Origin of the sequence: Kangiella sp., from assembly GCF_014762745.1 — a bacterium.
GTDB lineage: Bacteria > Pseudomonadota > Gammaproteobacteria > Enterobacterales > Kangiellaceae > Kangiella.
The window spans coordinates 1-85,295 of the sequence record NZ_JABURJ010000122.1 but is presented as its reverse complement, the minus strand read 5'-3'; the positions used below and the strand labels follow the sequence as shown (position 1 = coordinate 85,295).

General features: G+C 44.9%; 72 protein-coding genes and 6 tRNA genes. 48 read left to right on the top strand and 30 right to left on the bottom strand.

What is annotated here, in order from left to right; genetic code table 11:
- Positions 1 to 36: 36 nt before the first annotated feature.
- The 6 genes from HUJ19_RS11075 to HUJ19_RS11050 all read left to right on the top strand — a co-directional run bounded on the left by HUJ19_RS11075 (position 37) and on the right by HUJ19_RS11050 (position 12,229).
- Positions 37 to 1,959: a DUF1302 domain-containing protein gene (locus HUJ19_RS11075; protein ID WP_290624260.1), complete on the top strand. Its 1,923-nt coding sequence runs from the start codon at positions 37 to 39 to the stop codon at positions 1,957 to 1,959.
- Positions 1,960 to 1,987: 28 nt separating this feature from the next.
- Positions 1,988 to 3,361, top strand: coding sequence for a DUF1329 domain-containing protein (locus HUJ19_RS11070; RefSeq protein WP_367274008.1), 1,374 nt, complete (start codon positions 1,988 to 1,990; stop codon positions 3,359 to 3,361).
- A 74-nt stretch (positions 3,362 to 3,435) separates the two neighbouring features.
- A complete protein-coding gene (locus HUJ19_RS11065) occupies positions 3,436 to 4,443 on the top strand; it encodes a YCF48-related protein (RefSeq protein WP_290624258.1) in 1,008 nt (335 codons plus the stop codon).
- Between the two features lie 31 nt (positions 4,444 to 4,474).
- Positions 4,475 to 6,823 carry an MMPL family transporter gene (locus tag HUJ19_RS11060; RefSeq protein WP_290624257.1) on the top strand — a complete coding sequence of 783 codons (2,349 nt, stop codon included), beginning with the start codon at positions 4,475 to 4,477 and terminating at the stop codon, positions 6,821 to 6,823.
- A 151-nt stretch (positions 6,824 to 6,974) separates the two neighbouring features.
- The gene (locus HUJ19_RS11055; RefSeq protein WP_290624256.1) at positions 6,975 to 11,813 is read left to right on the top strand and encodes an NAD-glutamate dehydrogenase; all 4,839 of its coding nucleotides are present in this window, start codon (positions 6,975 to 6,977) and stop codon (positions 11,811 to 11,813) included.
- 173 nt (positions 11,814 to 11,986) lie between these two features.
- Entirely contained in the window at positions 11,987 to 12,229 is a 243-nt protein-coding gene (locus HUJ19_RS11050; protein ID WP_290624255.1) for a hypothetical protein, read from the top strand.
- Between the two features lie 33 nt (positions 12,230 to 12,262).
- On the opposite strand, the gene HUJ19_RS11045 is transcribed toward HUJ19_RS11050, so the two are convergent.
- The 7 genes from HUJ19_RS11045 to HUJ19_RS11015 all read right to left on the bottom strand — a co-directional run bounded on the left by HUJ19_RS11045 (position 12,263) and on the right by HUJ19_RS11015 (position 20,149).
- A complete protein-coding gene (locus HUJ19_RS11045; RefSeq protein ID WP_290624254.1) occupies positions 12,263 to 13,021 on the bottom strand; it encodes an SDR family NAD(P)-dependent oxidoreductase in 759 nt (252 codons plus the stop codon).
- 88 nt (positions 13,022 to 13,109) lie between these two features.
- Positions 13,110 to 14,837 (bottom strand): BatD family protein, encoded by a 1,728-nt coding sequence (locus tag HUJ19_RS11040; protein WP_290624253.1) that lies wholly within the window; start codon positions 14,835 to 14,837, stop codon positions 13,110 to 13,112.
- A 27-nt stretch (positions 14,838 to 14,864) separates the two neighbouring features.
- Complete coding sequence (locus tag HUJ19_RS11035; protein ID WP_290624252.1) at positions 14,865 to 16,598, bottom strand: VWA domain-containing protein; 1,734 nt, start codon at positions 16,596 to 16,598, stop codon at positions 14,865 to 14,867.
- Positions 16,591 to 17,637, bottom strand: a complete 1,047-nt coding sequence (locus HUJ19_RS11030) for a VWA domain-containing protein (protein ID WP_290624251.1) — start codon at positions 17,635 to 17,637, stop codon at positions 16,591 to 16,593. The genes HUJ19_RS11035 and HUJ19_RS11030 overlap by 8 nt, the downstream gene beginning before the upstream one ends.
- The gene (locus HUJ19_RS11025; RefSeq protein ID WP_290624250.1) at positions 17,630 to 18,172 is read right to left on the bottom strand and encodes a DUF4381 domain-containing protein; all 543 of its coding nucleotides are present in this window, start codon (positions 18,170 to 18,172) and stop codon (positions 17,630 to 17,632) included. Before HUJ19_RS11025 ends, HUJ19_RS11030 begins: the two co-directional genes overlap by 8 nt.
- A gap of 11 nt (positions 18,173 to 18,183) precedes the next feature.
- Positions 18,184 to 19,167, bottom strand: coding sequence for a DUF58 domain-containing protein (locus tag HUJ19_RS11020; RefSeq protein ID WP_290624249.1), 984 nt, complete (start codon positions 19,165 to 19,167; stop codon positions 18,184 to 18,186).
- A 22-nt stretch (positions 19,168 to 19,189) separates the two neighbouring features.
- Positions 19,190 to 20,149 (bottom strand): MoxR family ATPase, encoded by a 960-nt coding sequence (locus HUJ19_RS11015; RefSeq protein WP_290624248.1) that lies wholly within the window; start codon positions 20,147 to 20,149, stop codon positions 19,190 to 19,192.
- A 251-nt stretch (positions 20,150 to 20,400) separates the two neighbouring features.
- Between HUJ19_RS11015 and fadI the strand changes: the two genes are divergently transcribed.
- Positions 20,401 to 21,720: an acetyl-CoA C-acyltransferase FadI gene (gene fadI / locus HUJ19_RS11010; RefSeq protein WP_290624247.1), complete on the top strand. Its 1,320-nt coding sequence runs from the start codon at positions 20,401 to 20,403 to the stop codon at positions 21,718 to 21,720.
- Complete coding sequence (fadJ, locus tag HUJ19_RS11005; protein ID WP_290624246.1) at positions 21,720 to 23,870, top strand: fatty acid oxidation complex subunit alpha FadJ; 2,151 nt, start codon at positions 21,720 to 21,722, stop codon at positions 23,868 to 23,870. Before fadI ends, fadJ begins: the two co-directional genes overlap by 1 nt.
- A gap of 146 nt (positions 23,871 to 24,016) precedes the next feature.
- Here the strand turns inward: fadJ and HUJ19_RS11000 are convergent, their stop codons facing one another.
- The 3 genes from HUJ19_RS11000 to HUJ19_RS10990 form a co-directional block, all read right to left on the bottom strand.
- On the bottom strand, positions 24,017 to 24,175 hold the full coding sequence (locus HUJ19_RS11000) for a hypothetical protein (protein WP_188459678.1): 159 nt from the start codon (positions 24,173 to 24,175) through the stop codon (positions 24,017 to 24,019).
- 220 nt (positions 24,176 to 24,395) lie between these two features.
- Positions 24,396 to 25,019, bottom strand: a complete 624-nt coding sequence (locus HUJ19_RS10995) for a hypothetical protein (protein ID WP_290624245.1) — start codon at positions 25,017 to 25,019, stop codon at positions 24,396 to 24,398.
- Between the two features lie 114 nt (positions 25,020 to 25,133).
- The gene (locus tag HUJ19_RS10990; RefSeq protein WP_290624244.1) at positions 25,134 to 25,664 is read right to left on the bottom strand and encodes a hypothetical protein; all 531 of its coding nucleotides are present in this window, start codon (positions 25,662 to 25,664) and stop codon (positions 25,134 to 25,136) included.
- Positions 25,665 to 25,790: 126 nt separating this feature from the next.
- Here HUJ19_RS10990 and HUJ19_RS10985 point away from each other — a divergent pair, with 126 nt between their 5' ends.
- From HUJ19_RS10985 to HUJ19_RS10955, 7 genes are all read left to right on the top strand, one after another.
- Complete coding sequence (locus tag HUJ19_RS10985) at positions 25,791 to 26,708, top strand: MoxR family ATPase (RefSeq protein WP_290624243.1); 918 nt, start codon at positions 25,791 to 25,793, stop codon at positions 26,706 to 26,708.
- A gap of 13 nt (positions 26,709 to 26,721) precedes the next feature.
- Positions 26,722 to 27,672, top strand: a complete 951-nt coding sequence (locus tag HUJ19_RS10980) for a DUF58 domain-containing protein (protein WP_290624242.1) — start codon at positions 26,722 to 26,724, stop codon at positions 27,670 to 27,672.
- Between the two features lie 17 nt (positions 27,673 to 27,689).
- On the top strand, positions 27,690 to 29,666 hold the full coding sequence (locus HUJ19_RS10975) for a DUF3488 and transglutaminase-like domain-containing protein (RefSeq protein WP_290624241.1): 1,977 nt from the start codon (positions 27,690 to 27,692) through the stop codon (positions 29,664 to 29,666).
- Between the two features lie 81 nt (positions 29,667 to 29,747).
- Positions 29,748 to 30,359, top strand: a complete 612-nt coding sequence (locus HUJ19_RS10970) for a tRNA-(ms[2]io[6]A)-hydroxylase (protein WP_290624240.1) — start codon at positions 29,748 to 29,750, stop codon at positions 30,357 to 30,359.
- 31 nt (positions 30,360 to 30,390) lie between these two features.
- Positions 30,391 to 31,113: a dipeptidase PepE gene (gene pepE / locus HUJ19_RS10965; protein ID WP_290624239.1), complete on the top strand. Its 723-nt coding sequence runs from the start codon at positions 30,391 to 30,393 to the stop codon at positions 31,111 to 31,113.
- A 195-nt stretch (positions 31,114 to 31,308) separates the two neighbouring features.
- On the top strand, positions 31,309 to 32,844 hold the full coding sequence (locus HUJ19_RS10960; RefSeq protein WP_290624238.1) for a hypothetical protein: 1,536 nt from the start codon (positions 31,309 to 31,311) through the stop codon (positions 32,842 to 32,844).
- Between the two features lie 30 nt (positions 32,845 to 32,874).
- The gene (locus HUJ19_RS10955) at positions 32,875 to 33,441 is read left to right on the top strand and encodes a DUF924 family protein (RefSeq protein ID WP_290624237.1); all 567 of its coding nucleotides are present in this window, start codon (positions 32,875 to 32,877) and stop codon (positions 33,439 to 33,441) included.
- Between the two features lie 6 nt (positions 33,442 to 33,447).
- On the opposite strand, the gene HUJ19_RS10950 is transcribed toward HUJ19_RS10955, so the two are convergent.
- Positions 33,448 to 34,164 carry a UDP-2,3-diacylglucosamine diphosphatase gene (locus HUJ19_RS10950; RefSeq protein ID WP_290624236.1) on the bottom strand — a complete coding sequence of 239 codons (717 nt, stop codon included), beginning with the start codon at positions 34,162 to 34,164 and terminating at the stop codon, positions 33,448 to 33,450.
- Positions 34,165 to 34,244: 80 nt separating this feature from the next.
- Positions 34,245 to 34,760 (bottom strand): peptidylprolyl isomerase, encoded by a 516-nt coding sequence (locus HUJ19_RS10945; protein WP_290624235.1) that lies wholly within the window; start codon positions 34,758 to 34,760, stop codon positions 34,245 to 34,247.
- Positions 34,761 to 34,936: 176 nt separating this feature from the next.
- Between HUJ19_RS10945 and cysS the strand changes: the two genes are divergently transcribed.
- Positions 34,937 to 36,334 (top strand): cysteine--tRNA ligase, encoded by a 1,398-nt coding sequence (gene cysS / locus HUJ19_RS10940; RefSeq protein WP_290624234.1) that lies wholly within the window; start codon positions 34,937 to 34,939, stop codon positions 36,332 to 36,334.
- 29 nt (positions 36,335 to 36,363) lie between these two features.
- Here the strand turns inward: cysS and HUJ19_RS10935 are convergent, their stop codons facing one another.
- The gene (locus HUJ19_RS10935; protein WP_290624233.1) at positions 36,364 to 37,107 is read right to left on the bottom strand and encodes a helix-turn-helix transcriptional regulator; all 744 of its coding nucleotides are present in this window, start codon (positions 37,105 to 37,107) and stop codon (positions 36,364 to 36,366) included.
- A 118-nt stretch (positions 37,108 to 37,225) separates the two neighbouring features.
- Between HUJ19_RS10935 and HUJ19_RS10930 the strand changes: the two genes are divergently transcribed.
- From HUJ19_RS10930 to HUJ19_RS10915, 4 genes are read left to right on the top strand one after another with little or no spacing between them, the layout of a single operon-like run.
- Complete coding sequence (locus HUJ19_RS10930) at positions 37,226 to 37,816, top strand: CDP-alcohol phosphatidyltransferase family protein (protein ID WP_290624232.1); 591 nt, start codon at positions 37,226 to 37,228, stop codon at positions 37,814 to 37,816.
- Positions 37,817 to 37,847: 31 nt separating this feature from the next.
- On the top strand, positions 37,848 to 38,807 hold the full coding sequence (locus HUJ19_RS10925) for a phosphatidate cytidylyltransferase (RefSeq protein WP_290624231.1): 960 nt from the start codon (positions 37,848 to 37,850) through the stop codon (positions 38,805 to 38,807).
- A 20-nt stretch (positions 38,808 to 38,827) separates the two neighbouring features.
- Positions 38,828 to 39,469, top strand: coding sequence for a lysophospholipid acyltransferase family protein (locus HUJ19_RS10920; RefSeq protein WP_290624230.1), 642 nt, complete (start codon positions 38,828 to 38,830; stop codon positions 39,467 to 39,469).
- A gap of 35 nt (positions 39,470 to 39,504) precedes the next feature.
- Positions 39,505 to 40,044, top strand: coding sequence for a hypothetical protein (locus HUJ19_RS10915; protein WP_290624229.1), 540 nt, complete (start codon positions 39,505 to 39,507; stop codon positions 40,042 to 40,044).
- 61 nt (positions 40,045 to 40,105) lie between these two features.
- On the opposite strand, the gene HUJ19_RS10910 is transcribed toward HUJ19_RS10915, so the two are convergent.
- Positions 40,106 to 41,530 carry a surface-adhesin E family protein gene (locus HUJ19_RS10910; RefSeq protein WP_290624228.1) on the bottom strand — a complete coding sequence of 475 codons (1,425 nt, stop codon included), beginning with the start codon at positions 41,528 to 41,530 and terminating at the stop codon, positions 40,106 to 40,108.
- 157 nt (positions 41,531 to 41,687) lie between these two features.
- Entirely contained in the window at positions 41,688 to 42,542 is an 855-nt protein-coding gene (folD, locus tag HUJ19_RS10905; protein ID WP_290624227.1) for a bifunctional methylenetetrahydrofolate dehydrogenase/methenyltetrahydrofolate cyclohydrolase FolD, read from the bottom strand.
- Between the two features lie 176 nt (positions 42,543 to 42,718).
- On the opposite strand from folD, the gene HUJ19_RS10900 reads away from it, so the two are divergent.
- From HUJ19_RS10900 to HUJ19_RS10845, 12 genes are all read left to right on the top strand, one after another.
- Positions 42,719 to 42,795, top strand: a tRNA-Pro gene (locus HUJ19_RS10900).
- Positions 42,796 to 42,828: 33 nt separating this feature from the next.
- A tRNA-Arg gene (locus HUJ19_RS10895) sits at positions 42,829 to 42,905 on the top strand.
- Positions 42,906 to 42,947: 42 nt separating this feature from the next.
- A tRNA-His gene (locus tag HUJ19_RS10890) sits at positions 42,948 to 43,023 on the top strand.
- 94 nt (positions 43,024 to 43,117) lie between these two features.
- Positions 43,118 to 43,202: transfer RNA gene (locus HUJ19_RS10885), tRNA-Leu, on the top strand.
- Between the two features lie 157 nt (positions 43,203 to 43,359).
- Positions 43,360 to 44,658 (top strand): trigger factor, encoded by a 1,299-nt coding sequence (gene tig, locus HUJ19_RS10880; RefSeq protein ID WP_290624226.1) that lies wholly within the window; start codon positions 43,360 to 43,362, stop codon positions 44,656 to 44,658.
- Between the two features lie 84 nt (positions 44,659 to 44,742).
- A complete protein-coding gene (clpP, locus tag HUJ19_RS10875; protein WP_290624225.1) occupies positions 44,743 to 45,360 on the top strand; it encodes an ATP-dependent Clp endopeptidase proteolytic subunit ClpP in 618 nt (205 codons plus the stop codon).
- Positions 45,361 to 45,645: 285 nt separating this feature from the next.
- Positions 45,646 to 46,914, top strand: coding sequence for an ATP-dependent Clp protease ATP-binding subunit ClpX (clpX, locus tag HUJ19_RS10870; RefSeq protein ID WP_290624224.1), 1,269 nt, complete (start codon positions 45,646 to 45,648; stop codon positions 46,912 to 46,914).
- 107 nt (positions 46,915 to 47,021) lie between these two features.
- Positions 47,022 to 49,430: an endopeptidase La gene (gene lon, locus HUJ19_RS10865; protein ID WP_290624223.1), complete on the top strand. Its 2,409-nt coding sequence runs from the start codon at positions 47,022 to 47,024 to the stop codon at positions 49,428 to 49,430.
- A 170-nt stretch (positions 49,431 to 49,600) separates the two neighbouring features.
- A complete protein-coding gene (locus HUJ19_RS10860) occupies positions 49,601 to 49,873 on the top strand; it encodes an HU family DNA-binding protein (RefSeq protein WP_015780967.1) in 273 nt (90 codons plus the stop codon).
- Positions 49,874 to 49,886: 13 nt separating this feature from the next.
- Positions 49,887 to 49,962 (top strand) — tRNA-Val (locus HUJ19_RS10855).
- Positions 49,963 to 50,008: 46 nt separating this feature from the next.
- Positions 50,009 to 50,085: transfer RNA gene (locus HUJ19_RS10850), tRNA-Asp, on the top strand.
- A 190-nt stretch (positions 50,086 to 50,275) separates the two neighbouring features.
- Positions 50,276 to 52,189 (top strand): SurA N-terminal domain-containing protein, encoded by a 1,914-nt coding sequence (locus tag HUJ19_RS10845; RefSeq protein WP_290624222.1) that lies wholly within the window; start codon positions 50,276 to 50,278, stop codon positions 52,187 to 52,189.
- Positions 52,190 to 52,283: 94 nt separating this feature from the next.
- Here HUJ19_RS10845 and HUJ19_RS10840 read toward each other — a convergent pair whose 3' ends face one another.
- The 5 genes from HUJ19_RS10840 to HUJ19_RS10820 are packed head-to-tail and all read right to left on the bottom strand — an operon-like array spanning position 52,284 to position 57,534.
- The gene (locus HUJ19_RS10840; RefSeq protein ID WP_290624221.1) at positions 52,284 to 53,072 is read right to left on the bottom strand and encodes an ATP-binding cassette domain-containing protein; all 789 of its coding nucleotides are present in this window, start codon (positions 53,070 to 53,072) and stop codon (positions 52,284 to 52,286) included.
- Complete coding sequence (locus HUJ19_RS10835; protein ID WP_290624220.1) at positions 53,072 to 54,052, bottom strand: ABC transporter ATP-binding protein; 981 nt, start codon at positions 54,050 to 54,052, stop codon at positions 53,072 to 53,074. The genes HUJ19_RS10840 and HUJ19_RS10835 overlap by 1 nt, the downstream gene beginning before the upstream one ends.
- A 4-nt stretch (positions 54,053 to 54,056) precedes the next feature.
- Positions 54,057 to 54,920 carry an ABC transporter permease subunit gene (locus HUJ19_RS10830; RefSeq protein WP_290624219.1) on the bottom strand — a complete coding sequence of 288 codons (864 nt, stop codon included), beginning with the start codon at positions 54,918 to 54,920 and terminating at the stop codon, positions 54,057 to 54,059.
- Complete coding sequence (locus HUJ19_RS10825; protein WP_290624218.1) at positions 54,917 to 55,876, bottom strand: ABC transporter permease; 960 nt, start codon at positions 55,874 to 55,876, stop codon at positions 54,917 to 54,919. Before HUJ19_RS10825 ends, HUJ19_RS10830 begins: the two co-directional genes overlap by 4 nt.
- Positions 55,876 to 57,534, bottom strand: coding sequence for an ABC transporter substrate-binding protein (locus HUJ19_RS10820; RefSeq protein WP_290624217.1), 1,659 nt, complete (start codon positions 57,532 to 57,534; stop codon positions 55,876 to 55,878). Before HUJ19_RS10820 ends, HUJ19_RS10825 begins: the two co-directional genes overlap by 1 nt.
- 296 nt (positions 57,535 to 57,830) lie before the next feature.
- Here HUJ19_RS10820 and HUJ19_RS10815 point away from each other — a divergent pair, with 296 nt between their 5' ends.
- The 12 genes from HUJ19_RS10815 (at position 57,831) to HUJ19_RS10760 (ending at position 70,916) form a co-directional block, all read left to right on the top strand.
- Positions 57,831 to 59,042: a hypothetical protein gene (locus HUJ19_RS10815; protein ID WP_290624216.1), complete on the top strand. Its 1,212-nt coding sequence runs from the start codon at positions 57,831 to 57,833 to the stop codon at positions 59,040 to 59,042.
- 292 nt (positions 59,043 to 59,334) lie between these two features.
- Entirely contained in the window at positions 59,335 to 60,111 is a 777-nt protein-coding gene (locus tag HUJ19_RS10810; RefSeq protein WP_290624215.1) for a DUF3450 domain-containing protein, read from the top strand.
- The gene (locus tag HUJ19_RS10805; protein WP_290624214.1) at positions 60,108 to 61,451 is read left to right on the top strand and encodes a MotA/TolQ/ExbB proton channel family protein; all 1,344 of its coding nucleotides are present in this window, start codon (positions 60,108 to 60,110) and stop codon (positions 61,449 to 61,451) included. The genes HUJ19_RS10810 and HUJ19_RS10805 overlap by 4 nt, the downstream gene beginning before the upstream one ends.
- 9 nt (positions 61,452 to 61,460) lie before the next feature.
- Complete coding sequence (locus tag HUJ19_RS10800; RefSeq protein WP_367274006.1) at positions 61,461 to 61,973, top strand: MotA/TolQ/ExbB proton channel family protein; 513 nt, start codon at positions 61,461 to 61,463, stop codon at positions 61,971 to 61,973.
- 15 nt (positions 61,974 to 61,988) lie between these two features.
- Complete coding sequence (locus HUJ19_RS10795) at positions 61,989 to 62,390, top strand: biopolymer transporter ExbD (protein WP_290624212.1); 402 nt, start codon at positions 61,989 to 61,991, stop codon at positions 62,388 to 62,390.
- A 1-nt stretch (position 62,391) separates the two neighbouring features.
- Complete coding sequence (locus HUJ19_RS10790; RefSeq protein WP_290624211.1) at positions 62,392 to 63,021, top strand: energy transducer TonB; 630 nt, start codon at positions 62,392 to 62,394, stop codon at positions 63,019 to 63,021.
- 20 nt (positions 63,022 to 63,041) lie between these two features.
- Positions 63,042 to 64,340, top strand: a complete 1,299-nt coding sequence (locus HUJ19_RS10785) for a tetratricopeptide repeat protein (RefSeq protein ID WP_290624210.1) — start codon at positions 63,042 to 63,044, stop codon at positions 64,338 to 64,340.
- Entirely contained in the window at positions 64,340 to 66,271 is a 1,932-nt protein-coding gene (locus tag HUJ19_RS10780) for a hypothetical protein (RefSeq protein WP_290624209.1), read from the top strand. Before HUJ19_RS10785 ends, HUJ19_RS10780 begins: the two co-directional genes overlap by 1 nt.
- Positions 66,272 to 66,391: 120 nt before the next feature.
- Complete coding sequence (locus HUJ19_RS10775; RefSeq protein ID WP_290624208.1) at positions 66,392 to 67,810, top strand: YcjX family protein; 1,419 nt, start codon at positions 66,392 to 66,394, stop codon at positions 67,808 to 67,810.
- Entirely contained in the window at positions 67,807 to 68,889 is a 1,083-nt protein-coding gene (locus HUJ19_RS10770; RefSeq protein WP_290624207.1) for a TIGR01620 family protein, read from the top strand. Before HUJ19_RS10775 ends, HUJ19_RS10770 begins: the two co-directional genes overlap by 4 nt.
- Positions 68,876 to 69,670: an ABC transporter ATP-binding protein gene (locus HUJ19_RS10765; RefSeq protein WP_290624206.1), complete on the top strand. Its 795-nt coding sequence runs from the start codon at positions 68,876 to 68,878 to the stop codon at positions 69,668 to 69,670. The genes HUJ19_RS10770 and HUJ19_RS10765 overlap by 14 nt, the downstream gene beginning before the upstream one ends.
- 1 nt (position 69,671) lies before the next feature.
- Positions 69,672 to 70,916, top strand: coding sequence for an ABC transporter permease (locus HUJ19_RS10760; RefSeq protein ID WP_290624205.1), 1,245 nt, complete (start codon positions 69,672 to 69,674; stop codon positions 70,914 to 70,916).
- Between the two features lie 97 nt (positions 70,917 to 71,013).
- On the opposite strand, the gene HUJ19_RS10755 is transcribed toward HUJ19_RS10760, so the two are convergent.
- Both HUJ19_RS10755 and gloB read right to left on the bottom strand, forming a co-directional pair.
- Positions 71,014 to 72,525 (bottom strand): LysM peptidoglycan-binding domain-containing protein, encoded by a 1,512-nt coding sequence (locus tag HUJ19_RS10755; RefSeq protein ID WP_290624204.1) that lies wholly within the window; start codon positions 72,523 to 72,525, stop codon positions 71,014 to 71,016.
- A 48-nt stretch (positions 72,526 to 72,573) separates the two neighbouring features.
- Positions 72,574 to 73,356 carry a hydroxyacylglutathione hydrolase gene (gene gloB / locus HUJ19_RS10750; RefSeq protein WP_290624203.1) on the bottom strand — a complete coding sequence of 261 codons (783 nt, stop codon included), beginning with the start codon at positions 73,354 to 73,356 and terminating at the stop codon, positions 72,574 to 72,576.
- Positions 73,357 to 73,462: 106 nt separating this feature from the next.
- Between gloB and HUJ19_RS10745 the strand changes: the two genes are divergently transcribed.
- From HUJ19_RS10745 to HUJ19_RS10730, 4 genes are read left to right on the top strand one after another with little or no spacing between them, the layout of a single operon-like run.
- Positions 73,463 to 74,182, top strand: coding sequence for a methyltransferase domain-containing protein (locus HUJ19_RS10745; RefSeq protein ID WP_290624202.1), 720 nt, complete (start codon positions 73,463 to 73,465; stop codon positions 74,180 to 74,182).
- 12 nt (positions 74,183 to 74,194) lie between these two features.
- Positions 74,195 to 74,644 (top strand): ribonuclease HI, encoded by a 450-nt coding sequence (gene rnhA, locus HUJ19_RS10740; RefSeq protein ID WP_290624201.1) that lies wholly within the window; start codon positions 74,195 to 74,197, stop codon positions 74,642 to 74,644.
- Between the two features lie 18 nt (positions 74,645 to 74,662).
- Positions 74,663 to 75,364, top strand: a complete 702-nt coding sequence (gene dnaQ, locus HUJ19_RS10735; RefSeq protein WP_290624200.1) for a DNA polymerase III subunit epsilon — start codon at positions 74,663 to 74,665, stop codon at positions 75,362 to 75,364.
- 1 nt (position 75,365) lies between these two features.
- On the top strand, positions 75,366 to 76,106 hold the full coding sequence (locus HUJ19_RS10730; protein ID WP_290624199.1) for an enoyl-CoA hydratase: 741 nt from the start codon (positions 75,366 to 75,368) through the stop codon (positions 76,104 to 76,106).
- 536 nt (positions 76,107 to 76,642) lie between these two features.
- On the opposite strand, the gene HUJ19_RS10725 is transcribed toward HUJ19_RS10730, so the two are convergent.
- Genes HUJ19_RS10725 through map form a run of 8 tightly spaced genes read right to left on the bottom strand, consistent with a single transcriptional unit; the run spans position 76,643 to position 85,007 of the window.
- Entirely contained in the window at positions 76,643 to 78,037 is a 1,395-nt protein-coding gene (locus HUJ19_RS10725; RefSeq protein WP_290624198.1) for an SLC13 family permease, read from the bottom strand.
- Between the two features lie 40 nt (positions 78,038 to 78,077).
- Positions 78,078 to 78,353, bottom strand: coding sequence for a hypothetical protein (locus HUJ19_RS10720; RefSeq protein WP_290624197.1), 276 nt, complete (start codon positions 78,351 to 78,353; stop codon positions 78,078 to 78,080).
- Positions 78,354 to 78,385: 32 nt separating this feature from the next.
- Complete coding sequence (locus HUJ19_RS10715) at positions 78,386 to 79,084, bottom strand: M15 family metallopeptidase (protein ID WP_290624196.1); 699 nt, start codon at positions 79,082 to 79,084, stop codon at positions 78,386 to 78,388.
- Between the two features lie 33 nt (positions 79,085 to 79,117).
- Complete coding sequence (dapE, locus tag HUJ19_RS10710) at positions 79,118 to 80,263, bottom strand: succinyl-diaminopimelate desuccinylase (RefSeq protein WP_290624195.1); 1,146 nt, start codon at positions 80,261 to 80,263, stop codon at positions 79,118 to 79,120.
- A gap of 12 nt (positions 80,264 to 80,275) precedes the next feature.
- Positions 80,276 to 80,641 (bottom strand): Spx/MgsR family RNA polymerase-binding regulatory protein, encoded by a 366-nt coding sequence (locus HUJ19_RS10705; protein ID WP_290624194.1) that lies wholly within the window; start codon positions 80,639 to 80,641, stop codon positions 80,276 to 80,278.
- A 15-nt stretch (positions 80,642 to 80,656) separates the two neighbouring features.
- Positions 80,657 to 81,481 carry a 2,3,4,5-tetrahydropyridine-2,6-dicarboxylate N-succinyltransferase gene (gene dapD, locus HUJ19_RS10700; RefSeq protein ID WP_290624193.1) on the bottom strand — a complete coding sequence of 275 codons (825 nt, stop codon included), beginning with the start codon at positions 81,479 to 81,481 and terminating at the stop codon, positions 80,657 to 80,659.
- 37 nt (positions 81,482 to 81,518) lie between these two features.
- Positions 81,519 to 84,167, bottom strand: coding sequence for a [protein-PII] uridylyltransferase (gene glnD / locus HUJ19_RS10695; RefSeq protein ID WP_290624192.1), 2,649 nt, complete (start codon positions 84,165 to 84,167; stop codon positions 81,519 to 81,521).
- 3 nt (positions 84,168 to 84,170) lie between these two features.
- A complete protein-coding gene (map, locus tag HUJ19_RS10690; RefSeq protein WP_290624191.1) occupies positions 84,171 to 85,007 on the bottom strand; it encodes a type I methionyl aminopeptidase in 837 nt (278 codons plus the stop codon).
- Positions 85,008 to 85,295: the final 288 nt, after the last annotated feature.

The following is an 85,295-nucleotide window of genomic DNA, read 5'->3' as shown; positions in this document are numbered from 1 at the left end:
GAACAGTTAATTCCTATCGATGGGGGAAGGAATTGTATGAAAAATACAGGGTTAATCCATAAAAGCTCTCCAATGACACGCTTATCTCAGATTGCAGCCGGTGTTGCTCTAGCTGTGTCAGCTGCTGGCAGTCAGGCGGTGAATTGGGACACAGAAAATTACGATGTTAGCTTTGATACCACGCTATCTGTTGGTGTCGGTGTTCGCGTTGAAGACCGTGACCGCAATTTAGTCGGTAAATCTAATCTTTATGAACTAGAAACTGGCCAGCCAATTTCTACTTTATATGGCAGTGGCACAGTACCTGCTGGCGCCTGGTCTAATAACTCCGATGACGGCAATTTAAACTTTGATCAAGGCGATTTTTTCTCGCAAGTGATTAAAGGTGTGCATGAACTGGATGTTCGCCACAAAGATGGCGATCAGGGCTTATTCGCTCGTGGCCTTTGGTACTACGACCGTATTTTGATGGATACCGAGCTTCCTTTCCGAGATTTGGACAGCTACCCAGCAGGTGGCTATGGCGGTGATCGTAATACAGCTAGAACTGAACAGGGTTATGATGCACGCATGCTGGACATGTATATCTGGAAGACTTGGGAATTCGATAACTATAACGTCATGCAGGTTCGTCTTGGTGAGCAGGTTGTTAGCTGGGGTGAAAGTACCTTTATTCAGCACAGCTTGTCGGAAGCTAACCCTGTTGATTTACGAGTTCTAAGAAATCCGGGTGCTGAGCTTAAAGAAGCCTTTATCCCAACCAGCATGATCTGGACCTCCTTCGATTTAAATGAAAGCTGGAATATGGAAGCTTTCTATCAGTTTGAGTTCGAGGAAGTGAAGTTTGATGAACCGGGTACATTTTTCTCAACCCGTGACTTCCTGGGCCTTAAGGGTTATGAGGTACATTTAGGTTTTGCTCAGTACAGCGAAGGTACGCCTGGTACGGTTGCACTGCGTGAAGCCAGTCGTTTCGCAGACGATGAAGGTCAGTTCGGTGTAAAAGTTGGCTATTTCTCTGACTCTGGAACAGAGTTGGGTTTCTATTACATGAACTACCATAACCGTCGCCCAATCATCTCGGCGAACGCTGCTAATGCTCAGGGTGTGGTAACAGGTTTCCTTGAGTATCCAGAAGATATTCAGATGTATGGCTTAAGTTTTAACACTGCGACTGACAGCGGCCTGTCTGTTGCCGGTGAGATTTCTTACCGTGTTGATGAGCCATTACAGGTAGATGACGTTGAGCTGTTATTCGCAACTCTTGAGCCAATTGGTCAAATCCCTGTCGGAACCAGTCAGGTTGCCAGCGGTGTTGGCCTAGGTGAAGAAATCTCTGGTTATCGTTTGCTGGATACCGTACAGGCGCAGATGACTATTACATCATTACTGGGTCCGGTTTTCGGCTCTGACCAGACTGCTTTCTTAATCGAAGTTGGTGCCAACCAGATTATCGACATGCCAAGCCAGGATGAACTTCGCTTTGAGTCAGAAGGTACATTCCGCACAGGCAATCCAGACCGAGCCGTTGACTACAATGGCAATGGCACAATTGAAGGTTTGTTTGCACTAGATCCATCAGGTACTTCTCCCTGTGGCTTCACTCACCCTATAACCAATCAAAGGGTACGCACTGAGTGTGAAGGCATGACTGAGAATGGTTTTGCTGATGAGTTCTCATGGGGTTACCGCATGGCTATGCGTTGGGATTACAACAATGTATTCAGTGGCTGGAATATGTCACCACGCATCGTATTCCAGCATGATGTAAGCGGTAACACGCCTGCACCTATTTCGAACTTCCTGGAAGGTCGTAAGTCATTATCAGCGGGCGTCAGTTTAAGTACCCTCAGTGCCTGGAAATGGGACTTTGCATATAACAGCTACTTCGGTGGTGGTTCTGCAAACTTGATCTCAGATAGAGATCACGTCTCTCTAGCATTAAGTTATTCGTTTTAATAAAAGGGTTGTATAAGATATGGCTAAAATGATGAATAAATGGTTATTGGCAGGTGCAGTCGTTTCGGCATTATGTTCGAGCGTAGCATCCGCTAAAGTTTCAGCAGACAAGGCTGCGCAATTAGGCGGAGATGTCTATACACCCATGGGTTCCATTCGCGCAGGCAATGAAGATGGGTCCATCCCAGCCTGGACTGGTGGGATCACAGAAGACCTGATTCCAGAGGGTTATCAGGAAGGTGATCATCATCCAGATCCATTTGCTGATGATGAAATTCAATTTACGATTGATGCATCGAACTATCAGCAATACGCTGATAATTTAACGGAAGGGCAGATTGCTTTATTCAAAGCCTACCCTGACCGTTTCAAGATGCACATCTATCCTACCCGTCGTAGTGCCTCTTATCCTCAGCACGTTCTGGACGCGATTAAAGCAAACGCTACTCGCGCTGAATTGATCCAGGAAGGTAATGGTATCAAAGGTGCTGCAATAGGTGTTCCGTTCCCGTTTCCCGAAAATGGTGTTCAGTTAATCTGGAACTCGCTTACCCGCTATCGTGGCGTTTCTGTTGAGCGCGAAGTTGGACAGGCGGCTCCATTGCCAGATGGTGGCTATGTATTGGTTAAGCTGAAGGATGAGCTTCACCATATCTACAATGAGCCAGACATGACTCCAGAAAAACTGGAAGAAGGTAATGTTTTGTTCTTATTCCGTCAAAACGTAACTGCTCCGGCACGTCTGGCAGGTACTGCATTATTGGTTCATGAAACAATGGATCAGGTTAAAGAGCCGCGCAAAGCATGGACCTATAACACAGGTCAACGTCGTGTTCGCCGTGCTCCTAACGTTGCTTACGATGCACCGGGTACTGCTTCGGATGGTCTACGTACCACTGATGACTTTGATATGTTTAATGGTGCGCCAGATCGCTATGACTGGACCATTAAGGGCAAAAAAGAGATCTATATTCCATACAACACCTATAAGTTGCATTCAGATGAAGTAACTTATGATCAAATCATCCAACCTGGCGTGATTAATTCTGACCTGGTTCGTTATGAAAAACATCGTGTATGGGTATTGGAAGCTAATTTGAAAGAAGATACGCGTCATCAATACAGTAAGCGAGTTTTCTATATTGATGAAGACAGCTGGCAGATTGCTGCTGAAGAAATGTATGACGAGCGTGGTGAGTTATGGCGTGTAGCTATGGCTTATCTAATCAATTACTACGACGTACCAACTTTATGGTCAACTCTTGAAGCATATTACGATCTACCATCAGGTCGTTACTTGGTCATCGGTCTGGATAACCAGGAAACCATGTATAACTTCAAAGTTGAGTTTAGTGATTCTCATTTCACTCCTTCAGCATTACGTCGCGCAGGCATACGCTAGTTAGACAATGCAAGCGGCCGTTTCTTCGGCCGCTTTTTTTACACTTTAATAATAACCAGAGAATACTGTTCTGTATGAAAGCAATCATTAAGTATGCATTCCCTTTGGTGCTGTTATGCAGCGGAATGTTGGTTTCCCTTGACGCGAAAGCCGAGCCTGCTTTAATCGCTGATAAAGCTGCTAAGTCATTACTATTGGACGTGGAAAAATTAGAGTCTGGCCGCCTGATAACTGTCGGTGAGCGAGGCCATATTTTAATATCGGATGATAATGGTATCGAATGGCGTCAGGTTCCAGTACCTACCCGTGAACAACTAACAGCGGTAAGTTTCCTGGATGATGAGCGTGGTATAGCGGTTGGCTTCAGCCAGACAATTCTGATGACAAATGATGGTGGTGAAAGTTGGCAATTAGCGCATCAGGAAGAATCCTTTGAGCAACCTGCGATATTTGATGTTCAATTTATAACAAGTGATTTGATAGTTGCAGTTGGTTCTTATGGTTTATACCTGGAGTCTAGCGATGGTGGTGACACCTGGGAAAACAGAGAAGTTGAAGGTTTGGCTGATTACTATGGTTATTTCAGTCACTTTTACTCGATTAAAAAAGTCAGTGATGACTACTGGGTTATGACTGGTGAGAAGTTTATTGATGGTGTTGATGAAGATGGTTTTGAAACCAGTTCAGCGTTAGCAGCCGAAACACGTGATGGTGGTGAAACCTGGCAGAAGCTGGAAACACCATACGACGGCTCCTTCTTTGGAATCCAGGTGGATGATAATGGTTACCTCTACGTCTATGGATTGAGAGGCAACCTCTACATATCTAAAGATCAGGGCCAGTCGTGGCAGGGCCAATTCCTGAGTACTGCATCAGGCTTTCATGATATGGCAATCCTCGATGAGAATCGCTGGGTGTTGGTCGGAACCGGTGGTGTTCTGGTTTATAAAACACTGACATCGACAGATATTAAGAAACGGAAAGACTTAAAAGGCCGTACAGCTGTTGTGGCGGTAGATGAAGAAACTTTAATTGTTGTGGGAGAGGGCGGCGTTGAACGCTTAAGCCTTACTCAACAGTAGTTCGCCATAGATTCGTTAAAGGTTATACAGAATGACAAAGAACAAATTAGAAACATTAGTCTCGAAAGTCTTTTTCTCCAAGCGAATGCTGTGGATTAGCTTATTTGCAGTTTTTACAGCGATCATGGCGTATTTCGTTACACAGCTTCGCGTTGATGCCAGTTTCGAAAAGAATATCCCACTTAAGCATGAATACATGCAAACCTATATCGAATATCAGGATGAGTTTGGTGGAGCAAACAGAGTGCTGGTGGCGCTCGAAGATAAAAGTGGCGACATATTTAATGAGACTTTCTTTGAAGCATTGAATGAGACAACTGGGCGCGTCTCTGGTATTGCCGGAGTTAATCAGCCACAAGTCGAATCATTATTTACACCAAATACACGTTATATTGAAGCCAGTGAGCAAGGCCTTGAAGGTGGTCCAGTTATTCCTGCACGCTTTGATGGTTCGGAACGAGCGCTTAACCAAGTACGTGAAAACATATTAAAAGCAGGTATTGTCGGTCGATTAGTTTCGAACGAGTTTGAGTCGGCGATGGTCTCAGCTCAATTGCTGTCGGAATATAATCCTACAGATGATCAGGTTACCGGCGAAAACGGTGACCAAATGGTGCAAACTGACTTTGTTCGGGTGGCCCATGATTTAGAGCAGATCCGCACCGATATTGAGGCGAAATATCCGGATGTTGAAGTGCATATTATTGGTTTCTCGAAGATGATTGGCGATGTCAGTGATGCTGCTGGTGGTGTAATCGTGTTCTTCCTGATTGCTCTTGTGATTACCGCACTGCTGGTTTACTGGTATTCACGCTCGATAAAGTTAACGCTTCTGCCGATTCTGACTTCAATTATTGCGGTAGTCTGGCAGTTAGGTCTGTTGACTGCTCTAGGCTACGGCATAGATCCAATGTCAATTCTGGTACCATTCCTGATTTTTGCCATTGGTGTCAGTCATGGCGTGCAGATGATCAACGGTGTCCAGCACAATGTTGCACACGGTATGAAAACCTACAACGCTGCCATTGCTGCTTGTGCCGCCTTGATCGTTCCCGGTGGTATTGCGCTGATCAGTGACACCGTCGGCTTCCTTACCCTGCAGCTGATTGAAATTGATATCATTCGCGAGTTGGCAATTACCGCCAGTATTGGTGTAGCAGTTTTGATTCTGACCAATCTGTTGCTATTGCCATTATTGCTTTCATACACCCACTTCTCAGACAAGTTTGTACAAGGCGTGCGTGAGCGTGAGCATGCCCGCGAAAAATGGTGGAAGAAGATTGCTGGGTTCGCTCGCAAGCCTGTTTCAACCATAGTAATCGTGGTAGGTCTTTTGTTAGGTCTTATTGGCTACTGGCAATCGCTCAATATGAAAGTCGGTGACTTACAGGCCGGGGCACCAACCTTAAGACAGGATTCGACCTATAACCTGGACAATAAGTACATTACTGATACTTACGCGATTGGCACAGATGTGATTTATGTTCTGGCTAAAACCAAGACGGATGGCTGTACCTACTATGACATCATGAATAACATTGATCAGTTCCAGTGGGAAATGAACAATGTGAAAGGAGTACAGTCCACCATCAGTTTGCCTCAGGTTGCGAAGGTCGTGAATGGGATGCTTAGTGAAGGCAACCTGAAATGGAAAATGTTGCCAAAGGATGAAGCCGTTCTGGTGCAGTCCATCAGTCGTGTCGAAACCAGCACAGGATTACTAAACTCTGACTGTAGCGTGATGCCAGTAATGATCTTCCTTGATGACCATAAAGCTGAAACTATTGAGCGACTGGTTTCAGCGGTTAAAGACTTCAGATCGAATAAAGCACATGAAGAAGTAGAGTATTTGCTGGCAACTGGACCAGTTGGTGTGATGGCCGCTACTAATGAGGCCGTTTCAGAAGCGCAAATCCCAATGATGATCTGGGTATATCTGGCTGTGACCTTGCTTTGCCTGATCAGCTTCCGCTCAGTGCGCGGTACCATCTGTGTGATATTGCCGTTAGTGGTGGTGTCTTTCCTTGCACAGGCGCTGATGACCTGGCTGCAAATTGGTCTGACGGTGGCAACTTTGCCGGTAATTGCACTGGGTGTGGGTATCGGTGTTGACTATGGTATCTACATCTTCTCCAGAATGGTTGGCTTTATCCGCTCAGGCATGAGTGTGGCAGATGCTTACTTCGAAACCTTGAAGCTCACCGGTAATGCGGTTCTGTTCACAGGCTTAACCCTGGCGATTGGTGTTAGCACCTGGTTGATGTCTGATCTACAGTTCCAGGCGGACATGGGTATCATGCTAACCTTTATGTTCCTGGTGAACATGCTGGGCGCAATTATTCTATTACCTGCGTTAGCGGCTCTTCTCTATCGCCGTTAATAAAAATAGTAAAAGCACTAACAGCGCGTACCAGTTAGAAATAATGGCATCTAAAGTGAAATTTAGGTGCCATTTTGCTTTCAAATGGCCTAGAATTGACACAATTTATTTTTGATTTTCTTCACCCAATCAAGCGGTTTTGGAAAGGATAATGGTCGGTTCAAACACTTCTTCCAAGTTGCTAAATGATGTTAAGCAACTGATCGAACAAAAAGCATCAAAACGTCAATCTGAGCTCGTCAAACAATTCGCTGAAATTATCTACAGTAGTGTCTCTGAAGATGAATTTATCGAGCGTACCCCTGAGCAAATCTATAACTCAATTTACAGCCTGTGGCAGTTCATTCAGGACTTTGATGGGACCAGTAAGCTTCGTGTGCACAACCCCTCAAATGATAAGAGTGGCTGGAAAAGCAAGCATACCATTATTGAGTTAAATCACGCGGATATGCCTTTCCTGGTGGACTCAATCCGTATGGAGCTCAACCGTCATGGCATTGATGTGCATTTACATATTCATGTGCCAATGCAGGTTATGCGTGACAAAAATGGCAAAATCAAATCGGTTAATCTGTGTGTTGACGATGAGTGCGAAAAGAGCAGTAATATCGAAACACCAATGTATCTTGAAATCGATAAGCAACTTGACGATGAGACCATTCAGCAGGTAGAAACTGATTTAAGACGCATTTTAGGCGACGTTAGAGCCACTGTTCGTGACTGGCAGCCGATGCGAGATAAGTTGGCCAGCATCATTAATGAGCTGGAATCAACGCCACCGCCATTGCGAAAAGACCGCATTGAAGAAGCGCTTGATTTCCTGCGCTGGGTTAAGGCGAACCATTTTGTATTTATGGGTTCCTTGACTTATGACCTTAAGAAATCAAAAAATGATCTGGTGTTAAAACCGGTTAAGGGAAGTGGGCTTGGTACTTTAGCAGATCCTGCGAAACAGAAAGCCTACAGCTTGTCTGAGTCACCGAAAGGTGCTCAGAAACTGGCGCTATCCAATGAGCATATTTTAGTGCTGACTAAAACCAGCACGGTTTCTTCGGTGCATCGCCCAAGCCACATTGATTACATTGGTGTGAAACGCTTTAACAAAGATGGTGAAGTGATTGGGGAATACCGCTTCTTTGGTCTCTTCACTTCTGCGGCATACAACATGGATCCGCAGTTTATCCCCGTCCTTCGTAAGAAGATCCACAATGTTCTGGCTGAATCGGGTCTAAAACAGGGTGGCCACGACTATAAGGCACTGAAAAATATTCTGGAAACCTATCCACGAGATGAGCTGTTCCAGATCCCAACCCTGAAGTTATTGAATGTGGCAATGGGTATTTTACATATTCAGGAACGCCGCCAGGTTAGAGCCTTTGTGCGCCGAGACCCATTTGGTCGTTATTTCTCGGTTCTTTGTTTTGTGCCGAGAGACACCTACAACACCAAGGTTCGTTTGCGTATGACAGAAATTCTGTCAGAAACCTTTGGTAGCAAAGGTGAAATCGAATTTAATACTCACTTCTCGGAGTCAAACCTGGTACGAACCCACTTCCGTGTTCCAGTTGAAAATGCCGAAGCGATTGAGTACGACCTGAAAAAACTTCAGGCTGATTTACAGGAAGCTGCTTTGAGCTGGGAAGATGTGTTGGTTGATACGCTCGCCCACGTTTATGAGCCTGCGGAAGCAACTAAGCTACAGAAAAAATACGCAAGCGCTTTCTCACCGGGTTACCAGAATCAACAAAGCGTTTTATCGGCGATAGCTGACATTAAACATATCGAGCGCCTCAGCGAAGAGCGTCCTTTTGATATGCTGCTCTACAAGAAGCAGATTGAAGGCGGTTTATTACGCTTTAAATTATTTAATCGCGAACAACCCATCCCATTATCAGAAGTCCTGCCTTTATTAGAGAATATGGGGCTGACGGTTATTGATGAAACTCCATATAAGATTTCGTCAGAAGCTCTTGGTACTATCTGGATCATGGATTTCAGTGTTCGCTATGACAATGAGATTGATGTTGATTCGGTTCGTGACAAATTCCAGGAAGCTTTTGCCAAAGCCTGGACTAATCAGGCAGAGAAAGACGGCTTTAACCGTCTAATCATTGCTACCGGTCTCGACTGGCGTCAAGTTGCTATGCTGCGTGCTTATGCTAAATATATGTGGCAGATTGGCTTCACCTTTAGCCAGACCTATATTGAGCAAACTCTGTCGCAATATTCTGAGATTGCCCATGGTCTGGTAGAGCTATTTGAGCTTAGATTTAATCCTCATCAGCAGTTTGACGAGCGCAAATACAATGCTCTTAAAAAGGATCTGAAGAAGAAGTTTGAGCAGGTTAGTAATCTTGATCAGGATAAAATCGTAAACAAATATCTTGAAGTCATTGACGCCACTCTGCGCACAAACTTTTATCAGAAAACTGAAGATGGTAAAGATAAAAGTTACATTTCCCTCAAGTTAAAACCAGCAATGATTACCGGCATTCCAAAACCGGTGCCTATGTTTGAAATCTTTGTTTATTCGCCTCGCGTTGAAGGCGTTCACTTGCGTGGCGGTAAAGTGGCCCGAGGTGGTTTACGCTGGTCAGATCGCCGTGAGGACTTCCGTACTGAGGTTCTGGGTCTGGTCAAGGCGCAGCAGGTTAAAAACTCGGTAATTGTTCCGGTTGGTGCTAAAGGTGGCTTTGTCTGCAAGCAGTTGCCAACTACCGGTGGGCGCGATGCTTTCTTTGCAGAAGGTGTAGAGTGTTATAAAACCTTTATTCGTGCATTGCTGGATATCACCGATAACTATGTTGCCGATAAGCTGGTTCATCCAAAAGATGTGGTGATTCATGACGAGCCAGATCCGTATTTAGTTGTAGCTGCAGATAAAGGTACAGCGACCTTCTCGGATATCGCTAATGGTATCTCGTTGGAATATGGTCACTGGTTAGGCGATGCCTTCGCCTCTGGTGGTAGTAATGGTTACGACCATAAAGCCATGGGCATTACAGCAAAAGGTGCCTGGGAGTCGGTTAAACGTCACTTCCGTGAAATGGGCATCGACTGTCAGAATGAAGATTTTACGGTCGTGGGTTGCGGCGATATGTCGGGCGACGTATTTGGTAACGGCATGCTGCTTTCCAAGCACATTCGCTTACAGGTTGCTTTCAACCACATGCATATTTTTGTCGATCCTAACCCTGATGCGGCCGCCTCTTACAAAGAGCGCGAACGTCTGTTTAAGTTGCCGCGTTCAGGCTGGAATGACTACAACGCCTCCTTAATTTCAAAAGGTGGTGGGGTTTTTGAACGTAGTGCTAAATCTATTGCCTTGACGCCTGAAATCCAGCAGATGCTGGGTGTTAAGGCCAAGTCCTTATCACCCAACGAATTTATCAATGCTGCCTTGAAAATGAAGGTGGATCTATTCTGGAACGGTGGTATCGGAACTTACGTTAAATCGTCGAAAGAAACTCATGCCGACGTGGGCGACCGTGCAAATGACGGGGTTCGCGTCAACGGTAAAGAAATGAATGCGCGTGTCATAGGCGAGGGTGGCAATCTTGGTTGTACTCAGCTGGGTCGTATTGAGTATATGCTCAATGGTGGTCGTGCCAATACTGACTTTATTGATAATGCCGGTGGTGTGAACTGCTCAGATAATGAGGTCAACATTAAGATTCTGCTTAATGGCGTCATGGCTGAGCATAATATGACTGAAAAACAGCGTAATACACTGTTAGCCAAGATGACTGATGAAGTCTCGCAGATTGTTATTGAAGATAACTATCGTCAAATACAGTCAATCAGCATCACTGAGTCGCGTGCACCGAGCATGGTTAAAGAGCATATGCGCTTTATTCATGGCCTGGAGAAAGATGTACAGCTTGATCGAGAGCTTGAGTATTTGCCAACTGACGAAGAAATGTTGGAGCGCGAGTCGAAAGGGCAGGGCTTGACCCGCGCGGAGCTATCGGTATTGCTTGCTTATGGCAAGATGCAACTGAAGGACTCATTACGAATTCCTGAAGTGACCGACGAGAAATATTTTGAGCGTTACCTGGTGGAATACTTCCCCAAACCTTTGCGCGCCAAGTATGCGGAAGTGATGGCGAAGCATCCGCTACGCGACGAAATTATTGCCATGAGCGTAGCTAATGAAATGGTCAACCTAATGGGAACCAACTTCGCTTTTCGTGTGATTGATGAGGTTGGCGCTAACATTGGTGAGGTAGCTCAGTGTTATGCCATGGCCAAAGAAACTTTTGGTATGCAGGGGCTGTGGGAAAGCATCGAGGCGCTTGATAATAAAGTCCCGGCCAATGTTCAGATTCAGATGATGTTCCAGGCGCGTCGCATTGTGCGTCGTGCTACTCGCTGGTTTGTGCGTAACCGTCGCAAGGATCAGACTATCGCGGAAGTGGTCAACTATTTCCGTGATGGCGTGGTTGAGTTACAACGCAATGTGCATAAGACACTGGAATCTAAAGAAGCACAAGGCATCGAAAAAGAAGCACAGCAGTTGATAGCGCAAGGTGTTCCAGAGAAGCTGGCACGCCAGGTTTCTCTATTGAGCACTATGTTCTCGGCTATGGATATTATTGAAATGGCTAAGCAACATGACTTGCCAATTCTGTTGGTTGCTGAGGTTTACTACAAACTGGGCGCTGAAATTAATTTGCACTGGTTCCTGACGCAAATTATTGCCCAGCCAGTTCTCAACCACTGGCAGGCCTTTGCCCGTGCCGCTTTCCGAGAAGAGCTGGACTATCAGCAGCGTAATTTGATCGAGGCGGTGTTGCCTTTGACCAATAAATATAAGACGGCTGATACGCGTATTAAGCACTTCTTGGCCGACCATGATGACCTCTTGTCACGCTGGCAAGAAATGGTTGCTGACTTTAGGCAAACCAGTACTCATGAGTTCTCCAAGTTCTCAGTGGCACTGCGTGAGTTGCAGATTCTGGTGCAGCGAAGTCATCGCTTGATTGGTTAAGTGACACAATAGATACCCAGCCTGGCTGGGTATTTTTTTAGCTGAAATAGGAGGTTTGTTCTTATTTCAATAGCTTAAGAAGCACATTGCCATAATTCGCCATAATTCATTCATAAGGCTTTCAGAATTGGGTGCTGTAATGGAATCGTCAAATAAACAAAGAGGAAAAAGCCATGTGTACATTAGTATTATCAGAAGAGCTTAAAGAACCGGCCCGATTTGCAAAGGAATTTGAGGCCTTTTGGAATTATCAGTCAAAAGATAAAGAAACCTACACTAAGCAGGAACCTATCGATCAACAGCAGATTGATGAAGAATTGAAGCAGGAAGCTGAACTGGATGATAGTTTAGTGATTGCCGAGAGGCGTCAGGATAGAAGTTTTCTGGAGATGGTCAAACATCAGCACCAGCCATAAGGTTGTCCTTTGGCCAGTGCTGAGTTTTATTGGTTATTGCAGTCTTGCTGCGGCATCAAGGCGAATGGTTGAGCCATTAAGGTATTGATTCTCAACCACTTGCTGAACTGTTAAAGCAAACTCAGAAGGCTTACCAAAGCGAGATGGGTTAGGAATGCCCGCTGCTATCTGCTCGCAGATTTCAGGAGTAATCTTTTCCATCATCGGGGTTTCAAATACACCTGGTGCGATAGCCATAACTCGAACATTGATACGGGCAAACTCACGCGCCAGAGGAAGAATCATTCCAACGATTGCAGATTTTGTTGCTGAATAGGCGGTCTGTCCAATCTGACCTTCATAAGCTGCAATTGATGCAGTGTGGATAATCACACCGCGTTCACCATCTACCGGCTCATTATTCTGCATGTGGCGCGAGGCAGCGCGAGTCAGCAGGAAAGTTCCGACCAAATTGATATTGACTACATTCTGGAAGTATTCCGCAGGCATCGGGCCCTTTTTGCTGTGAATAAGTCCAGCGCCTAACACCCCAGCACAACCTACCGCAAGATTGATACCGCCCATAAACTCGGCAGCTTTGTCGGCAGCTGTTTCGACATCATTTTCATTGCTGATGTCAGTTTTGATAAACATCGCATTATTACCCAGTTCCTGAGCGGCTTTTTGTCCTTGTTCTTCATTGATATCCAACAAAACGACCTTACCGCCGTTATCAATAATATTTTTAGCAGTGGCAAAGCCTAAACCAGAAGCTCCGCCACTAATAATGGCTTTCGATTGATTGAGTTGCATAGTGTTATCTCGTGATCAAAAAGGGGCATTGTAGCAACAGTCAGCCTGAGTGCCAATCTGGCAGCCAGGCGACAGTCGTAATAGAGATTCAGGAGTAGAGTTTGGGTAGGCCTTGCTGTTGGTCATTAGTTGCAGGCTTGGGTAAATGTTGCAGGGTATCTGCCAACGGCTGTCCTCGCCACGGTTGCTCCCGCTCAGGTGAATAAAGCGCTGCCTGTAATAAATCCAGCTGCTGTTGCAATGAATCATTTTCAACCATCTGTTTAAGCTGATTCAGATTTTTTATGTGGCTTAAATGTGATTGATTGCGGCACCATTGCAATAATAACTGTTGAGCCTGTTTGGCATTATTGTTTTTGCAGGCAGCTGCAACCTCGGCAAGACTGGCTTTAAAGTGTTGCTCGGTTTGACTCATCACAGGGGCTTGCTGGTTTGAATCATTGGCAATTGGTTTCGGCTTAGTAAAGCGCCACAGGAGCAAGGTTAATAACCATAGAGCGGCCAGTACGATACTGATGACTTGCCAGAGGTTCAGGTTATCTTGTTGCGTTTGGCTGCTAGTGGAAGAGGCTCCTGTGTCTACAGCGTTTGGATCATCATTGATTTTATTGGATACCACTGGTTGGCTGGATGCCGACTGTCCCGTACGTGGCTGGGGCACCACATTGATTGTCATGGCAGGTAGCACTGCATAATCCTGCTTATCAGTCACCGTATTCCACCAGGGAATGCGCAACTCAGGTATTGTCACCTCACCAGCCTGACTCGGCACAATTGCCAGCTTTTCAATATGATGGCTGGTCACGCCAAGACGATTAATCAGTTGCTGATATTCAGGGGTATCACGATAGATTTTCACCCCATCGACTTCCGGAAAAGTTATGTTGGGTAACTGAGTTTGCAAAAGCCCCGTGCCCTTAATTTTGAATTCTAGTGTTGCAGGTGTACCAACTTCAAAGGTTTGATTGTCAGGTAACCAACTTGCTTCAAGCTTGAGGTTTGTTGCCGGTAGCCAGGGCTCTTCAGCTGATGCAGGTTTGGGTTTAACCTTTACTTTATATTCAGGAGTGCTCAAAGAGATAGGTTTTGTCCGGCTTAATCCCCAGGGGTTAGATGATTGACTGTCATCGAGAACTGTTGCGGTGTAGGTCATAGGCTCAATCAACAGCTCACCGCTTTGTTGAGGAAATATTGCGAACTGGCGTTCAACCACTCTATAGCTAGTATTACCCTGTACCATTTCAAAGGTACGATCATCACCAAGTTGCTCCAGCACCGCTCCTGTTGCTTTTGGCAGAGTCAGACTTTCGTGGCGAGTTACGACGGAGCGATAGATTCTGACAGTTAGAATTAACTGTTGTTGAACATAAGCCTCTTCAAGATTTAGCGCTGCGCGCAACTTAACTTTGGCTGGACTGTTATCATCTTTAAGCTCATCGATTGCGGGCAACACTCTAATAGTGAAGGATTCTGCGCTTTCGTTAGCAAACTTTCTGGCCGGAACGGTATAGATGCCAGCCTGTCTGGCCAGAAGCTTCACTTCCCAGCCCATTTCACTATGAAACTGGCCATTGATCATAGTGCTGTTGTTAAATTGCTGGAGGCTGAGTCGCTCAAGCTCCTCGGGTAAAAAGTCTAGTGATAGGGCGCTGGCAAGTGTCGATGGATTCTCGACCACTATTTTCAAGCGAAAGGTTTCATTTTCGCGGATCTCGCCGCGATCCAGAAAGTACTGAACCTTAGCTTCCAGTGTCTGGGCAAATAAAAGCCCAACGACCAGTAAGAAGAACATGAATGTTTTGCTAACTATTTGCATCGTACATAAACCTGTTCAGATATGGGTCTACCATGTTTCATCAACGTGCTGCTTATGGCCACGCTTGCGATATTCCTGATACATTTTGCGTCTTAATAAACCACCAGGATCATCGGGAAGACGTTTCAACCATTGCTCCAGTTCCTGATCCTTCTCTTCCTCTTTAAACTGCTGCTGCAATTCTTCTTCAGTTAATTCTGGTTTTTGTTGCTGTTGCTCGCTGGACTCCTGCTGCTGATCGCTGTTTTCATCACTTTGCGAATTGTCATCCTGCTGTTGCTCCTGTTGTTGATCATTCTGCTCCTGTTCTGACTCGGAAGACTCATCCTGCTGTTGGTTTTGTTCTTGCTCCTGTTGCTGCTGCTTTAGCAGCTCTTCAACAATTTTTTTATTATGCAGGGCGTCCTGATGATCGGGATTTATCTCTAAAGCCTGGTTATAGCTTTTAATGGCAGCTTCCAGATCTCCAGCGAGAGCTTGAGCATTAGCTTTGTTGTATGCTTGATCTGCTGGCGATATCCGCTGGCCATCGGCGAAATAATCTTCTGCCACCTTGTAGTCTCCATTGCGATAAGCTGCAACAGCTTTCCACTGTGGATCTTCAAAGGTTTTGTAGGCTTCATCGTACTGCTCATCATTAAGCAACTTTTTGGCCTGCTGATCTTTGTTCAGGAAAATCTTTTCAAGTGGGTTGGCAGTAGCCTGAGGGCTAGCGACCACTCCAAATGCTATGACAAAAACAACAGCAAACATGGAGCGATGTTTAAATCCAAGCAGCAAAATAGGGAGCGTTAAAAACAATAGCCAGAAGCCAGCATCTTCCCAGCTGTCAGCCATAATATCCTGCTTCTCAAGCTTTTCTTCAAGGCTTAGTGCCTGTCTTTGCAGTAGTAGCTCAATATCCTGATTACCAGCAGTCATAGGTGTCAGGGTGGCGCCGATATCATCTGCAAAGTTTGCCAGTTCATCGTAATTGAGTTTGGGAATGACAATATTGCCATTGGTGTCTTTTACAAAGCCTGAGCCATTCGACATTGGGATTGGCGCGCCTTCTGCGGTGCCTATGGCAAGAATATTGAGTTCATAAGGTACCTTACTGATTAGGCTGCCAATTTTGTCGAGCTCCTGTTCTTTGGCACCATCGGTTATCCAGATAATATCACCTTCACCAGCCGCGCCATTGTCTAACAGCTCAATCGCCTTTTCGATACCTTTACTCGGTATGCTGCCAACTAATGGCATTAAATTAGTTGAAAGTACATCCACCATGTTATCGATTGTATCGGTATCGCTGGTCAAAGGACTCAATACAAAGCCATCACCGGCATAGACCACAAAACCGGTTTGACCATCCTGGATGTTTTTTAAGATATCGGTCAGCTTAAATTTGGCCCGGGCCAGTCGACTTGGCTTAACATCTTGTGCGTCCATTGATGTGGACAAATCGAGGACAATCACACGTGAAGCCAAATTTGAAAAAACCGGTTGCGGTAGCTTTTTCCAGCTTGGGCCTGATAGCGCCATGACTAACAGTATCCATAAAATTAGCAGTAGATTTTTTTGCCATTTAATACTTTTGCCCAGTTGTGAATTGGGCATCATCCAGCCCAGAAGATGCTGGTCTATCAGTTTGGCCCAACCACTGGCTTGTTGGCCTTTAGTTCTGTATAGCCACCACAAAATAAAAACGGGTAACAGTAAAAGCCAGGCCCAGGGGCGGATAAAATGAAGCTGTGTAATATCAGGAAGAAAATCAAACATGAGATTCCTCCGGTGTTACGCTTGCTGCCTGTTGCTTGGTATTGTGAGCAGTACTCATTCGCCAGCTGATAATGGTTCTAATTAAAATTGATAACAAGGAAATCAGTAATGCCAAAGCCAACGGTATATAGAATAAGGCTTTAATTGGACGGTAGCTTTGGTAATCATCCTCGACTGGCTCCAGCTCATCGATAATCTGATAGATCTGTTCCATTTCCCTGGTGTCACGTGCGCGAAAATATCGGCCACCGGTTTTCTCCGCTACTGCAATTAAGGTTTCCTCATCCAGCTCTAGCGATGGGTTAATGCGGCGATTGCCAAAGAAGCGGTTTTTAACAATCATTTCGTCGGCACCAACACCAATGGTGTAGATGGTAATTCCGGCGTGCTCGGCAAGCTCTGCTGCCTGCAACGGATTAAGCACGCCGGTATTGTTCTGGCCATCGGTTAATAATATGAGCACACGGTTATCAGCGTTGCGCTCACGCAGGCGCTTAACGGCCAGGCCAATACCATCACCGATTGCGGTGCGCGAAGAGCCGGCCAGACCGATGCTGGTTTCGTCGAGCATGATCTGAACCGTTTCTAAATCAAAGGTTAATGGGGTTTGCAGATAAGCCTGTTCACCAAACAGGATCAGGCCAATGCGATCACCTTTACGGCGAGCAATAAAGTCGGTGAGCAATGCTTTTACTGCAACCAGCCGATCCACTTCTTTGTTATCAATCACCATGTCCGGCATTTCCATTGAGCCGGAAATATCAATGCTTAACATCAAATCCCGCCCCGTTGCCGGTAACTCCATAGTGTTGCCAACCCATTGTGGACGCGACAGGGCCGTGATGATTAAGGCCCAGATTAAAAAAGTTAGCCAGGGGAAGCGTTTGCTGGACTTGCCTTCCTGTTCCTGAATACTGCGCCAGTATAAAAACAGGGGAGCACGTAAAGCCTGTTGCTGTCGCTTACGCTCGGCAAGCCACCACACCAGTAAAGGTAATGGTAATAGAAGCCAAACCCAGGGCCAGACAAACTCAAACATTGGCTGTTCCTCCCTGTTTTGCAACACTCAGCGACTCAGTAAAAGCAGGTAACTGTTTCAACTCGGGCAATTGCTCCAACCATGAACGGGCTTCTGCCAAAAACTGTGCTCTATGGCTTACATCAATGGAGTCCGGATTGCGATAAACACCTTCTTCCAGCAACTGCAGGCTTTGTTGGCTCCAGATATTGCTACCGGTCTGATAAAGCAGAATTACCCAGTGTTTATTGTCCATAACCGCTACCTGCGATTTTGGGAAATAGCACAAGCTGGCGCGGCGCATAATGTTGTGAGTTTGCATCAGCCAGTCACTTTGACCTTCCTGTTTGATATGCTCGAGCTCAATCAGAGCGTAGCGCGCAAATCGTTTGCGTCTTTGCTTGAGAATGGCTTTAGCGATCAAAAGGACTATGACTGCAACCAAGATTGCGATGACGACCCACCAGCCAATGGCGAGTGGCCACCAGCTGACCCCATCGGGAAGATGGATATCGCGTAACTGTTCCAGTAATTGAGTCTGTTGTGGGTTTGCCATAAGAATTCAGTCTATGTCCTTTTTCCGGAAATGGAACGGTTGCGATAGGGGTTGATGGCAAAGTCACTTAGCTCTTGTGCGGTACTATATTCAACAAAGCTGCACTGAGCTTCCTGAAAGAAGGCCTGTGTTTTAACCAGCTTGTCATGGAACATTTCCTGGTAACGGGTTTTAAAGCCTGGTCGGGCAGAATTTAAAGCTACTGTTTTATCACCATCACTCACAATGAACTCTCCAGCTACCGGAATTGACTGCTCCAATGGGTCGGTAATCATAACTGCATGAATATCATTATGTTGCGCTAAGTGAATCAGATCCTGCTTGCAGGATTGCGACAGGTTAGTGAAGTCGCTGAAAATATAAATCAGGCTACCGCCTTTTACCAAATGACGTAACCGTGACAAGGCATCACAGAGCGCATTGCTATTGATGGTAAAAGCCTGTTGCTGACGATAAATCGACTCTAACCGATGGTTATGGAGTTCCAGCATGTGTTGCAGCAGGCGCAGACCATTCTGACGACGATTGGACGGTTTCAGTTCAACATGATCGGTTGCGGTACTAAAAAGGGCGCCCACACGATTGCCTGAGTTATGCGCAGTCCAGAATACTCGAGCAGCCTGCAAACAGGCCAACGTTGACTTGAAGCGTTTTTTCGAACCGAAGAACATGGAGTCCTGCAAGTCGAGTAGCAGGAAAACAGGTCTTTCCCTTTCTTCCTGAAATATCTTGGTATGCACTTCACCGGTACGAGCCGTTACTTTCCAGTCAATCGTTCGGATATCATCACCGGGTTGATACTGGCGTACCTCAGAAAATTCCATGCCCCGGCCCTTATAAGGGGACAGATGCCCACCGACCAGGTGTGCCTTGGATTTTTTATTGGGCAACGGAATCGTATCGCGTGCCCAATACTGGCAGGCAATCAGCTGCTCTAAACTCAGTTCAATAGAGTTTGAGCCGACTTGTTTGGAGCTAATGGTTTTTTGTGTCATCAATGGTTCAGCAGTTTAGGCATTAAGGTGTTGGAACTTGTTTGATGAGCTCATCAATAATGGCATCTGCCGTAACACCCTCCGCCTCGGCCTGATAACTTAAGATAATGCGGTGACGCAGGATATCAAACAGCACTGTCTGCACATCCCCCGGTGTAACGTAATCACGATTGTTGAGCCAGGCGTTGGCGCGGGCACAGCGATCAAGAGCGATGGTGGCACGCGGACTGGCGCCATATTCAATATAGTTTGCCAAAGAGCCGCCAAGTTTTTCTGGCTGACGGGTGCTGATAATAAGCTGTACCAGGTATTCTTCAATTTCCGGGGTCATATAAGTGGAAAGCACTTCTTTGCGCGCTTCGAACAGATCCTGCTGACTGAGCGGTTTTGCCGGAGTTGACTCGCCCGTTAAGGCTTCCTGCCGATTAAGTGCCAAAATCTCGGCTTCGGCTTCGGCTTCTGGATAATCAACGATAACCTGCATCAGGAAACGATCCAGCTGTGCTTCTGGAAGTGGGTAGGTGCCTTCCTGTTCAATCGGATTCTGGGTGGCCATGACCAGGAAGAGTTGTGGTAATTGGAAGCTTTGGCTGCCGACCGTGATCTGACGTTCAGCCATGGCCTCTAATAGCGCTGACTGAACCTTGGCTGGTGCACGGTTAATTTCGTCGGCCAGAATCATGTTATGGAACAATGGGCCTTTCTGGAAATGGAAACTGCCATCCTGTGGGCGGTAAATTTCGGTACCAGTTAAATCTGCCGGTAATAAATCCGGGGTAAACTGAATGCGGTGAAAGTTACCTTCTACGGCAGTTGATAATTCTTTGATGGCTCGCGTTTTCGCAAGACCCGGTGCGCCTTCAACCAGTAAGTGACCATCGGCAAGCAGGGCGATCAACATTTTATGCACCAGCTCGTGCTGGCCAATAATTCGTGACTTAAGGAATTGTTCTAATTCAATAAATTGTTGTTTGATACTCATGTTATGGGGTATCCAGTTGTGGTAATGCTTTGTAAGCCGAATTGAGTAATAGTTCAATGTAGTAAAAAAGCTTCCTGAGTTGTATCAAAAAACACTTTAAAAATGCAACTAATTGTTTCTTTGCAGAAATTCTGGGGCTGGAGGTAGGTTGCATCGAACTGGCAACATTCAAACGTTCGTTTGAAAACTTGGGCTGTTCAGGTACAATCGGGTGAATATTCTTTTAATGACTCTTTTTTCAGGAGACAGGCATGAGTGAAACAGCAGCAGGTAAAAGAGCGCGGGCGAAACAGGATCGAGTCGCCATCGTTTCAGGCTTGAGAACACCGTTTGCTAAACAGGCAACTCATTTCCGTGGCATCAATGCCATTGAACTGGGCAAGATGGTGGTTAACGAATTAATGGTACGCAGCGAACTTGATCCTAAGTTGATTGAACGCGTCATTTTTGGTCAGGTTGTGATTTTGCCAGAAGCGCCTAACATTGCACGCGAAATTGTGCTGGGCACGCCCATGAATGTACACACCGATGCCTATTCAATCTCGCGCGCCTGCGCCACAAGCTTTCAGACCGTTGCCAGCCTGGCAGATTCTATTGCTTTGGGCGATGTATCGATAGGCATTGCCGGTGGTGCAGACTCTTCTTCAGTGGTGCCGATTGGTGTGAGTCGTAAGTTACAGTTAGCACTGGTCGATCTGCAAAAAGCAAAAACGCTTGGCCAGAAACTCTCCATTATAAAAGGCCTGCGCTTTAAAGATTTATTACCTGTTCCGCCTGCCATTAAGGAATATTCGACCGGTATGACAATGGGTGAGAATGCTGAACAAATGGCTCGTGATCGTGGTATTACACGTGAAGAGCAGGATGCGCTGGCTCACCGCTCACATACTCTGGCGGCGCAAGCCTGGGAAGAGGGGAAGCTGGATGATGAAGTATTGACTGCTTATGTCGAGCCCTACACCAAAGAGCCGCTGCATCGTGACAATATAGTTCGTTTCGACTCAACGATTGAGGGTTACGCCAAATTGCGTCCGGCCTTTGACCGTAAGTACGGTACTTTGACAGCAGCCAACTCAACGCCATTGAGTGATGGTGCCTCAGCAGTTCTGATGATGAAAGAGTCACAGGCCAAAGCATTGGGCTATGAGCCGCTTGGCTATATTAAGAGTTACGCTTTTGCTGCAATCGAAGCAACCCATGACATGTTGATGGGGCCGTCCTATGCAACACCGATGGCGCTAAAGAAAGCCAAAATGCAGCTTAAGGATTTAGACCTGATCGACATGCATGAAGCTTTCGCGGCACAGACCATTTCCAATATTCAGGCTTTTGGTTCCACCGAATTCGCCAAAGAAAAGCTCGGTCAACGCACCAAGATTGGTGATATTGATATGGATAAATTCAATGTGCTCGGCGGTTCGCTGGCTTATGGCCATCCATTTGCCGCAACCGGTACACGTATGATCACGCAAACATTAAGAGAGCTGAAACGCCGTGGTGGTGGGGTTGGTTTGACGACTGCCTGTGCCGCTGGTGGTCTGGGCGCAGCAATGATTCTGGAGGTTGAATAATGTCTGAGTCAATTTTTGAACTTAACATACAAGATGATGGCATCGCAGTCATCACCATTGACCTGCCAGGGGAAGCGCAGAATGTGTTAAAACCTGAATTTGGTGAGCAGGTAGGACAAATTCTGGAAAAGCTGGGTGATGATATCAGCGTCAAAGGTGTCATTATTCGCAGTGGCAAAGAAGGCAGCTTTATTGCCGGTGCTGATATTACCGTGCTGAAAAGTGTTGATACCGCCGAAGAAGCAGAAGAAATTGCTAAAACTGGTCAGCGTCTTTTCAATCAGTTGGAAAAATTTAAGGTGCCAGTGGTGGCTGCAATAGATGGAGCCTGTCTGGGTGGTGGTCTTGAACTGGCATTAGCCTGTCATGGCCGTGTCGTGAGCGATAGTCCAAAATCAAAACTGGGATTACCGGAAGTACAGTTAGGGTTACTGCCGGGTAGCGGTGGAACACAGCGTTTGCCTCGCCTGGTTGGCATTCCATCAGCGCTAGATATGATGCTGACTGGCAAACAACTTTTTCCGAAGCAGGCTAAAAAGTTAGGGCTGGTTGATGAGATTGTGCCTGCGGCCAATTTGATGAAAGCGGCAACCAGGCGATTGCATGACTTGCGTAAAGATCGTTCCAGGAAAAAGCCGTGGACTTATTATTTGTCACTGGTTGGTATCAAGGAATTATTACTGGAAGCGAACCCTTTGGGCCGCAATCTGGTATTTAATCAGGCACGTAAAACTGTCGACAGCAAAACCAAGGGTAACTATCCTGCGCCGCACAAAATTATTGAGTGTGTGGAAAAAGGTTACAGCCAGGGTTTCGATGCCGGTCTTGCGGTAGAAGCCAAAAACTTTGGCCAGCTGGTAGTAACGCCAGAGGCAAAAGCATTAATAAGCATTTTCTTTGCCACAACTGAGCTGAAAAAAGATAAAGGCGTTGAAGGTGACGTTGAGGCGGTGAAAGTGGATAAAGTGGGCGTATTGGGCGGAGGCCTGATGGGCTCGGGGATTGCTTATGTGTCAGTGGACAAAGCAGGCAAGCAGGTTCGTGTTAAGGACGTTAGCGCAAAAGGCGTTAACGGTGCGCTCAATTACAGCTGGAAAATTATCAGCAAGAAAATGAAGCGCCGCATTATTTCTCCCAGTGATGCACGGAATACCATGTCTTTCTTGACTGGTTCAACGGATTACCAAGGATTCAAAGATTGCGACATGGTCATTGAGGCAGTGTTTGAAGATTTGGATCTGAAGCATCAGATGGTCAAAGATGTTGAGGAGAACTGCTCAGAGAAAACCATCTTTGCCACCAATACCTCTTCGATCCCAATCAGTAAAATTGCTGACGGTGCTAAGCGTCCTGAGCAGGTAGTGGGCTTACATTACTTCTCACCAGTCGAAAAAATGCCGTTGCTTGAAATCATTAAAACCGACAAGACCGCAGACTGGGTTATTGCAAGCTGCGTTGCTTTAGGCAAACAGCAGGGCAAAACACCTATCGTGGTGAATGATGGCGCAGGCTTTTATGTCAATCGTATCTTGGCGCCCTATGTTAATGAGGCTGGAATTTTGCTCAGTGAAGGCGTGGCCATTGAAACTTTGGATAAAGCTATGGTTAAAGCAGGCTTCCCGGTAGGGCCTATTACACTGCTTGATGAGGTAGGTATTGATGTTGCGACCAAAGTTGCACCAATCCTTCAGGATGCCTTTGGCGAGCGCATGGAGCCGCCTAAAACCTTTAGTAAATTGTTGGATGATGATCGTAAAGGGCGTAAGAATAATCGAGGTTTCTACCAATATCCAACCAAGGGTAAGAAGAAGCAAGTAGATGAAACTGTGTATAAGGTTCTTGGCGTTGAGCCAGGAAAAGAAGTTAGCTCAGCTGAGATTGCTGAACGAGGCATCTTGCTGATGGCCAATGAGGCTGCTCGCTGCTTGGATGAGGGTATTATTCGAAGTGCTAGAGATGGTGATGTAGGAGCCATCTTTGGGATTGGCTTCCCACCGTTTCATGGTGGGCCATTCCGCTACATGGACAAGCGCGGCATTGCAACCATTGTCGATCGTTTGGAGCACTATCAGGAATTATATGGAGAGCGCTTTAAGCCAGCAGATGTCCTGGTCAAGATGAAGCAAAATCAGGAAAGCTTTTATTCATAGATAGTCCTTGATTAAAACAGTATAAACAAAGAAGCCAAGCATCATGCTCGGCTTCTTTGTTTCTGGAAAAACTCTAAATAAAAACCGAAGTAAAAAGAAAATAAAAGGCGACCGAGGCCGCCTTGAAAAACTACAGGGAGGAGTTGTTACTCAAAGATTTTCTTTAACAAGGGTTTGGAAGCTATAGTCAGGGCCAATGCAACAAACAACTCTTTGTTTTCAGCAAAAAGCTGAGCAAAGTATGGTGTGTCTGCCAAAAACTTGATACCTGCTAAAGCAGCTACAATAACAAGTATATATTTCATGTTAATTTCCTACGCATATGGTTTGTTTACATCGTATGGTGTGTATTTTAGGGAATTATCAGAAATGATCTGTGTGCTGATTCTCACTGAGTCGGGAGCTTGTGTGAAACAGTTTGCAAAAAACGTCAGAAATCTTTACAGGCTTATAACTGCTAGGAATATGAGGGGAAGCCAGGGAGCCAAAAGCCCTTATGGCTGATGGCTCAAATAGATTAAGGGACTAAGGTGTGAAACGTAACTGAAGCCCCGAAGTTGGCCCTGTTGCTTCTTCTGAGACCGAAAGCCCGATAGACCATAACTTTGAGAAGTAATAGCGAGTTTCAAAGCCATATACCGAATCACTATCGTCCTCATGGTTGACTTCATCAACATAAGGTGAGAAGTCTACATCACGATATCCGGCGAAAACAGTATATTCCCAATTAGCTGAAAAACGACTGCGGATACCAATATTAGCTAGATAGCCATCTTCGTCATTACCGTAAACTGAGCCGTTAAAAATATCTTCAGCATCTTGCTTCAAATAACCTACCTCAGCAAAGAAGTCGGTGCTGCGGCCCATTGGGGTATGCCAGCCAAAGGCTAAAGAGTATTCTTTGGCAGTTACATCACCTTTTTGCCCAGCCGCCCAGACATCAGCAGATTGTTCTTGAATGATGTAGCGCAAGTATGTGGATTCATTAAAACTGCCAACCATGTCTATTTTATAGCCAGTCTTATCGCTTGTGGCTTCGCCTCCGCTATGCACATAAGCTATTTGCCAATAATCGTAGCTCAGTTTATCGCTAGCTTGCGCGGCTAAGCCAAGAGCACTCATCAATGCTAAGAATAAAGCTTTTTTCATCGTTATCATTCCATATCTATAAAATTTCATTGGTCATCATACTATAACCAAATCCGGATGAGAAAATAAAAAGCCACTTAAAAGTAAGTGGCTTTTGGGGTTTAGCGATATTGCCTAGAAGCTATAACGGAAGTTGACACCGATATGCTCATCAAGCTCGTCATCATTACCGAACTCAAGGGCAACTGACATGTTGCGATCAAAGTGGTAACGACCTTCAACAGTAATGTCTGTTGAGTCTAATACATCGGATTGAGTGACATAAGCACCGACCTCAAGGTCATTGGTAAACATGCTTCTGAAACCGGCCATGATGTTATAACCGTTATCATCAAAACCGAAGTCAGCATCAACATCTTCATAACCTAACTCAGCAACAAAGTCAGTATTATTGGTTAGTTCCATATTGAAACCAGCGTTGATACGCAAAATACTAACGTCGAAACCACCGTTTTCCAGGTCGCTGTAATCAATCTTGCCGTAGATGTTGTCGGTGAAGCTTTTTGAAAACTCAAAATTGACGCCGTCAAGGTTGTCATAATCGATAAGACCCCCTTGAACATAGTCATAGCTGACGTTGTTCGCCATAGCTAGACCAGACGAAAGAGCGATCGTAGTTGCAACGAACAATTTTTTTAATGACATGATTATCTCCTCATGTATTCTTGTTAAATAATGCGAGGTCAATTATCCTCAACGGTATCTGAACGATAACTGAACTCATTGGGCTGAAACATTAATGAGTTCACAGAACTTATATTCGGAATTTATATGCACAAAAAATTGAACCCTGTCCTTGACCAGCTTAATAAGGTGGTTTTGGGGAAACCTCATCAAGTCAAACTGGCCGTTGCCTGTTTATTAGCCAAAGGGCATTTATTGATCGAAGATCTACCCGGCATGGGCAAAACGACATTGGGCCAGGCAATTGCCAAAGTCTTTGGTTTAGAGTTTCAGCGAGTTCAATTTACCAGTGACATTTTGCCCGGAGATATTGTGGGTGCCAATATCTACGATCGAGAAAAAGGTAGTTTTGAGTTTCACCCTGGGCCAGTTTTTTCGCAACTGGTGTTGGCCGATGAAATTAACCGAGCCACGCCTAAAGCACAGAGTGCATTGCTTGAAGCAATGGAAGAGCAACAGGTGACGATCGAGGGGAAGACCTATCCATTGCCGCAGCCCTTTTTTGTGATTGCAACGCAAAACCCTTCTTACCAGATTGGAACCTATTCTTTACCTGAGTCGCAGCTGGATCGCTTCCTGTTTCGTGTCCAACTGGGCTATCCAGAAGCTGGATTTGAAAAAATATTGCTTCGTGGTGACTCAGGACGTGTGCAAATGAACAAGATAGAAACCCTGCTTGAGCTCGACGAGCTGATGGAAATTCAAAAGTTCGTTCAAACTCTGACTATCAGTGACCACCTGTTAAGTTATGTGATGGACTTGATTAATGCCACGCGTCAGAGCCCTGACTTCGCACACGGTATATCCCCACGCGGAGGCCTGGCGCTGATTGGTGCAGCGAAAGCCTGGGCGTTTCTTGATGAACGGGACTATGTGCTACCAGAAGATATTCAAAAAGTATTTGTACCAACTGTTGCTCATCGTCTGCAATCGGTGAAAACCTCCAGCGAGAAAATTGAAGTGCTGGTTGAGCAGATCATTCATGATACACCTGTGCCAGCCTGATTAAATATTATTCATGAAGCTTGTCAGCGCCATTGAGCGAAAGTTTTTTAGCTGGGTAGATAAACGCAGCCCTGAACAGCAGGAAGTTTTTTTACGCCAACGCAACATCTATATTTTGCCAACCCGTTATGGCTGGCTGATGTTGCTGATTCTGATTTTGATATTGGTCGCTTCAACTAATTATCAAAATAATATGGGCTTTATGGCGGGGTTTATTCTGCTGGCGATTGGTATGTTGTCTGTATTTTATACTTATCGGAATGTTCGCGGTTTAAGAATTCGTGCTTTAAAACCCCAGTCGGTGTATGTGGGCCAGCAGTGTTCTTTTCCTTTTGAATTTTACAATCCGTCAGAAAGCTATCGTTCATCCATTGGCATTGGGGAGAATAAGAAGCAGGTTCAGTATTTTGATGTTGAGCCGCAAAGTAAAACCCTGTTCCAGGTAAAAGTGAAAGCGGCCAAGCGTGGGCTGTTAAAACCGCAGCGACTGGTTTGTACCAGTATTTTTCCGTTTGGTATTTTTCAGGTCTGGTCCTGGTTTAAACCCAATCATGTTGCGTTAATTTATCCAAAGCCTATCGAATGCCCACAAATTTTAGCGCCTCAATCTCAGGGGCAGGAAGAGGGGGCTTTTGCACAAAAGGGTTCTGAGGACTTTCATAGCCTGCGTGACTATCAATCGGGCGATCCGATCAAGCAGGTGATGTGGAAGGCTTTTGCTCGTGAACGCGGTTTGCTGACTAAAGAGTTTGAAGAACTGGTCGGTGAGCAGCATTTACTGACCTGGGAAAGCGTCAGTCAGTACGATAAAGAGTTAGCAATTTCTTATTTGACCGATGCAGTCATCAAGGCCGAGCAGGCTGGTAATCTGTATGGTCTGGAACTTCCCAAAATCAGAATTGGTAAAGGGCAGGGCGCAGAGCATTTGCATCAATGTCTTAGCGCTTTGGCTTTGATGGAATAAGTGGTGAGCTAATAATTATGAATACGCAATCTTTACCACTGACTCGCCCAGGCATTATTCCTTTACTAATCATGGTACAGGCCATTGTGCTTTCTCCCTTATGGTTTCATTTACCGGCCTGGATCTCGGCTTCGACTATTGCATTGCTATTGACTCGATTCGTAGTTTACAAAAAAGCCATAAAGCTTCCTTCCTGGTTAATCTTAGTTTTAGCTCTATGCGCCCTGGGTGGGGTCTTCCTCTATTTTAGAACCATCAGCGGTCGTGATGCGGGCGTTGGACTGATTAGTTTGATGTACACCTTTAAACTGCTGGAAGCCAAAAACTATCGTGATGGCGCGTTAATACTTTTTATTTCCTTTTTTATTTTAGTGACAGCATTCCTGTACGACGAATCCATTTTGATGGGCGTTTATTTGCTGATTGTAATGATGTCGATCCTGATGGGGCTGATTGCTCTAAACAGTACAAAAGGTGTTGCCGGTATTCGAAACCTGGGCAAAATTTCGGGAGTGACCTTATTGCAGGCGCTTCCTATTATGCTGGTATTATTCTTCCTGTTTCCAAGGCTGTCAGGGCCACTGTGGGCAATGCCTTCAAGTTCAGAGGCCGGAATGGGCATTGATGATGAAATGAGCCCCGGGGCCATTAGTTCCCTGTACGGTTTTGATGAGATTGCCTTCCGGGTAGATTTTGAGGGTGAAGCCCCGTCCATTAATCAAATGTATTGGCGTGGGCTGGTGCTTTCTGAGTTTGATGGGATTGCCTGGAAGATCGGTGTGGAGTCCCCGCTGCGGGGTGAGAGTTATCCTGACGGAACTCCGGCTTACCAATATCGGGTTCAACTGGAACCACATAACCGTCGTTGGATTTTTGGCCTCGAGGATTTAATTGATCCTCCTAAAGAAAAAGTTTATCTGTTCAATAACTACACCTGGAGACAATCTCAGAGGGTTACTCAACGACTACTTTATTCCGCCCAGTCTTATGAATTGGATTATAGCGGCATTGAGCTTTCTCAATGGCAACGACAGCTTAATACCCAACTGCCGGAGGATGGTAATGAGCAAACCAAAGAGTGGGCCGTTGAGCAATATCAGCAAGTGGGTGACCCAGAAGAATTTGTTCGTTTTGTATTAAGTTATATTCGCCAGCAAAATTATCATTACACATTGCTGCCTGAGGTTATTGAACAAAATGTGATTGATGGTTTCTGGCTGGGCAGTCAGGAAGGTTACTGTGAGCATTACTCAAGTGCCTTTGTGTTTATTATGCGTGCTGCTGGAATTCCGGCTCGTGTGGTGACAGGTTATCAGGGTGGGGAATATAACCCTTATGGGGACTATTACATTATTCGCCAGAAAGATGCCCACGCCTGGACAGAAGTCTGGCTTGAGGGAGAAGGTTGGCGTCGGGTTGACCCTACGGCAGCGATCCATCCTTCCCGAGTAGATGATTCGTTATTGGGTCAAACCAGTTCACGGGATGACTGGTTCACGGATTTTGATAGCTTGACAACAACTGACAGTGAAATTGCCAGAAGCATCTGGCAGCAGATAAGTCTGCGCTGGGATGCTATGCAAAGCTTTTGGAATGAGAGCCTGATGGGTTATGACAAGGATATGCAGTTTAACTGGCTGTCCAAAATGGGTATTAATCATAACCAGTGGCGTTATCTTGGTTACGCTTTACTGGCTACTGTTTTGCTGGCTGGTGCAGGTTTTGGCTTGTGGATTTTAAGTCAGGCCAGAAGCCGCGATAAAGTTGAGCGGGCATATCGACACTTTCAAATCACTTTGGCTAAACAGGGTATTGAGCTGAAGTTAAATGAAGGTCCTAAAGATCTGTTGCGTCGTATCAAGCAGGAACACCCGGAGCTGTATCCAAAAGCTGAGCGAGTCATTAAACGATACATCGCGATTCGCTACCAGAAGCAGAAGGTCTCGGATGCCAATAAGCAAAGCTTCATCAAAAGTGCCAGGGCTTACCATTAACTTTTGAGCAGGCACACTGACTGACAACCAATCGGCAAGTGGGTATAATGCGCCCACATTCTAAACCTTAAAAGCATCGCCATGGCTGACATAACGCCAATTCACGATTTTCTACACTGCAGAACGCCTAAGGCCTGGCTGGAACGAGCAACTCAGGAAATAGATATTTTGCTGATTGACCATGCTCACTGCGAAAAAAAGGCTGCTGCCACAGCAGTCAAGCTGATGTTTCGTTACCCGGAGCGCATTGAACTGCTAAAAAAGCTCTCGCAACTGACTCGTGAAGAAGTGCTGCATTTTGAGCAGGTTCTGGAGTTTATGGAGCAGCGCAACATTCGTTATCGCGCTATTAAGCCATCCCGCTATGCGGCAGGCTTGCATCAGTATGCCAGCAAAGATGAACCGCAACGCTTAATTGATGGCCTGATTATTGGAGCCATTATTGAAGCTCGATCCTGCGAACGTTTTCATGCCTTAGCTCCGTATTTCAAAGAGAGCGAGCCTGAGCTCTCAAAGTATTATCGTTTTTTATTAAAATCAGAATCACGCCATTTTGCGGATTACCTGGAGCTGGCTCAGAGTTACGCCAAAGAGCCCATTGATGAGCGCGTTAAGTTCTTTCTTGAGAAAGAGCAGGAATTGATTGAAGGTCCTGATAAGCAATTTCGCTTCCACTCTGGTGTGCCCGCATAGACTTATTACATGAACTGATGGAGAGACCTTTATGTCACAATCATCACAACAGAAATTATTACTACTGAGCGCTTCAAGAGAAGGCCAGACTGATTACCTGGAACATGCCCTTCCGATGATGGATTCTTTTCTACCTTCATCGGTGAGTGAAATTCTATTTATTCCCTACGCAGGTTTTGCCATGGGCTATGATGCTTATGAGCAAAAAGTCAGCACAGCTTTACAAGGCATTAAGCGTAAAGTGGTTTCTATTCACCAATTTGATGATCCAGCCAAAGCGGTTGAGAATGCTCAGGCCATAGCTATCGGTGGTGGCAATACTTTTTATTTGCTGAAACAGCTGTATGACAATGAGCTGGTAGATGCTATTCGTAGCAAGGTCAATGCAGGAACGCCTTACATGGGCTGGAGCGCAGGTTCCAATATGGCCGGATTAACCATTTGTACTACCAATGATATGCCGATTGTTCAGCCCAGAAGCTTTAATGCACTGGCATTGGTACCGTTCCAGATTAATCCACATTACACCGATTATCAGCCACCGAATCACAATGGCGAAACACGCGCTGAGCGAATTTACGAGTACACGCGCGCGAACCCTCATCGTTATGTGGTGGGCATTCCAGAAGGAACCGCACTGGAGCGCCAAGGCGATCAATTATTCTTGCGCGGCCAGAAAGAGGGTCTGATTTTCCGGGATGGAGAAGGAATCAAAACGATAAAAGCCGACAGTGATATCAGCTTCCTGCTTTAATACATTCTTTAATGCATTTCTTAATGCAAGAATGACCTGAAGTTAGTGTCTGGTATGACCAAATAATCTTTTAGTATCAATTAGTTAGAGATTGCTTTAGGATTGGAGTTAGCCAAGGAAGGGTAATTTTTCAATAATCATAAACTAAAGCATCTTCCTTGGTGTTAACCATATAGCATTTAAGGAGATCTAACTATGAACAACTGTATAAAGTTGTATTCCTGGTTAGGAAGTATTGTTTTAGCCGGTTCGCTGGCCGTGCATGCTTCCGGACCTACACAAGCTTCTGAGAAAAAATCCCACGATGATGAATTACAGGGACGAGTACCTTTTTTAACCTCCACGGCACAAAATCTGGATCTGGCTGATTCGCCCATTCATCCTTTCATTAACTCAGCATTACCAAACCCACCGAAAGATATATATTCAGGACCCTTGTTCCAACTACGCCACGATTATCCATCCACAGTGCCATCCGGACAGAGCTACCCCTGGAAAAAGGTGACTAATAATGGACCTATCACGACTCAAAACTCTTTGGCCTATGTTCAGGCATTAAAAGATTACGTTTCCAAGGATATGCGAAAATTACTGTATAACTATGACCAGTGGGATCCGCAAAGTGAACCCTGGTGGCAATCAATCTGGTTAGGCACTGAGCGTGAGCCGATTCATGGATTTTATGTGGGCTCAGGTTTTCCTGCCGGCACCATGCCTGAACAGACTCTCGATTTAACTACTTATGTGTTAACTCTATATGATCAAACAGCAGCTGTGACTCTGGGCAACATCTGGGGGACTACAGAAGAGCAGGCCTATAAACCCAACCTGACTAACCCGGCGGCGCAATACGCCGAAGGCAGTGTTATCGTCAAGTTTGCTTTCGTTACCCCTTGTGGCGCGGATTGGGCACCGATGGAAGGCACATTATCGTGGCCAATCTATTCGACTCTGAATGAAAGCAATGGTTCGGGTAACAATCCACAATTATCGAAGTGTCCAAACAATGGCTCTGATGGCTCGTCTGCCGATCCAACATTGACCAATGTTTATCTGATGCAGTTCGACATCATTGTTAAAGACAGCGTGGCAGCCCCAGAAACCGGCTGGGTATTCTCCACTTTGATCTATGACAAAAATGCTCCGGGTAAGGATGTATGGGACAAGATGATTCCGCTGGGTGCAACCTGGGGTGGTGATCCGGATATTATCAACACAGCCAGTACTGCATTAACCCCGCCGGTTACAGTAAACACCAACCTCAAGCAAAACTGGATCAATCCTCAGGCACCGAAATATGCGACCGAAACTTTAGGTTGGGATGGTCGTTTGTCAGGTCCAAATGATGGAGCTGTGGTCACGCCAGCCTGGGCAGGTAGTCACTACTATCCACAGGGTTTGGCTTCTGTCGGTTGCCTGGGATGCCATAGTAATGCCCAGTATCCACAAAAGTCTTTCCTGTTGCCGAGCACCACCTATCCGCCGCAAGTAACCAATGCCCCGGGCTCCAGCACCAAGCAGGCACTTGTGCTCCATGAGCCCGGCTCAAAAGGCTGGATGAAATGGTTCCAGAGTCGCTCAGGAACTGAACCGATGGATCCGGGCGGTGGTCGGATTGGCCTGGATTATGATATGGTCACAGCATTCAAAGCCATTCCGATGTGGCAGGCAGCGTTGGAGGCGATTGAAAAAGAAAATGCCGCCAAGCCGTCCCTGAAAAGAAAAGAGTAAAAGAAAGTAGGAAAAGGAAATACATTTGTTATGAACTTAGATGATTTAACACGCGATGTGTTGGACTTCTGGTTCGGCGCGCCTGACTCAGCAGAGTTGGGCGCTGACCGCGCCATCTGGTTTCAGTCTGATCCAAAATTTGATCAGGAAGTTCGTGATCGTTTTGGCGAAGCTCATCAGCTAGCCGCAGAGGGTAAGCTGGATGACTTAATGCAAAACCAAAAAGGAGCTTTGGCGTTAATCATTATTCTCGATCAGTTTTCACGCAACATTTACCGCAATCAAGGACAGGCTTTTGCCACCGATCTTCAGGCGCAGAAGTATGCTGAACAGGCCTTGGAAAATGGTTTTGATAGAGGGCTGTTAACGGTTGAAAAGAAGTTTTTCTACATGCCCTTTATGCACGCAGAAGACTTAGGGCAACAAGAAAAAAGCATTGAGCTTTTTATCAAGCTCGGTGACCCTAACACTTTAACCTTCGCCCTGTGTCACCGGGATCAAATTGTCCGCTTTGGCAGATTCCCTGGTCGCAATCAGGCGTTGGGAAGAAAAAGTACTCCAGCAGAAGAGGCTTTCCTGGAAAACCCCTTCTGCTAGAGACTGTTAACTAAAGTAATGACTATCTATTTCATCGCCTTGGAGAGTCAGGTAATGGCCTTTGTCGCCCCAATCGCTGAGTACGATGCGTTGGCAATGTTTGCCGTCGACTTCAATATCATGGAAATCGGGGCGATGGGTGTGACCATGAATCAGGATATCGGCCTGGTGGTTTTGTAAAACTTCTTTAACCGCGTCAGGATGCACGTCAGTAATGGCACTGGCTTTGTTGGCCTGGGCTTCGCGGCTTTTTTGACGCAGGTCAGCGGCGATTCCGCGGCGTACGGCTAGAGGCTGAGAAAGAAGCTGCTGTTGCCACTGGTCTGAGCGAACCATCTGGCGAAACTGCATATACTCTTTATCATCCCAACACAGACTGTCGCCGTGCATCAGGATGGCTTCTTTATTCCCAATAGTTATTGGGTGCACTTCACCGACTATGACACCGCCAGTTGCCTTGGCAAATTCATCACCCAATAAAAAGTCGCGATTGCCATGCTGAAAATAAAGTGGCTTGCCTGAATCAGAATAGGCTTTGAACTTGGCTATGATACTTTTAACAAACTCTGAATCATCATCATCGCCAATCCAACTCTCAAATAAATCCCCCAACACATACAGAGCATCCGACTTGGGCGCTATGTCATTCATATATTGAGTGAAAAGGGCGGTCAGGTCAGGGCGTTCTTCGCAAAGGTGTAGATCGGAAATAATATGAATCATTGTGATGTCTTTTTTTGATGATGAATGAAAAAGCTGTACCAGCTTTGTACCAATACAGCTTATTTGATTGGTGTTGGATTTTATTCCTGGTGAACTACTGCTTTTTCAATAATGACAGGCTCAACTGGAACATCCTGGTGAACGCTGTAGCTGCCAGTTTCCACTTCTTTAATGGCGTCAACCACGTCCATTCCTTCAACCACTTTACCAAATACGCAGTAACCCCAGCCTTGCATCGATTCCTGAGAAAAGTTCAAAAAGTCATTGTCTTTAACATTGATGAAGAACTGGCAGGTGGCTGAATGCGGATCCATGGTACGAGCCATGGCAATGGTGCCGCGGGCATTGGCCAAGCCGTTGTTGGCTTCGTTTTCGATTGGACTATCGGTAGGCAGCTGCTCCATATCAGGTGAAAAGCCACCACCTTGAATCATGAAGTTTGAGATAACACGGTGGAATATGGTGCCGTCGTATTGGCCTTTCTCCGCGTAACTGATGAAGTTTTCCACGGTTTTCGGGGCTTTGCGAGCATTAAGCTCGATAACGATGTCACCATGATTGGTGGTTAAAGTAACTTTTGGATGTGCATTGCTCATGATTAATATCCTGATTTTTTGCGATTCGCTGACCAAATCCCGTATTGAACCCTAAAAGCCAACAGACTCTGGCTTGTAGGCCTGATGATGGTTACAATATCGGGCTTCTAAGTTTGCCGCCTATGATAATGTTTTTTATCACTAAAAGCTAAATTCAAAATCGAGAAAAGATACTTATGTTACAGATCTACAATAATTTGACCCGTCAGAAAGAACCTTTTAAGCCCATGATTGAAGGCAAGGTTTCCATGTATGTGTGTGGCGTGACAACTTATGATCTGTGCCATATTGGCCATGCTCGAACCTATGCGGCTTTCGACGTTATTAACCGTTACCTCAAGTTTCGTGGCTATGATGTGACTTATGTGCGTAACATTACCGATATTGATGACAAGATCATTAATCGAGCCAATGAAAACGGTGAAGACTTTAGTCAGTTGACCGAGCGCTTCATTCAGGAAATGTACAAAGATTTCGATGCAATTGGTTTGCAGCGCCCTGATATTGAGCCACGCGCGACTCAGACCATGGCTGAAATTATCCAAATGACGCAAACCCTGATTGAAAAGGGCGCAGCTTATGCGACCGACAATGGGGATGTGTACTTCCATGTGCCAGCCTTTAAAGACTACGGCAAACTGAGTAAGCAGGATTTAACTCAGCTCAATGCTGGTGAGCGAGTTGATGTTAACGATATCAAAAAGGACCCAATGGACTTTGCTTTGTGGAAATCCTCAAAACCGGGTGAGCCTTCCTGGGATTCACCGTGGGGTAAAGGGCGTCCGGGCTGGCATATCGAATGTTCGGCCATGAGTAAGAAGTGCCTGGGTGAAACTTTCGATATCCATGGCGGTGGTTCTGACTTACAGTTCCCGCACCATGAAAACGAAATTGCTCAATCAGAATGTGCAAATGATTGCACATTCGCACGCGTCTGGATCCATACTGGAATGGTGCAGGTAGATAAAGAGAAAATGTCTAAGTCATTAGGCAACTTCTTCACTATTCGAGACGTGCTAAAGCAGTACCGTCCGGAATCAGTTCGTTATTTCCTGATGAGTGGCCATTACCGCAGTCAACTCAGTTACACACAAGCCAATCTTGAATCTGCTGATGCCAGCCTTGAGCGTTTGTATAATGCTTTGCGTGGTGTGGATTTAAGTCAGGCCACCGACGAAAAGCTGGGCATTTTGGAGCAGGCTGAAGCGCGTTTTATTGAAGCAATGGATGACGACTTTAACGTGCCGGAAGCGATGCCTGTACTGTTTGATCTGGCCAAAGAAGTCAATCGCCTTAAAGCTACCGATATGACTACAGCAGCCACTATCGCAGTAAAGCTGAAAGAGTTGGCAGGTGTTTTGAGTTTGTTGCAACAGGATCCTGAAGCCTTCCTAAAATCAGGTGCTGGCGACAGTGATGTTTCCGACGACGAAATTGAAAGCCTGATTCAGCAACGTCTGCAGGCGCGTGCTGATAAAAACTGGGCACTGGCCGATGAAATCCGCGACAAGCTCCATGCCATGAATATTGAGCTTGAAGATGGAGCGGGTGGTACCAGCTGGCGTCGGAAGTAACCTAAATCTATCCGTAAAAAAGAAGCCGCTTAAAGCGGCTTTCTTCTTAACTCATTAAACACCGACAACTCCCAGTTACGTAATCCAACCACCAGGCTGGTTCCTTTTTTCTCTGCTAACTCCACATTCTTGTCTTCGCGTAATTGCTGGCGATAGGCGGTGCCTAATTCATCGATCAATTCCTGAATCTTCTGATTAGATTTATCGCTTAACATGCCCGATATAAACAGCACCTTTTCATTTTTTTCGGTAAAGCTGGAGCGGAAGAACTCATTCTGGATGTGTTCGGCAAAGAAGTTTTGCACCGGCCCCTTGGGATGCCATTTGAAGTGTGGGCTGACGCGTTTTCGAATTCGATTGCCTGGTAGCAGCTCAATAAAGTCAATTTTGTCCAGTTGTACCAGATACTTGATCAGCTGTGGTTCGGTAAAGCTGTAGCGCTCGAGCATTTCAGCAAACTTCCAATCCGACAAACACAGCTGAGCAACCAGCAGCAATCGTTGGTCACTGATCAGCTGGTTTTCCTGTTCCAGAGTTAATTGCGAGATTTGCTTGCGCTGCTGATGGGCGGACTGGGCCAGCTGCAGAATATCCAGATGCAGTAAATCACAGATCTTTTCCAGCCGTTCAAGGCTGATCTTATGCTGCGAGAACATGCGCTTGATATTGGCTTCGCTCATCTCCAAAGCATTTCCCAGCGCCTTATAGGTGATCCCTTCTTTCCTAAGTTCTTGTTTCAGAGCATCAAGAATTTCCAGCGTTTGGCTACTCATGGTCTATCAATACTATACCAAATGGTCACATAAACACGACTTTAGCATTAAAAGTAGATTAAAGGTAGCGCCTATGACAACTTAGCATCATCAAAACAACGATTCACAAGGAAATACCATGATTTCTGTTTATCAACTCAAACCCAAGTTTCAACAGTTATTAAGACCGCTGGTTAACGGCTTAGCCCGCAAAGGCATCACCGCTAATGAGGTAACCGTAGTGGCGATGCTGATGAGTGTCATAACTGGAGTTGCCATTATTATCAGTAACAGCATCCTGGCGTTGCTGGCTCTGCCGATTATTTTATTAATTCGCATGGCGCTGAATGCCATCGACGGCATGTTAGCCAGAGAGCATCAGCAACAATCCAGGCTAGGCGCCTTTTTCAACGAAATCGGTGACGTGATCTCCGATCTCTTCTTAATCATTCCTTTAATCATTATTCCTGACATCAATTTGTGGTTTTTGGCTGCATTTGCTTTTACAGCTTTGTTAACCGAGTTTGCAGGCATTCTGGGCGTCATGGTTGGCACAGAACGTCAATACCAGGGGCCAATGGGGAAAAGTGATCGAGCCTTACTGATAGGCCTTGTGGGCTTACTGGTGCCATTCGTTTCAGTACCGGCCGTTTATTTAAATGCTGTTCTAGTTATTGCCACGGCTTTGTCTGTTTGGACTGTTATTAACCGAATTCGTGCTGCGCTGTAAGCGCTAGCAAATTTAACAAGAGGATATGGATATGTTTTTCGATATAAGTAGCTTACAACCGGTCACTAAGGTTTTTGGCAGTTTGTTTGTACTGTTATTAGTGGCGACCCTGGTATCATTTTTACTCAGCCGCTCTAAACCACAAACTGATCACACCGAACTTACTCAACGTATCAACTCCTGGTGGATCATGATGGGCGTATTTGCACTGTCGCTCTATATGGGCCCAATGGTGACCATTCTGATGTTTGCCATGCTGAGCTTCATCGCCCTCAAGGAATACTTTTCGATGACACCAACTCGACTGGTTGATCGTCGTGTTTTATTCTGGGCTTATCTTACCATTCCGTTGCAGTACTACTTCATCTCAATCGGCTGGTACGGCATGTTCATTATTTTTATTCCGGTTTATGCCTTTCTGTTTATTCCTTTTCGTATGGTTTTAGCTGGTGAAACCAAAAACTATTTGCGCGCGGTGGGCAATATTCATTGGGGCTTGATGCTGACCGTATTTACTTTGAGTCACCTGGCTTATCTGGTGGTCTTGCCCAATGAAGCAGAAGTCAAAAACTTGATGGTTTCTGGTTCGGGTGCAGCTCTATTGTTATACCTGGTGCTACTGACTCAGTTGAATGATGTTAGCCAGTACATATGGGGTAAGTTATTCGGCAAAAACAAAATTGCTCCAGCGATTAGCCCGAACAAGACGCGCGAAGGTTTGATTGGTGGTGTTTTGACGACAGGCCTATTGGCAATGGCCCTGGCTGAAACCTTAACGCCGATGTTGTGGTGGCATGGTCTGTTGGTTGGACTGGGCATTGGTATGGCTGGATTTATTGGTGATGTTTCCTTGTCAGCTATCAAGCGCGATATTGGTATCAAGGATTGTGGTCAGCTCATTCCGGGTCATGGCGGCATTCTGGATCGTCTGGACAGCCTGACCTTCACAGCACCATTGTTCTTCCATGTTATTCGCTACTGTTATTACTAGGTTAGATGAGGAGGACGAGCATGAAAATTATCAATAGAGCATTACGCTGGTTGTTTTTCGCCATCATCATTAAACCAATAGTGAAATTAGTGATAGGTATTCGTTATCAGAGCAAGCCCATTCTTCCACAGAATGGGCCGGCACTCATTATCGCAAACCATAACAGTCACCTGGATACCATGGTGCTGATATCACTGCTGCCATTAAAGGTATTGCACAAAGTACAGCCGGTCGCTGCTGCCGATTACTTCCTGAAAAACAGGTTTATCGCCTGGTTTGCGTTGAACATCATTGGCATCCTACCGATTGAGCGTCAGTCTGAGCGCCAAACCCGAAGTCCGGTGGAGCAGTGCGCAGAAGCCTTGAAACAGGGTAAGATTCTGATTTTCTTCCCTGAAGGATCGCGTGGTGAGCCGGAAAATATGTCGGAGCTAAAGTATGGGGTGGTCAAGCTTGCCGAGAAGTGCCCAGAAGTTCCGGTGTATCCAATTTATATGCACGGACTGGGTAAAAGTCTGCCCAAGGGTGATGCCTTACTGGTGCCTTTCTTCTGTGATGTGGTTTTCTCTGAGCCTATGCACTACCAGCCGAATTTATTTGAGCAGGTAAAAGCACGATTCGAGCAGATGCAATCGTCGGTCAGACTGCCTAAGTGGGATTAGGTTAGCTGTAATAGTCATTTGTTGGGGTAGAAACTATGAAACGTTCAATATTGGCAGGAGGCTGGGGTTTTGCTGAAGCGACATTGTTTTTTATTCTGCCCGATGTGTTATTGAGTTACTACGCGCTAGACAAGAAGAGTCAATTGATACAGCTTTGTAGCATTACTCTGATTGGCGCTCTTTTGGGCGGAACGCTGATGTATTACTGGGGGCAGTATCATTTTGCAACGGCATATGAGTGGGTCGAATCAGTCCCAGCGATAAGTGACGAGCTTATGGTTACGGTGAAAGATAAGATGCAGTCGTCTGGTATATGGTCAATTATGACTGGCCCACTGCAAGGCTTACCCTATAAAACTTTTGCTATCCAGGCTTATGCTGCCGGTATATCCATAGAAGCATTCTTGTTAATTAGTATTCCCGCCCGACTGTTGCGCTTTCTGGCAATTACCTATGTGGCGCGCTTGATTGTTAGAGGGTTATTGAACAATCTACAGAGCAAGCAATTAGTTACGATTTGGGCAGTGGTGTGGGTTCTGGTCTATGGGCTGTATTTCTATCACTTCCCTTCATAGAGTTCTTCGATGTCAGAAAAAATCCATGCGTTATGGCATGGCTATTAAACATAGAGCTGTACTAGTTTTTACAGACTTTATTCCGTAGATGGTAGAAATGACTATTAGGCTCAATGGTAATCCACTCTGTTAGTCCAGACTCATTGATATTACTGCTCATTTGCTGATTTCGATTATACAATGTTGCCGCAGTAACCATGACCTTGTTGCTTTTGCAGTCAACGAAGTAACCAACAACTTCTGAATCGTAACCTTTCTCGACCTCGTCTGGATATATGCCCGGGTATGGTTCGTAATATTGGACTTTGCTGTGTTTGACCATGCCCATAGCAAGATAAATATCCTTCTGTCGGAGATTGGATATGGGGCCTATTATTAAAGAGGGCTCGTAGTGGTGACGAGAACTATTTTCACCATAGCCGTATTGAATCCAGCCTGAGTGGTCAGCTTTATAATGCTTGCTATTGAGTTCCATCCACAGTTCAGTAGCGCCATGTTCACCATTGCGTAATGCTTGATTGAGCCACCTAAATGCTTCATTAGTATTTTTTGCTAGGCCGTTGATTCCAAAAAAATAGTCTTTGGCAATAATTTTCTGAAGCTTTGAATGTCCTAATTGTGCTCCCTGCACTCGATAAGGCGCTGCAGCATTGTGGTCTTTGACTGCTTCTTCCAAAAAGGCTATATATTCGATGACTGCATTCAAATGATTCTTTGCAGCAGCCTGCTGATAGAATGTATGAGCTTTTTTATAGTCTTTAGTGAAATAGTGGCCTGAGGCATAAGCAAAAGCTTGGAATAACAAAGCATCAGCATCTCCCTGTTCAGCACGTTTGGACAAGAAGCCCAATGTTTCTTGAGAAGTAGCCCCACCCTTGGTTATAACTAAGTGACCAGCAGTTGCCGCTGTTTTATAGTCCTGGTTATTGAAGGCGTAATCGGCAACTAAAAAGTTAGGATTGAGATAAATCCTTAACTGATTTTTAATTGCCTTCATTATCCACTGAGCGGATTCTTTAAAGAGGCCAGGGTTAGACTGTGCTTGATTAAAGTAGTAAACACCAATTTGGGCTGAAACGTTACTACTCAAATGTGCAACTTTTTTGAGCTGCTCTATTGCTTTAGCCTCATCTTTTGGCACTCCAATACCTTGTGCATACAAAGAAGCAAGTTCGCTGTATGCTTTGAGTTTTTCGGCATCGTTTTTCACCGTCTGGACTCTTGCTAACGCTAGCTCAAAAGCTTTTTTGTGGTTTTCAAACTCAGGCGAAATATAGTATCTGATAAGAAGTGTCACCGCATCCGAATATCCCTGACTTGCTGCTTGCTCAAGAAGTTGAATGGCTTTGTCATGCTGGCCTTGAGCCATAGCCTCACGACCGAGATTAAAGTTTTCCTTTCCTGCGGAGTTTCCTGATGCAGCTGACGAGAGGAGTAAGAGAATAGCTACCAGTGCTGTACAGATTAATGTTTTTAAATGACTCATTATTAGTGTTCCCCAGATCCTTTATTAGTCAATATTAGTGCAGGAACCTAAAGTGAGCAATTAATATAATTGGAAGATGATAATGAAGGTGGGAGCTTTAAGGTGATGTATGGCCATGTTAGTACACATGGCCTGAGTAGTTAACAAATTTTCTTGATTAGTCGTGCAAGTTCTCACAGGCAAACAAAGTATTGCTCATCAGCATGGCAACGGTCATCGGGCCAACGCCACCTGGAACAGGAGTAATCCATGAGGCACGTTCTTTAGCCACATCAAATTCCACGTCACCGACCAGTTTGCCGCTTTCTAGGCGATTAATGCCCACGTCAATCACGATGGCGCCTGGCTTGATCCAGTCACCTTTGACCATTTCAGGAATACCTACACCGACTACAACGATATCGGCTTCTGATACCTTCTTGGGTAAATCTTTGGTTTTGCTGTGGCAGAAAGTAACGGTGCAGCGTTCCATCAGTAACTCTAAGCCCATTGGACGGCCTACAATATTAGATACGCCAACCACTACGGCATCTTTACCCACAAGGTCAATACCCGTTTCTTTCAACATGACCATAACGCCGTAAGGCGTACAGGGGCGCATGGTTGGCATCTTTTGTGCCAGACGACCCATGTTATAAGGGTGGAAGCCGTCCACATCCTTATCAGCTTTAATACGCTCAAGAATGACGTTGGAATCAAGGTGTTCAGGAAGTGGCAGCTGCACCAGAATGCCATCAATAGCAGGATCTGCATTTAACTGGTCAATATGCTTTAATAGTTCTTCCTGAGTGGTTGTTTCCTCAAGGACTATTTTACGAGAAATAAAGCCAACCTTTTCACAGGCTTCTACTTTCTTGTTAACGTAGATTTGTGATGCAGGGTCAACACCAACCAGAATAACCGCAAGCCCCGGTGCGCGAAGGCCTTTATCAAGGCGAGCTTTGACTTTTTCGGCTAACTGTAACTTAACTTTTTCGGAAATGGCTTTGCCATCAAGAATTTGAGCAGACATAAGATTCGATAAATTCAAATGAGCGTTTGAAAGGCGCTATTGTCGCAATATTTGGCTATCGGCTCAATGCTTTTATCAGAAGCAACTTTTTGTAAAAAAACAAAAGAAAAAGTGTTGACGGTAATGGGGGAAATCAGTAATATGCGCGTCTCGCAGGGGCAAGCCCTTGTGAAGTTCGGAGATTAGCGCAGTCTGGTAGCGCGCCTGCTTTGGGTGCAGGATGTCGGGGGTTCAAATCCCTCATCTCCGACCAATTTTTTCTCGCCTCGTACGTCTGGATTCACATGCGTCCGTAGCTCAGCTGGATAGAGCAACGGCCTTCTAAGCCGTGGGTCGCAGGTTCGAATCCTGCCGGACGCGCCATTTTAACAAATGGGCGACATGAGGAGAGAGTAGCGGTTGATGGTGGGCGTAGCTCAGTTGGTAGAGCCCCGGATTGTGATTCCGGTTGTCGTGGGTTCAAGTCCCATCGTCCACCCCAGATTCTAGCTGCAAAAAGTATTATGATTCTAAGAATCAAGCAGTTAGAATAAACAATATGGTACGATGAGGGCTCAGGGCCCGCATTCAAAAATGCGAAAGTGGTGGAATTGGTAGACACGCTGGATTTAGGTTCCAGTGCCGCGAGGCGTGAGAGTTCGAGTCTCTCCTTTCGCACCATTTTAATCTCGGTGCTTAGTTTTAAAGTTATACAGCAAGCATTTATCGATATAGAGATTAAATGGTATTCCCTTCAAGTCTTCATCCAAAAGCCTTATCATATTCATTTTATGTAAAGAATAGCTATTGCTAACGATAGCCTATTGGAGATCAGCGAATGCAAGTTTCAGTTGAAACCACCAACGGTTTAGAAAGAAAGCTAATTATTGATGTTCCTGCTGAGAACATTGATGGTGCGGTACAAAAGCGCCTACAGGACTTGGCACGTAACGTTAAAATGAACGGCTTTCGTCCAGGCAAAGTCCCATTTAGCGTTGTAAAGAAGCGTTATGGCGCTTCAGTACGTCAAGAAGTGCTTGGTGATGTGATGCAACGTCACTACTTCGAAGCGGTACAGCAAGAAAAATTGATGCCTGCTGGTTATCCTCAATTAGAGCTTATCGAAAATAACGATGGCGCCAACCTTAAGTTCTCTGCAACTTTTGAAGTCTATCCTGAAGTTAAATTAGCTGATCTTGATTCTATTGAAATCGAAAAAGCCACTTCTGAAGTATCCGATGAAGATTTGACTAAAATGATGGACACCCTGCGCGGTCAACGTGCTAGTTGGGTTGAAGTTAAGCGCAAATCTAAAGATGGTGACCAGGTTGTTATTGACTTTAAAGGTTTCATTGATGGTGAAGCATTTAAAGGTGGCGAAGCAAAAGAATTCCCATTGGAGCTTGGCGCTGGCAACATGATTCCAGGCTTTGAAGAACAGTTAGTTGGCGTTTCTGCTGGCGATGACGTTGAAGTCAAAGTAACTTTCCCCGAAGATTACCATGTTGATGATTTGAAAGGTAAAGAAGCAACTTTTGAAACTCATGTTCATGTCGTTAATAAGAAAGAACTTCCAACAGTAACCGAATTAGCTGAACAGCTAGGCGCTGATGACATCAACAGCTTGAAGGCGGATGTTAAGAAGAATATGGAGCGTGAGCTTCGTAACGCTATCAAATCTCGTGTGAAAGGCCAGGTGATGAATCAGTTGGTTGAAAAGCATGAAGTTGAAGTTCCTAAAGCCATGCTGGATCAAGAAATCGAGCGTATGCGTCAGGAAATGGCTCAACAGATGCGTGCTCCAAAAGACCAAACTCCAGACCTGCCAGCCTCATTGTTTGAAGAACAGGCTACTCGCCGCGTGAAGCTTGGTTTGATTGTTTCTGAAATCATCAAATCAGAAGGCTTAAAAGCTGACGAAGATAAAGTTCGTGCACAAGTTGAAGACTTGGCTGGTGTTTACGAAGAGCCACAAGAAGTTATCGACTGGTACTATGGCGATCCAAGCCGCTTACGCGAAGTTGAGTCATTAGTATTAGAAGATACAGTAGTTGACTTGGTGCTGGAAAAAGCTAAAGTAACTGAGAAATCAGTAAGCTTCGATGAACTTTTAAATCCTAACAAAAATCAGGATTAAAAGTAGCACGATAAACTATCGTTTATTCTAAAAAAGAAGCGGACTTGTTCCGCTTCTTTTATTTTCAGGCAAGGAAAATACAACATGAGTAAAATTATTGAAACTCAGGCATCTGGCCTAATCCCAATGGTTGTTGAGCAAACCTCTCGAGGTGAGCGCTCTTACGACATTTATTCCAGACTTTTAAAAGAACGCGTTATTTTCTGTGTTGGTCAGGTTGAAGATTACATGGCTAACTCAATTGTTGCTCAAATGCTATTCCTTGAGTCTGATAATCCAGACAAGGATATTCATTTGTACATTAACTCACCTGGTGGTGTTGTTACCGCGGGCTTGGCCATCTATGACACTATGCAGTTTATTCGTCCTGATGTTTCAACCGTTTGTGTTGGTCAGGCGGCAAGTATGGGTGCTCTATTATTGGCTGGTGGTGCAAAAGGTAAGCGTCATACATTGCCTAACTCACGCATGATGATCCACCAACCGCTTGGTGGTTTCCAGGGGCAGGCTTCTGATATTGCGATTCACGCTCAGGAAATTACTGAGTTGAAACATAGACTTAACTCAATCATGGCAGATCATTGCGGTAAAAGTGTAGAAGAGGTTGAGCGGGATACTGACCGTGATAACTTCCTAACCGCAGAAGAAGCTGTTAGTTATGGCTTAGTTGACTCCATTATCAGCTCGAGAAAACAGGCTTAATTGATTCAGCTCTCATCTTATGTGAGAGCTGATATTTTACAATTCTTAAGTTCCTTCCTATTCAAGTGATTCTTTATCTATCAATTGTAATGCTTTAAGGCTAAAGCAGATTTGTTCTTTTGTTGAAGGAATTATTTTGATACTGTAATTAGTAGTGAGAAATTAAAGTGTGCGTCAGACCTTGAGTTTCATAGGTTTGACCTCACTAATCCGTTATAGCAACGCCACTATATCAGGCGCTGGAAAATGTCTAACGGGCTGTGCTGACAGTCTTATGAGGTAACAATGAGTAGCGATAACTCAGACAACAAAACGTTATATTGCTCTTTCTGTGGCAAAAGCCAGCATGAAGTGAAAAAGCTGATCGCAGGTCCCAGAGTATTCATTTGTAATGAGTGCGTGGATTTGTGTAATGATATTATTATTGAAGAAATTCAGGAAGTTGCTGCCAAAGAATCGCGTAGCCACTTGCCTAAACCTAAAGAAATTGCTGAATTTCTGGAGCAATACGTTATTGGCCAGGAACGAGCTAAGAAAGTATTGTCTGTAGCGGTATATAATCACTACAAACGCCTCGAAAGTGAGCCGGCTTCTAGTGAACATAAAGAAGTGGAGCTGGGTAAAAGTAATATTCTACTGATTGGCCCAACCGGTAGTGGTAAGACTTTATTAGCCGAAACTCTCGCCAGAATGCTTGATGTGCCATTTACCATGGCGGATGCCACGACGTTGACCGAAGCAGGTTATGTTGGCGAAGATGTCGAGAACATCATTCAGAAATTGCTGCAAAAATGTGATTATGACGTTGAAAAAGCTCAGCGTGGTATCGTTTATATTGACGAAATTGACAAGATTTCGCGTAAATCGGATAACCCTTCTATTACACGTGATGTATCAGGAGAAGGTGTTCAGCAGGCTCTGCTTAAACTGATTGAGGGTACTGTGGCATCGGTTCCTCCACAAGGTGGTCGCAAGCATCCGCAACAAGAATTCCTGCAGGTTGATACTGGTAATATCCTGTTTGTTTGTGGCGGTGCCTTTGCCGGTCTTGAGAAGATAATTCAGGAACGGACGGAAAAAGGCGGCATTGGCTTCGGTGCCGATGTTAAGAAGGTTAAAGAAGGCAAGGCCATTGGCGAAATGTTGAAAGCGGTTGAGCCAGATGACCTGGTAAAATTTGGCTTAATCCCTGAGTTTATCGGTCGTTTACCAATTGTTACAACTTTGCAGGAGCTGGATGAAGAAGCCTTGGTCAGAATCTTGACCGAGCCTAAAAATGCTCTTACCAAGCAATATAGTAAGTTGTTTTCATTGGAAAATGTGGATCTAGAGTTCCGTAAAGATGCTTTGACTGCTATCGCTCATAAAGCAATGCAACGCAGAACCGGTGCTCGTGGTTTACGTTCTATCCTTGAAGAAATTTTATTAGACACCATGTATAACTTACCTTCCCTCGAAGGCGTCAGCAAAGTATGCATTGATGCGGCTGTAGTAAAAGGTGAGGCAGAGCCTCTACTGATTTATGACAACCAGCAACAAGCTGCTGCTGAATAGCTTTCGTTATCAGGCCTATAGAGCCTGATGGTGAGTAAAGATAGTTGAGTAAAGGGGAGGAGGTTAACTTCGCCCCTTTTTTATTACTTATTCAGGATTAATGATTCATGCAAACAGAAACTACTACCAAACAACTTCCTCTGCTACCACTGCGAGATGTCGTGGTATTTCCACATATGGTGATCCCGCTGTTTGTTGGTCGCGAGAAGTCAATCCTGGCGCTTGAAGAAGCAACCAATGGCGATAAACAGGTTATGCTGGTTGCTCAGCGTGAAGCCACAGAAGATATGCCGGATACCGAGCAAATCTATGACTATGGATGTGTCGCGACGATTCTACAGATGCTGAAGTTGCCAGATGGTAATGTCAAAGTTCTGGTAGAAGGCGTGCAACGCGCTAAGGTCAAAAGATATGTTGATACCGACCCGATGTTTGTTGCTGAGGTGGAACTGATCCCTTCAAGTTCCGAGCAAAGTGAAGAAGCGGATTCACTGGCGCGTGCTGCATTAAGCAGTTTTGATAAGTATGTCAAATTGAACAAAAAAGTGCCTGGTGAGATTTTAACCACTCTGTCAGGCATTGAGAATCCGAGTCGCCTGGCGGATAGCATAGCTGCTCACATGTCGCTGAAAATCGAAGATAAACAGCAAATTCTTGAAATGGAGAGTGTCGCTGAACGTCTTGAACAGCTGATGGCCAAGATGGAAAGCGAGATGGACCTGCTTGAAGTTGAGAAGCGGATTCGTGGTCGTGTTAAAGGACAGATGGAAAAGAATCAGCGCGAATACTATCTGAACGAACAAATTAAGGCGATCCAGAAGGAGCTTGGTGAAGGCGAAGAGACTGTATCTGAGCATGAAGAACTGGCTCGTAAAATTGAAGAGTCTGGCATGACCAAAGAGGCTAAGGAAAAAGCCGAGGCTGAATTGAAAAAGCTTAAAATGATGTCACCCATGTCTGCCGAAGCTACTGTGGTGCGCGGCTATATTGACTGGCTGCTGGGAATGCCATGGAGTAAGCGTAGTCGTGTTAAGCACAATTTGAAGAAAGCGGAAGAGACGCTTGATGCCGATCATTATGGGTTGGAAAAGATTAAAGATCGCATACTGGAATATTTAGCGGTTCAACAGCGCGTTAAAAAATTGAAAGGTCCGGTCTTGTGTCTGGTGGGGCCTCCTGGTGTCGGTAAAACGTCACTTGGGCAGTCCATTGCTAAGGCGACCGGTCGTAAGTATGTGCGCATGGCACTTGGTGGCGTTCGTGATGAAGCTGAAATCCGCGGCCACCGCCGTACCTATATTGGCGCAATGCCCGGTAAGTTGATGCAAAAAATGAGCAAGGTAGGAGTTAAAAACCCTCTATTCTTGTTAGATGAGATCGATAAAATGTCGATGGATATGCGCGGTGACCCATCCTCTGCCTTGTTGGAAGTGTTGGACCCTGAACAGAACCATACCTTCAATGACCATTATCTTGAGGTTGATTATGATCTGTCTGAAGTGATGTTCGTTGCGACTTCCAATTCGATGAATATTCCTGCGCCACTTCTGGACCGTATGGAAGTTATTCGTATACCGGGTTATACCGAGGCGGAAAAGCTTGAGATCGCAAAGCGCTACCTTGTGCCAAAGCAGATGAAAAATGCAGGTTTAAAGAAAGGTGAACTAGCGTTAGAAGATTCAGCGATTCAGGGCATTATCCGCTACTATACGCGTGAAGCCGGTGTGCGAAATCTTGAGCGTGAAATCTCTAAGGTTTGTCGCAAAACTGTGAAACAACAGCTTTTAGCAGATAAGCCGGAAAAGACAGTAAAGGTTAATGATGAAAACCTTGATAAGTATCTTGGCGTCAAGATTTATGATTATGGGCGTGCCGGTGAGTCCAATAAAGTTGGGCAGGTGACTGGTCTTGCCTGGACGTCGGTAGGTGGTGAACTGTTGACTATCGAGTCGGTAGTGGTTGATGGTAAAGGAAAAACCACCTATACGGGCCAGCTGGGCGATGTTATGAAGGAGTCTATTCAGGCGGCCATGACGGTAGTGCGTAGCCGTAGTCTGGCGCTGGGTATTGAAGCTGATTTCTATGAGAAAAAGGATATCCACATCCATGTTCCTGAAGGTGCAACACCGAAAGATGGACCAAGTGCGGGTATTGGTATGTGTACTGCTCTTATTTCGAGTCTGACGGATATTCCGGTAAGAAAAGATGTTGCCATGACCGGTGAAATCACTCTGCGAGGAGAAGTTTTGCCAATTGGCGGACTCAAGGAAAAGCTTCTGGCAGCTCACCGAGGTGGTATTAAAACGGTCATTATTCCGAAGGAAAATGAACGTAATCTGGCCGACATTCCAGATAATATTAAAAAGGATTTAAAGATTGTGTGTGTGAAATGGATTGATGAGGTGATTGATCTTGCGCTAGAGCGACCACCTGAACCAATCACTAAGCCGACCACTGAAGCGCCAGAAAGTGAGGGTGCTAAAGTTGACGACCAAGACAAGCTCCATGCACACTAATGCACAAAAAGCCTGCAATTCGCAGGCTTTTTGACCGTTTAAAGGAAATTTTCTTGACACATAAAAGGGTCAGTTGATATAACAGCAGACCTTGAGTTGTGCAGTAGAACGCTAATAATTACTGCTAAATTTTTGTACATCAGATTACTCTAAATAAAAGGGGAAAGTGAGTGAATAAATCAGAATTAATCGACGCTATCGCAGCTGGCGCGGATATCTCTAAAGCGGCTGCTGGTCGTGCACTAGACTCTATGTTAGGCGCAATTACAGATTCATTACAAAAAGGCGAGCAAGTATCTCTAGTTGGTTTCGGTACTTTCGCTGTTAAAGAGCGTGCTGCTCGTACAGGTCGTAATCCAAAAACTGGTGAAACTATTCAGATCAAGGCTGCAAAAGTTCCTGGTTTTAAAGCTGGTAAAGCTCTTAAAGACGCGGTAAACTAGCCGCCGTTTTTACGGGTGGTTAGCTCAGTTGGGAGAGCATCGCCCTTACAAGGCGAGGGTCACTGGTTCGAGCCCAGTACCACCCACCATGCTTTTTAGTGTCCTTAAGTATGGTGTCCGTAAGACGACAATTTAGGAGCGGTAGTTCAGCTGGTTAGAATACCGGCCTGTCACGCCGGGGGTCGCGGGTTCGAGTCCCGTCCGCTCCGCCAGAAACTAAACGCGCCTACCAAGGCGCGTTTTTTTTATCCAGTAACCAAAGTCTGTTTCCTGAGCTTTCAGGTTATCCTTTTGTCCGCTATTAATATTTTTAGTGACCTAATACTGAGTAACTGGATAGTTTGGATTATAATTAAAGTTTAATGTTCGGACTGAATAATTAACAAATAGGTAGTTTCAGCCATGATGTTGGAAAGAATACAGCAAAGCATGCAAGGGCCGATTATGAAGGTGGTACTATTTATCATCATCATATTCTTTGTTTTTGCGGGCTATTTTACGGGTACTTTGTTTAGTGGTAACCCAGACAAGGTTGCAGAAGTTGAAGGTGCAGAGATCACTAACGCTCAGATTCAGCAGAGGGTCGATCGAGTGCGTCAACAGATGGGGCAGCAGTTTGACCAGCAGTATGCAACTGAAGCCAGTCAACAGCTATTGCGTGAGCAGATCAAACAGCAGCTCATTAATGAGCAAATTATTAGAGCAAATCTTAATAAAGCTGGCTTAACTGCTTCTGAAGAGCAAATTAAGAAGTGGATTAGAAGTTTTCCTGATTTCCAGATAGGTGGGATTTACTCGCCCGAGCGAGCCAAGTCTGCTTTGATTAACAGTGGGCTAACTGAAGAGCGTTTTCGTCAGTATGTGCGCCAGGAGATTGCCCAGGAGCAGCTTAATAAAGGTGTAGGAGCAAGTAACTTTGCTTTGGACTATGAGGTAGAGGCTTTCTATCGTCTCCAGGAGCAAGCCCGTCATGTACGCTATGTTCGAATTAGCCAGGAGGACTTTGCTGATTCAATTGAGGTGACTGATACTGAAATTGAAGAATATTATCAGCAGAATCAGGCTCAATTTGAGCAGCCCGAAAAAGTCAACCTGCGTTATGTTCGGTTATCCATTGATCAGCTGACAGAAGCTTATAAAGCGCAAATTACTGAAGAGCAGATCCAGCAGTTTTATGACAACAATAAAAACAGCTATCAGGATCCTGCTGAAATTTTAGTAGCTCATATCCTTATTGAAAATACGGTAGATGATGCGGAGGCAAAAGCAAACGACATCCTAAACCAGATTAAGGGTGGGGCAGATTTTGCTGAGATGGCAAAAGAGCACTCGAGCGATACATTTAGTGCTGAGAATGGCGGCCAGCTGGACTGGGTTGATGCTGTGGCTTCAGATGACAATGCCACTGGTACTGGGTGGGTACCTGAATTTGAACAAGCTGCTCTTGCTCTTTCAGATGTTGGAGCAATGACCGACGTGGTTGAAACTCAGTACGGGTATCATATTATCAAGCTTGTTGATAAAAAAGAGGCCGAGGTTTCATCTCTTGCAGATGTAGCAGACGATATTCGTGAGTCCCTTGCTCAAGATAAAGCGCAGGAAGAGTTTTTTGCCAAACAGTCTAAACTTAACGAAAACTTGTTTGAGTATGGTGATGACCTGGATAAATTTGCCGAGCAGGTGGGCTTAGACGTTCAGGAAACAGGCCTGTTTAGTGAAGACTCGGCAACCGGCATTGCCGCTAACCCAGTATTCCTGGAAAAGGCATTTTCTGCATCGATACTTGAATCCAGCGAAGTTAGCGACATGATTGAGTTGACCAACAATGACATCGTGTATGTCACTGTTAAGGATTATCAGCCTGCGCAGGTACAGCCGCTTGAAGAAGTGAAAGAGACTGTGGTTGCCACCTTAAAAGAAGACAAGGTGCGTAATGCAACAAAAGAATTTGCTGACCAGGTTCTGACCAGGCTTGAGGAAGACGGCGATGCCGACACTTTGTTAAGTATGGAAGGCTTAAGTTGGAGTGAAACAAGTGGTTTGAAGCGACGCGATACAGCTATCGGCTTTGATATGACTAATGCAATATTCAACCTTAAAGCACCCGCAGAGGGAGAGGTTAGTCGCTCCGTCGAGACCTTGTTTAACGGTGATTTTGCAGTAATTGAAGTTAAAGCGGTTAATTATCCTGATGTAAGCACCATGGATGATGCTACACGTCAGCAAATCAAGCAGCGCTTAGCCAATGCTTATGCGCAAGGTGAAATGCAGAGCTTGATGCAAAGCTTTAGAGATAAGGCAGACATTTCTGAGTAAGTACTTCCCATAGAATTTTTAAGGTACACTTTTGAAAGTATCTTTTAAGCCACTCTCATATAGGGTGGCTTTTTTTATACTCTAAAGATATGAACTATTTTTCTATTGCTCTACGGTAACTGGATGAGGCGTTAAGAAGTTCTAATGTATGCTTGGACTGGGGCTGGCTAAAGACTTCACCCACTCGCCCGTACTCTTTCTGTTCGCCATTATGCATTACTAGCACTTTATCGCTAAAGTGTTGCACCAGCCCCAGATCATGGGAAATAAAAACATAGGCCAGATCAAGGCGATCCTGAAGATCCAGTAGGAGGTTAATAATCTGCGCCTGGACAGAAACATCCAATGCTGAAACAGGTTCATCAGCAACGATGACTTTTGGATTTAGCATCAGTGCTCTGGCAATTGCGATCCGTTGGCGTTGGCCACCGGAAAAGGTATGTGGGTAGCGGTCAGCATACTCTGGCCTTAATCCAACCAGATCCAGAACCTCTGCGATGCGATCTTTTCGGCTTTGACTATTACCGGTTTTGGCATTAATCAGTGGCTCTTCCAGACTTTGTCTGATGGTTGCTCTTGGGTTTAATGAGGCTGCTGGGTTTTGAAAAATCATGCGTATGTTGCGGTACCAGCTGAAGGAAGCATCTTTCAGAATATTACTACCTTCAAACAATAACTCGCCACTATCGGGTTTTTCAGCACCAACCAGGATTCTAGCCAGGGTTGATTTACCCGAGCCTGACTCACCAACCACTGCTAAAGTTTGGCCTGCGCTTAAAGTAAAGCTAACGCCTTTGAGCACCTCGAGGTATCGCTGCTTAAATGGATTGTTGGAAACCTTATAAGATTTACGCAGCAGCTTTGCTGATAACAGGCTTTGCATCAGGATTCCTCCTCTTCAATTAGAGGGAAGTGGCAACGCACTCGACGTCCTTTAATGTTAAATAGCTCTGGCGCCTGAACACATTTTTTTGCAGCGTATGGACAGCGGGGCCCAAGGTAGCAGCCTACCGGTAAGTGACTGATGGGTGGCGTTGACCCTGGTAGGTTAAACAATCGACGCCCTTTTTTATAGCGCATACCAAAATGCGGCACACTATCCAGCAAAGCCTTTGTGTAAGGGTGATAGGGCTGGCTCAAAAGATTGTAAGTTCTGCCTGACTCCACTATTTGTCCGCAATACATAACATGAACTTTAGTGGTGGTTTCAGCCAGAATCGAAAAGTCATGCGTAATCAGCATCAGCGCCATATTATGTTCTTCTTTGACTTTAAGAAGCAGATCGAGGATTTGTGATTGCACCGTAACATCAAGTGCCGTTGTAGGCTCATCAGCGATAAGCAGTTTCGGCTGGCATGCCAATGCGATAGCTATCATGACCCTTTGATTGAGGCCACCTGATAGTTGGTGCGGGTATTCCTTATAACGGCGCTTGGCATCCATAATGCCAACTTGTGCTAGTAGCTCCAGTGCTCGGTCTTTACGTTGCTTGGTTGTGCCACCTTCGTGAAAGCGAATGGTTTCATCCAGCTGATAGCCTATTGTCAGGGCTGGATTTAAGCTGGATGTAGGCTCCTGAAAGATAATCGAGATGTTGCCGGTGATGAGTTTGTGCCGCTCGGCAGGGCTCATTCGCGTTAAGTCATGCCCGTCGAGGTTAAAAAGATCGGCCTGCATTCTCGCTGCCGGAGATAGCAATCCTGCGATAGCCAGCGCCATAACACTTTTACCGGATCCCGACTCGCCAATGACACCAATGACTTGGCCATTATCAATACTGAGTTTGACCTTGTCGACGGCTCTTACCAGACCATCATCGGTCATAAAGTCCACATTCAGGTTTTCAATTTGCAATAAACTCATAAGATTACCTGTTTAATCGTGGATCAAATGCATCGCGTAGTCCATCACCGACCAGATTAATGGATAACACAGTTAGGAAAATGGCCAGTCCAGGCAAGGTCATGGTCCAGGGAGCAAACTGGATAAAGGCTCTGGCTTCGGACAGCATGGTTCCCCATTCGGCCATGGGTGGCTGAGCTCCTAGCCCAAGAAAGCCAAGGGCTGCAATATCCAGCAAGGCGGTCGAGAAACTGAAGGTCAGTTGCACGATTAGTGCTGGAATAATATTCGGCCAGACATGGTGCAGTAGTAGTCTGATGTGTCCGGCACCATCGAGTCTGGCGGCCATGACATAATCTTTGCCAAGTTCCTCCGAGATAGCACTTTGAGTTACTTTCACGAATTGAGGGATCAAAACAATAACCACGGCATAGACCGCATTGGGCAGTCCTGGCCCAATCATAGCAACAATGGCAATGGCCAATAGCAGAGAGGGCAGGGACAGCAATAAGTCCATGAAGCGCATAAGTAGTGAGCGTAAGCCTGAATTCAGGAATGCAGCGGCGGCTCCCAGTATAATGCCTATAAATGCAGCTGCGAAAACCACCATCAAAGTCAGCTTAAGCGACAGGCGAGCACCGTGCAGCAGCCGTGACAGCATGTCGCGCCCCAGGTCATCGGTGCCAAGCGGTGTTACAAAGTCACCATTGTCGTACCAGAGGGGTGGCGTCAGAATTTTATCACTGAACTGCTGGGCGGGATCATGCGGAGCAAACCAGGGACCGATCAGGCTCATCAACAGAACTATAAGCAGGATTAAGCTACCTGTCATGGCACTTTTATTATGGCTAAATACCTGCCAGGCTAATTTACTATTGGAGAGCGTCACGACGGCCTCCTTAGTCTTGGGTTCATATAGCTTGCCAGCAGATCGAGCGCTAGATTGAAAGCTATCACCAGTAGTGATAGGGCCAGAATTCCTGCCTGAATGCTGGCAAAGTCGCGTCGTGAGACTGCTTCAAGCAACCACTTACCAACACCAGGCCAGGCAAAAATATATTCGGTAATGATCACTCCCGACATGATGATGCTGACCTGAACGCCGCTGATCGTCAAAATGGGGATGAGCGCATTTCTAAGTGCGTGGATCCAGATTATTCGTTGTTGGCTTAGGCCTTTGGAGCGGGCGGTACGAATGTATTCAGCTTTAAGCACCCCCAACAAGGATGAGCGTGTCATGCGGGCGATAATGGCCATCGGTATTGTGCTCAAAGTTATGGCCGGTAGTATTAAGTGCAGCAGAGCATTGAAAAAGGCATCGAAACCATATTGACCCTGACTGAGCAGAGAGTCTATCAGCATAAAGCGCGTTACCGGCGGAATGTCGTAAACATAGTCAATTCTACCCGCCACTGGCGTCCATCCCAGGGTCAAAGAAAAAAGTAGTACCAGAAGCATCCCCCACCAGTAAATTGGCATGGAATACCCGGCCAAAGTGACTCCCATCAAGGTGTTATCCAGCCACTTGCCGCGTCGATTGGCGGCCATAATACCCAGTGTCAAACCAAAGACGATGGCGAACAAAAGGGCAAGTACAACTAGTTCAATAGTGGCAGGGAAGTGTAACAGGAAGTCATACAGTACCGGACGGTTATGAATGCTGGAGAATCCCCAGTCACCTGCTAAAAGAAACTGCAGGTACTCGAAATATTGGCCAATGAAATGTTGGCTCTGGTAAAGATGCAAAGCTTCATCGCCCTGTTGGCTGAGCACAAAGGTTAGCAAGGTCAAACCAAAGAGGCTGACAAATAAGGTGGTTCCATGCCGGATAAGTAGTCTGAACATTAGTCCATACCCTCTGCGGACTTATCATCAGTGTTAGTAAATGTCACATTGTCGAATTCGATATTGCCTACAGGTGATATGACCAGGCCAGAGACGTCAGGCTGGCTGAGCAGGCTTTTATTGGCATGTGCTATGGTCAGCCAGGGCGCTTCCTGCTTGAAGAGGGTTTGTGCTTGCAGATAGTATTCTTTGCGTTTGTCGACATCGGAAGACTGGCTGGCCTTTAGAATAAGTTGATCGAATTCTGGGTGGCACCATTTGGCATAGTTGTTACCGCTGCGGGCAGAAGCGCAACTCAATAATGGGTTCAGGAAATTGCTCGGGTCACCGTTGTCTGCGTTCCAGCCAAGCAGGACGCTATGGTGCAGTCCCTGGCCAACCCGGGCGAGAAATGTCCCCCATTCATAACTTATGATTCGAGCCTTAACTCCAATTTTTTCTAAATCCTGCTGCATCATCTCAGCCATCTTGCGAGCATTGGGATTGTAGGCCCTTTGGATCGGCATTGCCCAGATATCGATGGTAAAGCCATTTTCATAGCCAGCTTCGGCGAGTAACTGCTTTGCCTGTTGAGAATTATAGCGAACACGTGAGACCTGTTTGTTGTAGGCCCAGGACGAAGGTGGAATCGGGCTGGTCGCAATTTGGGCCTGTCGGTCATAGACGGCTTTTAAAATGGCTTCGCGATTAATGGCCATGGACAGTGCCTGTCGTACCTTCACATCGTGGAAGGGTGGCTTTTCCACATTAAAGGCCCAGTAGGCCACGTTAAAGCCAGGTACTTCTAAGATGGTCAGTTTGTTCTGACGGGCAATACGTAAATGAACCGGCAATGGATTGCTCATAATGTCGCATTCGCCAGCGCTGAAGCGTGCAAAGCGCATGGCGGCATCTGGTGTAATGGAGTACACCAGATCGGTCACTTTCGGCGAGCCTTTGAAATGAGCCGCAAAGGCTTCGTAGCGAATGTGTGAATCTGGCTCGTAGCGCTTGAGTCTGAACGGGCCTGTACCAATTGGCCTGCTGTCGATCCACTCAGGCTTCTCCATCACCTGTAAAACATCGGCATACTCTGCTGATAAAATAGATGCAAATGGGGTGGCAAGGATGGCAAGAAACGGACTTTCGGGGCGCGATAACACAAATTCAACTTCAGAATCACTGACTTTATTGATATCCAGAATCAGCTGATCCAACCCCTGGGAATAAAAGTAGGGATAGCGACCACCAGAAATCGAGTGGTAGGGATGATCGTCCAATCGTTGCCGATTAAAGCTGAAAATGATGTCATCTGCATTTAAAGGGCGTGTTGGGGTGAATACCTCGTTGCCGTGAAAGCGGACATTGTCTCTTAGTTTAAAACGGTATCGTGTGCCATCATCGCTGATCTGCCAGGATTCAGCCAGTGAGGGGGCAATATCAGTGGTGCCAGGGGTGTAGGTTACAAGCTGATTATAGATAGTGTGAGCTGTGGCATCATACGAAGTTCCGGAGCTAACAAGCTGCGGATTAAAGGAGTCAGGACTTCCTTCAGAGCAATAGACAAGTAAACTGTCCTGCTGTAATGAGTCTAAATCATCCTGAGGTTGGCAAGACCAACACAAGAAGCCACTAAAAAGTGCCAAAAACAGAGATTTAGAGGGTGTTTGTATGCTCATTCGGCAAAGTTGTTCTTGTCGGAAGTTCTAATCATACCAATGTTAATTTGGCATGGATAGCCGAGGTTGGGAATAATGGCACAAAATACAGTCAGTTAGCATAATAACTTGTGAGGTTTACCTAATTTTACAACTCTTCAAGTTGAAAGGAATCAGGCATTTACCTATACTGAATAAATGCTAAAAGGGTTTGGCGCTGATACATTTAATTATCGATAACTTATTGATAAGTCAACCGAAACCAAGCTCTTCTAGATAAAGATAAGATCAATATTTAATCAATTAAGAGTCGTACAATGATGATGAAACCTACCTCTAAGCCATTTCGTGTGCCTGTATTTCGGGCGTTACTAGTGGCAGCGATGAGCTCTTTAGCGCTAAGCAGCTTTGCTAAAAGTGCTGAGCAAGGTGATTCATATATGAGCGATGAGTTATTTGTGATGGATGGTCTGCCGGGCACACAGTTTGCCGGCTTTAAGCCTTTTGTAATTGACGACTCCAGTGTGCGCGTTACCGCAAATGACATCAGTGTCAGTTTGCTGGCTAATAATAAGTTCAATGCCTTAGGCTCCAAGAGCCTTGAAAGCGATCCTCTTGCCTTCAGCATCAAAGATGAAGAGCAGGGTGAGTGGCTCGTTTCTTTGGATTTATCTCGAGCAGCACAAACTAAAGAGGCTAACTCGAACTTTCTAGCGGCATATCAGGCGCCCAACCAGACTTCTCAGTTTTTCGTAAATTATGGCAAGCAAAGCTTACCGGTTTCCGTGAGTATTGATGATTCTGTTCACTCTATGCTGGATCAGAAGGCTCTTGAGCAGAACTCTGTGGGCTTGGGGTTTAACCAGGAGGTAGGACAGGGCTGGGATGTAACCATTAGTTATATGAAGTCGGATATAGAAATGGTAACAACCAAGTCTGCATTGTCAGAATTGGAGCAGCAAGACACTGGCTATCGCTTCTACTACGACTTTAATCAGGATGGCTCTCCCGAGTCGATTAACCTGAAATCCAATCTGGCTGGAATTGAAAGTTTTCAACAAGACCTGGAAGGCATCGAGATCAAGATCAGCCGGCAGGTTAATGATGACTTTACTCTAGGAGCTTCTGTCGAAAGCGGCAAAGGGCGTTATCAGGAACACTTTCTGGGTCTTCAGGAACAAGACACGCCATTTGAGGCCAGCGCGCTATCACTTTATGGTGGGATGCGGTTCGCTGAGGATTGGACACTTGCAGCTAATGTAAATAAGCAAGAGAGTAAATTATCCTTAAATTCAGGATCTTCCGAACTGTTGGAGTTCGAAGATACCACTCTTGATATTGGTCTTCAGTATCAGACCAGATGGAACAAAACCGGATTAGTTATACGAATTGATTTGATGAATCTACTGGGTGCTGCGCACTTGGAAGATTCAATGTCGCAATCAATGGATTTAGATGCCAGCGGCTTGGTTCCCTATACATTCCAAAGCCCAAAGTACATAAAGTTAAGCGGTAGTATCAACTTTTAATAGCTAGACTTTTCAGGGCAAACCAGAAGCTCTGATAATTTATAAGTTTAAGTTATGTATTGCATAAAGAATTGTTAATTCCCCCGATACATTTGTTGACCCATACCGCCTTTCTCTTTATAGTTGGCCTCTTTGTCCACAAGTTTAGGCCGCAAGGCTGGCGTTAATGCTTTTAAAATTAAGGCTTTTTGCTGGACGATAAATCACTTGATTTTTTTGTCTGAAAGCTCTAGTTTTCAAAAGCATTGGCAATCAAAAGCAAAGATTTCTGAACAGAAATTTGGGTAAGTTTATGAAAAAACAACTATTTTTAAAGAAAACAGCCGTTGCCGTTCTGGCCTCAGCTGTCATGGGCAGTGCATTCGCAGCTGGCCAGTTTGAGTCATCAATGAACATTGAGAAACAAATTGATCGTGCTGCAGCGAGTACTCAAGTATCGGTAAATAAGTTAGCGGAAGAAGCAACGGATTTATCACTTGAATATCGTAATGCTTTGCAACGTGTTGATCAGTTGCGTGTCTACAATGCTCAGCTTGAAAAGCAAATTGCTAGTCAGGAAAAGCAGATCGTCGATAGTGTCCAGGAAATGGAAAGTATCGATGAAACTGAAAAAGGTGTTTTACCTTTAATGGATGAAATGATCACAACTCTTGATGAGTTTGTTGAGTTAGACATTCCTTTCAACTTGGATGCGCGTCAAACACGTGTTCAAAATCTTTATGCCTTAATGGATGACGCGAACGTTTCTGTATCAGAGAAGTATCGTAAAATCCTGGAAGCCTATCAAATCGAGATGCAGTACGGTAATGCTGTATCAGTGGATACTGGTAAAATCGATGCGAATGGTGAGCCACTCGAAGTTGAGTTCTTGCGTGTTGGTCGTTTGACTTACGTATATTTAACTCTTGATGGTAAGAGTGGTGCTTACTGGAACAAGCTTGAGCGTAAGTGGGAATCTTTACCAGAAGAGTACTTAGACTCTGTAGCTAATGCGATTAAATTCTCGCGTGGCATTTCACAACCCGTTCTATTTAAAGTCCCAGTTCCAGTAGCGGAGGCAGCACAATGAGAAATATTCTAGCTATCACATTAGCTGGCGTCTTCGCGCTGGCATCTGTTGCTACCAATGCGGCAGAAAGTTTGTCACATTCAGACCTTTTGAAGAAGGTTCGTGATAAAGCGCGTATTCAAGAGCAAGTAAACGAGCAGCGCGTTCAACAGTTCCGTTCTCAACGTAATCGTCAGGCGGACCTTCTGGCTGATGCTAAACGACGCCTGGCTGAAGAAGAAGCTAAAAGTGAGCGTTTAAAGGCTCAGTTTGATGAAAATGAAAAAGAGCTGACTCAAATCTCTGAAGATTTGCGTATTAAACAGGGTAACTTGGGTGAGTTGTTTGGTGTTGTTCGTCAATCTGCAAACAGCATGACCGGTGATATCGGTACTTCATTAGTGAGTGCTCAGTATCCAGGTCGTCAAGGCTTATTGAATACTCTGACCGAAGCTGATGCACTTCCTAAAATGGAACAGTTGCGTGCTTTCTGGGTTTTGATGTTGCAAGAAATGTCAGAGCAGGGCCAAACAACAACATTCACTGCTGATGTGGTCAATGAAGGTGGTCGCTCAGAGCAGCAGACTGTAACTCGCGTTGGTACTTTCAATCTGATTTCAAATGGTGAGTATTTGTTCTTTGATAAAGGCGTCATCAAGACATTGCAAGTACAACCAGACTCTCGTGTTCTTAATCAGGTAGAAGAATTCCAGTCAACTAATTCTGGCTACGCTGGTTTGTTCCTTGATCCTAGTAAAGGCGCAATTCTGCAGTTAGAAAAGCAAAAAATGAGCCTGATTGACCGTTTGTGGGAATTCAGTGGTTTTGCAGGTAAAACTGTAATGGTGCTGCTGGTTATTGGTCTATTAATCGCACTTGAGCGTATCTTTACTTTGTACTTTGTTACCGGTCCAAAAGTGCATTCGCAGAAGAAATCTGCAACGCCTGGCAACAACCCTCTTGGTCGTATCATGAAGGTTTACCAAGCAAACCGTAATGAAGACGTAGAAAATCTTGAGCTTAAACTGGATGAAGCAGTTCTGAAAGAAACGCCTAAGATTGAACGTGGTATTAACTTAATCAAGGTAATTGCAGCACTTGGTCCATTACTAGGTCTATTAGGTACTGTTGTAGGTATGATTGAAGTATTCCAATCGATTACTCTATACGGTACAGGCGATCCGAAAACTATGGCTGACGGTATTTCACAAGCGTTGGTAACAACGGTTTGGGGTCTATTAGCTGCTATTCCTTTAACTTTCTTACACGCTGTAGTTGCTGGCAAAAGCAAGAGCATTATTCATGTTCTTGAAGAGCAGAGCACTGGTTTAATGGCTCAGCATGAAGAAAGTAACGGATAGGTAATTCTTATGGAATTAATCTATACGATACTCGATTTTATAGATAAAGGTGGATGGGTCCTATGGTGGATAGGACTCGTTCTCTTCTTAATGTGGACCTTTATTATCGAACGGTATTGGTACATCTACAGTGAGTTTCCAAAAGAGGCAAGAATGATGATTGCTCAATGGAACGCTCGTGAAGATACTAAGTCATGGCAAGCACATCGAATCAGAGAAGCTTGGGTATCGATTGCCCGTGAGGCCCTTAATCAGCGCATGCTTTTGATTAAGACTCTGATCGCAATATGTCCATTGCTTGGTCTGTTGGGTACCGTAACCGGTATGATTGATGTGTTTGAGAGTATGTCTGGCCAAGGCTCAGGTAGTGCTCGTCAAATGGCAGGTGGTATTTTTAAAGCAACTATTCCTACAATGGCTGGTATGGTTTCAGCATTGTCGGGTATTTTCTTTAGTAGCCGTCTTGAGCAAACAGCTTATATTAAGTCGCATCAGTTAGCTGATAATCTTCCACATCACTAGAATTGGTGAACCTTAATGGCGATTGAGACTCAAAAGAAACAAGAAGATGTAGAAATTGACATGACTCCGATGCTGGATATCGTGTTCATTATGCTTATCTTCTTTATTGTGACGACTGTGTTTGTTAAGCAGGCCGGGGTTGATGTTAGCAAGCCTACTGCACTATCTGCAGAAGAGCGTAAAAACGCATATATCTTTGTAGCTATCGATGATAAAAACCAGATTTTTATTGATAAAGATATGCTACAACCGTCTGAAATTAAGGCAAAAATACAGTCGCTAAGGACTGAAAACCTTGAAGGTGAAGTGGTTATCCAGGCGGATAAAAAAGCACGAGCCGGATTGGTGTTAGAAGTCTTGGATATTGCAAAAAGTTCCGGTGCAAATGTATCTGTAGCAACGGAAAGGGTTGAATAACATGGCAAGAACATTATTAAGTGCGTTATTAGCGATTGGTATCGTACTTGGCATTTTCTTATTGATGAATGCTCTGATTGACACTGCTGGTGATCAAGAACGAGAAAGAGACAATGTCAATATCGATATAGGCTTCATTGAAGAGGAAAAAGATGTACAGCGCAAAGAGCGTACTCCTCCTAAAAAGCCACCACCACCAAAAGAGCCACCACCTCCTCAGCAGCAAGATGTTCCTGAACAAAAGCAGGTGGTTACAGCTTTAGTTGACATCAAAATTGATAATATTGATGCAACAATGGATGGTGGTGGAATTTACATTGGCGGGCTAGGTTCATCAGATTTTTCTGGCATGGGCGACGGTGAAGCTATTCCTTTGGTTACTGTTCCACCTGAGTATCCGCAAAAAGCTGCTCTGGAAGGTATTCAAGGTTTCGTACTGTTTCAGTTTGATATTGCTCCTGATGGATCACCATCAAACATTCGTGTCATAGATGAAAACCCTAGGGGTATGTTCCGTAGAGAAGCCTTAAGAGCGATACGCAAATGGAAGTTTAAGCCACGCATTGTTAATGGTCAGCCAATCCATCAGCGTGACATGAAGTATAAATTAGACTTCCAGCTGGATAACTAACTCTGAGTAAAGTAATAATTATGACTAAAATTTCATACATCGTTGGAGTCATTGCTTTGACAGTAGGTACTGTGGCAAACGCTTTGCCACAGACTAAGTACACAAGCTCATGTAAATTGCTTGCTCCTAAACAAGGCGAGTACGACGAAGAGAAAATGCCTACTATTACCTCTGAGTCAGCATACAAAAAAATTACTGCGGCTAATGAGGCTTATGCGGACGGTAAATACAACGAATCCATAGCGATACTGAACGATATTATCGAAAACTCCGGAGACAAAGTTGTAGTTGGGCGTTCCATTTATCTGCTAGGCGTAAACTATCGTGAAATGGGGCAGTATGCAGCAGCTAAAAGAGAGCTCATTAGAGCTATGGGTACAGGCATGCTTGGTAAGCAAAATGAAGTTAATCTTCGTTTAATGCTTGCTCAAATAGATGCCTCACAAGAAGATTACAACTCAGCGATTCGCTGGATGAAAGAATATTTTGATGAGGTTATCAATCCTCCTGCAACTTCTTACGCAACTTATGCAAGCTTGTTATATCAAAAACAGGATTTTCGAGCTGCGATCTGTCCGGCCTATCTAGCTATTCAGGAAGGTAGTAAATCCACTAAGCCGTTATACAGCATGTTATTTGCTGCCCATATCGAGCTTAAGGATCTGCCAGGTGCAGAGGTTATTGGCAGAGAGATGGTTGAGTTATTTCCTGCTGAAAAGTCAGTATATAACAACTTGTTTGCTGTGTTGAGCCAACGCGGTAAATCTGCTGATATGTTAGCACTAGCTGAACTTGCTTACATGAACGGTATGTGGGATTCGGAAACTAACTACAAGCAGCTTTCAGCTTTGTACTCAAATAACCAGATCCCTCTTCTTGCTGCCGAGCGCCTTGAAGAAGGTGTTAACAAAGGTATTGTAGAGTCAGACGAAGATGTTTGGAAAAGTATCGCTAACAGTTATAAATATGCAAAAGCAAGTGATAAAGCTGTTGCTGCTTACAAAAAGGCCGCATCATTTGTAAGCAATGGACAGTATGACTATCAAATTGCAAGCGTCTATTTTTATGACGAAGAATATACAAAGGCAATTGAAGCATTCAAAACTGCCATTAGAAAAGGCAATTTGAAAGATGGCGATGCTGGATATGCTTATTTGCAGATGGGAGTAGCCCATCAACGCCTAGGCCAGCCTAATCAAGCAATCTCTGCTCTAGAGCAAGCCAGAAATTATAAAAACGTTTCTAAAAATGCCACTGCTTATATCGGTTATATACAACAAATCGAAAAAATGAAGAAAGAGTTGGCATTAAACGATTAATGTTTTATAAAGGCCTCATCAAGAGGCCTTTTTTTATGCGTAAGTTAGCTTTTCTCATCATCTTTTTATCCGCCAGTTTTGGTTCCACAGCTGCGGATTTATACACATCAGTCAAGTCGTCACTTTCTGAATCGATAACTGATGATTTTAATATTCAACTTATTGATGCGAATATTGCCGGGCATTATGTTCTGATAAAAGCAAGCGCGGAAGTAGATATATCTGATGAATTTCAAGGTGTTGCCCGTAGCTTGACCAAAAGTGGCTTCCAGCAGAGTTATAATAAAGATCTTACCTATCACCAACTTTTAGTAAAAGCCCCACGAGACAGTCTTGATGGTGTTTTGCAGTTATTTTTTCAGAAAGTTTCTAACAAAAAGTTAAGGTCTTTAGAGTTCATTATCATAGGTAGTATTAACCAGCAAAGACTGCTTGGCCTGGTAAACAGACAATTCAATGCTTCTGGTATCGCTTTCGATAGCACCGTTAACTTACCAGAGAACGATTCCGTTATTTCCTTGCCAGCACTTGATACAGAATCTGGAGTGGATACCCCTCAGGCTGGTGACTGGATGGTTCGGCTTAGCGCTGCATTAATTAATTGTAATTACCTTAGTCAAACTTATGTCAGCTTCAATTATAATCAGGAAAAGTTTTTCTGTAACCAATACGCACCGAATCATTCGATTACCGACAAAGAGGTCGCTAATTTTAAAGATGGCTTGTATTCCAGTATTCAGTTAAGTATCGAGTCCCCTGAGGGATTTCTTAATTATATTGCCTCATTTAACTCTGAGCGTAGACTTGAGTTATCTCAGGCCTATTTCAACACTCTACCAAGTCTGTCTATTGACAGTATTCTCGAGTACCACTATAAACAAATTCTTAATGTTGAAATTGAACCTTCACTATCAGTAGCCAGTGCCAAACAGACTGTTTCTTACCAGTTACCTAATAACTTTAAGGTAAAGTCTAATTTTATAGATGCCAATTCCAAGGTCGTGAACTTCACAATTGCTATTGATAGCACCTATACATGCGTTCAGCTAAACTGTTCAAGCTTGGCAAGTTTGCCCTATATAGACTATACATACTCAGGTAACCTGCATCTTTTCAGCATTCAATATCCTGCAGCAAATGAAACTAGCATTATTGGAGAGCTTAACAAAGTATTGTTTATTCCATTGTCTACTTCGAACCGCATTGCACAGGAAGACATCCTTATTACTTTGCAGGGTGGTTATCTGCTAGAAGCTTATGACGAAAGTTTTTCCCTTCTGGCGAAACTGCCTCTAGTGAATTCCAACCTCAAGTCGATGAGCCAGCAACAACCAAATGGAGATAAATTAAGGTTTTATACAAATAGAAATAATCAAAATCTAGTGACGATGAATCTGACAAGTGTACCTGGAAGCTCATTCTGGGAAGAGTCAGAGCTTTACTATTTTATTTTAGCAAATAGGCTAAAGGATATGGATGACAGTATTGTTTTCAATAAAGCAAACACCTTGGTTAATTTCAGCCTGCCCGCCAGTTTCCACCTTAATAAAGCTGCATCACCCATTCAGATTGACTTTCCTTTTACTGAGGAAGATAGGTTACAGGATATTATCGCTAATCTTCTTAAGCAGATTGGTGATTTACCCAATAAACTGTCTCGTGATCAGTTTGTTGAGTATAAAAGAGGTGTTATCACTAACATTCAACTTTTAGAAAATAATAGTCAAGTAATCCGTCAGCTTTCACAAGCTTACGATCTTGAGAACCCTGGTCAGATGTTACTTGCCCGTCTGGAAAGCTTAAGTTATGAACAGTTTCAGTCTTATTTGAAGCGCAACCTTGCCTACAGCACTATCAGTATTTCGACTCATTATGAGTTAGAGGAGAGCTTGCGCGAGTCTCTAAAACAGATATTCAGTGATTCACACTAAACTTGTTGGTTTAAAACCAGTATTTTTATAGCCAACTCATAGAAATATCTGTTTACGATTGGATATAACCCCCAGTTACTCTCTAGTCTATAATGTTTAAAAAAGCTATCAGGTTGATTTATGAGTGAAAAAAGTTCGCTATCACGGCTTGTGCATAAAGCTGAGCAGTTGATTGAGCGTGGCATTGATAAGCGCGTTCGAATTGCAGTTACAGGCTTAAGTGGCGCTGGGAAAACAGCTTTTATTACATCTTTCATGAACCAACTCTTGCATATTGCTGATAATGACCAGTTACCCTTTTTACGCGCTGCCAAGGAAGGGCGGGTTCTAGCGTCTAAAGTCAGCTCTTATGACGAACTACATATTCCCGAATTTAAATACAGGCAGTCTCTGGACTCTATCATAGGTAGCACGCCATCCTGGCCAGCTTCCACTACGGGTATTTCACAGGCTCAACTTAATGTGCGATATATCATCAAAAATGAATGGCTGCAGAAACTGCAGAAACAGAGTCATCTGACTATTGATATTATCGACTACCCTGGAGAGTGGTTGCTTGATTTACCTTTACTCAGGTTGTCCTATAAAGAATGGTCAGTGCAGTGTTTGCAGCTGCTTGAGCAAAGTCATGTTGCTGAGGATAGCGATTGGCGTGAGCAATCTACTAAAGTCATTTATCAACAACCTTTAGCGGATGAGTCAATTGCGGAACTGTCACTGCAATACAAAGACTTTATTAAAGAACACTTTATTCAGCAGCAGACTTATAACCTGTTACAGCCGGGCCGCTTTATTTTGCCTGGTGAATTGCAAGGGGCACCGGTTCTGGACTTTTTCCCGGTGCTTGATATTGACATCCTAAACTCCGACTGGAGTGCCTTGGCTGAAGACAGTCTAATAAAAACTCTGGAAAAGCGATTTAACTATTATAAGCAACAGATTGTTCAGCCATTTTTTAAAGAATACTTCGAAAAGGTTGATCGGCAAATATTACTGGTAGACTGTCTTGAGGTTCTCAATGGTGGCTATCAGAACTTTCGCGACATGCAGTTTACTTTGGTTGAGTTGCTAAAAAGCTTTCATTATGGTCAATCTAATTGGCTCAAAAGAATGTTCAACCCATCCATTGATAAGTTGTTGATTGCTGCAACAAAAGCCGATCATGTTCCACCCGAGCAACATCGTGCCTTGGAAGGATTTTTGCAGAACATGTTGCAGGAAGCTAAAAATGATATTCAATATGAGGGCATTGAGCTGGAAACAATGGCCATTAGCGCTATAAAAGTTACCGAAGCCGTGATAGCAGAACATCAGGGACAAAAACTGATGTGCGTCAAAGGAATAGAACTCGATAGCGGAGAGGAAGTTATTAATTACCCAGGAAGGATTCAGCCTCAAGCATTGTCTCGTGACGCATGGCGAGAACATCAATACGACTTTATTAACTTTGCCATTCCCACAAATTTGACCAACGGTATTCTGCCACATATCAGGATGGATAAGGTTATGCAGTTTTTAATTGGAGATAAGTTTCGATGAAGGATAAGCCGGTAAAAATTCGTACCAAAACTGCGAATGTGCAAGTGGAAAAAGTCAGTGCAAATGTTTTCGAGGAACATAATGGTCAGTCATTAGAGGTTGGCCGAAGCAAAGCTGGTGGCGCCTTGTCTTCCACTGCCGGACCAAAGATGCTTAACTCAAAGCCAAAGAAAGGCTTAAGGAAGTTATTCTGGCCCGCACTTTTTACTTTTGTCGCCGGTGCGGCTGCTTATGAGTCCTACCTGTTCATCGATAGTTTATTTGCCTTTAATACCGTTCTTGGTGTTGCGGCTACTGCTGTCGCAGGTCTGGCTGTAATAAGCGGTGGAGCAGGCTTGATAAAGGGCTGGTTAAGTAGGCGTAAGCTCAGGAGCCGAAAAGAGAAGCAGCAGGCTTTTGGCTTGTTAATCGAGGAGAATACCTACGGCGAGGGTCAGCAGTTGATTGATGAAGTTAATACTGAAATAGGTCAGTATCTTGATCTCTCAGGACCGCTGTCTACTTATCGTGGGCAGAAACAGCAGGTACATAACGACCGTGAGCTGATTCAGCTATATTCGCAAACGGTTCTCGAGGGGCTGGACAGCATGGCACTGGAGGCTATCACAAAACATGCTACAGAGTCAGCCGTTATGGTAGCCTTGAGCCCCTTGGCCGCAGCCGATATGGCATTGGTTGCCTGGCGTAGCAGTAAGATGCTGCAGGAAGTTTCTCGTATTTATGGTTGCCCACAGACAACTTTGGGCAGAATCGGTCTGACAAAGCAGGTCATGACCAATATGATGTTGGCAGGTGCAAGCGACATGTTGGCTGATGCTGGCACAGAGTTACTAGGTAAAGGCCTGGCCGCGACTGTGTCTACTAAAGTTGCACAAGGCATCGGTGTAGGGCTTCTAATAGCTCGTATGGGTATTCAGACCATGAAACTGTGCAGGCCAGTTGAGTTTACTGATGACAACAGACCTAAACTTAGCTACATTCGAAAGTCTTTGTATAACAGGCTTACAACGCTTTTGAAGAAAAGCGAGCCATCAAAAGGCGCGACTATTACAAAAGGGGAGCAAGATGATAGAGATTAAAGATCTCGCAAAAACATTTGCCTACGATAAAAAGGAAGCAAAAAAGAAAAAAGGGAAGACAGTTACTGACCCGCGTGAGGGAGAGGGTGTTTTCCATGCTGTGAAAGATGTCTCTTTTAGCTGTAATGCTGGTGAAGTTCTTGGTTTATTGGGGCCTAATGGCGCTGGTAAAACAACAACTTTGCGCATGTTATCCACGGCACTTCAACCAACATCCGGTCAAATTCTGATAAACGGTCATGATGTCACCAAAGAGCCACGCTATGCACAAAAGCAGATTGGTTTTCTTTCTGGAAAAACTGGTCTATATCACCGTTTAAGTGTGCGCGAAAACGTGGCCTATTTTGGCCGTATGCATGGCTTATCACGTCAACAGATAAATGAGCGAATCGAAAAAATATTCACTATGCTCGATATGCACTCGTTTGCAGGCAAGCGTGCTGATGACCTGTCTACCGGTATGATGCAAAGAGCCTCCATTGCACGTGCCGTGATTCATGAACCTGAAGTTTTGGTATTTGATGAGCCGACGACGGGCCTGGATGTGATATCTGCTAAAACGGTACTCGACTTTATCCAAAGTTACAAAGGCAGCGAAATGTCAGTAATTTTCTCAACTCATCATTTGCATGAGGTCGAAAAACTGTGTGATAGAGTTTGCCTGATTGATTTGGGCGAAACAAAGTTCTTCGGGCCTACAGAAGAGTTTGCTGCTAGTACTGAATCAGGCTCACTTTATGATGCCTTCCTTGCCAGTGTAAATAATAAAGAGGTGGCTTAAGATGTGGTTAGTTTATAAAAAGGAATTACTGGAAATTCTGCGTGATAAAAAGACACTGATATTTTCCATTTTATTACCGACGCTAATCTTTCCGGTATTGTTTTTTGCAATTGGTAAGTTTACCGCCAGTAAAACAGAAGAAGCGGAAAACAAAGAAATCAAAGTGGCATTTGTTAATGCTGTAACACTTCCAGGATTTGCTGATTTATTTACCCGGGAGAAAGGCTTTATCAAAGTTGAACTTGAGTCTGATGACTATAAGTCAGCGATTCTTGATAAAAAAGTAGACTATATTTTTGAGGTTCCCGAGGGCGTAAACCTGCCAGCTGATTCCAAAAAACAGGAAGTGCTAAAAGTATACTCTAAAGAGTCAACCCGACTGGATCAAATTATGGGACAGCGTGTTGACGAGGTGGTTGACGCTTTTAACAATACGCAACGAATGGAGTTAGGTCGTAATTTTAATTTAACCACTGACAACGTTAAAGCCTTCAATAAACCTATATTGATTGAAGAAAATAATTTTGCTTCTCAGCGTGAGAAAACCGGTGAGTTTGCAGGCCCTTTACTGGCCTATCTGTTGATTGCTTTGGCGGTTTCCGGTGCCATGTATCCTGCGCTGGAGCTTGGAGTGGGTGAGAAAGAGCGTGGCACGCTTGAGACTTTGTTGCTAACACCAATGTCGAAAGGCCAAATCGTAATGGCCAAGTTCGGTGTTATCTTTACTGCAAGCTTCTTTACAGTGGTGGTGACACTGCTCAGTTACCTGTTCTGGGTATGGATATTCAGTTTTGCTTTTGAGCCATCGGGAGTGGCTGCTGATGCGGACAGTTTAACCGGTAAACAGTCAGGCGGTGGTTTGGACTTCTTGTCGAATATCTCTAGTCTTGATCTCTTATTGGTAGCGGTTTTATTGGTGCCACTGACCAGTATATTCGCTTCGATCATGCTGAGCGCGTCCATTTACGCTAAGAATATGAAAGAAGCTCAGGCCTATATGTCGCCGATCTTTATGATTGGTTTCATGCCAGTTATTGTTGCTTTTGTGCCAGGTATGGAGCTCAATATGAAAACCGCCATGATACCGGTAACCAATGTTGCACTGGCTATGAAGGATTTGATTAAGGGTACAGTTGATTATGGATTGATTACCATTCTTCTGATTTCAACAGCAGTATTGGCGGGCGGTTTGCTCTATTGGACTACTGTGTTCTTTAAGAAGGAAAAGGTTCTGTTTAGAAGTTAGAACGCAGAACATTTATTATAGTGTTAATCAAAGAAGGGGCTTAGTAGCCCCTTTCGTTTATCATTTGCTTGAAGAATCAGGCAATGGTCTTACAGTCCTATTTACGATAAATGGTCAGGGTTTGTCCTGGCTTGATTAACGATGAATTCTTTAAACCATTCCACTTGGTTAGGTCACTGACTCTTACATTAAAGCGTCGAGCTATAGTGTATAAAGAGTCGCCGCTTTTTACCTGATAAGAACTTTTATTCGATGCATAGTTGGCATAACCGCGAGGCCAGACTTTGAGCTTCTGTCCAATGCGAATGGTGCTGTTTTGGGCGATGCCATTCCAGTTGGCCAGTTGACGAGTACTGACACCAAACTTTCTGGAAATGGTCCACAGGCTGTCACCTGAACGCACCTTATAAAGTTGGTAACGACGACGCTGTTGATTCTTGCTCAGTGTGGCAAAAAAGTTTTTCTCATACTCGGTGGCATTAATGATGCCGGGCATTTTTAGTTCCTGACCAATCTTCAGGAAGTCAGACTTTAAGCCATTTAGCTGCTTGATCGTTTTGACAGAGGTGTTATGGCGTTTGGCAATCAGGCTTAAATTATCACCCGATTTAACCTTATAACTGACTGAAGCCATAAGCTGTTTTGGATCAATCTCCAGCAGACCTTGATTAAAATGATCAACTGTATCAGCCGGTACCAGTATCGTTGCTTTTTTGTGATGCTCAGGGACAAACAATCGGTTGTAGGCTGGGTTTAAACGGTAAAAGGTATCTTTATCAATCTGGGCGATTTTCGCCAGCTCCATCAAGTTGGCGGGCGCATCCACTTCCACTTCAACAAATGCCGGTTGATTGTCGATCAGTGGTAAATCAACCTCATATTTTGGGGCATTTAAGAAAATATCAGACAAGGCTAACCATTTCGGAACGTGGCGCATTGTCTCTTTCGGTAGCTTTAATGACCAGTAGTCAGTGGGCTTACCCTGGCGCTTGTTCTGAGTGATGGCTTTTCTGACATTACCGGGACCAACATTATAGGCGGCCACCGTTAATAACCAGTCGCCATCAAACATTTTGTTAAGGTATTGGTAGTAATCGAGTGCTGCATGTGTCGAGGCAATGATATCGCGACGGCCGTCATACCACTCATCAATAGTGATGCCAAAACCTTTTGCGGTTTTGGGCATAAATTGCCACATTCCGGCAGCCTGTACTACTGAGTGTGCCAATGGGTCGAAGTTGCTCTCAACCATTGGTGTAAAAGCCAGCTCAACCGGCATATTCCGATTTTCGAGCTCGGTAATGATGTAGTAAAGGTAAGGGGCCGCTTTATCAGCACGCTTCAGTAATAGATGAGGGTTCCTGAGAAATTGTTTTTTAAAGGTTTCGATTCGCGGATGCTGAACATTGGCAAAAGTTTGCTGGCTGGCCAGATGTTCCCATAGGTTAGGAACGAATACCGAATTGTTCGAATCGGACAATAACAATGGGTTGTCGCTGTCCAACTCAGGGGCGGGCAAGGGAGCAGAATCCTGGGCCGTCTGTTGGTTATCAAAACGTGGGTCATTAACCGTATCTTCCTGTTTTACAAGGGAACTACAGGCTGTCATACCCAAACAACTTATCAATAGCAAGCGCTTCATAGGCAATTATATTTATTAAAAATTATCTTTTAGTCGTCTGATTGTAGCAAAAGTTTCCACAGGATCAGAGAGTCTTTTATCGGTGGCCTGTTGAGCGGCCTGAATAACGTCTGGTTCTGAGCAGCGTAAAAAAGGATTAGTTTTAAGTTCGCTGGCGATAGTGGAGGGCAGTGTTTCCAGATTCTGGTTACGCAATTTTTGACAATTTCCTTCTAATTCCAACAGGTTGCGATTATGTGGCTCTACCGACTTGGCAAAAGCAATATTGGCCAGAGTGTATTCATGAGTACAGTAAACCAGGGTGTTTTCTGGAAGTTGAGCAAGTTTCTGCAGTGAGCGATAAAAAATTTCCGGGGTGCCCTCGAACATTCGGCCACATCCGGCACGAAACAAGGTGTCACCGCAAAATATCAGGTTCTGTCCGTCCTGATTATGTCCATAGTAGCCGATATGCCCCATGGTGTGGCCGGGTAGATGAATAATTGAAAAGGAGTAGCTATCGTCAAACAGATTGATTTGATCCCCTTCATCAAGCGCAGTATCCGTAAAGCCTAAGTTATCATGCTTAGAGGCATAAACATGGCAATGATAGCGGTCTTTGAGCTGCTGAACCCCGCCAATGTGATCATTATGATAGTGGGTAACCAGAATGCTGCTTAAATTTAGCTGCTTGTCTTCGAGAAACTTGATGACTGGGCGGCTGTCGCCAGGATCAACCACTGATACCTGCTTGCCATCGGGTGAAAATATCACCCAGATGTAGTTATCATGAAAGGCTTTTAAAGGAATAATACGCACTGGCTTGCTTGAGTCCTATTGTCAGGTTAGCATGACTCCTAATGTACATAACCGACCAGTGACTGGCAACCTGCCGTAGCCAGTGATTCAGGAACATGAAAAAACGATGACCAAAAAATTGTCTGAGCTTAGTTGGCCAGAATTACCTGCTGGTAATCGTATTCGTTATATTTGGCAGGAGTGGTTACAGAGCCATCTTGAAGACTATCATGGCGGCTATCTGTTGACGCTGGATAGCCTGACCCAATGTTTGAGCCTGCCGGATAATGTATTCGAGTACGAAATCCGGCTTGGCAAAACGCTTGAGCATTGCGTTGAGGCCGATCCAGAGCAATTGCCCTTTATGACCGACTCGTTACAAAGTGTGGTCATCAGTCATGCTTTGGAATACACCGAAAATCCCAGTGTGCTATTAGGAGAGATTCATCGTAGTCTCGCACCACAGGGTTATTTGTATGCCCTGATTTATGCGCCGGACAACCCCTGGTATTGGCAGGGAAAATTAAGACTGGGTCATAAGCGACGCAATTTGCCGCTTCACCGTTATACACTGAGTCGTTATACGGATTGGTTCAACTTGCTCGGTTTTAAAGTGATAGAAGTGGAAACCATTGGCTGCTCCTGGTGGCGTGGCTTTAAAAATTTTCAACGTAAAAGTCAGATGAATAAGGCTTGGTTATCTGCCCCGATCGCATATATGGTCAAGGTGCAGAAAAAAGTTTCGACCATGACGCCAATCAGACCATTAGAAGAAAAGTTATCAGTGGCTATGGCCGGTAAGTTGGCAAACATATCGACTAAACAGCTAGATCAAGCAAACAACTAGAAGAACGAATTTGTGAAGAAAGTAGAAATTTATACAGATGGTGCCTGCAAGGGCAACCCCGGGCCCGGTGGATGGGGCGCTTTGCTACGTTATGGTAAGCATGAGAAGCATCTTTTTGGTGGTGAATTGAATACGACCAATAACCGGATGGAGCTGATGGCGGCCATTGAGGCTTTAAAAGCCCTCAAGGGCAAGTGCCAGGTAGAACTAACCACCGATTCGGTTTATGTAAAAAACGGCATCAATCAGTGGCTGGAAAACTGGAAAGCAAAAGGCTGGAAAACGGCTAACAAAAAACCGGTCAAGAATCAGGATTTGTGGCAGGAGCTGGATCAGCAGGTTGCGAGGCATCATGTCAACTGGCACTGGGTCAAAGGACACAGCGGTCATACTGAAAATGAAATTGCTGATGAACTGGCGAATAAGGGCGTTGAGAAAGTGCTGCAGTCTGCTGGTGTTTAAACGAGAAGATATAGTGATATGAGACAAATAGTTTTAGATACGGAAACCACAGGTCTGGAACCCTCCGATGGACACAGAATTATCGAAATTGGTTGCGTAGAGCTGGTTAACCGAAAGTTTACCGGAAATCATTATCATCAATATTTACAGCCTGATCGTGAGATTGATGAAGGGGCCATTGAAGTCCATGGCATTACTAACGAGTTTCTCGCTGATAAACCTCGCTTTATTGATGTGGTTGACGAGTTTCTGGAATTCATCGAAGGTGCTGAACTGGTCATCCATAATGCACCTTTTGACGTTGGATTTCTTGATCATGAGTTGAGTCTACTTGATAGCAATAAGGGTAAACTCTCTGATTATTGTACGGTTCTGGATACGCTGGTTTTAGCAAGGCAAATGCACCCAGGCCAGCGCAACAGCCTGGATGCTTTGTGTAAGCGTTACGATATTGATAATAGCCATCGTGACCTACATGGCGCATTGCTGGATTCGGAAATTCTGGCGGATGTCTATTTGCGTATGACCGGCGGTCAAACTAGCTTAACCTTGGGTAGACAGAACGCCTCTAATCAACAAACAACTGAAACGACCATTCGTCGAATTTCCAGCAATCGTCAGCCACTTAAAGTCATTAAAGCGAATGAGCAAGAAGCTGAAGCACATTTAAAAAAGCTGGAGTCATTGAATAATGCCATCTGGAATCAACAGGAAGGGTAGAATGTCTGAATTTGTATCAAGCTATATCGACAATAAAATTCTACATATTGAGTTAAGTCGTACCGACAAAAAGAATGCGTTAACTTCGGATATGTATACTGCATTGACGAAAGAGTTCGCCGAAGCCAAGTCAAATTCCGATATTCATGTGGTACTGTTTAAAGGGGCTGAAGGCTGCTTTTGTGCGGGTAACGATATTGCTGACTTCCTGGAACAACCGGTGCTTGAAAGCGGTAGTCCTGTATTGTCATTTCTAAAAGAACTCTACAGCTTTAACAAACCAATTGTGGCTGCAGTATCTGGCCCAGCAGTTGGAATTGGTACCACTTTTTTGCTGCATTGTGATTTGGTTTATGCCACAGAACAAACCTATTTCAGTTTACCATTTGTGGATTTGGGATTATGTCCAGAGGCAGGTTCAAGCTATTTATTGCCACGCCAGATTGGCTATGTCAGAGCCGCAGAGTTACTATTATTGGCTGAACCTTTTGATGCCCATAAAGCAAAAGAGTGGGGCATTATCAACGATGTCGTCGAATCAGAAAGCTACTGGCAATTCGCACAGGAAAAGGCAGAAAAGCTGGCCAAAAAACCAGCCCATGCATTACAGGTCAGTCGTCAGTTGATTCGCTCCAATGCAAGCATGGTAGGGCAGGCCATCGAACGAGAAGCACGAAGTTTCTCCGAGCTTCTGAAAAGCGATGAAGCAAAAGCCATCTTCAAGAAGTTTTTGGATAAGTAGGCTTCTACAAATTCATTTTGTAGGTTTTATTGTTTGCCTTTATTACAAGCGTGCTCCAGCCATCTCGCCCCTTTTGATTGAGCTGAGTAGTAGCCAAGAGATAGCAATTCAAATCGTGGATGATTTGAATAGTAAAATTCGGGCCAAGGATGGAACGTATTTTACGGTGCGTTAAGTCACTTGGCTAACACGAAGGAAGCTGAGCGAAGCAAAGCCTCAATCACGGGGTGGTCTTCTTTTATGAAGTACATCCTGTACTTCACCCTTCGGGCTAGCTTCGCTATTCAAAATCGTTCCTGACGATTTTGTGGTTACTTAGGGCAAGACAAATTTGTCTGGAACAAATTTGAACAGCGGAGTGAAGCGACGCTGGCTTCAGAGGAATACAAGGATGTATTCCGTAAAAGTAACTCGCTGAGAAGCGAAATAGAGATTTAAAATATTACTGTGAGGACTTCATTAAGAGTCAGCATTCGCAGAGTATATAGTTAAACAGTTAACGCCAAAATGTGATAAATAACAAAACAAAGTAACTCTTAATGGCCAACTAAAAAGTAAACCACCAATGTAATAATCCCTGCCCCAATCAGGTTCATAATAAAGCCATTTCTTACCATCAACTCGACACTTAATTTATTACTGGAAAAGACCACAGCATTGGGGCCGGTGGCCACTGGCAACATAAAGGCGCAACTGGCGCTGATGGCTGCGGGGAACATCAGGATTGCAGGATCCATGCCAGCAGCAATACCGGCAGCAGCCAATATTGGCATTAGCAATGCAGCTGTTGCGGTATTGCTGGTCAGCTCGGTAACAAAGGTAACGATTAGGCAAACCGAAACGATCAACAATAATGGCGGTAAATCTGTCAGGAAGCTCATTGAGTTACCAATGATTTCGCTTAGTCCTGATGCAGTAAAGGCTGAGGCAATGGCGATGCCTCCAGCAAACAACAATAAGACTCCCCATGGAATTTTGTTGGCAGTTTCCCAGTCGAGTAATTTACATCCTTTACCATTGGGAATCATAAACATGGCAATGACACCTAATAGCGCAACTGATGCATCGTTTGCATGCTCCAGACCTAACAGTTCGCTCCAGCCGCCGAAGGGGCCGGTGCGAAAAATCCAAAGCAGGGCCACAATAGCAAACACTGCCATGGTTCGTTTTTCTTCTGGGCGCCACTTGCCAACAGGTGGCAGGTCATAGCTTTGATGAGCTTCCAGCTTGCGTGTCAGCCATATCCACATCAATGGTACAAACAGGATAACAATGGGTAATGCCCACATCATCCAGTCAATAAAACTGATAACTTCGCCAGTTGCCTGAGCGTAGAAGTTCATGAACAAGAGGTTGGGAGGTGTGCCAATCGGAGTTCCAACGCCACCAATGTTAGCAGCGTAACCAAGTCCAAGCAGTAAGGCGATAGCAAACTTACGAGTGTTTTCATTGTCTGGCCCACATTGAATAATCGCCATCGCAACAGGCAAGAGCATTAACGTTGTGGCTGTGTTAGAAATCCACATGCTAAGAGCTGCACTGGCAACCATGAAACCAAACACAATCCGCTTTTCGGAATGTGAGCCCACCAGTCGAATCATGCCTAATGCCAGTCTTTTATGAGTACCACTTTTTTCCAGAGCAGTGGATAGAATAAATCCACCCATTAATAAAAGAATTAACCAGTGGCCATAGGCTTCAGCAACTTGTTTCGCGCTAAGGACATCAAATGCAGGGAAAGCCGCAATGGGAATGAGAGAAGTTGCCGGTATTGGGATAGGCTCAAAGATCCACCAGATTGCACACAAGGTAGCAATCGCTGCAGTGATTGCAGCTGTATGAGTAAAGCCAGAGTTGCTCATCAGAAAGTAGACCAGCACTGAAAGCGCTGGCCCTAAAAGTAAAGCAAGTTGTCGAATCTTCTGTTGCATTGCTTAACGCCCCCATATAGTTAAGCGATTTAGCTGAAGTTTATGGTTTGTCTTGAGTGTCAGCCTGTTGTTTGTCTGAGCCTGGTTTATCTGCCTGTTTCTTGTCTGAGCCTGGTTTAGATTGGTCGGTTAATTGAGGCGCTTCATTTTTATGGTCATTGTTTGATACGCCTTCATCACCTTGTTTTTCATTATCATAAGGCTGCGGTTTAACCCCTTTTGGGACCTTCCAGTGATTTGCTGATCGTTTCAAAGCTATAATGCCAGAAAACAAAATGGCAAAAATGATAAAGGTTACGGCAATTGCTTTTAACATCCTGTACCTCGCTAATGTGTTAGGTTTTGGAGCTATGCAGGTTTGCAAATATTCATAACATATTTATGCACCAGAACATCGAGCTTTGGCATAATGAATTGCTTTCCGCCAATATCCGATTGCTCCAGCGCCTGCCTTAATAACTCCAGTGGAAATTCTTGCAGTGCTTTCTCAGCAATGGGCTGATAACTGATATGCCACGGCTCGCAGGCAACACCTCCAATATCCTGAGCATAGGGTTTAAAAAACTGGTATTGGCTTATGTGATCTTCAAGCCAGTCACTCAAGCTGGCGCAAGGGCCCTGTTTGGCGAACTCCTGCTCGGTGAGTTCCACTTCATGGCCCATATCAATGGCGCTGGCATCAAATACATCAAAATCAGTGCCCCAGTGATGGCGGCTGGCGCCGGGTAAAGCAGAATAATGTAGTATCGCATTCACTCTTTCCTGCCCATCAAGATCCTGGGAGTTAACGGTCGAACCGTCGCGCAGGTTAAGGGTGACTTCCTGATAATATTTTTTGTTCCAGATGGAAAGCTGATGCTCAAATGAACGGTAGCTACTGACAATACGTAGCGGAATGCCATCAAGCTCAGAGCGACGAATCAGTTTTGCAATCGGCACCAGCACTTCATGATGGCATTGAAATTTTTGACCAAGCAGTTCGCTATTGTCTGCAATGTGCAACAGGTGATCCTGATTAAGACCGATAATCTGTTCCGCTGTCATCATCGAAGAGTGCATAAAGTGCCTTAAGCTTATTGATTAGAATGTTTTTGGTGTTGCCAATAACTCTACCAAAATCTGGTAATAGACTTCAGTGAGCTTATCGAGATCTTCAATCTTAACGCATTCGTTAATCTGATGAATGGTTTTGTTAACAGGCCCAATCTCTACAATCTCGGCACCTGTTTTGGCAATAAAGCGACCATCCGAGGTACCGCCGCTAGTTAATGGAGCTGTATCAATTTGGCAGGCTGCCTTGATGGCGTTGCGAGCAGCTACTAGCAGGTGACCATGGTCGGTTAGGAAAGGCTCGCCATTGAGTTTCCAGTTAAGGTCATACTCAAGGTTATATTTGTCGAGAATTGCGAGGACTCTTTGCTGCAATTCTTCATGGGTCGTTTCAGTGGAATAGCGAAAATTAAACTCGACGTACTTTTCGCCCGGAATAACATTGCCTGCGGTACCAGCTTTGATTATGGCAATCTGAAAACTGGTGGCCGGAAAGAATTCATTGCCCTGATCCCATTCGGTATGAGCCAATTCATCTAACGCTTTGAGCGATTTATGAATGGCATTGTCAGCAAGATGAGGGTAGGCCACATGACCTTGGGTGCCTTTGATGGTTAAAAATCCTGTCAGTGAGCCGCGACGCCCGTTCTTGATGACGTCACCAAACTGCTCACTACTGGAAGGCTCACCCACGACGCAGTAATCAAGCGGCTGGTTTCGTTTCATCAACTCTTCAACAACGCGGACAGTGCCATTGATAAAAGGGCCTTCTTCATCACTGGTAATCAAAAAGCCAATTGAGCCATTATGGTCAGGATAATCCTTAACGAAACGTTTGCTGGCAACCAGCATGGCCGCCAGACTGGATTTCATATCTGCAGCACCACGCCCAAATAGGTAACCGTCTTTTTCTGTTGCTTCGAAGGGTGGGCTGTGCCACTTGTCTAGTGGGCCAGCTGGAACCACATCGGTGTGGCCTGCAAAAACAAATACCGGCCCTTCGGTTTTGCCTTGACGCAAAGACCAGAAGTTACTGGTATCTTCAAAGTTCATGATTTCATTGTTGAAGCCAAGAACTTCGAGATAATCCATCATCATTTGCTGGCAGCCAGCATCTTCCGGCGTTACCGAAGGTCGATTAATCAGATCTTTACTGAGGGCCAGCGTTTCGCTCATAGAATTATCTCGTTAATTGAAAATCGCCTGATACTGTTCTGGTTTGAAGCTCAAGTGAACATCAATATTGTTGCCGTCTTTCAGTACCAGCACTGGGCGTTTAATCAAGGTTACCCTTTCTAACATTAAGTCCAAAGCAGAATCTCGGTCGATATTGTCTTTGACTGATTGGTCAAGCGGTTTCCAGGCAGTACTGCGTTTGTTCAAAAAAGTTTCCCAACCAATAGCCTTGTCCCAGCTTTCGATCTCTTTTCGCGGCAGAGGATTTTTCCGATAGTCGATAAATTCATGCTCTATCTCATTAGCCTCTAACCATTTAACAGCTTTACGTACTGTATCGCAATTTGGGATGCCATAGATTTTGACTGACTGACTCATAATGAAACCCACCTCTTAAAATTTGTCCATGCGTAGTAAATCATTGATGCTGGTTTTTGCGCGAGTTTTCGCATCCACCTGCTTCACGATAACGGCGCAGTTCAAATTGTATTTACCGCAATCAGAAGGCAAGCTGCCCGGCACAACCACGGAGCCAGCTGGTACGCGACCATAAGATACTTCATCGGTCAGACGATTATAAATTTTGGTACTCTGGCCAAGGAAAACGCCCATAGAAAGTACAGAACCTTCCTCGACAATCACACCTTCCACTACTTCAGAACGTGCACCGATAAAACAGTTATCTTCAATGATAGTTGGCCCAGCCTGTAATGGCTCTAAAACACCGCCAATTCCAGCGCCGCCAGACAGATGAACATTCTTTCCGATCTGTGCACACGAACCCACCGTGGCCCAGGTATCAATCATGGCGCCTTCATCAATGTAAGCACCTATGTTTGTGTAGCTTGGCATTAAAACAACATTTTTAGCAATGAATGACCCATGACGTGCAATTGCATGAGGAACCACGCGAGTGCCGCCAGCTTTGAACTCTTCTTCAGTCATGTTCTGGTATTTCATTGGCACCTTGTCATAGAACTGAGCAAGGCCAGTATCAATCACTTTGTTGTCATTCAAACGGAACGATAACAATACAGCTTTTTTCAACCATTGATGTACAACCCAGTCGCCATCAATCTTTTCCGCAACGCGAGCCTTGCCTGAGTCAAGAAGGTTTAAAGCTTCACTAACTGCATCCTTGATTTCTTGTGGTGCTGATGCTGGCGATAGTTGATCACGACTTTCAAATGCTTGTTCAATAGTAGTTTGTAATGACATAGTGTTTCTCTTTTACAATCAAATTAGGAATTGTGGGTTAGCCAGCAATGGCTTCTAAAATTTTCTGTTTCACTGCCTTCAGATCTGCTTTGTCTTTCAGCGGCTGATTGTTACGACGGCTTAGAGTGAAGGTATCCTCCACACGCTCGCCAAGGGTAACAATCTTGGCTGAGTGAACCTTGAGTTCGCAGTCCATGAAGGCCTGCCCCAATTTTGCCAAAAGTGCAGGGCGATCCAAAGCGGTAATTTCCAAAGTGGTCAGATTAGAGTTCTCGTCATAACTAAAGGCTATACGAGTTTTGACATTGAAGTGCTTCAAGCGGCTCGGGAGTGCACGACTAACATCCAGCTTGCGATGCTCCAGATCAGACAGACCATCAATCAGGTTTTCCTGAATTTCCTGAATGCGTCGCTCGTATGATAGTGGGTGACCCTGCTCATCAAGCACAATAAAAGTATCCAGACACAAGCCCTTGGGAGATGTGTATAAAGTTGCAGCCTGAATATTCAGATGGTTCTGACTGAGCAGCGCAGTGATCGCGGCAAACAGATCGCGCTGATCTTCAATCGCGATAAATACTTCGGTGCCTGCCTGAGAACGGTGATTCTTAATCGCAACGTAAGGAAGCTCAGGTTGCGACATCAACTGCTCGGTTTGCCAGATAATCTGCTCAGGGTGGTAACGCAATAAATATTCATCGCCGAGTTCTTCAAGCAGCTCTCGAATTGGCTCGATTGAGTCGCCAACCTTGCCGAACTGCTCAAGCACCTGCTGTCGAGTATCCTGCACCATTTCGGTCTGATTAGCGCGTGGCGTGGATTGGGTAAGATACTGTTTGGTCGCTAAGAATAATTCTTTAAGCAACGATTCCTTCCAGGAATTCCACAGCGTCGGATTAGTTGCACGAATATCCGAGACCGTTAAAACATAGAGCAATTCCAGATGCAGAATCGAGGGGATTTGTTTGGCAAAGGTTTCAATCACGTCTGGATCGCTGATGTCTTTTCGTTGTGCCACTAATGACATAATGAGGTGGTTTTTCACCAGCCATGACACCAGCTCGCAGATATGTGGCTCAAGACCGATGCTTTGGGTGTATTCGAGTGCATCAACGGCACCCAGCTCAGAATGGTCACCGCCTCGTCCTTTGCCAATATCATGAAAAATCGCTGCCAGATAAAGAGGCGTTGGATCGACCAGTGTTTTCATGATCTTGCTGCACAGCGGAAACTCCTGCTGGAACTCCGGCTTGTTGTAGCGAATGATGTGGCGCAGCAAAAATAGCGTATGTTCATCAACCGTATAGGCATGGAATAGATCAAACTGCATCTGCCCCTCGATTTTTGCGAACAGCGGTATTAATGCACCGAGAATATTGGTTCGCTTCATCAAAGCAAAACCACGGCTGGTTAATTGCTTGGTTGATAAAAACTCTTTGAAGAAACTGATATTGATCGGATCGTTCCGATATTGTTCATTGACGATCTGTTGGCTCGAACGAATGATGCGCAACGTACGCGCCTCAATCTCATGAATTTCAGGGTGCAGCGAAATATGCCGGAAAATCTTGATCAGACAGTGAGGCTTTTTATAGAAAAGATCCGGATCATTGGCGCCAATGCGGCCTTTATAAATATAAAAGTCGTCGTCCAGGTCAATAACTTCCTGCCGCTCATCAGGACGTAGATGTTCCTGTTCAAAGACCTGAATAAAGAGTTCATTAAGATTACGGATAGACATCACTGCGCGATAATAGCGCTGCATCATGTGCTCAACGGCGAGCTTGTGATCATCGTCTTCATAACCAAGCCATTCCGCCACTTTTTTCTGGTGCTCAAACAAGAGCCGATCTTCACGTTTGTCACAAAGCACATGCAGAGCAAAGCGAACCCGATTAAGGTATTGCTGATGATTGATCAGGCTCTTATATTCGCGACGTGTGAAAATGCCATGGGCAATCAAATCGTGCAAGCTGCTGGTTTTGAAATGCTTGAGCGTGATCCATTGCATCACCTGCAGGTCTCGCAGTCCGCCAGGATTGGATTTTATATTTGGCTCAAGGTTAAATGACGTATCCTTGAACTTGGCATGTCGAGCGCGTTGTTCGCTGACCTTAGCCTGGAAAAACTGCTCAGAAGGCCAGAAGCTTTCGGATTTTATCACCCTGAGCAGATCTTTAAAAAGGGCGCTTCCACCACACAAAAATCGGGACTCGATAAGGTTGGTAGCAACCGAAATATCGGTTCGAGCCAGTTCTTCGCATTGACTAACGGTTCTGACACTATGACCGACTTCAAGGCCAATATCCCATAGAAAGGCCAACCAGGACTCCAGTTCCTGAGTGTGTTCAGAGCTTGCCTCTTCGCTTAACAGCACCAGAATATCAAGGTCGGAATAGGGCTGTAGTTCCTCGCGACCATAACCACCCACTGCAATCAGAGCCGAATGGCCATTAACCTGAAACTGTTGCCAGCTGGAAATAAGGATATGATCGAGCAGAGCACTGCGAGCTTTAAGCAGCTGATTGATACTGGTGCCTTTTTGGAATTGCCTGACCAGCGCATCCAGGCCAGCCTGTAAATAATTTTTGTAGCTTTTCAGGCGTGCTACTGGGTCGCTGGCATCGCTTCCTTTAAATAGCTCTGCTGCTTTTGGTAGGTAATTGTATTTATCCGGACTGGCCACGATTTATTTGAAGGGCTCTTCGTTACGGCGAGTTAATACTTCAACGCCATCGGCGGTTACTAACAGAGTATGCTCCCATTGCGCAGACAGCGACTTGTCCTTGGTCATTACGGTCCAGCCGTCTTTTTTATGATGCTTAACGAATCGCTTGCCCGCATTAATCATCGGTTCGATAGTGAACGTCATACCCTCTTTAAGCTCAACGCCAGTGCCGGGACGGCCATAGTGAGTGACCTGTGGTTCTTCGTGGAAGGTATCGCCAATGCCATGCCCGCAATATTCGCGCACGATGGAATAGCCTTTACCTTCGGCATATTTCTGAATGGCAGCGCCAATATCGCCCAAACGTACGCCTGGTTTAACCATATCAATGGCCAGGTAGAGCGCTTCCTGAGTGGTGTCGATTAACTTTTTCGCCTGTGGCGTTGGCTCACCAACGACAAACATCTTGCTGGTGTCACCGTGATAACCATCTTTAATGACAGTCACATCAATATTGACGATATCCCCATTGCGCAGCGGCTTCTTGCTCGGAATGCCGTGGCAGACGACATCATTGACTGAAGTACAGACTGATTTAGGGAAGCCGCCATTACGCACCGGCTCGGTTGGCTGGCCATTATCATCCAAAGTCACAGGATAGGGCGCACCACCATAATACAAAGGCGCAGGGTAGCAACCTTGCACCTTAACAATATGCTCATGGCAGATGTCATTCAGCTCTTCGGTTGTCACGCCCTTTTTGACGTGCTCGCCGATCATTTCCAATACTTCCGCTGCCAGACGCCCGGCAACACGCATTTTTTCAATCTCTTCAGGAGTTTTAATCTTAATCGTCATCTTCTGCCCAAGTGATGTTCGCACAAAACCTTATGATTCAATAAGTTAGTGAAAGCTAAAACGGTAAATCCTAATTTGCGGTCTATTCTAACGAATTGTAGGAAACAAGGGAAACAGGATAAGTAAATGACTATCAATAAGGAGGTTAAAGTATGAATTGTATATTTTTTTGACATGCCAGATCTTGTTTTATATTATCCGAGCGGTGTTTGCGCTTTATTAATAATAATTAAGGGGCTGATCCAGATAACTAGCCCATTTCGTCTTTAACCCATTGTTTTAATTGAT

Bases quoted from the DNA above. Each gene is read 5' to 3' on its own strand.
- HUJ19_RS10760 (WP_290624205.1), top strand. From the start codon at position 69,672: ATGTGGTTAGTTTATAAAAAGGAATTACTGGAAATTCTGCGTGATAAA.
- HUJ19_RS10925 (WP_290624231.1), top strand. From the start codon at position 37,848: ATGTTTTTCGATATAAGTAGCTTACAACCGGTCACTAAGGTTTTTGGC.
- HUJ19_RS11060 (WP_290624257.1), top strand. From the start codon at position 4,475: ATGACAAAGAACAAATTAGAAACATTAGTCTCGAAAGTCTTTTTCTCC.
- HUJ19_RS10825 (WP_290624218.1), bottom strand. From the start codon at position 55,876: ATGTTCAGACTACTTATCCGGCATGGAACCACCTTATTTGTCAGCCTC.
- HUJ19_RS10720 (WP_290624197.1), bottom strand. From the start codon at position 78,353: ATGTTAAAAGCAATTGCCGTAACCTTTATCATTTTTGCCATTTTGTTT.
- HUJ19_RS10960 (WP_290624238.1), top strand. From the start codon at position 31,309: ATGAACAACTGTATAAAGTTGTATTCCTGGTTAGGAAGTATTGTTTTA.
- HUJ19_RS10775 (WP_290624208.1), top strand. From the start codon at position 66,392: ATGAGTGAAAAAAGTTCGCTATCACGGCTTGTGCATAAAGCTGAGCAG.
- dapE (WP_290624195.1), bottom strand. From the start codon at position 80,263: ATGAGCGAAACGCTGGCCCTCAGTAAAGATCTGATTAATCGACCTTCG.
- HUJ19_RS11030 (WP_290624251.1), bottom strand. From the start codon at position 17,637: ATGTTTGAGTTTGTCTGGCCCTGGGTTTGGCTTCTATTACCATTACCT.
- HUJ19_RS11000 (WP_188459678.1), bottom strand. From the start codon at position 24,175: ATGAAATATATACTTGTTATTGTAGCTGCTTTAGCAGGTATCAAGTTT.
- cysS (WP_290624234.1), top strand. From the start codon at position 34,937: ATGTTACAGATCTACAATAATTTGACCCGTCAGAAAGAACCTTTTAAG.
- fadI (WP_290624247.1), top strand. From the start codon at position 20,401: ATGAGTGAAACAGCAGCAGGTAAAAGAGCGCGGGCGAAACAGGATCGA.
- HUJ19_RS11040 (WP_290624253.1), bottom strand. From the start codon at position 14,837: ATGCAAATAGTTAGCAAAACATTCATGTTCTTCTTACTGGTCGTTGGG.
- HUJ19_RS11020 (WP_290624249.1), bottom strand. From the start codon at position 19,167: ATGACACAAAAAACCATTAGCTCCAAACAAGTCGGCTCAAACTCTATT.
- HUJ19_RS10935 (WP_290624233.1), bottom strand. From the start codon at position 37,107: ATGAGTAGCCAAACGCTGGAAATTCTTGATGCTCTGAAACAAGAACTT.
- HUJ19_RS10980 (WP_290624242.1), top strand. From the start codon at position 26,722: ATGAAGCTTGTCAGCGCCATTGAGCGAAAGTTTTTTAGCTGGGTAGAT.
- HUJ19_RS10745 (WP_290624202.1), top strand. From the start codon at position 73,463: ATGACCAAAAAATTGTCTGAGCTTAGTTGGCCAGAATTACCTGCTGGT.
- pepE (WP_290624239.1), top strand. From the start codon at position 30,391: ATGTCACAATCATCACAACAGAAATTATTACTACTGAGCGCTTCAAGA.
- HUJ19_RS11050 (WP_290624255.1), top strand. From the start codon at position 11,987: ATGTGTACATTAGTATTATCAGAAGAGCTTAAAGAACCGGCCCGATTT.
- HUJ19_RS10835 (WP_290624220.1), bottom strand. From the start codon at position 54,052: ATGAGTTTATTGCAAATTGAAAACCTGAATGTGGACTTTATGACCGAT.
- HUJ19_RS11015 (WP_290624248.1), bottom strand. From the start codon at position 20,149: ATGAGTATCAAACAACAATTTATTGAATTAGAACAATTCCTTAAGTCA.
- HUJ19_RS10715 (WP_290624196.1), bottom strand. From the start codon at position 79,084: ATGATGACAGCGGAACAGATTATCGGTCTTAATCAGGATCACCTGTTG.
- HUJ19_RS11065 (WP_290624258.1), top strand. From the start codon at position 3,436: ATGAAAGCAATCATTAAGTATGCATTCCCTTTGGTGCTGTTATGCAGC.
- HUJ19_RS11045 (WP_290624254.1), bottom strand. From the start codon at position 13,021: ATGCAACTCAATCAATCGAAAGCCATTATTAGTGGCGGAGCTTCTGGT.
- dnaQ (WP_290624200.1), top strand. From the start codon at position 74,663: ATGAGACAAATAGTTTTAGATACGGAAACCACAGGTCTGGAACCCTCC.
- HUJ19_RS10945 (WP_290624235.1), bottom strand. From the start codon at position 34,760: ATGAGCAATGCACATCCAAAAGTTACTTTAACCACCAATCATGGTGAC.
- tig (WP_290624226.1), top strand. From the start codon at position 43,360: ATGCAAGTTTCAGTTGAAACCACCAACGGTTTAGAAAGAAAGCTAATT.
- HUJ19_RS11025 (WP_290624250.1), bottom strand. From the start codon at position 18,172: ATGGCAAACCCACAACAGACTCAATTACTGGAACAGTTACGCGATATC.
- HUJ19_RS10730 (WP_290624199.1), top strand. From the start codon at position 75,366: ATGTCTGAATTTGTATCAAGCTATATCGACAATAAAATTCTACATATT.
- HUJ19_RS10755 (WP_290624204.1), bottom strand. From the start codon at position 72,525: ATGACAGCCTGTAGTTCCCTTGTAAAACAGGAAGATACGGTTAATGAC.
- HUJ19_RS11075 (WP_290624260.1), top strand. From the start codon at position 37: ATGAAAAATACAGGGTTAATCCATAAAAGCTCTCCAATGACACGCTTA.
- fadJ (WP_290624246.1), top strand. From the start codon at position 21,720: ATGTCTGAGTCAATTTTTGAACTTAACATACAAGATGATGGCATCGCA.
- HUJ19_RS11035 (WP_290624252.1), bottom strand. From the start codon at position 16,598: ATGTTTGATTTTCTTCCTGATATTACACAGCTTCATTTTATCCGCCCC.
- HUJ19_RS10815 (WP_290624216.1), top strand. From the start codon at position 57,831: ATGATGATGAAACCTACCTCTAAGCCATTTCGTGTGCCTGTATTTCGG.
- HUJ19_RS10845 (WP_290624222.1), top strand. From the start codon at position 50,276: ATGATGTTGGAAAGAATACAGCAAAGCATGCAAGGGCCGATTATGAAG.
- HUJ19_RS10930 (WP_290624232.1), top strand. From the start codon at position 37,226: ATGATTTCTGTTTATCAACTCAAACCCAAGTTTCAACAGTTATTAAGA.
- HUJ19_RS10995 (WP_290624245.1), bottom strand. From the start codon at position 25,019: ATGAAAAAAGCTTTATTCTTAGCATTGATGAGTGCTCTTGGCTTAGCC.
- HUJ19_RS10975 (WP_290624241.1), top strand. From the start codon at position 27,690: ATGAATACGCAATCTTTACCACTGACTCGCCCAGGCATTATTCCTTTA.
- HUJ19_RS10955 (WP_290624237.1), top strand. From the start codon at position 32,875: ATGAACTTAGATGATTTAACACGCGATGTGTTGGACTTCTGGTTCGGC.
- HUJ19_RS10805 (WP_290624214.1), top strand. From the start codon at position 60,108: ATGAGAAATATTCTAGCTATCACATTAGCTGGCGTCTTCGCGCTGGCA.
- HUJ19_RS10910 (WP_290624228.1), bottom strand. From the start codon at position 41,530: ATGAGTCATTTAAAAACATTAATCTGTACAGCACTGGTAGCTATTCTC.
- HUJ19_RS10990 (WP_290624244.1), bottom strand. From the start codon at position 25,664: ATGTCATTAAAAAAATTGTTCGTTGCAACTACGATCGCTCTTTCGTCT.
- HUJ19_RS11055 (WP_290624256.1), top strand. From the start codon at position 6,975: ATGGTCGGTTCAAACACTTCTTCCAAGTTGCTAAATGATGTTAAGCAA.
- HUJ19_RS10800 (WP_367274006.1), top strand. From the start codon at position 61,461: ATGGAATTAATCTATACGATACTCGATTTTATAGATAAAGGTGGATGG.
- map (WP_290624191.1), bottom strand. From the start codon at position 85,007: ATGACGATTAAGATTAAAACTCCTGAAGAGATTGAAAAAATGCGTGTT.
- HUJ19_RS11070 (WP_367274008.1), top strand. From the start codon at position 1,988: ATGATGAATAAATGGTTATTGGCAGGTGCAGTCGTTTCGGCATTATGT.
- dapD (WP_290624193.1), bottom strand. From the start codon at position 81,481: ATGTCATTACAAACTACTATTGAACAAGCATTTGAAAGTCGTGATCAA.
- clpX (WP_290624224.1), top strand. From the start codon at position 45,646: ATGAGTAGCGATAACTCAGACAACAAAACGTTATATTGCTCTTTCTGT.
- HUJ19_RS10725 (WP_290624198.1), bottom strand. From the start codon at position 78,037: ATGCAACAGAAGATTCGACAACTTGCTTTACTTTTAGGGCCAGCGCTT.
- HUJ19_RS10970 (WP_290624240.1), top strand. From the start codon at position 29,748: ATGGCTGACATAACGCCAATTCACGATTTTCTACACTGCAGAACGCCT.
- HUJ19_RS10820 (WP_290624217.1), bottom strand. From the start codon at position 57,534: ATGAGCATACAAACACCCTCTAAATCTCTGTTTTTGGCACTTTTTAGT.
- HUJ19_RS10810 (WP_290624215.1), top strand. From the start codon at position 59,335: ATGAAAAAACAACTATTTTTAAAGAAAACAGCCGTTGCCGTTCTGGCC.
- HUJ19_RS10770 (WP_290624207.1), top strand. From the start codon at position 67,807: ATGAAGGATAAGCCGGTAAAAATTCGTACCAAAACTGCGAATGTGCAA.
- clpP (WP_290624225.1), top strand. From the start codon at position 44,743: ATGAGTAAAATTATTGAAACTCAGGCATCTGGCCTAATCCCAATGGTT.
- folD (WP_290624227.1), bottom strand. From the start codon at position 42,542: ATGTCTGCTCAAATTCTTGATGGCAAAGCCATTTCCGAAAAAGTTAAG.
- HUJ19_RS10795 (WP_290624212.1), top strand. From the start codon at position 61,989: ATGGCGATTGAGACTCAAAAGAAACAAGAAGATGTAGAAATTGACATG.
- HUJ19_RS10780 (WP_290624209.1), top strand. From the start codon at position 64,340: ATGTTTTATAAAGGCCTCATCAAGAGGCCTTTTTTTATGCGTAAGTTA.
- HUJ19_RS10915 (WP_290624229.1), top strand. From the start codon at position 39,505: ATGAAACGTTCAATATTGGCAGGAGGCTGGGGTTTTGCTGAAGCGACA.
- HUJ19_RS10950 (WP_290624236.1), bottom strand. From the start codon at position 34,164: ATGATTCATATTATTTCCGATCTACACCTTTGCGAAGAACGCCCTGAC.
- HUJ19_RS10985 (WP_290624243.1), top strand. From the start codon at position 25,791: ATGCACAAAAAATTGAACCCTGTCCTTGACCAGCTTAATAAGGTGGTT.
- HUJ19_RS10790 (WP_290624211.1), top strand. From the start codon at position 62,392: ATGGCAAGAACATTATTAAGTGCGTTATTAGCGATTGGTATCGTACTT.
- HUJ19_RS10785 (WP_290624210.1), top strand. From the start codon at position 63,042: ATGACTAAAATTTCATACATCGTTGGAGTCATTGCTTTGACAGTAGGT.
- HUJ19_RS10765 (WP_290624206.1), top strand. From the start codon at position 68,876: ATGATAGAGATTAAAGATCTCGCAAAAACATTTGCCTACGATAAAAAG.
- lon (WP_290624223.1), top strand. From the start codon at position 47,022: ATGCAAACAGAAACTACTACCAAACAACTTCCTCTGCTACCACTGCGA.
- HUJ19_RS10705 (WP_290624194.1), bottom strand. From the start codon at position 80,641: ATGAGTCAGTCAGTCAAAATCTATGGCATCCCAAATTGCGATACAGTA.
- HUJ19_RS10840 (WP_290624221.1), bottom strand. From the start codon at position 53,072: ATGCAAAGCCTGTTATCAGCAAAGCTGCTGCGTAAATCTTATAAGGTT.
- HUJ19_RS10920 (WP_290624230.1), top strand. From the start codon at position 38,828: ATGAAAATTATCAATAGAGCATTACGCTGGTTGTTTTTCGCCATCATC.